Here is a 112,346-nt window from a genome sequence, read left to right as displayed (position 1 = left end):
GGAACTCCGCCATCCACGAACCGTTCCAATCGATGGAACGACCTGTTCGTGGCGACCCGCCGAAGATCGGATTCCGCAACGGGGAGCGGGATCCGGCAGCGCATCGCCGCGCTCGGCGCGTGACCGTGTCCACATCGAACGGCCACGCGCCGAGCTGGGTGGGTCTCGTCGCCGCGTGCGGCGGACGTGCGGGGCTTTCTAGCAGCTGCCGTCCGTCTCCTTCAGACCCTTGTTGGCGCCTGCCGTGCGGCTCACGACGTTCGGCACGCAGCCGGCCTGGTCGAGGGTGAAGCTGTAGGGCACGGAGACGGAGGTGGTGGACTTCACGTCAGGACCGGCGGGCTTGTGGTCGCTGCTCGGGGCGGACCACGTCACGTTGTCGAAGACGTTGCCGCTGACCTGCCAGTAGCCGGCCTCGGTGGTGTAGAAGGTGCCGAGGACGTCACGGGAGTTCTTGAAGTAGTTGTTGTCCACCTTGGCCTTCGCGCCGGCCCGGGAGTTGATGCCGGACTCGTTCAGGCTCACGTAGTGGTTGTTGTACATGTGGGCGATGCCGCCCCGCAGCAACGGCGCCCGGGAGTCGATGTTCGCGTACAGGTTGTGGTGGTAGGTGATGAACCCGTTCGAGCGGTCGCTCTCACTGGACCCGACCAGCCCGCCGCGCCCGGAGTTGCGCAGGGTGCTGTAGGACAGGGTCACGTACTGGGTGTTGTTCTTCATGTCGAACAGGCCGTCGTAGCCCTCCGACTCACCACCCGACGCCAGGAGGTCGACGTGGTCGACCCAGACGTTGCGGACGTTGTTCTCCATCCCGATGGCGTCGCCGCCGTTGGACGTGGGAGAGCCGGACTTCTTGACGTTCCGGACGGTCACGTTCCGGATGATGATGTTGCGGGACTCGCGGATGTGGATGCCCACCTGGTCGAAGACGGCCCCGCCGCCGACGCCGATGATGGTGACGTTGCTGATCCGCTTGAGCTCGATCACGCCCGCGGCGGTCTCGCAGCTGCTGCCCGAGACCTTGGCGGTGTTGCCGTGGTTGATCGTGCCCGAGACCTCGATGGTGATCGGCGTGCTGCTGCTCGCCCGGCCGCACAGGGCCTGGTGGATCTGCGTTCCCGTGGTGGCCCGGACCGTCGCCCCGCCCTGGCCCCCGGTGGTGCCGCCGTTCTGGGACGCGTAGCCGGTCGCGGCGCCGGCCGCCGCCGACGCCGGTGACATCACCAGCACCGCACTGGTCACGCTCGTGGCGGCCAACGCCGCCACGACCGCCGGGATCCGCCATGCGACTGATCGTTTCATTTCGTCTCCTGCGTCTTCGAAGGGTGGACGGGGTGTGGTCGCACTCGTCGGCGGCGTGATCGGTCGGTGTTTTCGAAGCAGCCTCTGCCGCACCGGCTGGAATACCGCCGACCAATGTCGGCGGACACACCGGTGAACCGCTTTGTCGCACTCTTGTCCGTGCGCGGACTGCTGCGTCGCCTCCTTGCGAGCAGGACCGTGTGACGGCATTCCCAGCTGTGCTGATCGCGATGGCGGCCGGAATCAATGTGGCTGGGAGCGCTCCCGGCGAGTATTGCGCAAGGTCGCGTGACAGGCAATACAATTCACGTTCATGAACACCGAACTACTTGAATGTGCGACCACGAAGTGCCTTTCCGCCGATCAGCCGCCTGATTCACGGATATGAATAATGGGACATTGACTTGCTGATTTGCCCGTCGGTGTGAAGGCAATGCCGAATGCGGGCGGCACGTGCTACGCCCACATCCGGCCTGTGCGCGGCCTCGAAGCGGTCAGCGGCCGTTGACGGGATGGAACACGCTGAGCTCGCCGTAGGCCGACAGGGTGCCTTCCAGGTCACCGGATCCGTTGCGGAGAGCGGAGTCCAGGAACGCGAGGCAGGCTGCGGCGACGACGCGCGGGCTCTCGGTGCGGCCCAGTGAACCGACGATCGAGGGCACCGGTGGCAGGTACAGGGGACCGTCCATGAAGGTGAGGTGCGCGGCGCCGGGGATGGTGAGCCGGTAGTTCGTCGCCGTGCCGCGTGTGAGCACCTCGGTGAGCTGAGGCAGGTACCGCGGATCGGTGGCCGGGGTGATGGCCTGGGTGAGCGCGAGCGCCGGCTGGCCCAGGTCGGGCGACAGGGGACCGCGGGGGTAGCCGTCCAGGTCGATGACGGCGTCGATCCGGTGGTCCTGCCTGGCGGCCTGCAGTGCGGCGGCACCGCCCATGGAGTGACCGGTCGCGGCGACCCGGCCGGTGTCCAGGCGCCCGGCCAGCGGGTCCGCGCCGTCACCTCGGTCGAGACCCTCCAGCCGGGTCAGCGCGAAGCGGAGGTCGGCGGCTCGGACCGCCGTCCAGTCGACGGCCAGCCGGTCGTCCTCGTCCCGGTCGCCGGTGGAGACGGTCGCGGTGGTGATCGTCCGGCCGTCGTCGAGCACGACGGCGGCGGAGTCGTACGGGTGGTCGAGCGCGGCCACCACGTAGCCGTGGCTGGCGACCTGTTCGGCCCACGCGGTGTTCTGGGTGCGCACTCCGCCGGACCCCGGCGAGAACAGCACGATCGGGAACCGTTCCCCCGCACCGGCCACCGGGGCGTCGGGAACCGCATGGGTGCGTGCGCGCGGCACGCCGTCGAGGAGGAAACCCGGCAGGCCGACTCCGCGGGCGAGTGCTTCGGAGACGGTGCGCGCCTCGTCCTCGGTGCGTCCGAGGTACTGGGCGCGCGGCACGTCCGCGGAGCTGGTCCGCGCGGGGTACCAGAGCTGGGCCACGACCGTGCGCCGGTCCTGCGGATCGGCGGTGAAGGTCTCCGGGCGGTCCTGGTCGGTCCACTGCAGCACACGGGTGCCGACCGCGAAGCCGCCGGAGGGCTCCGGGAAGACGGGAACGGGGAAAGCCCACGCTGCCACGGGGCCTGTGGTGATCAGGCAGGCGCAGGCCAGCGAACCCGGCAACGCCAGCCACCAGCGGACCCGCCGGGCACGACCCCGCACCAGCGGGGAGAAGGCGAACGGCGCCACGACGGCCGCCCCGGCCAGCACCGGCAGCAGCTGCCAGCGGATGCCCGTCACGCACAGCGCGATCGCGGACAGCAGGAACACCGCCCCTGCCGCGATGGTGACGGATGGCCGGGCAGCGGCGGGCAGCCAGCGCGCCACCACCAGCGCGACGGCGCTGAGCAACGTCAGGACTTCCAGCGGGGACAGGTTCAGCCCCGTGATGATCTCGGTCACCCGGCCATGTTCGGTGCCGGACCCGTGCCGCCACATCGCTCCTCAGGCGCGATCTCGATGCCGTCCCCGGTGGCAGTCGAGCCCCCGGATCAGAGGCCGGACTGCGACCACGGGCGGTATCGGAACTCCTCCCGCGGTCGCACTCCTGCTCGCCGTCGTCAGACGCCGGGCTCATGTGCGCGGCGGGCCGTCGGCCTAGCATCACCACGTGATGACCGAGCGGCGCTGGGCGTCCCGGCTGCCGCCGGCGGTGTGGGACTCGCTGCTGCCTGCGCTTCTCCTGCTGCACGTCCTGACCATGTGGCCGCCCGCGGAGCTGCCGGTGGCCGTCGCGCTCACCGCCGCACTCGCGCTGCCCTTGATGTGGCGGCGCCGGGCCCCGCTCCCGGTGTTCGGTGCGGTGGTGGCGGCGGCTTTCGCCGAGTGGGTGGTGGGCGTTCAACTGCCCGCGGCCATCGCACTGCTGGTGGCCCTCTACACGGTGGCCGCGACCTCCAGCAGGCGCGTCACGCTCGGCGCCATCACCGTCGTGGAGATCGGGGCTGTGCTCGCCTGCCTGCGCTGGGCGACGGACGGCGCGTTCCTGACCCCGTTCGCCGCGCTCACCGCGACGGTCGTCGCCGCGGCCGTCCTCGGGGTGAACGACCGGGCCACCCGCGCCTACCTGCAGGCCGTGCGAGAACGGGCCGTTGCCGAGGAGAGGGCCAGGATCACCAGGGAGATGCACGACATCGTCACCCACAACCTGTCCGTCATGGTCGCGCTCACCGACGCGGCCGTCCACGCGCAGCACCGGTCGCCCGGCAAAGCCACCGCCGCGATGCTCCAGGTCTCCGAAACAGGCAGGCAGGCGCTGACCGACATGCGGCGCTCGCTCGGCGTCCTGCGCACCGACGAACCGGACGCGGCGCGCCACCCGCTGCCCGGCATCGCGCAACTGGACACCCTCGCAGCGCAGATGCGCACCGCCGGGCTCCCGACCGACCTCGACGTCGACGGCGGCTACTCGCACATACCCGCGACCGCGCAGCTGACCGTCTACCGCCTGGTGCAGGAAGCCTTGACCAACACCCTCAAGCACACACCCACCGGCACCCAGGCGAAGGTCCGGATCGAGTGCGCCGCCGAGACCGTCACCGTCGACGTGACGGACACCGGCCCGCCGACCTCCCCGGTCACTCCCACCGGCCACGGCATCACCGGCATGCGCGAGCGTTCGGCCGGCTTCGGCGGCACGGTGCTGGCCGGCCCGCGTCCCGGCGGCGGCTGGGGAGTGCACACCCGCCTTGTGTTCGGCGACGGCCCGGCGGCGTCCGCATGACGATCCGCGTCCTGATCGCCGACGACGAGGCGCTGCTGCGCATGGCGTTCAGCATGATCCTGGAGGCGCAGCCGGACCTCGAACCGGTCGGCGAGGCCGAGGACGGCGCCGCCGCAATCCGCCTCGCCACCGACCTGCGCCCCGACGTCGTCCTCATGGACGTCCGCATGCCGGGAACCGACGGGATCGACGCGACCCGGCAGATCGTCCGGTCCTGCCCGCGGACCAGGGTGCTGATCCTCACCACCTTCGACCTGGACGAGTACGCCTTCGCCGGACTCAAGGCCGGAGCCTCGGGCTTCCTGCTGAAGAACACCAGACCGGAGGAACTGCTCACCGCGATCCGCACCGTGGCCGCGGGCGACGCGGTGGTCTCCCCGCGCATCACCCGCCGCCTGCTGGAGAAGCTCCGCCCGCACCTCCCCGACGCCGTCGCCACCGCCCGTGACGAGCGGCTGGGCAGGCTCAGCGCCCGTGAGCGCGAGGTGCTCGTCCAGGTGGGCTCCGGCCTGTCCAACGCCGAGATCGCGGCCACCCTGCACCTCGCGGAGGCCACCGTGAAGTCCCACCTGGGCCGGATCCTGCACAAGCTCGAGCTCCGCGACCGGATCCAGGCCGTGGTCTTCGCCTACGAGAGCCGCCTCATCCACCCGGCGTGAGGTTCGCGGGTCGAGGCGGTCCTCGAAGCCTCAGCCGGAGGCGCGCGGCGGTTCGGTCCGCCAGCCGAGCAGAATCGCGCGCAGTGCCTCCTCGGCGAGGTGGCGGGCGCGGTCGGTGCCGAGGTGGCCCAGCGAGGCGATGCCGTACAGCGTGCCCCAGACGACCTCGCAGGCCTGGGTGCGATCGCCCAGGTCCACGTCGTGCGCGACCGACCAGTCGGTGAGCAGCTCCTCCAAGGCCTCGATCGCCGGTGCCACGACGCGCCGGCGTTCGTCCGCGTCGGCCACCGGGGCGTTCATGACCTGGTAGAGGTGCGGGTGCTCGCCGGCGAACCGGACGTACTCCGCAGCGGCACGCGTCAGGCGCCGGTCCACGTCGGGCTCCCGCACGGCGCGGCGGAGCTCGCCCAGCAGCAGCCGGTGGCCGTGCGCGACCAGTTCCAGCAGCAGCGCGTCCTTGTTGGCGAAGTGCTGGTAGACGACGGGCGCCGAGTACTCGACGTCGGCGGCGATGCGCCGGATCGTGAGGGCCGCGACGCCTTCGGTCTCCAGGACGTGCAGCGCGGCCTCGATGATCCGCTGGTGGGTGTTCGCCCGCTCGCGGGCCCGTCTCGTGCTGGTCGGCATGCTCCGCCACTTCGCTCCGGTGGTGTCCTCGAACACTAGTCACCGCCCTTGACCGCCTCGCCGTCGTGCGCGAGGGTTAACGACGTTAGAAAATCTAACAGCGTTAGATCCGGCTCGGCCGGATCGAGGAGGAGAGCCATGGCCAAGCACGTCGTCCTCGGTGCGGGTTCCATCGGCACCAACGTCGCCCGCCTGCTCGCCGGGCGCGGGGAGACCGTCCGGATCGTCACCCGCAGCGGTTCCGGTCCCGAGCACCCGCTGGTCGACCGGGTCGCCGCGGACGCGTCCGACCCGATCGGCCTGACCGAGCTGTCCCGCGGCGCGGAGGCGATCTACCACTGCGCCAACCCGCCGTCGTACACCACGTGGGAACGCCTGCTGCCACCACTGCAGACGGCGGCCATCACCGCCGCGCGGGCCAACGACGCCGTCCTGGCGCTGACCGGCAGCCTCTACGCCTACGGCCCGCAGCCCGGTGGCCGGATGGACGAGCACACCACCATGGCCGCCGCCGGTCGCAAGGGCCGTCTGCGCAGGCGCATGTGGGAACAGGCGCTGGCCGCGGACATCCGCACCGTCGAGGTCCGCGGCTCGGACTTCGTCGGCAAGGGCGCCAACGGCATCTACCCGGTGCTCATCAAGCCGGCCCTGGAGAAGGGCAGGCCGGCGTGGATCACCGGTCACCTCGACGTGCCGCACTCCTTCACCGTCAACGGCGACATGGCACGTGCCCTCGTCACGCTGGCCGCGGACGACCGCGCGTGGGGCCGGGCCTGGCACGTGCCGTCCCCGCCGGCCGTCACCATCCGCGACCTCGCGGGCCGCTACGCCGCCGCCGCGGGCAAGCCGCCGCTCAAGCTGGTGCAGCTGCCGCGCTTCGTGATGCGGACAGCCGGGCTGGTCGTGCCGATGGCCCGCGAGGTGGCCGAGATGGACTACCAGTGGTACGCACCGTTCCACCTGGACGCGACGGAGACCGCCGCGACCTTCGGCCTGACCGCCACCGACCTCGACACCGCCGTCCGCGACGAGGTCGGCTGAGGCCGGTCACCACGTGGACGACCGCGTTGGTCAGCGGACGCGTCTGCGCGATCGCGCCAGGAGCACCAGCCCGGCCGCGATGGTCAGCAGCTGGGCGCGTTGCACCAGTCCCGCGCCCGGCTGGTCCGCCAGCACCGCGGACAGCACGCCGGTGGCCGTCAGCAGGACGACCACCACCCCGGCGTCCCACCGGGGCGTGCGGCGTTCGAGGCAGGCGAACGCGACCAGGGCGCCGCCGAACGTCAGCAGGCTCGTGACCTGGTGCAACCGGTGCCCGAGCGACACGGCGCCGATCTCCTCGCGGTGCCGGCACAGCGCGTCGGCGCTCGCCGCGCAGTCCAGCGACAGCGCCGTGTTGGCGAGGGTGGCGACCGCGAAGACGACCACGGCCACGACGACCAGCCGGTCGGCCAGTCTGCTGCCGAGCCGGGCGCCCGGCGGGGCGGGCAGCCACCTGCGCAGACCCCGTGCGGCGAGCAGCAGGCAGCAGGCGGCCAGCGTGTCGGTGGTGCGGAAGATCCACCGGAAGGGCTGGTCGTCGGCGAGCAGCTCGCTGACGTAGCTGTCGAACACGGACAGGCCGGTGGGCAGGACGAGCTCCAGCAGCCAGCACGAGTAGAGCACCGCGGCGGTGATCAGCCACGCTGCTGTCCGGTCGGCCGGCTTCTGCGGTACCGGCGTCATCGTCGTCCTTGGTCCATGCTGGTACCCATGATCCACGTTTCCGGCTCCGAGGTGCGCGTCGTGGTCGACGGACCTGCGGACGCCCCGCCGGTCGTGCTGACCTCGGGGCTGGCGGGAGCGGTCGCCGACTGGGACGCCGTGACCCGGCTGCTCGTGCCCGCTGCGCGGGTGCTGCGGTTCGACCGGCCGGGAACCGGTGGGAGCACCCCGTCCCCGGAAGCCCCGTCGGCGCGGCGGGAGACCGATGTGCTCGACGCGGTGCTGGACGTCGCCGGCGCTCCCGCCGTGCTGGTCGGGCACTCGCTCGCCGGGCTGCACGTGGAGGCCTGCGCGCGGCTGCGGCCTGCTCGGGTGCGCGGTGCGGTGCTCGTGGACCCCAGCCTCGCGCCACCGGGGATCGGCCGGCCCTTCGACCTCGGCGCGGTGTGCGCTTCCGTCCTCGTCCGGCTGGGGGCGGCGGGCCCGGCGGCGAGCTTGGCCGGTGGGTTGCTGCGCCTGGTTGGCCGGCCGCCTGCGGGCATCGGTGCGGTGGAGGAGCTCGCCGGGTACGCGGACCTGGTCGCCGAGGTGGACGCGCTGCGTGGCGCACATCCGTTGCCGGACGTGCCGTGGCTGGTGCTCACAGCGGGGGGAACGCTGGGTGGCGCGAGGTCCGCGCGACGCATCCTCACCGCGCACGGGGCGATGGCCGACTTCGCGCCGCACGGCATGCACCGCATCGTGCCGGGTGCGTCCCACCTGGTGCAGCTGGACGACCCGGCCGCGGTGGCGGACGCGGTGCGGCGGTGCCTGGCCCGGTCGTGAGCCGGGCAGGCCCTCACATCTCGTCGAGCAGGTCGGCGACCTCGCCGGGGTGCGCGGACGGGCCGGTGGTGCGGATGCCGTTGCTCCAGCCCAGGTCCTCGCGCCAGTGCAGCACCGGACCGCGCCCGGTGACGACCTGGCCGCTCATCGGGCGGGTCGGTGTGAGCTCCAGGACGACCTGCGCCACGTCGACGCCCTCGCGGGCGAGGCGGTCGACCACGCTGTCGAAGTAGCGGGTGACAGCGACCGCGGTCCGCATCGCGCCGGTGTGGTGCACCGCATGCCTCCTGCTGGTCTGGTGAACACCCCTACCTTGCGCCGTGCGGAAGGGCCGTTCCAGGGACCAAGGTCCCGTCCTGACGGGGGACCCGGCCGGGCCCTGACGCGTCCGCGCCACCGTTGACGGATCTGTAGACTGTCGAATTGAAGAATTGTTCAACTCGACAGGTCGTGGTGTCCGTGAACGAGTTCAGGGAGAGCCTGCTGGTCCGCGTCGAACAGGCCGAGCAGGCGGTGCGCCGGGCGGTGGAACAGCAGGACGAGTACGCGGCCGAGGTGCACTCGGCCGATCTGGCCAACCTGCGGCGCCTCGCCGCCGAGCACGGGGTCGCTGTGCCCGCGCCCCGGGAGGGGTGAGCGGTGCCGGTTCCGCTGTACCAGGCGAAGGCGGAGTTCTTCCGCATGCTGGGCCACCCGGTGCGCATCCGGGTGCTGGAGCTGTTGCAGGACGGGCCGAAGGCGGTGCGCGACCTGTTGACCGAGATCGCGGTGGAGCCGTCCAACCTCTCCGCTCAGCTGGCCGTGTTGCGCAGGTCCGGCATCGTGACGGCGACCCGTGAGGGGCCGACGGTGGTGTACGCGCTGGCAGGTGCCGACGTGGCCGACCTGATGAAGGCGGCACGGCGGATCCTGACCGAGCTGCTGGTGGGACAGAACGAGCTGCTCGAACAGCTGCGCGAGAACTCGGCGTGAGAACGTTCCTGCCGGCCAGGGCGGACTGGACGGCCGCGGCGCCGAAGGACCTCCTCGCGGGACTCACGGTCGCGGTGGTGGCGTTGCCGCTGGCACTGGGGTTCGGCGTGGCGTCGGGGCTGGGTGCCGCCGCGGGACTGGCGACCGCGATCGTCGCGGGCGCGCTCGCGGCCGTGTTCGGCGGCTCCAGCCTGCAGGTCTCCGGTCCCACGGGAGCGATGACGGTCGTGCTGGTGCCGATCGTCGCGGAGTTCGGTCCCGGCGGCGTGCTGACCGTCGGGCTGCTGGCGGGGCTGCTGCTCCTCGCCTTGGCGGTGGCCAGGGCCGGGCGGTACATGCGGTACGTGCCCGCGCCCGTGATCGAGGGCTTCACCATCGGGATCGCGGCCGTGATCGCGTTGCAGCAGGTGCCCGCGGCGCTCGGTGTGCCGGCCGGCGACGGCCACAACGTCGTGGTGAACGCCGTGCGCGCCCTGGGTTCCGGTCCGTCCTGGCCCGCGGTCGCACTGGCCGGCGGGGTGGCCGCGGTCATGCTCCTCGGCGCGCGCTGGAAGCCCGCGATCCCGTTCTCGCTGCTGGCGGTCGCGCTCGGCACGGTGGCGGCGGAGCTGTGGTCCCTGCCGGTCGCCCGGATCGGCGCGTTACCGGCCTTCCTGCCCGCACCCTCACTGTCCTTTCTGGACGTCACGGCGCTGTGGTCGCTGCTGCCGTCCGCGGTCGCCGTGGCGGCGCTGGCCGCGTTGGAGAGCCTGCTGTCCGCCACGGTCGCCGACGGCATGAGCGTGAACCAGCGCCACGACCCGGACCGGGAGCTGTTCGGCCAGGGCATCGCGAACGTCGTCGCACCCGTCTTCGGCGGTGTGCCCGCCACGGCGGCCATCGCGCGCACGGCGGTCAACGTCCGGTCCGGCGCCGGTTCACGCCTGGCGGCCCTCGTCCACGCCGTGACCCTCGCCGTGGTCATGCTGGCGGCCGCACCCGTGGTCGGGCGCATCCCGCTGGCCGTGCTGGCCGGCGTGCTGATCGCCACCGCGGTGCGCATGGTCGAGGTCGGTGCGGTGCGGGTGCTGATGCGCGCCAACCGTTCCGACGCGCTCGTGCTCGTCCTCACCGCCGTCGCGACGCTGGCCCTCGACCTGGTCACCGCTGTCATCCTCGGCCTGGTCGTGGCGGGAGCGCTCGCACTGCGCGCCGTCGCCCGGTCCGTGCGGATCGACGAGGAACCGCTCGAACCCGGCGACCACACCCAGGAGGAGCACGACCTGCTCGCCGAGCACATCGTCGCCTACCGGCTGGACGGCCCGCTGTTCTTCGCCGCCGCCCACCGCTTCCTGCTGGAGCTCACCGAGATCGCCGAGGTGTCGGTGGTGATTCTGCGCCTGTCGCACGTGTCCACCATGGACGGAACGGGCGCACTGGTGCTGCGCGACGCCGTCGAACGGCTGGAGCGCCGGGGGATCACCGTGCTGCTGTCCGGTGTGCGGGACGAGCACCGGCGTCAGCTCGAAACCCACGGTGTGCGGATGTTCGCGACCACACCGGAGGCGATCGAGTACGCGCGGAGCCACCTGCACCGCAACGGGACGCTGCCGCGCTGACCTCCGGGTACGACAGACTGGCCGACATGAACGACACAGTCCGGGAGTTCACGCGGTTGCGGGCCGCCGTCGAACGTGAGTTGCGTGAGACCGCGCCGTTCCTGCCCGGCGCGACCGACGAAGATCTCGACCGGCTCGCCGCCGCGACCGGGCTCGTCCTCCCGGCCGACCTGTGTGCGTTGCTGCGCACGTCGGCCGGCCAGCACGATCCCGGCCAGCTGTACGGGCCGCTCAACTTCTGCCACTTCCTGACCATCGACGAGATCATCGAGATGCACCGCATGCTCACCGACGTGGTCGGTGACATGGCCGAGCCCGTCGAGCAGCCCTCGTACTACCGGTGGACCGTGTGGTCGGCGTCCTGGTTGCCGTTCCTCGCGTTCCAGGGCGACTGCTACGTCCTGGACCTCGATCCCGGCGAGCGCGGCACTGCGGGACAGGTCGTGTTCCGTCCCAACGTGCCCGACCTGGAGGAACCGAAAGCGCCGTCGCTCACCGCGTTCCTCGCCCGTGCCGCCGACCTCGTCGAAACCGGTCAGGCCCGCGTGGAGGAGAGCACGTTCGTCCTGCCCGACCTGTGCTGAACCGGCCCGGTCGTCATGCCGTGCCGTGCGTGCTCAACCCGGTCAACGGCACGTGCACCCGCACGTCGTGAAGTCCGGCGAGGGGCCAGGCCACGACCAGGTCGAGCAGATCGTCCTGCGGGCGGTGCAGGGTGAGCTCCCTGAGGCTGCTGAAGCTCTGCTCGCCGCCGGAGGAGGAGCCGTCACCCGGCTTGATCCAGACGGCCTCGTGCCCGCGGAGCACCGCCACCGAGGCGTCGGGGCCCATCGCCCGGAGTTGCGCCGGGTCGTCCGAAAGACCGGGGACCGGTTGCTCACGCGCGAACGCTCGGGCGATGACCGCGTTCGCCGAATCGCCTTGGGCGATGCTGAGCAGTTCCATGGACAGCGTCGGGCCCACGGCGGTCAACCGGCTGATCACGACGGCCGCCTCGTGATCGCGGCGGTGCAGCACCCGTGGCGGCGCCACGATTGTGCCTTCCTCGATGGCCGGTGGGCGCTGCCAGGGGACGGTGTGGTGCGTGAGCCCTTCCGGCACGGGGCGGGTGTCCAGCGGTGCCCGCCAGATCGTCGTCGTGGCCCGCTCGACGGTGGTCCGGTCGGGCAGCGGCAGGGTGATGACCGTTTCCGGGAAGCCGATCTCCGGCCAGGCGAGCACGAGCGACATCTCGTCGAACGCCGGCGGGAACCGGAACACGGCCCGGTGCGTGGGGCCGTTCGCGCCGAGGTGGTGGTCACCGCTGCTCCCCGAGGAGGACCTGACGTACTCCCAGCGCACCCGGCCGGTGTGGTCGAGCCGGCCCACGCGCAGATCGATGCCCTCGTCGTACACCGGTAGCAGTCGGCGCGGTGCGACCGGGTTCGGACGTCCGGCTCGGATGTCGTGCTGCCGCTCGAGTGCGCTGCGGCGGTCCAGTGGTTGCCGGGCCAGTAGCTCGATCTCCAACGCCGAGAGCGTGGACACCGCGCGCACGACACCCACCGTCAGCTCCGGTCGGCGCACCAGCAAGCCGCCCGGATGTGCCACAGCGCCCAGGATCGCGGTCGTGTCCACAGGTGCACCCCCATGCCCAGAGTATCGACGCAGATCGATGATTGCAGTAATCGACGTCGGTCGATACGGTCTTCCCGTTGATTCGAAATACTTCGATACAAGGGGTGCGTCGTGGGTGAGCTTCCGGTCGTCGTGGTGGGTGCCGGTCCCGTTGGTCTGGCCGCGGCGGCGCACCTGGTCGAACGGGGTGTGCCGGTGCTCGTGCTGGAGGCGGGTGACCGGGCGGGGGCCGCGGTGGCGCAGTGGAACCACGTCCGGCTGTTCTCGCGCTGGAGCGAGCTGGTCGATCCGGCGGCCGAGCGACTGCTGGTCGGGGCCGGGTGGACGCGTCCCGCCGAGGACACCTGTCCGACCGGTGCCGACTGGGTCGGTCGCTACCTCGGGCCGTTGGCCGAGGCTCTCGGCGAACGGGTGCGGTTCGGGGCGCGGGTGGCCGGGGTGGCACGGCGCGGGCGCGACCGGGTCGTGGACGCGGGCCGGGAGGACGAGCCGTTGACGGTGCACGTGCGGACCGCGGCCGGTGAGGAACGCGTCGTGGCACGTGCGGTGATCGACGCGTCCGGGACCTGGGGTTCACCCAACCCGCTGGGCGGCGACGGGCTGCCCGTCGTGGGTGAGCGGGCGGCGGAGGCGCGGATCAGCTACCGCGTGCCGGACCTCGCGACCGACCGCGCCCGGTACGCGGGCAAGCGGATCGCCGTCGCGGGCAGCGGGCATTCGGCGCTCACGGCGCTGGTCGCGCTCGCGGGCCTCGCGGAGCAGGAGCCGGGCACGAAGATCGTGTGGCTGCTGCGCCGCGGCGCGGTCGGCACCGCGTTCGGTGGCGGGGACGCCGATCAGCTGCCTGCGCGCGGTGCGTTGGGGCTGCGCGCGCGGAAGGCCGCCGAGGCCGGTCACATCGAGACCGTCACCGGGTTCCGCACCGCCGCGGTCGAGCGGGATGCTGACGGGAGGCTTGCGCTGGAGTCGTTCGACGGCCACCGGGTCGAGGGCGTCGACGAGGTCGTGGCGTTGACCGGGTTCCGGCCGGATCTGTCGTGGCTGTCGGAGATCCGGCTCGACCTCGACCCGGTGTTGCAGGCGCCGGTGCGGCTCGCGCCGTTGATCGACCCGAACGTCCACTCGTGCGGAACCGTGTACCCGCACGGAGAAAGCGAGTTGCGCCATCCGGAGCCGGGCGTTTACCTGGTGGGCATGAAGAGCTACGGCCGCGCGCCGACGTTCCTCGCGCTCACCGGCTACGAGCAGGTCCGCTCCGTCGTGGCCGCCATCGCGGGCGACCACGGGTCGGCGGCGCGGGTGGAGCTCGTGCTGCCGGAGACCGGGGTTTGCGGTGGTGCGGGCGTGTTCGACGCTCCCGAGGAGCAGGAGAACGGCGGTGGCTGCTGCGCCGTGCCCGAGCCGGTCGACGTGGCGATCGGTCTCGCTCCCGGTGCACGCTGACACCGCCGCGCGGCCCGGTGTCGACGCCGGGCTGCGCCGGGTGCTGGTCGTGCTGTGCGCCACCGAGATCATCAGCTGGGGCGTGCTCTACTACGCCTTCCCGGTGCTGCTGCCGACGATCAGCGCGCGCACCGGGTGGTCGCTCGCGGTGATCACGGCCGGGTTCTCCGCGAGCCAGGTCGTCGCCGGTCTGGTGGGGGTGCCGGTCGGCAGGCTGCTCGACCGGCACGGACCGCGCGCCATCATGACCACCGGCTCGGTGCTCGCCGTCCTCGCACTCCTCGCGCTGGCGACCGCGCGCTCGCTCGGGTGGTTCACCGCCGCGTGGCTGCTGGCGGGTGTCGCCATGGCCGGGGTGTTCTACGCGCCCGCGTTCGCCGCGCTGACCCGCTGGTACGGGCCACGCCGGGTGTCGGCGCTGACCGTGCTCACCCTGGTGGCGGGCCTGTCGAGCACCGTGTTCGCGCCGCTGACCGCCGTGCTGAACGACCACGTGGACTGGCGCGGCACCTACCTGGTGCTCGCCGCCTTCCTCGCCGTCAGCACGGTTCCGCTGCACCTGTGGGGCCTGCGCCTGCCATGGCCGCCGGTCGAGCACGACACCGGGCACGCCCCGTCCGCGGTGGCGCGCAGCAGACCGTTCCTGGTGCTGGTGGTCGCGATGAGCCTGGCCGCGTTCAGCGTCTACGCAGTCGTGATCAACCTCGTTCCGCTGCTGACCGAACGCGGCATGACGACCTCGGCCGCCGCCGTCGCACTCGGCCTGGGCGGGATCGGCCAGGTGCTCGGCCGGCTCGGCTACGCGAGGCTGTCCGCACGGACCTCGGTGCGCGTCCGGACGTTGCTGGTCCTGCTGGTCAGCGCGGCGGTGACCGTCCTGCTGGGCGTGGTGCCCGGTCCGGCGCTGCTGCTGGTCGCGGGCTCGGTGCTCGCCGGTGTCACGCGCGGGATCTTCACGCTCGTGCAGGCGACCGCCATCACCGACCGGTGGGGGTCCGTCCACTACGGACAGCTCAACGGGATGCTCACCGCACCGGTCATGCTCACGGGGGCGGTCGCGCCCTGGGCGGGCAGTGCGCTGGCGGCGTGGCTGGGCGGCTACCCGGCGGTGTTCGTGGTGCTGGGGGCGGTGGGGGTGCTCGCGGCCGCGTTGTCGACGGCCAGCGTGCCGCGGTAGCCGTGCGGCTTCGCGCGTTGGCTGTCGAGCCCGGTGTCCGGCCGCGCGGCGTCGGCGTCGGCGAGGACGAGCGGTGTCAGTCGAGCAGTTCGGCCACCAGGCCGCGGACGCGGCGGTCGATGTCGTCGCGGATGGGCCGCACGGCGTCGATGCCCTGGCCGGCGGGGTCGTCGAGCTGCCAGTCGAGGTAGCGCTTGCCGGGGAACACCGGGCACGTGTCGCCGCAGCCCATCGTGATCACCACGTCGGACGCCTCGACGTCCTCGGTCGTGAGCTTCGACGGCACCTCGGCGGTGATGTCCAGACCCCACTCGGCCAGCGCCGCGGCAGCGGCCGGGTTGACCTCCTCCGCGGGTTCGGAACCGGCGGAACGAACGGCGATCCGGCCCATGCCGTGGTGCTGCAGCAGCGCCGCGGCCATCTGGGAGCGGCCCGCGTTGTGCACGCAGACGAACAGCACCTCGGGGATGTCGGACACGGCGGCTCTGCTCCGGGTCGGCGCCGCTGACCACACCCGCTCGCCGAACCACTGCTCGGCACCGAACGCCTCGAACCTCTCCACCTCGGTGAACCCCAGCTTCGCCGCGAGGCGCATCGCGCGGTCGTTGGCGGCCTGGGTGCAGAGCACCACCGGCTCGCCGGGAAGCGCGTCGGCGAACCAGCTGAGCGCCGCCTCGCACGCCTCGGCGGCGTACCCGCGTCCCCACGCCTCCGGCAGGAACAGGTAGCCGAGCCAGGCCTCCCCGGCATCCGGGCGGACGGGTCCCGGAGCGTCCGCGACGCGCCGATCGAACGTGATCATGCCGATCGTCGCCCCGTCGAGCTCGACCACGAAGAAGCCGGGGCGCCGACCGGGCACCTCGGGTACCGTGCGTTCGAGCTCGTCACGCGGTTGAGCGCCACCGATGTGGGTGCCCACCTCCGGCGAGGCGAACAACTCGATGAGCGCCGGACGATCCCGGGCCTCGGACTGGCGGAGCACGAGCCGCTCGGTGGTGATCGGGGCGGGTGGCCAGGCAACAGCTCCGAGCTCAGTCACGTCGGCAACCTATCGCACGCATCGGGCGGAAGCTCGGACGTCCCACAGCGCAAGCAGTTCCAGGCCGTCGACCCGAACCAGCCGCCGGCCGTGGGGTGGCGGTCAGCTCACCGGGGCCGTGCTCAGCACGGCCGCCATCCGGTCGGTCGTCTCCGGCCGCGCCCGGTAGTACACCCACGTGCCGCGCCGCTCGGCGTCGACCAGACCGGCCTGGCGCAGCAGCTTGAGGTGGTGCGAGATGGTCGGCTGGGACAGGTCGAACGCGGGCGTGAGGTCACAGACGCAGACCTCGCCGCCCGGCTGTGAGGCGATCATCGACAGCAGCCGCAGGCGCACGGGGTCGCCGAGCGCCTTGAACATCGCCGACAGCTCCGCCGCCTGCTCAGGCGCGAGAGGTGCCTCCGACAGCGGTGCGCAGCAGCCCGCCTCTTGCTTCGACATCCTTCGATGTTGACGACACTTCGGGCGCTGCGCAACAAACGTCACTGCGGTGGGAGGCACCTCCGACGGCCCGTCAGAAGTGCTTCGCGGCCGTCACCCACGGCGGTTTCGAGGCCAGCCCGGACGGGCTGAGGATGTACGCGCGTGCCGTCGGGTTGGCGTTGAGCACCATGTCCAGGAACTGGACCACCGTCGTCATGCCGTCGGTCAGCTGGCTGCCGGTGATGAAACCGGTGTGGCCCGCCTGCGGGTGCCGGGCCAGCACGGACGGCACGGTGGCCAGGTCGTAGTTGGCCTGGTTGTTGGAGTAGGCGATGTCGGACGGGCCGCCGTCCATGAACAGCGCCGGGGTGTGCAGCTTGCCGAGCTCCGAGCGCGGGTAGCCGAACGAGCCGTCGGCGAAGAACCCGCTGTCCAACGAGACGACGCCGGACACGCGGCGGTCCTGCGCGGCGACCAGGGCCTCCAGCCCGCCGCACGAGTGACCCGCGGTGGCCACCTTGACCAGGTCGAGGCGCTGGCGCAGCGGTGCGCCGGAACGGTTCTGCTCCCGCTCGGCCCACGTGATCGCGTCCGTCAGCAGCGACGGGATCGGCGATCCGCTCGGCACGCCGTTGGGGGAGCCGTCGACCGAGCCGGTGTCCACCACGACGAAGCCCTTCGACGCGATGAACGTCAACGCCCTGGTGACCTCGCTGTTGTTGGTGTGTGCGCACGCGCCGTTGCCGAAGGCCAGCACGGGGAACGGGCGGTCGAGCGCCTGCGGGTTCGACGGGCGGAACACGGTGAAGCGGTTGTCGCCGTACGCGGCCTCCCTGGTGACCGGGAAGCTGTTCTCGATCATGGGACGGCTCGGGCCGGGAGTCGTGGTCGTCGTGGTGGTGGTCGTGGTGGGCCCGGTCGAACCGGTGCACACGGTGCCGTTGAGGGTGAACTCCGCCGGGACGGCCGGGGTGGCGCCGGACGTCGGGTTGAAGCCGAACGACGCTGTCGCGCCGGTGGCGATGGCGGCGTTCCACGCCGCGTTGACGGCGGTGACCTGGGCGCCGGACTGCGTGTGCGAGCCGTTCCACGACTGCGTGATCCGCTCGTCGCCGGGGAACGTCCAGGACAGCCGCCAGCCGTTCACGGGGTCGCCGAGGTTCGTCACGGCCACGGTGGCGCTGAAGCCGCCCGGCCACTGCGAGCCGGCCGCGTAGTCGACCCGGCACCCGGCGGCGGCTGCCGCGGACTGCGATCCGATCAGGGCGCCTGCTGTCGCGACGAGCGTCACGGCGGCCACCAGCGCGGCCGGCCGGGACGCGCGGAAATCGGTTGTGCGCATGGAGCTTGCTCCGTCCACTCCGGTGGCGGCGGATGGGCGAGGCGGGACAGGGGTGGGAGGGCCCCGGTGCGGACCGGGACCCTCCCGTTCGGATCAGCCGACTCGGCAGGAGAGGCTGGGCCAGCTCCAGTTGCCGCCGTGCATGACGGTGAAGCCGAACGTGTTACCGCTGCCGTTCGGGCGTGCGGTCATCACGTCCGCGCTTTCCCACGTGGCACTGGTGTTCCACGTCGCGATGATCCGCTGGGGCGAGCTGACGGTGACCGTCACGACCCAGTTGTCCGTGCCCGAGACGGTGACCTGGCCGTTGAAGCGGTCGTTCCACTTCTGGCCCTCCGAGTACGTCGCGGTGCAGCCCCCGCCGCCGGGGTTGGACGTCGTCGTGGTGGTCGTGGTCGTCGTCGGGTCGGTGCCGCCCGTGCCGCTGTTCAGGGCGCTGAGGACCGAGTTGTACGCGGCCTTCTTGTTGCCGCTGTTGTCGAACAGCAGCGGGGTGCCAGAAGCACGCCACGAGTCGCTGTCCCGGATGCCCCACACCGTGATGCCGGTGCACCGCGAGACGGCGAGGCAGGCCTGGGTGACGCCCTGGTACTGCTGGGCCTGCGAGCTGCCGGATCCCTCGATGTCCAGCTCGGTGATCTGCACGTCCACGCCGAGGCTGGCGAAGTTCTGCAGGGTGGTGTGGTAGTTGGACGGCACCGGGTTGCCGCTGTTGAAGTGCGCCTGGAAGCCCACGCAGTCGATCGGGACGCCGCGGGACTTGAAGTCCTGCACCATCCGGTAGACGCCCTGGGTCTTGGCGTGCGACCAGTTGTCGGTGTTGTAGTCGTTGTAGCAGAGCTTGGCGTTCGGGTCCGCCGCACGAGCCGCGCGGAACGCGGCCTCGATCCAGTCGTTGCCGGTGCGCTGGAGGTTGGAGTCGCGACGACCGCCGCTGCTGCCGTCGGCGTAGGCCTCGTTGACCACGTCCCAGGCGTAGATCTTGCCGCGGTAGTAGGTCGCCACCTGGGTGATGTGGTTCAGCATCGCGTTGCGCAGCGCGCTGCCGGACATGTTCTGCATCCAGCCGGGTTGCTGCTGGTGCCACGCCAGCGCGTGCCCGCGCACCCGCTTGCCCTGGTTGCGCGCGTGGTTCACGATCCGGTCGCCGTTGCCGAAGCTGAACTGGTTCTGGTTCGGCTCGGTCGCGTCCATCTTCATCTCGTTCTCGGCCGTGACCATGTCGAACTCGCGGTTGAGGATCCCGACGTAGGTCGAGTCGCCCAGCTTGTTCGCGGCCACCGCGGTGCCGAAGTAACGGCCGCTCTGCTGTGCCGCCGCGGCGAGCGTCGAGGCGGCACCCATGGCGGGCGACGCGGCTATCACCGCGGCGGCCGCGGTGGCGGCGACCAGGGAGGACACGAGCGCGACTCGTGCGACTGACTTCGCTGTCAGCGTCATGTACCGGCGCTTTCTGAGAGCACCCGCAGGAGCGCGGGTGGGGGAATGGGTTTTGGGTCGGAGTGGTTGACGGACTGCCCGAGGCGGGCGGTCCCGGATTGCGCCAAATCCGCACCCGCCCGGCTCGAAACGACATTCAGTATTAACCGAAGGAGTTCGACCGATCAAGGCTCGCCGCCGGTCCTCTCCGCAGGGCCGGTTCACAGGGGTGAACGCCGGTGACCTGCGGGGACGGGTCGAATATCCGTCGAATGCGCTGTTCACGAGCTTGTTCGACACTGTCGAACGAACTGTGGATCAAGGTGTCGATGAGGTCCGAATCGGTGATGTTTCGAAACTAGTTTCGAAAACTTCGGTCGCGGATGGGTCATCGAGTTCGGCGAAATGCGACCGGATCGGTTCGGATTTCTCCTGCGCGGGCCCGCGGTTGCGACGTGGCAGGTGCCACACCGCGCGTTGAGTGGATCAAGCCCGGTCCTGGGAACAACGCGCGGCGCGGGCTCGTAGTAGGAGATGAATGATCGTTCTGGCTCTCATTGGGAGGTGACAGCCATGACGCTGCCCGCCGTGCGGTCGTCCGGCCGGTGGGACCCGGCCGGCGAACCCGAGGAGCTCCTGCCGCTGCGCCGGGAGTTCGACCTGCGGTGGCGTGGCTACGACCGCGAGCAGGTCCAGCACTACGTCCACGGCGTGGAGGACGAGCTGCGGTTGCTCACCGCGGACCGCGACGCCGCACTCGCCCGGGCGGAGTCCCTTGCGCGGCAGGTGGAAGCGGCCCGCGTGGAGAACGCCGAGCTGCGCGCGCGGGTCGACCGGATCTGCCGCAGCCCGATCGACCCCGACGCGCTCACCGAACGCCTGCGCCGCAGGGTCGAGCTCGCCCACGCCGAAGCCGAGGAGACCACCGCCCGCGCCCGCACCGCCGCCGAGCAGCACTGGACCAACGCCCGCCAGGCCGCCGACCGGTTGCGCCAGCGCGCCGAGCACCTGGTGGCCGAGCTCGACCGGCGCCGTGCGGAGATGGAGACCGAGCACCGCGACCTCATGGACCGCGTGCACGCCCAGACCGAGGCGCTGACCCGGCAGGCCGAACGCCGCCGCCGCGAGCTCGACGAGCAGGCCGCGCAGCTGCGCCGGCAGGTCGAGTCGGACTTCGAGCAGGCCATGGCACAACGCCGCGCCGAGGCGATGCGCGCACAGGCCGACCAGCAGCGTGCGGCGCAGGCCCGCGCCGAGCAGACCGTCCGCGAAGCCACCGAGCACGCGCACCGGATCGTCACCGCCGCTGAGCACCGCGTCGAGGTGCTGCGCGAGCACCGCGCCCGCCTCGCCGAGCAGCTGCGTGCCGCGGAAGCACTGCTGGCCGACGTCGAACCGCTGCTGGGACCGCTGCCGGAGGAGAAACTGGTGACAATGGACGTGATCCACCCCGACCAGCGCCCGCGTGCGGCGCTGACCGAGGTGGACCGGTTCACTGCTCCCGATCAGGTGAGCAGCTGGCCGCCGGTGACGCCGAGCACCTCGCCGGTGATGTAGCTGGACTCCTGGGACGCGAAGAACACGTAGACCGGCGCCAGCTCCGCCGGTTGCGCCGCGCGTCCCAGCGGCGTCTGCGCACCGAAGTCGTCGACCTGGTCGGCGGGCATCGTGGCGGGGATGAGCGGCGTCCACACCGGACCGGGCGCCACGGAGTTCACCCTGATGCCCTTGTCGACGAGGTCGGCCGACAGCGCCTTGGTGAAGTTGACGATCGCGGCCTTGGTGGCGGCGTAGTCCGTGAGCGGGGGAGAGGGCTGGAACGCCTGGATCGACGAGGTGGTGATGATGGTGGAGCCGGGACGCATGAGCGGCACGGCGGCCTTGCACAGCCAGAACATCGCGTAGACGTTGGTCTTGAACACCCGGTCGAACTGCTCGGTGCTGATGCCGACGAGCCCGTCGTCCTGCGCCATCTGGTAGGCCGCGTTGCTGACCAGGACGTCGATGCGCCCGAACTCCTGCTCGGCTCGCCTGACCACCTCCTGGCACACCTCCTCGGTGCGCAGGTCACCGGGCACCAGCACGGCCTGCCGACCGGCCTCGCGCACGAGCTCGGCGGTGCGTTCCGCGTCCTCCTGCTCCTCTTCGAGGTAGGAGAGCAGAACGTCCGCACCCTCTCGCGCGAACGCGATCGCCACCGCCCGGCCGATGCCGGAGTCACCGCCGGTGATCACGGCCTTGGCGTCGAGCAGCCGGCCGCTGCCCCGGTAGGTGCGCTCACCGTGGTCGGGCTCCGGCCCCATGCGCTCGCCGGTGCCGGGGTGCGGTTGCTCCTGACCCTCCTGGGCACCGGGGCGCGGGTACTGGGTCCTCGGGTCCTGACGGGTGTACTGGTCCTGCGGCACGGGTGGGCACCTCCGGGCGGTGAGACTTCGGACAAGCAGGTGTTCCCGCACGGCCGATGTTCAACCGCGCGGGAACCGGCGTCACCGGCCGGGGGTCGAGCACGACGAGCCCTTCACGCCGAACGACCCTGGCGGCGACGAGTTCCACTTCCGGGCGGAGGTCATGACGCGGGATGCGCATCGAAGAAGAAGGGCCCTGCGCGCTGAAATGACCTGGCCGCGTCAGCTGCCGAGACGCGGGGACGACCGGCCGGAGTGCACCGGCCGGTCGTCGGTCAGCTCATCACCAGAGCGTCACGCCGTACGCCGACTGGTAGTACGGCAGGCTGATCGCCGCCGGGTAGTACCAGGACACGTTCGGCTGGCCGACCACCTGGCCGCAGCGGTACGCGCCGTTCACCAGGTACAGCTGGGCGCCGCTGGTCATGCCCTCCGCGGTGCGGGTGCCGGAGTTGCGGTAGTTCGAGCCGCCCGAGTCACCGGGCTCGACGCAGGCGTTGTGCCGGGTGAGGTCGTACACCGTCCTCCCGCCCGAGTAGGTCACGGTCTCGCGCTTCGCCGTGATCACGCCGCAGGTGAGCTTGGTGGTGACGCCGGACTTGCAGATCGCGGTGCCCACCGGCGAGTCGCTGTAGCCGCTGACGGTCACGACGCCGCCCTGGGACGGGTTGACGTCCACCCACGGCCCCTGCGTCCACGCGCCCGTGTTGGTCACGCGAACCAGGGAGTCGTCGTAGGTCGGGAAGAACGCCGCCTGCACGGTGCCGATCTGCGCGCCGGTGTAGCCGAAGACGGCCGTGCCGGCGGGGCCGCAGTGGCCCGCGGTCAGCACGTAGCGCAGGCCGGTGCTGACGTTGCGGACGTTGAAGCCCGCCGAGCAGTAGCCGCCGCCGAAGGCGCCGTAGTACAGGACGTCGCCGCCGTCGAGGAACGCCGCGGTGGACGGCTCGGTGGCGGTGTACTCGACCTTCACCGCGTCGCCGTACTTCTTCAGGCCGGCCACGGCATTCTGCGACCGGCCGGCCAGCGCGGTGACGGTGACGGTGTTCGTCTGCACGTCGACCGTCCAGGAGGTCAGTCCCTTGACGGCCTCGGACGGGGTGCGGCCGCGCTTGTCGTGCTCGCGGGCGCGGTCGCCGTCCGCGCGGCCCGCGAGCGAGTCGAGGTCCTGTTTGATCTTGTCCAGGTCGGCCTCGCTGTGCTTGACCACCTGTGGCCGCGCGCCGGCGGACCGCACCTCGCCGGCCCGTGCCGGGTCGGTCACGGCGACCGCCAGCCGGCCCGACGCGGCGTCGAACCACGCGCCGCCGAACGCCGCGCCGAGGCGGGTCTTCAGCACGTCGTCGAGCTGGTCGGCCTCGTCCTGCTGGGCCGCGCGTGTTCTGGCCTGCTCGGCGGTGAGCCCCAGATCGCGCTGCATCGCCGCCAGCACGTCCGCGGGCAGGTCGGCGTCGCGGTGCGGTGCGGCCGTGCCGACCGCGCTGCCGGCGAGGCCGAGCGCCACCACCGACACGCCGGTGATCAAAGAGCGGATAACGTTTCGCATTTCGCTCACTTCCCTGAAGCTGCTTCCGCGACTGGCGAACGCCAGCGCACGAAAGGGAAGTCGTGATGTGAGCGGGAGTGTTTCACGTGAATTATCTGAAACACTCGTTCGGCGCAGCAGGTAATCCGCAGGGACCCTCGACTCTCGTGAACGTGCAGCTCAGTACCCAAGTAGGCACACGGCGACATCCGGGTGTGAGCCCTTGACGCCGGTGGCCAATGCGGATATCTCGGGTCTGTTGAGAAACGGATGCATGTTTTGTTTGTCGCCGCCCCGGGCTCATTCGTGAATGCCGGAATAAATGAGAGACGTTATCAGGCCGGGGGATCGGAGATGGTCAGTGCCAGTTCCGAGTCGATGACCGTGACGAGGACGTGCTGCCCGCTGCGCAACTCACCCGAGAGCAACGCGCGGGACAGCCGCCGGTCGAGTTCTTTGGCGATGGTGCGGCGCAACGGCCGGGCACCGTACTCGGGGACGTAGCCGCGGGTGGCGAGCCAGTCGACGGCCTGGTCGTCCACCTCCAGCGTGATGTTCTGCTCGCGCAGCCGTTGCCGGGTGCGGTCGAGCAGCAACGCCGTGATCTGCCGCAGCTGGCCCGCGTCCAGGCCGCGGAACAGGATGATCTCGTCCAGGCGGTTGAGGAACTCGGGGCGGAAGTGGCGCCGGACCGTGGCCATCAGCGGGTCCCGCAGCTGCTCGACCTCGACGCCCGAGCCGGCCGCGGCCAGCAGTTGCTCGGCGCCGATGTTGCTGGTCATGATGATCACGGTGTTGGTGAAGTCGGCGGTGCGTCCCTGGGCGTCGGTGAGCCGGCCCGCGTCGAGCACCTGCAGCAGGGTGTTGAAGACGTCGGGGTGCGCCTTCTCGATCTCGTCCAGCAGCAGGACCGCGTACGGCACGCGCCGGACCGCGCCGGTGAGTTGGCCGGCGTCCTCGTAGCCGACGTATCCCGGTGGCGCGCCGATCAGCCGCGCGACCGTGTGCTGCTGGGAGAACTCGCTCATGTCGAACCGGATCAGCCGGTCCTGCGACCAGAAGAGCGCCTCCGCCAGCGCCCGCGCGACCTCGGTCTTGCCCACGCCGGTCGGGCCGAGGAACAAGAACGAGCCGATGGGCCGGTGCGGGTGCTTGAGGCCCGCACGGCCCTGGCGGACCGCGTCGGCGACGGCCTCCACCGCCTCGTCCTGCCCGATGATCCGCTGGTGCAGGTGCTCCTCCAGGTGCAGCAACCGGTGCCGTTCGGCCTCGGTGAGCTGGGCGACCGGGATGCCCGTGCTGCGGGACACGACCTCGGCGACGTCGTTCGCGCCGACCTCGGGCGCGTTGGCCAGCGCGATGCGGGCGGCCTCCAGGTCGGCGACCGCGCGGTCCAGCTCGTCGTCGAGGACCGGGACGTCGTCGCCCTGGGCGGCGGTCCTCTCCCGCTTCAGCCGGTCCACCCGCTGCTCCAGCTCCGCCGGGTCGGGCGGCATCGGGGACTTCTCCCGCAGCCGGACCCGTGCGCCGGCGCGGTCCACCAGGTCGACCGCCTTGTCCGGCAGGAACCGGTCGGTGACGTACCGGGCCGACAGCTCCACGGCGGTCACGATCGCCTCGTCGGTGATCCGCACCCCGTGGTGCGTCTCGTACCGGGTGCGCAGGCCGCGCAGGATCGCGACCGTCTCGTCGGTCGTCGGCTCGTTCACCATGATCGGCTGGAACCGCCGCTCGAACGCGGCGTCCTTCGCGACGTGCCGCCGGTACTCCTCGGCCGTCGTGGCGCCGATGACCTGGAGCCGTCCGGTCGTGAGCACGGGCTTGAGGATGTTCGCGGCGTCCATCGGCGCGCCTTCGGCACTGCCCGCGCCCACCACGGTGTGCAGCTCGTCGATGAACAGCACCACCATCCGGTTCGTCGCGGCCACCTCCTGGATGACGCCCTCGAGCCGTTCCTCGAACTCGCCCCGGTACTTCGCCCCCGCGACCATGCCTGCCAGGTCCAGCGAGATCAGCCGCCGGCCGCTCAGCGTGGCCGGGACGTCGCCACTCGCGATGCGGGCCGCGATGCCCTCGACGATCGCCGTCTTGCCCACCCCCGGATCCCCGATCAGGACGGGGTTGTTCTTGGTGCGCCGCGACAGCACCTCCAGCACCTCGTCGATCACGTCGTCGCGGCCGATCACCGGGTCGAGCAGGCCGTCCCGTGCCGCGGCGGTGAGGTCGCGGCCGAAGTGGTCCGTGCGCCGCGTCGCGGACGGGGGCTGACCCAGCCCGCCGAACAGCTTTCCGACCAGGTCCTCCAGCGAATTGGACCCGAAGCCGAACACCCAGTCGTCACCACCCACGGCCTGCCACCTCCACCCGTTGAAAGACCTTCGTGTTCAATCCTCCCTCCCGCGGCCCGCGAACACAGGTCAGATCGTGCGGACCAGGCGGCGGACCGGTCGGCGGGGTGCCGTGCGGCCGACCGGCCCGCCGTGGTCAGAGCGACTTGGCCAGGAACGGCAGGACCACGTCGGCCACCTCGTCCGGCACCTCCTCGGCGAGGTCGTGCCCGGCGTCGAAGACGTGGCCGGTGACGTCGTCGGCCATCAGCCGCATCTGCGACTCGGCGCGGTCGCCGACGAAGTGGGCGCCGCCGAGCGCGAGCACCGGGATGTCCAGTTTCCGCTGCGCGGCCTGCCGGTTCTGCTCGGCGTCGACGAGGATCGCGCGGTAGATCTCCAGCATCGCGCGGATGCCACCGGGCAGGGAGTAGCAGCGCACGTACTCGTCCACCGCGTCGGGTGTCGCGCTGTCGGGACGGGCGCGTTCCGACTTGATCATGTACGTGATCAGCTCGCGCTCGTGCCCGGCGATCAGCATCTCGGGCACGTCCGGCTGGAAGTAGAAGCCCAGGTGCCACAGGTGCATGCCGGACGCGTTCTCGGCGGTGAGCGCGGTGTGGTCCTCGAAGCCGAAGCCGGGGAACAACGCCTCGGCGAACACCAGCGCCCGGACGTGGTCGCGGTGGCGTGCGGCGAGCTGGTAGCCGATCACGGCACCCCAGTCCTCACCGATCACCGCGTACTCCTCGTGGCCGAGGTGGGCCATCAGCTCCGCGATGTCGTCGCTCATGGTCGCGGAGTCGTAGCCGTCGGCCGGGTGGCCCGAGTCGCCCAGGCCGCGCAGGTCGGCGACGACGACGGTGTGGTGCGGCGTCAGCCTCGGGACGAGGTGCCGCCAGTGGTAGCCGGTCTTCGGCACGCCGTGTAGCAGGACCACGGCGGGGCCGCTTCCGCCTGTCCGGTAGTGCAGGGCCGTGCCGCTGAGTGCGACGCGGTTCGTGCGCAACGGCGTGCCGTCGTGGTCGACCATCATGTTCTTCCCGCTTTCCTTGGTGGAACGTGTTTGTGGATCGAGCGTTACAGATTGAGGGCGTGAAAAATCAGCGGAGGGCCGCCAGGGCGACCTCCACGAGGGGTTCGAGCGCACGCGCGTCCGGCGTGATCTTCGAGGAGACCAGCAGGCCGTTGAGGAAGGTCACGAGGAACGCGGCCAGCGTGTCCGGGTCCTGCTCGCTCGTGAGCTCGCCCCGCTCCACCGCGATCCGCAGCACCTCGGCGAGCGCGTCGCGGCTGGCGTCCTGCATGTCGCGCACGGTGCGCCGGGTCGCCGCGTCGGAGGGCAGCCGCTCGCAGGCGGCGTTGACCGCGAGACAGCCGCGGCCGGCGTCCGCCACGGCGAGCCGGACGCGTTCGACCAGCATCGTCCGGATCGCGGACCGGGCGTCCGCGCCGGACCTCAGGGTGTCCAGGGCCTCCGCCGCGAGGGTGGAGCGGTAGTGCTCCAGCGCGGCCTGGTAGAGGCCGTCCTTGTCGCCGAACGCGGCGTACAGCGATCCCTGGCCGATCCCGAGGTGCTGCGTGAGGTCGCGCACCGAGGTCGCCTCGTAGCCGCGCGACCAGAACAGCTCCATCGCACGGCTCACCGCCGCCTCGGTGTCGAACTCACGGGTCCTGGCCACGATCCGACCGTAGCCTATCTGTATCGCACGTTCAAGAAACGCGTGTCACAGGTGGTGCCCCTGTCCTGCCTTGGCTGTCGACACCGGTTCCCGCCGAGACGAGGTTCCACAACGGCCACCCGTGGTGCTCCCGCGATCGAGACCTTCGAGGACCTCCGCCGCCACCTGCAACGGGCGATCGAGCTCGAGCACGCGACCATCCCGCCGTACCTGTGCGCGCCACGGCCGTCGCTACCGGACCGGCGACACCCCGCGGTCCGGCCCGACCGGCGAGCCGATCGCCGTCGACCTCGACGGGGTGCTGCCCATGCGGACCGACCCCCGCACGGCCGACCACCCGGACGGCAGCGAGATCCGCGTCGCGCAGGAGCAGTTCGACAACAGCTACTGCCTGCTGCTGTTCCAGCTCCAGGAGGTCTTCACCGGCGCACCCGGTCAGCTCGGCGCCACCGTCGGCACCATGTACCGGCTGAAGGCCCAGGCCCGGGCGCTGATGAGGATGCCGCACGACGGCGGGCCCGACGTTCGAGCACGTCCCGCCCGAGCAGCGCTCCTGGGGCCCGTCCTCACAGCTCGCGCAACGGCACCGGTCTCCCGAGGTGGTAACCCTGCGCCTGGTCACAGCCCAGTGCCCGCAGGATCTCCAGCTGCTCGGCCTGCTCGACCCCTTCGGCGATCACGGTCAGGTCGACCGCGTGGGCCATGGCGATGATGCTCGTGACGATCGCCTCCGCCTCGTCGGACCGGCCGAGCCCGGCCGTGAACGAGCGGTCGATCTTGAGCGTGTCCAGCGGCAGGGTGAGCAGCTGGGCCAGTGAGGAGTGACCGGTGCCGAAGTCGTCGATCGCCAGCCGCACGCCCAGCTCCCGCAACGCCGCCAGGGTCCTCGCGGCCAGGGCCGGGTCGTGCATCAGCGCGCTCTCGGTGATCTCCAGGCACAGCGAGCCCGGCGTCAGCCCCGCCTTGGTGACGGCGCTGCGGACCGAGGACACGAGCCACGGGTCGTCGAGCTGGCGGGCCGACAGGTTCACGGTCAGCTGCAGCTCCGGTGCCTGCGTGGTGATCTCGCGGGCCGCGGTGTAGAGCATGTGGGCGCCCACGATGTTGATCAGGTCGCTCTCCTCGGCGAGCGTGATGAACTCGCCGGGCAGGATCAGCCCGTACCGGGGATGGGTCCAGCGCAGCAGGCCCTCGACGGCGACGCGGCGGTCGGTGCGCAGGTCGACGATCGGCTGGTAGGCGAGCCACAGCTCGTCGCCCAGCGGTGCCATGCGCAGGTCCTGCTCCAGCTGCAGGCGGCGCTGGATGCGCTCGCGCAGCTCGACGTCGAAGAACGCGATCCGGCCCCGGCCCCTGGTCTTGGCCTGGTACATCGCGAGATCGGCGTCGCGCAGCAGGTCCGAGCCGTCACGGGGGTCGCCGGCCTCCGCGAGCACGATGCCCACGCTCGCGTCGACGTGCAGCTGCCGCCCGCCCACGGTGATCGGGCGGTTCAGCTCGGCCCTGACGTGGTCGGCGATGGCGGTCGCCTCGTCGCGGCCGCTCACGCCGTAGGCGATCACGGTGAACTCGTCGCCGCCGAGCCTGCCCACGACGTCACCGCGACGGGTGCCGCGGCTCAGCCTCTTGCCCACCACGCGCAGCACCTCGTCGCCCGCGCTGTGGCCCAGGGAGTCGTTGATGACCTTGAACTTGTCCAGGTCGATGAACAGCACCGCCGTGAGGCCCGACCGGTGCGCCCGTGCGAGGGGGCTGAGCCGGTTGATGGTCACCGTGCGGTTGAACAGGCCGGTCAACGCGTCGTGCGTCGCCTCGTGCTCCAGCTGGCTGTCGATCATGCGGCGCTCGGTGATGTCGGTGAACGACACCACGGTCGCGGCCGGCAGCGTGCCGTCCTGGGTCAGCGCGCGGGCGCTGAGCGACAGCCACACGCGGGTGCCGTCCGGCCGCAGCGCCCTGACGATCCGCCCGTGCTGCGGCCGGCCGGTCCTGCGCGTGATGGCCGACGGGAAGTTCTCCAGCGCGATGAGCTGGCCCGTCTCGTCGTGCAGCTCGGTCGACGACGCCAGCTCGCCGATCGTCTCCTGCGCGGTCACGCCGAGGATGCGCTCGGCCGCGGGGTTCACCGACTCGACGCGGCCGGTGGGACCGACGACGAGCACTCCCTCCTCGATGGCGGCGACCACCGCGGTGAAGTGGCGTTCCGCGCGCCTGCGGGCGGTCTCGTCCGCGCAGATCAGCACGTAGCCGTCGTCCATGCGGGCCACCGAGACCCGCACCGCCAGCGCCTCGCCGTCGGACCTGCGGTGCTCGGCCTGGACCACACCACCGGCCTCCAGCACCGCCACCGGGTCGAGCGGCGCGCCCACCACCTCGCCGATGGGCCGCCCGAACACGTCGGCGGCACGGCGGCCGTAGACGTTCTCCGCGCTGGGGTTCCAGCTCGTCACGACCCCGTCCGAGGTGGTCGCGATGAGCGCGTCGCTGACGTGCGCGACGAGCGCCGCCTGGTAGCGCAACGCCGCCGCGGCCGCCTTCTGCTCGGTGACGTCCCGCATGATCACCTGGAACGCCGGCCTGCCCTCCCAGGTCGTGCGCACCGAGACCGACTCGATGTCGGTCGTGCCGCCGTCGAACCGGACCAGCACGGCGTCCGCCGGATCGCTGGCCGCACCCGGCTCGGTCAGCTTCGCGATGCGCCGCAGCATCTCCGCCTGCGAGTCCGGGTGGACGAAGTCGGTGATCGGCCGCCCGAGGATCTCCGCGTCCGACCGCGCCCGCACGAACCGGACCGCCGCCGAGTTCGCGTACACGATCTGACCGGCCTCGTGCACCACGATCGCGTCGGGGGAGAGGTCGACCAGCAGCCGGTAGCGGTCGGCCAGGTCGGCGAGCTCCTGCTGCTGGGTGTGCTGCCGGGTCACGTCGGCGACGACGCCGACCAGCGCCCGTGCCGAGTCACGGGTCGACACGCGGGCGCGGAACTGCAGCCAGCGCCGGCCGTCCGGCGTGTCCAGGGGTTGGACCAGCTCGAACGCCTGCCAGGCGGCCGCCGTCCGCGCCGCCAGGGTCAGCGGCTCCACGAGCTCGGCCAGCCGGGTGCGCACGGTGCCGGTGTCCGCGCCGGGCACCCCGACCACGGCGTCGAGGCCCGGCATCCAGCCGAGCTGGTCCTCGTCGAGGTCGAGCCACCACACCACGGCGGCGCCGATCGAGAGCCCGAGGTCGGCCAGCAGCTCGTGGTCGAACTCGGCGTCACCGATCAGGCCGCTCACGTCGTGACTCCCAGATCCACCAGTCCCTCGTATTCGCGGTGGCGTGGCCATCGTGAAGTCCTACCGCACAGCTGACCGGAGGCGCATCCGTCGTGCGTGAGCATGGTGTGCCGTTATATCGGTAACCGGATCCGGCCGTGTGGTCAGGGGTCGTCTTCAATGTCCATTGTAGACGAATCAGTCGTTTCGCTGCACGGGCCTCCCGCCCGTTATCCTGGGGTTAGAGGTGTCGACCCTCGGTGTGGGGGAGCGGATATGGTCGCGCGAGGTGTGGGAATCTGCGGAATCGGCGTGGTCAGCGGGTACGGCTGGAGCCGCCGGTCGCTGTGGGACGGTCTGGCCGCCGGGAAGCCCGCCGCGGTCGTCGTCCCCGAGCTGGGCAGGACGCCCGATGACACCGTCTGGGCCGCGCGGGTCGGCCGCGGCGGCAACCCGATGGACGGACCGAGCAGGTTCGCGCAGGCCATGCGGGCCGCGGCCAGGGAGGCCATCGAGGACGCGGGCACCCGCGGCTGGCAGCCGGGCCGCCGGGTCGGGCTCCTGCACGCGGTGGTGCTGGGCGAGGTCGACCTGTGGCGCGACTTCTACGTCACGCGCGGCGGCAAGCTGCCGGTGCACGACTACCTGGCGATGATGCCGTCCACGCCGATGTCGACGTTCATGCAGGAATACGGTTTCCACGGCCCCGCGATGAACGTCTCGGCGATGTGCGCGTCGGGCAACGCCGGACTGATCACCGCGAAGGCGTGGCTGGACGCGGGAATCGTCGACGACGTGGTGTTCGTCGCCACGGATCTGTCCCTGACCCCGGAGAACGTGGCCCACTTCGTCCGGCTCGGTGTGGCCGTCGTGGACGCCGAGCCGCTCGACGCGTGCCGCCCGTTCCAGCAGGGCAGCCGGGGTTTCGTGATGGGGGAGGCGTCCGTCGCGTTCGTCCTGTCCCGGCGCGCGTCCCGCCCGTACGCCCTCACGCTCGGCGGCGCGATGTCGCACGACGCCTACCACGTGACGTCGATCGACCCGCAGCTCGACCAGATCACCGCGTGCTTCTCCGACGCGCTGGACAACGCCGGGGTGAGCGCCGCCGACGTGCGCTACCTCAACGCGCACGGCCCCGGCACCGCGCAGTGCGACGCCGCCGAGGCCGCCGTGCTGGAACAGCTGTTCGGACCGGACACCGGCATCTACTCGGTGAAACCGCTGACCGGGCACTGCCAGGGGGCGGCCTCGGCGATCGAGGTCGCCGTGACCGCCCTGGGCTACGACCGGGGCGTGCTCCCGGCGCCGCCGGTGGTCGCGCCCGGACACCCGAACCTGCTGGACGGCCTCACGCCGGTCGCCGGCGGTCTGACCGTCAAGTCGTCGCTCGGCATGGGCGGCCACAACTCGGCGATCGTCCTGGCACCGCCCGCCTGACCTGCGGCCGCCTTGCTGTCAACGGTTCAGGGGTGTCCGTCAGGCACACACGTTCGACGTGCTGTTGTTCAGCGTGAGGTTGCGGAACGTCGTGTTGGTCCCGCACGGGCTCTCGCGCACCGACGAGTTGGTCACCGTGAGGTTCTGGATCGTGATGTCGCGGTTGTTCGGGAACTCCGAGCGCGCCGCCAGCCGGATCTCGCCGCCGCCGGTCACCGTCCCGCTCTGCGCCGCGAGCGTCACGTTGGTGCAGTTCTCGACCAGTACCGCGTTGTTGCCGGTGTTCGCCAGGTCGACCCGGTCGATGGTCAGCCCGCCGCTCTCCGACACGCAGAACACCCCGCGGCCGCCACCACGGGCGCGCACCGTGCCGACCCGGATGTTCGTCGGGTAGCCGGTGCCGACGCGGCCGTTGCGGTTGGCCGTCCGGAACGCCGCGTACCCGGTGCCCGCGCCCGCGTTCTCCGCGTCCACGGTGCCGACGGTGGCGTTGACGGTCTCGTTGAGCAGCAGCCCGGACTCACCGACGTTGCGAGCCGTCACCGTTCCGATGGTCAGACCGTCCACGCCGTACGTCTCCACGGCGTGACTGCTCGCGCCGGACACGAAGACGGTGTCGATCCGGATGTTGCGGCTGCGCACGCTGGTGTTGCCGCGGTTGTCGACGCGCACGCCGAGACCGCCCGACAGCCGCATGTCGATCTGCCCGAGCACGACGTTGTCGACGTTGCGCATGAAGATCCCGTACAGCGGGCGGCCGGTGAGGGCGAGGTAGCGCACCTCGACGTCATGGGTGCCCCTGGAGTAGATCGGCGCCTGGTCACCGGAACCGGTGCCGGTCACGTCGATCGTGCCGCAGACGTCGATGCCGGTGTAGCTGGGCAACGAGATCCGCGCGCCCGCGCTCACCGCACCGCTGCCGCGCACCACGACCCACTGCTTCGCGGTCCGTCCCGCCGTGAGGCTGTCGACGGCGGCCTGGACGGCGGAGCGCATGTCGGCGCCGGTGTAGACGGTCCTGCTGCCGTTGCGGGCGGTCCACGTGCCGCCGTTCAGCACCGCTTCGGCGTTGAACGTCCGGTCGCCGCAGGCCATGACCCGCACCGGCGTGGCGGCCGCCGGTGTGAGGCCGCCGAGCACGACCGCCGCCGCCACGAGCGCGCCCGTCCGCCACCTGGTCGAGAACATGTGCACCTCCTCCTGGCCGGACCGGCCGCTCACCTGAGGTACGCGGACAGCGGGATGCGCTGGTCGCGCAGCGCCTTGGCCACGACACCGGCGATCTGCCTGGCCCCGGCCGCCTCGAAGTGCGTGTGGTCGTTGCAGAAGAAGGCGCCGACCGCGCCCCTGGTGTAGTCGCCGTCGTTGGGGCACAGCCGCAGCGTGTTGTAGAGCGTGTAGCTCAGCTTGTGCAGGTCGATGACGGTCGTGCCGGCGGCCCGGCCCGCGTCGAAGGTCTCGGTGAGGAAGCCGCGGGTGCCGACGGCGGAGCTGCCGCTGCACCTGATGGCGGACACGGGCGTCAGGAAGACCGGTGTGGCGCCGCGGTCCTTGGCCGCCTTGGCCATGAGCGCGAGGAGCTCCCGGTAGCGGGCGCTGCCCACGTGCCGCGGGCAGTCGGGGCTGCCGTCGTTGATGCCGAACTGGATCAGGAGGTAGTCACCGGCCTTCATGCCGGTGGCGGGGTCGAGCATGCTCTGCCAGCGCTGGTGGAACGTCCGCGGGCTCACGACGCACTCGCCGGCCGAGTCCTTCGTGCCCTGCACGTTGGACTCGTACAGCCAGGTCTGGATGCTCCGGCCGGACACCGCGCTGTTCACGACGGTGACGTCGTCGGTGAACAGCGGGTCGAACTGGCTGCCCCAGCCGACCGGGCAGCTCGACCTCGGGTCCGCCATCGTCGAGTCGCCGGCGAGCCACACCTTCACGGCCGCCGCGCTGGCCGAGGTCCCACCGGCGGCGGCGGGGGCGCAGCCGGGTTCGCCGGCCGACGCGGGCCCGGTGGCGGTGAGCAGCGGCAGGACGACGAGTGCCGCCACGGTCAGAAAACGTGTCCTCACGGTTGTCTCCAGACGGGCCGGGTGTCTGATGTGGACGAACAAGGATTGGTAAGCGCTTTCCAGCGTCGATGTGAGTATGGCGCCCAGGGCGGGGAGACCGCGACAGGTGCCGGTGGAATTCGTCAGTTCGACGGTCGAATCGACAGCCGGTGAACCGTTCAGGGGCATTCGGTGAATCGGGTTCGGCCTTGCGGTGGGCATCCCTTGAGGACGGTGTCGAACGCCTCCCAGCAGCGGTTTCGACGCCGGGTTCGACAACGTTCGACGCGGCTGCTTGACGCTCTTGAGAGGCCGATGCAGACTCCGGAAAGCGTTTTCCGGCAAGGGAATGCGGGGCTTTGTGAGTGCTCTCGACGAGTTGCGCCACCTGCGCCACGGCGGCGGGCAGGTGCGCAAGCGCGACAACCGGGTGGCCTTCTGGTTCCTGGCTCCGTGGTTCGCCGGACTGCTGTTCATCACGATCGGCCCGGTCCTCGCGTCCTTCGGCCTCGGCTTCACCAGGTACAACCTGATCCAGCCGCCGCGGTTCACCGGGCTGGACAACTTCGCGCGGATCCTGACCGACGAGCGGTTGCACAACGCGCTGCGGGTCACGTTCACCTACGTGCTGGTGTCCGTGCCGCTGCAGCTGGCGTGCGCCCTGGGGGTCGCGCTGCTGCTGGACCGCGGCCTGCGCGGGCTCGCCGTCTACCGCTCGGCGTTCTACCTGCCCTCGCTGCTCGGTTCGAGCGTCGCGATCGCGGTGCTGTGGACGCAGGTGTTCGGCACGGACGGGCTGGTGAACCGGGTGCTGGGCTTCTTCGGCCTCGAGGGGAGGGGCTGGATCTCCGACCCGAGCACCGCGCTGTCCACGCTGATCGTGCTCAACGTCTGGACGTTCGGCTCACCGATGATCATCTTCCTGGCGGGGCTGCGGCAGATCCCGGCCGTCTACCACGAGGCCGCCGCGATCGACGGGGCCGGCCGGTGGTCGCGGTTCCGGCACATCACCCTGCCGCTGCTGTCGCCGATCCTGTTCTTCAACCTGGTGCTGCAGATCATCCACGCGTTCCAGTCGTTCACGCAGGCGTTCGTCGTCTCCGGCGGCACGGGCGGGCCGTCCGACTCGACCATGTTCTACACGCTCTACCTGTACCAGCAGGGTTTCAGCCGGTTCGACATGGGTTATGCCGCCGCGCTGGCCTGGTTCCTGCTGCTGATCATCGCGGCCTTCACCGCGATCAACTTCTGGGCGGCGAGGTACTGGGTGTTCTATGACGACTGAGCCGTACCGGACGCCGCTGGGCCGGCGCCTGTCGACGCCGGTCAAGCACGTCGCCCTGGTCCTGATCGGGTTCGTGATGCTGTACCCGGTGCTGTGGATGGTCGTGAGCTCGCTGCGGCCGGACGACGTGATCTTCCGCAGCCCCGGCCTGGTCCTCGACGGCCTGCGGACGGAGAACTACGCGGAGGGCTGGAACGCCCTCACCCCGTCGTTCGGGACGTACCTGCTCAACTCCGCGGTCCTGGTGCTGGGCTGCATCATCGGCAACCTGGTGTCGTGCTCGATGGCGGCCTACGCGTTCGCGCGGCTGAACTTCAGCGGCAAGCGCTGGTGGTTCGGGATCATGCTGGGCACGATCATGCTGCCGATCCACGTGATCATCGTGCCGCAGTACGTGCTGTTCTCCCAGATCGGCTGGGTGAACACGTTCCTGCCGCTGATCGTGCCGAAGGTGCTCGCCACGGACGCGTTCTTCGTCTTCCTGATGGTCCAGTTCATCCGCGGCCTGCCGCGCGAGCTCGACGAGGCGGCGCGCATCGACGGCTGCGGCCACCCGCGGATCTTCCTGCGGATCATCCTGCCGCTGATGAAACCCGCGCTCGCCACCACCACGATCTTCACGTTCATCTGGACGTGGAACGACTTCTTCGGCCAGCTGATCTACCTCACCGACCCGGACATGTACACGGTCCCCGTCGCCCTGCGCTCGTTCGTGGACTCGACGGTCGCCACGTCGTGGGGCTCGCAGTTCGCGATGAGCGTGGTGTCGCTGGTCCCGATCTTCCTCGCCTTCCTCATCGGCCAGCGGTACCTCGTCCAGGGGATCGCCACGACCGGGGGCAAGTAGCCGAAAGGAGTGGACGTGCCCACAGGGGTTCGACTCGCAGGGGCCAGGTCCGGCGCCGTCCGCCGGCGCACCGCGGTGACGGTGCTGCTGTCGCTGACCGCGTCGCTGCTCGTGGCGTGCGGGTCCGGTTCCGACGCCGGTGGTGACCTGACCGCGGAGCCGGTGACGTTGCGCTTCACCTGGTGGGGCGCTGATGACCGGCACAAGCGGACGCAGCAGGTCATCGACCTGTTCCAGAAGAAGCACCCGAACATCACCGTCAAGGGCGAGTTCAAGGAGTGGAACGGCTACTGGGACAGCCTCGCCACGACGATGGCGGCCAACGACGCGCCGGACGTCATGCAGATGGACGAGCTGTACATCGCCTCCTACGCCGAACGCGGCGCGCTGCTCGACCTCACCGAGGCGAAGAAGCACCTCGACACGGCGGACTTCGACCAGAAGGCGCTCGCCACCGGCGCGATCGGCGGCAAGCAATATGGCATCCCGGTCGGGCTCGGCATGTACTCGATCATGGCCAACACCGACCTGCTCGCGAAGTACGACATCCCCTTGCCCGACGACACCAAGTGGACCTGGGACGACCTGCGGAACGTCGGCGAGCGGGTGTCGAAGGCCAGCGGCGGCACGGTGTGGGGCGTGCAGTCGCCGGGCATCAACGACACGGCCGGGCTGAGCATCCGGGCCCGCCAGCGGGGCGGGGCGATGTTCGACCAGGACGCCAAGGTCGTCCTGCCGCCCGAGGTGGCCACCGAGTACTGGACCTACATCGCCGACCTCGCGAAGACCGGTGTCGCGCCACCGCCGTCGGTGACGATCGAGAAGGCCTCCGCTGGCCTGAACCAGTCGGCGACGGCGACCGGCACCGCGGCGTTCGGCCTGTGGTGGAACACCCAGCTCACCGCCCTGACCGCCGCCAGCGGCGCCAAGCTGAAGCTGCTGCGGCTGCCCGGCGAGTCGCAGGGGCGCTCACCCGGTGCCTACTACAAGCCGTCGATGTTCTGGTCGGTGTCGGCGCGGTCGAAGCACCCCGCGGAGGCGGCGGCGTTCGTGAGCTTCCTCGCCAACGACGAGGAGGCTGCGAAGGTGCTGCTCACCGAACGCGGTGTGCCGGCCAACACGAAGATCCGCGCCGCGATCTCGGGACAGCTCAAGGAGACCGACCGGGCCGCCAAGGAGTACCTCGACACCGTCCCGGTCAGCGACCCGCCCAGGATCACGCCGAACGGCGCCAGCACCGTCGACGCGATCCTCAAGCGGCACACCGAGGACGTCCTGTTCGGCCGGACGACGCCCGGTGCGGCCGCCGCGTCGTTCATCAGGGAGGTCCAGTCCGAAGTGGACGCGGCCAGGTGAGGCGCGCGGCCGTCGTCGGGACGGGTGCGATCGCCGCCGCCCACGCGGAGGCGGTGCGGGCCTGCGGAGACCGCGTCGAGCTGGTCGCGGTGACGGACGTGGACACCGCCCGCGCCACCGCGTTCGCACGCGAGTGGGGCGTGCCACGGGTGCACGCCGGGCTCGCCGCGTTGCTGGAGCAGGAGCAGCCGGACGTGGTGCACGTGTGCACCCCGCCCCGCTACCACGTGCCGCTCGCTCTGGAATGCCTGGCGGCGAACGTGAACGTGCTCGTGGAGAAGCCACCGGCGTTGTCGTTGAGCGAGGTCGACGCGCTGGTGGCCGCCGAGCGGACCTCGACCGGCCGGGTCGCGACGGTGTTCCAGCACCGCTTCGGCCCGGCCGCGGTCCGGTTGCGGCGCATGGTCGCGGCAGGGCTGCTGGGCCGGTCGCTGGTGGCGAAGTGCGACACCCTCTGGTACCGCGACGACGCCTACTTCGACGTGCCGTGGCGCGGGTCGTGGGACAGCGAGGGCGGCGGCCCGACGATGGGCCACGGCATCCACCAGTTCGACCTGCTGCTGTCGGTCCTGGGGCCGTGGCGGGAGGTCAGGGCGCTCGCGGCGCGGCAGGCACGCGACGTGCTGACCGAGGACATCTCGATGGCGCTGGTGACGTTCGCCGACGGGACGGTCGCCTCGGTGGTGAACTCCGTGCTGTCGCCCAGGGAGACCTCGCAGCTGCGGTTCGACTTCGAGCGCGCCACGGTCGAGGTCGAGCACCTCTACGGCTACACCGACGAGCACTGGACGGTCACCCCGGCGCCCGGCCACGACGACGTCCTCCCGCTCTGGCAGCCGGAGCGGTCCGGCACGGTCAGCGGGCACCGGTGCCAGCTGGCGGCGTTCCTCGACGCCCTGGACAACGGCGAGCCACCACCGGTGACCCTCGCCGACACCAGGAACACGATGGAGTTCATCGCCGCGCTGTACGCCTCGGCGTTCACCGGCACGGTCGTCAAGGCCGGGCAGATCGGGCCCGGCGACCCGTTCTACGCCACGATGGAAGGAAACGGTGCCCCGTGGGCGAACGTCCGGTGATCTCGCGGCAGGACGACGACGCGCTCGTGGTGTCGGCGGGCGCCGCCGAGCTGTTCCGCTACGTGCACCGGCCGTCGACACCGGCGTTCGAGGGGCCGAAGCCCTACCTGCACCCGGTGCGCACGCTCGCCGGTGACGTGGTCACGGGGTTCCGGCCGCACGACCACCGCTGGCACAAGGGCGTGCAGATGACCGCGACCGACGTGTCGGGGCAGAACTTCTGGGGCGGCGTCACGTATGTGCGTGACGAGGGGTACGTGGTGCTGCCGAACGTGGGCGCCATGCGGCACCAGAACTTCACCACCAGCGGGACCGGGGACGAGCTGCGGATCGGTGAACGGCTGTCCTGGTTCACGGAGGCCGGGCAGCACTGGGTCGAGGAGGCGCGGGAGCTGACCGTGCGCGACGTCGAGGCCGAGACGTGGGCGCTGGAGTTCGCCACCACGCTCACGAACCTGCGGCAGGAACCGCTGGTCTTCGGCAGCCCGACCACCAACGGCCGGGAGCTCGCGGGCTACACCGGGTTCTTCTGGCGCGGCCCGCGGTCGTTCACCGGCGGCGAGGTGATCGGGGCCGACGGCGGAACGGGACAGGAGATGATGGGCAGGCCCGCCGGGTGGCTCGCGTTCGTCGGCCGGCACGACGAGGTGGACCGTTCGTCCACGCTGCTGTTCGTGGACCACCCGGAGAACAAGAACACCCACTGGTTCGTGCGCAGCACGCCGTTCGCGGCGGTCAACCCGTCGTTCGCGTTCTTCGACACCGTCGACGTGGCACCGGGCGAGGCGCTGAGGCTGCGCTACCGGCTCGTCGTCGCGAACGGCGAGTGGGACCGGGAACGCTTGGAGTCCTATGTGGAGGAACATCCGTGGTGACACCGTTCCCCGGCGCGATCGGCCTCTCCGGTCTTCGGGTGTACGACTGGCCGAGGGTCGACGGGGTGTGCGGCGGGTCGCCGCACGTGCACCTCACCTGCGCGGAGTGCTACTACGTGATCGGCGGCGAGGGCAGCGTGCAGACCCTCACGCGGCGCGGGTTCGCCGAGACGCCGTTGAGCGAGGGCACGGTCGCGTGGTTCACGCCGGGCACGATCCACCGGCTGGTCAACGACGGCGACCTGCGCATCGTCGTCGTGATGCAGAACAGCGGCCTGCCGGAGGCCGGTGACGCCGTGTTCACGTTCCCGGACGAGGTGCTGCGGGACCCCGTGCACTACGCGACGGCCGCCTCCCTCGGCCAGACCGACGCCGAGTCCGCCGCGCACCGGCGGCGCGACCTGGCGGTGGAGGGGTTCCTGCGGTTGCGGCAGCGGGTGGAAGCGGGTGACCTCGCGGCGCTCGACGAGTTCTACGGCGCCGCGCTCGCGCTGAAACGCGAGTCGCTGGCCGACTGGGAGCAGCGGTGGCGGACCGGGGCGCTGGCCGCCGCCCGGCAGACCGGGGAACACCTGGACCGGTTGCGCGCCGGTGACATCGGGCACCTGGCGGACGCCGACATCCACGTGGTGCGTGCGGAGGGGCCGCGGCGGTTCGGCATGTGCGGGCGCCTCGACGTCCACGACCCGGCCGAGGGCAGGTCCCCGCACGACTGAGCCTCCAGCTTTCCTCCAGTTCTCGGCTGTTCCGTGCGCGGGCCGGGAAAGGCCGTCCGGCCTTTCCCGGCAAGGCGTTCGTCTGACGACGTCGGCGAGGACGTCCTGGTGACCGGGCCCGTGGACGCTGCCCTGGCCGCTCCCCGGCAGCACAGGTCGAACGAGACGAACAGGTAGTGGTAGGAGCCGCGCTTGACGATGTTCGGCGCCTGCCGTCGGGGCGCTTGACCACGCTCGGGTCGTGCACGCTGATGTCACCGGTCACGCGACCGGGCAGGGGATAGGCTCACGCGTGCGGTGCCGTCGAGAGGCTGGTGGCCAGGACGAGCAGCAGGACCAGAGCGTGTTTGCGTTGTGCGGCCGTGAAGTTCTCCGATCTCCGAGACGGTTCAGATCCGCGCGGCGACGATCGGCGCCAGGCGCTCGGCGATCTTGCGGTGCCCCTGGTCGTTGGGGTGCACGTTGTCGGTGGTGTCGGTGGCCTCGTCGATCCAGCCGTCGGTGGCGACGAAGTGCACGTTGGCGTCGCCACCGGCGTTGAGCTCCCGCACCGCGGCCTGGGTCTCGGGCACGTACCGCTTGCGGAAGGTGCCCAGCGCGAAGATCGCCGCGGTCGGGTACTTCTCCCGTGCGCGGCGCAGCAGCGTGACGTAGGAGGACCGGAACTGGTCCTTGGTGACGCTGTGCCCGACGTCGTTGGTGCCGAGGTTGATCACGACCGCGTTCGCCCGGTAGCGGCCGAAGTCCCACGCGGGCGCGGTCAGCGCGAGACCGGTGCGCAGGAAGCCCTCCCGCATGCTCAGGCAGCCGTCGGCCGCCGGGTGCAGGCACGCGCCGCCCACCGCGATCTGCGTGTGAGCGGCCTTGAGCTTCTCGCCGGTCAGCCAGCCATAGGCGGTGAGCGCCTGTTTCGACGACTGCTGGCCCACGGTGATCGAGTCACCGATGAACTCGATGAGCTTCGACGGCACGGTGGGGGCGAACGTCCGTGCGCCGGTGTCGATCTCGATGCCCTGGTATACCGCGTCACCCTTGTACGAGCCCGCGATCGGGCGGTAGGAGACGCGCAGGGTGTGGTTGCCGGTGGCCAGCGGGGTGGGCGTGAGGTCCACCGTGCCGCTGCGGTTGACATAGGACACGTCGGGTCCGCCGTCGATGCTGACGAAGAAGTCGATCGCCCGGCGCTGCTTGAGCTTCACCGTCCGGCCGGTGAAGCCGACGACGAGGTAGCCGCCCGCCCACTCGGAGACGTAGGCGCTCGACGTGCTCGTGTTCCACCGGCCGAAGTACCGGACGTTCGGGTCGGTGGGCGGGCTCGTGGTGGCCGCGGCGGCTGCCGGGACCACGGCGACGGTGCTCAGCAGCACGGCCGCCGCGACGAGAACTCTGCGGATCATGGTTCGGCCAATCGGTGCGAGGGCAGGGGAACGCGCGACCAGTCCGTGTCCGACGCGAGGTAGAAGCTCGGGTGGGACGGCTGGTTGTAGGTGGTCTGCTGGCGGGCGACCTCGGCGCGGTACTGGCGGTCGTGCATGAGCGTGTACATCTTGTGGTTGGTCGGTTCGGTGCTGAGGTAGAAGCGCAACGCCGAGCTGTCCTGCGTGCGCACGACGAGCTCCTCGCGCCAGTCGCCGAAGACGTCGGCGACGAGCGACGGGGTGCCTTTGGTGCCGTTGTTGGTGCGCGTCCCGGTCGCTGTGAGCAACGTGCCGCGCCGCCAGTCGTCGACGGTCGGTGTCACGTCCCCGGCGCCGTTCACGATCTGGGTCGTGAGGTCGCCGGCCCAGCGGATGCTCATGTTCGTTCCAGGAGAACGGCTTTCGAGCTGACGGCCGTCCGCGCTCCAGATGCCCGCCGACTCCGAGCCGTTCGGCATCGACGCCCACGTCTCCAGCCCCCGCACGTCCGGGCGCACGTCGCCGATCATGCCCCGGCCGGTGTCCATGCCGGAGTAGGCGCCGTAGATCGTCCGGCCGGTCCGCGCGTCCCGCAGCGCGTAGCCGTACGGGGCGTTGCGGGCGCCTTCGTGGACCATGTAGATCTCCAGGCCGGGACGGTCCGGGTCGATGTCGGTGACGTGCAGGGCGTCACCGTGACCGACCCGGACCGTGGCGCCGGGGTCCGCACTGCCCGGTGGCAGCACACCGGTGGAGCTGTAGGCGAGCGAACCGTCGTCGTCGAGCGTCGCGCCGCCGTAGACGATCTCCTGCCGGCCGTCGCCGTCCACGTCCGCGACGCTCAGCGAGTGGGCGCCCTGCGTGGTGAGCCCGGCATGGGTGGGGCTGGTCCCGTCGCGGCCGTGCGGGGTGTCGCGGAACGGGTTCGTCATCGGCACCCAGCCGCTGTCGGCCAGCCAGCGCTTCTTCAGCCGCCGGCCGTCCCAGTCGTAAGCCGCGACGGTGGAGCGGGTGTAGTAGCCACGCGCGAAGATCGCGGAGGGGTGTTCGCCGCCCAGGTGTGCGACCGCCGCGAGGAACCGGTCGACCCGGTTGCCCGGCTCGATGCGGGGCATGGCGTAATCGCCCCACATCAGCCCGTCGTCGGTGCGGCCCGGTTCGTAACGGACGGTCTGCAGTTCTCGTCCTGTGGCGCCGTCGAACACGGTCAGGTACTCCGGGCCGTCGACGATGAACCCGGCGAACTGGCGCAGTTTGTTGTTGGCGCTGCGCGACGGCGCGTAGACGTCCAGGAAGTGGTCGACCAGCGCGGCGGCGTCCGGTTCGGACAGCGGGTAGCGGTAGCGCGGTTCGAGGCCGAACGCCTGCTCCAGCGTGGCCGGCCAGCGACCGGAGACCACCTCGGGGTGCTCGTGCCAGCCGCGGAACACGGCGACGAGGTGCTTGCGGTAACCCTCGGGGCTGAGCCGGTAGTCGTCGGTGTGCGCATAGCCCGCACGGACGTCCTCGCGCGGCATGGTGATGTACCGGCTGCGGCCGTCGCGGCCGGTGGTCCTGGTGCCGGGCGCGGTCTTCGTCATCAGCTCCGCGCGGCCGTCGCCGTCGAAGTCGTGGACCAGGAACTGGGTGTAGTGCGCGCCCGCCCTGATGTTCACGCCGAGGTCGATCCGGTGCAGCAGGGTGCCGTCGAAGCGGTACGTGTCGAGGTAGACCGGCCCGGTGTAGCCGACCTGCGAGACGTCCTTGGAGTTGCTGGGATCCCACTTGACGACGTACTCGTACTGCCCGTCGCCGTCCACGTCGCCGACGCTGACGTCGTTGGCGGAGTAGGTGTAGCTCTCGCCGGCCGGTGTCACGCCGTCGGCGGGCCTGCGCAATGGCAGGTCGTGGTACGCCGCCGCCCACGCCGTCGCGGGTTTGCTGCGTCCGAGCACGACACCGCGGTGCACCGGCGCGACCCGGTAGCGCGCACCGGGCGCGGCGTCCGCGTCGAGGTAGGTGGTGCTGTCGGTGACGGTCGCGATGCGCTTCCCGTTGCGGTAGACGGCGAAGTCGGGTCCTGCCAGCCCCGTGGCGGTGGCGCCGGTGGCCTCGTGGCCGAGCAGGCGCCAGCTGAGGTGGACGCCGCCCGGGGTGGTGGCGGCGACGAGTCCGCGGTCGAGGTGCTCGCCGGGCGGTGGGTGCGCGACGGCGGGCAGCTGCCCGGTGAGCACGGCCGTGACCACCAGGGGGAGAAGAACGCCTCGTCGCGGATCCACGACGGCTACGATGAACCGCTTCCGCTCGCCAGCGCAAGGGTGCGGATGCGTTGTGCAGCAATGTGGAAAGCGTTTTCCTGTTGTGCGTCGAATCGGGCGGTGCATTCGAAGCCCGGCGTGTCGAACAAGTCGAAGCGGAAGCCGTCCCTGACCGTCAACTGTCAATGTGACGATACAACTTTTGGTGGTGAGCGGAGGAGGACCGCGTCCGTAACGTGCTTGAAACGTTTCAACTCTCGGAGGTGTCGACGTGGTCACCATCGCGGACGTGGCAAGGCATGCCGGAGTGGCACCGAGCACCGTCTCCTACGTGCTGACGGGCCGGCGGTCGATCTCCTCGCGGACCCGCACCAGGGTCAGGGAGAGCATCAGGCAGCTGGGCTACCACCCGAACGCCGGCGCCAGGGCGGTCGCGAGCAGCAGGGTAGACGTGGTGGGCCTGGTGCTGCCGTTGCGGCCCGGCGTGCACCTGCCGGTGCTGATGCGGTTCGTGACGGCGGCGGTCGCCACGGCCCGCGCGCACGGCCTGGACGTGCTGCTGATGACGGCGGACCGGGGCGCTCAGGACCTGCGCCGGGTCGCGGCCGACGCCCAGGTCGACGGCTTCCTGGTGATGGACGTGGAACTGCACGATGAGCGCGTGCCGCTGTTGCGGCAGATGGGCCGACCGTCCGTCCTCATCGGACGACCAGCGGTCGTCAACGGCCTCACCTGCGTGGACTTCGACTTCGAGGCGGCCGGTGCGCGGTGCGTCGACCACCTGGCCGACCTCGGCCACCGCTGCATCGGCTTCCTCGGCTCCCCGAGCGTCGTGTACCAGCGCAACGCCGGCTACGCGCAGCGCGCGATGGCCGGGTTCGGCGCGGCGGCCATGCGCCGCGGTGTCGCGTCCACGGCGTTGCCGGTCGAGTGCGACTACGAGTCGGTGCTCGCCACCGTGCGGTCGCTGCTGCGCACCCAACCGGCGACGACCGGGCTCGTCGTGCACAACGAGGCGGCGCTCAACTGGGTGGCCGCGAGCCTGCGTGCGCTGGGCCGCAGGGTGCCCGATGATGTGGCGGTCGTGGCCATTTGCCCGGACGAGCTCGCCGAGCAGTTGCGGCTGACCTCGGTGCGGCTGCCCGCGGAGGAGCTGGGACGGCAGGCGATGGAACTGCTCGCCGCCCGGCTGAGCGGGCGTCCGACGGCGGCGCTGACGTTGCTACCGCCGAAGCTGTCGTGCCGGGCGAGCACCGGGCCGCGCCTGCGTCGCGTCTGAGGTGCTGTCGGGCGGGCACTGCCCTGCGGCTGCGTCGCGTCAAAGGTCGCGCCGCGTGAGCGCCGACCCATGCCTGCGTCGCGTCTGAGGCCTTGCCGGGCATCGACTCACGCCCGCGTTGCGTCGGAGCTCCTGCCGCGCGAGCGCCGCTCCACGTTTGCGTCGCATATGCGGCCCCGCCGGGCATGTCGGGTCCACAGTGGAGTGACGCGCCGTTGTCGGACGGGCGATCGGGTGGGGCCAGTCGGCGGTGTGCCGCCAGGTTTCGGCGTGGTTACGTTCCCATTCCGGGAGCGCTCCCAGAAATCGCCCTTCCCTGTCGGACCTTCCCAGGAGGTCGTTGTGACCTGGAGATTCCTACGCGCGGTGGTGGCCGGCCTGCTCCTGGCCGCCTGCGCGGTCATCGCTCCGGTTCCGGCCGGCGCCGCCGCGTCCGCGCAAGCCGCTGCCGCGCCTGGGCCCGCCGCTGCCGCGCCTGGGCCCGCCGCCTCGCCTGGGCAAGCCGCTGCTGCGCCTGAGCCCGCCGCCTCGCCTGTGCAAGCCGCTGCCGCGCCTGAGCCCCCCGCCGCGCCCGCGCGCATGGCCGCCGGGCCCGCCGCGATCGCCAACGCCTCCAGGCAAGGCGCCGCGCCCGTGCGGATCATGGCCCTCGGCGACTCCATCACCGGCTCGCCCGGCTGCTGGCGCGCGTTGCTCTGGAAGCACCTGCAGGACACCGGCCACACCGGTGTCGACTTCGTCGGCTCGCTCCCGGCGTCGGGCTGCGGGTTCACCTACGACGGCGAGCACGAGGGACACGGCGGCATCCTCGCCACGAACATCGTGCGGGACAACCAGCTCCCCGGCTGGCTGTCGTCGGCGCGCCCGGACGTCGTGCTGATGCACCTGGGCACGAACGACGTGTGGAACAACATCCCGGCGCAGACGATCCTGTCCGCCTACACCACGATGCTCGGCCAGATGCGCGCGAGCAACCCGGCGGTGAAGCTCGTCGTCGCGCAGATCATCCCGATGAACCCGTCCGGCTGCTCGGCGTGCGGCCAGCGCGTGGTCGAACTGAACAACGCCATCCCCGCGTGGGCGCGGGCGAACAGCACGGCGGCCTCGCCGATCACGGTCGTGGACCAGTGGACCGGGTTCAGCACCGCGACGGACACCACCGACGGCGTGCACCCCAACAGCACCACCGGCATCCAGAAGATCGAGGCCCGCTGGTACCCGGCGGTGGTGGCGGCCCTGGGCGCACAACCACCGGGCCTGCACGTCGAGGGCACTCGGGTGGTCGAGGGCAACGGTGCCACGTTCGTGATGCGCGGCGTGAACCACGCCCACGTCTGGTACCCGACGCAGACCAGGGCGTTCGCGGACATGAAGTCCTTCGGCACCAACACGGTGCGGGTCGTGCTGGGCAGCGGGCAGCGGTGGGGGCCGACGCCGGCGGCCGAGGTGTCGAGCGTCATCGCGCTGTGCAAGCAGAACAGGTTGATCTGCGTGCTGGAGGTGCACGACACCACGGGGTACGGCGAGCAGAGCGGGGCCGCGAGCCTGGACCAGGCCGCGACCTACTGGACCGGTGTGGCGAGCGCGCTGCAGGGCCAGGAGGACTACGTCGTCATCAACCTCGGCAACGAGCCGTTCGGCAACAACGCCCAGGTCAGTGCGACGTGGGCGAGTGCCACGAGCAGTGCCGTCAGCCGGTTGCGCGGTGCCGGGCTGCGGCACCTGGTCATGGCGGACGCGCCGATGTGGGGCCAGGACTGGCAGAACATCATGCGCGACAACGCGGCGGCGGTCTTCAACGCTGATCCGTTGCGCAACACCGTGTTCTCCATCCACATGTACGGCGTCTACGACACCGCGGCGGAGGTCAACGCGTACTTCGACGCGTTCCGCACCGCCGGGCTGCCGTTGGTGGTGGGGGAGTTCGGGCACAAGCACAGCGACGGCGACCCGGACGAGGACACGATCATGGCGCAGGCCCAGGCCCGCGGCCTGGGGTACCTCGGCTGGTCGTGGAGCGGGAACAGCGCCGAGGTCGGCTACCTCGACATGACCAACTCCTTCGACCCGGCGAGCCTCACGCCGTGGGGCGAGCGTTTCCTCAACGGCGCCAACGGCATCCGGCAGACGTCGAAGGAGGCCACCGTCTTCGGCGGAGGCGGACCCGGTGACACCCGGCCACCGTCCACTCCGGGCACCCCGGTCGCCTCCGCCGTGACCGCCGGCGGCCTCACGCTGACCTGGCCCGCGTCCACGGACGACGTCGGCGTCACCGGCTACGACGTCTTCCGCGCCCTGGGCAGCGGGTCGTTCGCCCTCGTCGGCTCCACGGCCACGACCTCCTACACCGACACCGGCCTCACCCCGTCGACCACCTACCGCTACCAGGTGCGCGCCAGGGACGCGGCCGGCAACGTCTCGGCCACCTCCCCGGCGCTGTCGGTGACGACCGGTGCGGGCGGTGGCACCGGGACCTGCAAGGTCGCCTACTCGGCCTCGAACTGGGGTGGTGGCAACGGGTTCACCGCGGGCGTGACCATCACCAACACCGGCACCGGCGCCATCGACGGCTGGACGTTGGCCTTCGGCTACGCAAACGGCCAGCAGGTCACCCCGCCGGGCTGGGGTGCCACGCTTGCGCAGTCCGGCGGCAACGTCACGGCGACCAACCTGGCCTGGAACCGCGCGCTGGCACCGAACGCGTCGGTGAGCATCGGGTTCAACGGCACGTTCAGCGGGTCGAACCCGGCCCCGGCCTCGTTCACCCTCAACGGACAGGCCTGCACCACCGGCTGAGGTTCACCGCGGGCCGGACCGTGAACCTGGTCCGGCCCGCGGGAGCCGCCACCCCGCATTCCACCGGGATCACCGCTTCAGCACGGTCTCCGCGCGTGGTGCAGGCGCGCCGGTGTGGATGGACAGGCCGAGGCCGATCAGGCCCGCGATCGCGGCCGTCGCGCAGCAGAACAGCACCACGTGGCCGTGTGGAACAGGATCTGACGACACCTCGACCGGAAGGATCGCAGCCAGCGCGGCGATGCCCAGCGCCCCGCCGATCTGCCGCACGGCCATGGTCAGCCCGGTGGCGCCCGCGAACTGACTCGGCTGCACGGACAACGCCGCGGCGCTCGACACACCGGTGCTCACCGCACCCATGCCGAGCCCGGCCACCAGGCCCACCGGCAGCCACAGCGACCACAGCCGCGGCTCGGCGGAGAGCCCGAGGTACAGCCACATCCCCGCGGCCACCACCAACAGGGCGCCGACCGACACCACCAGCCGCGGGTTGCGCTTGCCCAGCACCTTGCCGACGCGGGCAGCGACGACCGCGGACACCACCGCGCCGGGACTCATCACCAGACCGGCGACCAGCCACGAGAGGTGCCAGACGTGCACCAGCACCAGCGCGCCAATCAGCAGCCACGCGTACAGCGAGGCACCGAAGAACAGCGAGACGGCGTTGGCGAGCGCGAACGTCCTGGTGCGCCACAACTTCGTTTCGAGCGCGGGCACCGGGTGCCGCCACGAGCGCACGATTGCGACCGCCAGCAGCACCGCACCGGCGCCGAGCGCGGTGAGCGCCCGCCAGTCCCAGCGCCAGGTCTGCCCCTCAGTCACGCCCAGGGTGAGCAGGCCGACACCGCACGCCAGCACCGCCGTGCCGAGCAGGTCGGGCAGCTTTCCGCTGTGCCGCGCGGACTTCTCGGTCCTGTGGACGCCGAGCAGCAGCGCGGCGCCCAGCGGCAGGTTGACCAGGAACACCGACCGCCAGCCGAACGCGTCGATCAGCACGCCACCCAGGACGGGTCCGGCGGCCGCGGCTGCCGACGCAGCGGCGGCCCACAGGCCGATGGCCTCCGCACGGCGTTCCGGTGGCGAGTCGACCAGCGCCACGGCCAGCGACGCGGGAATCATCGCGGCCGCGCCCACGCCCTGCACCGCGCGGGCGACCAGCAGCACCGGCAGGGTCGGGGCGACGGCGCACAGCAGCGACGCCGCGGTGAACAGGCCTGCCCCGAACAGGTACAGCGAACGCCGTCCCACGACGTCGGCGAGCCGCCCGGCGGGGGCGAGCAGCGAGGCGAACAGCACCGCGTACAGGGAGATCACCCAGGTGACGTCGGTCGCGGAGGCGTCGGGGAAGGTGCGGTGCAGGTCGGTGATGGCGAGGTTCGTGATGGTCGCGTCGAGCAGCGACAGGAACGTCGCTCCGCACGCGAGCAGCACGACGGTGGTGAAGCCGGGCCGGGTCATGAGCTCGACCATGGCAGTGATCGCCGGGCGGCTCTGGCGACTTCGCGACCTCACCTGTCCGGGCCGGGACCCGGTGCGGGTCGTGTCGGAAAACCGCCAGTCAAGCGGCTGGGAATGCGCCACCATGATCAGGTGACGTCAGCCCCGCTGCCACCTGTGGAGTTCGCGGCCCCGCTCGGGGGACCGCGCAGGTTCACCACCACCACCCCCACGCCCATCGGAGAGCTGTTGCTCCTGGGCGACGGGGAGTCGATCACCGGCCTGTACATGCTGCCGGACCACCTGTACATGCCGTCGATCGCCGACGACTGGGTGCGCGACCCCGGCCTGTTCGGGGAGCTGGAACGCCAGCTGGACGCGTACTTCGCCGGCGAGCTGAAGGTGTTCGACGTGCCGCTCGCCCCACGGGGAACGCCCTTCCAGCTGGACGTGTGGCGCGAGCTGAGCACGGTGCCGTGCGGTGTCACCACGACGTACGGCGCGATGGCCCTGGCCATCGGCAAGCCGACCGCCTCGCGCGCGGTCGGCGCCGCGAACGGGCGCAACCCGATCTCGATCATCCTGCCCTGTCATCGGGTGGTGGGCGCGAACGGCTCGCTGACCGGTTACGGCGGCGGGTTACCGCGCAAGATGCGGTTGCTGGACATGGAACGCGGATGAGCAGCCGCGTCCACCCCGTGCCGGGCCAGGCGCAGCAGGGGTCGGTTTCCCCACGCGTGGCTGGTCATGGAGCCGACCCCACCACCGCGTGATGGGTCCTTCTGGCGGTTTTGCGACATCACCACACATGTCGCATTCCTGCTGGACCACACCGGCGCAGCGGGGCGATGCTCGTGGCGTGCACAACGACAGCGAGCGGTGCCTTCGTGCCGTGCGGTCCAAGGACGCCCGGTTCGACGGGTGGTTCTTCACCGCCGTCGTCACGACGAAGATCTACTGCCGGCCCAGCTGCCCGGTGGTGCCGCCCAAGGCGGAGAACATGCGGTTCTACCCCAGCGCGGCGGCCGCCCAGCAGGCCGGGTTCCGCGCCTGCAAGCGGTGCCGTCCCGACGCGAGCCCCGGTTCGCCCGCGTGGAACGTGCACGCGGACCTGGTGGCGCGGGCCATGCGGCTGATCGCCGACGGGGTGGTCGACCGGGAGGGCGTTCCCGGGCTGGCCTCACGCCTCGGGTACAGCACCCGCCAGGTCGAGCGGCAGCTGCTCGCCGAGATCGGCGCCGGTCCGCTGGCGCTGGCCAGGGCCCAGCGGGCGCAGACGGCCAGGCTGCTGATCGAGACCAGCGCGCTGCCGATGGCCGAGGTGGCGCTGGCGGCCGGCTTCGCCAGCGTGCGGACGTTCAACGACACCGTGCGCGAGGTGTTCGCCCTGTCTCCCACCGAGCTGCGGGCGCGCGCCGGCGAGGTGAAGAGCCCGGTGGGAACGGCGGGCGCGCTGACGTTGCGGCTGCCCTTCCGCGCCCCGCTGGCGCCGGACGAGCTGTTCGAGCAGCTGACCGCCACCGCGGTGCCCGGTGTGGAGGAGTGGCGCGACGGCGCCTACCGCCGCACCCTGCGGCTGCCGCACGGTCCCGCGATCGCCGAGCTGCGGGCGCTGCCCGGCCACGTGAGCTGCCACCTGACGCTCACCGACCTGCGCGACCTGTCGATCGCGATCAGCCGGTGCCGCTTCCTGCTCGACCTCGACGCGGACCCCGTGGCCGTGGACGACCTGCTGGGCCACGACCCGGTGCTCGCACCGCTCGTGGCGAAGGTGCCGGGCCGGCGGGTGCCGCGCACGGTCGACGGCCCCGAGTTCGCCGTGCGCGCCGCCGCTGGGTCGTCGTCGGCGAGGCTGGTGGCCGCGTGCGGCGACCCGGTCGTGGACCCCGGCGGCGGGCTCACGCACCTGTTCCCCAGCCCGGACCGGTTGCACGAGGCGGACCTGCCCGTGTCACCGCGACGTGCGGCCGCGATCCGCTCGGTGGCCGGAGCGCTGGTCTCCGGTGCGCTGGACCTCAGCGTCGGCGGCGACCGGTCGCGGGCCCGCGCGGTGCTGGGCGGTCTCACCGGCATCGGCGGCACCACCGTGGAGACGATCGCGATGCGCGCGCTGGGAGATCCCGACGCGTTCGCGGTGGACACGCGGGTCCGGCAGGCGGCCCGGGAGCTGGGGCTGCCCACCTCCGGCGAGGCGCTGGAGCAGAGGACGGGGCAGTGGCGGCCGTGGCGGGCCTACGCGGCCCAGCACCTGGCAGGCCGGTGACGCCCGCCGCACTTCGCTCCGCTCCGCTCCGCCGAGCTGGGCCTGCTCGGACTTGTCCGGCGGGCGTTGCGGAGTCGAGCTCGGCGCGGTCTACGCGGCTGGCAGGACACTCACGTCGTGATGGTGCTGAACTCGACCTCCGGAGCGGTGCAGACGTCGTGTCGTCCGCGCCGCTCCAGAGGTCTTCCGGTGGTCGATCAGGCCTGACGCTGACCTCGCGCACTGATCAACGGGTAGGAGTTGACCACGAAGTTCGGGTCGTCCAGCAGCGTCCAGAACTCCCGCAGCGACTCCCGCGTGATGCCCGCGGCGATGAGCTGGTCCTCGACCTGTTCGGTGTTGACGCGGTGCAGGCCGGCGCCCGTGCCACCGCCGGCCCAGGATTCCGCGAAAGTCGTGGAGGACACGTCCTTGAGTCCCGCCTGTGCCATGGCTGCCTGCACGTTGCGCCCCCACGTGACGTCCGCGCCTGCCTCGGTGAGCAGACGCAACACAGCTCCGTGCACCTTGCTGAACAGGTCGCTCGCGCCGGCGTGCGGAGCGTCCAGAACGGGCGTCCACTCGCAGTCGAACTCCTCCAGCACGAGCCAGCCACCCGGCTTGAGCGCCGACACGAGTCTCTTGAGGACCTGCTGGCGCTCGGGCAGGTGCAGCAGCACCAGCCTGGAGTGGATGAGGTCGAACGAGGCCTCGGGAAGGTCGTCGTCGACCACGTCGTGCCGTGCGATCGTCAGGTTGGGCCGCTCACGGTCCGGCGCGATCTTCGGGGCGAGGTCGGTGAGCAACACGCTCCCGGTCGGGCCGACGGCGTCGGCGAGCCAGGTTCCGAGCGATCCGCCTCCGCCCCCGACCTCGAGGCAGTTCCACCCCGAGCCGACGCCCAGTCGCGTCAGGTTGCCTTGCGTCACGTGGTCGTAGCAGGTCTCCAAGGCTGAGAACCGGCCTGCTGACTGGGAGGCGGTGTTGTCGAACAGGTAGTCGGACACGGTGGCTCTTCCTGTAGGAGGTTCAAGACGGCTGGATCGTGTGCACGGGGCAGCGGTGTGGATTCGGCCCTGGCTGTGAGATTGGCGCAACCGGTGGGGCGCGACGTTCAGGCGCGGCGGATCAGGCTGCGGTGGACGCAGGCCAGCTTCTCGTTGGTCTCCTCGAGTTCGCGCTCCGAAAGGGAGTTCGCGACCACACCTGCTCCAGCCCTCAGCCACGTCTTGCCACCGCGGGAGAACACGCTGCGCAGGACGAGCGCGGCATCCATCGTGCCGTCCTGGCCGATCGTCATGACCGTGCCGGCGTACATGCCGCGCGAGGTGGGCTCATACTTGCGAATGGCTTCGTAGGCGGCGAGCTTCGGCACGCCCGAAGCCGTGACGGCGGGGAACACGGCAGCGAACGCGTCCCACGGGTTCCCGTCCGGGTTCAGCCGACCGGCGACCCTGGATGCGATGTGCTGCACCGAACCCCGCTCCTTGATGGTCATGAACTCCTCGACGACGACGCTGTCAGGAGCGCACGTCCCGGTCAGTTCATCGACGGCCACCTTCACGGAGATGGCGTGTTCGTGGAGCTCCTTCGGATCCGAGAGCAGGTCCTCGCGGAGTGCCTGATCGGTTTCGGGGTCACCGGTGAGGGCGCGAGTGCCCGCGAGCGGCTGGCTGACAACGCGCTGCTGTGCTCCCACCTCGACAACGATCTCCGGGCTGAAGCCGAACGCTTTCAGATCGCCCATCTGCAACAGGAAGGACCGAGCAGGGGTGTTCACACGGCGGCCGGCGGCGTAACTGGCGGGGAAGTCGATCTCGTCGTCGACCGGGACCACGCGCGAGAGGACGACCTTCTGCATGCGGCCGGCTTCGATGTCGTTGACGACCGCGTCCACACCGATGCGGTAGTCGAACGCCGTGGCGTCCAGGCGCACGGTGACATCCCGCGCAGTGGTGCGGAGGACGGCCGTGCTGCCCAGCGCCTCCTCGACCGCGGTGAGCGCGTCTCTGTCGAGACTGCGCACGAAGGTCTGGTCGGGCGTCAGCTTGATCTCGGTCTCCGGGATGATCAGGTGGACGAGAACCTCCTCGTCCGCGGCGTCGCCGGCGATGGCGTAGGCCAGTTCGAACGCGCACCAGCCGTAAGCTCGCCAGCCGGAGATCCCCACCCCGGCCAGCAAGGACTGCACGACGGCGAGCGGATCACCTTCCCACGGCCGCGTTTCCGTCCGTGCGCCCTCGGTGAACCGCACGGTCTTGGGGCCGAGGACGATCTCGGCCGCCGCACCGCCGGCGACCCACCACCCCTGCGAGTCCTCGTACACGACGTACGTGTCGAGAAGGCCTGACGTGGCCAAGCCCGCAACCGTCGTGAGCGGGTCGCTCTGCGCCTCGACGATCGCCGTGCGGTAGTGGCGGTTCATGCTGAGTCCTCCGCGGAAAGAGTGATGTGGAATCGACGTGGAGCTCCGTGGACGAGGCGGCGGCGATGGCGCGTTCGCCGGTGGAGTGGGCAGGACTGTGGTGACCTGGAGCGGTGCTCGTCTGTCAGATGCCTCGTCTGGTGATCCGTCAGCAGCGCCTCACCAAGGAAGCGCCTGCGAAGCCGACCGGCAAGCCTTTGTGTCAACGTCTGGCACTCGTACCGTTCGCTGGGACAGTGGTCTTTTCGGATCGAACGATGTGCGCTATACGTGCGAATCGCCTTGTGGGAATCGCGATCGATCGCAGTGGTGCACCCCGCTGCTGCCGGACCACGACGCCAGGGCACGGCGGGTCACCGAGCCGTACGCCAAAGCCGCCGACCAGGACCGAATGACGGCCGTGTAGGAGATGTGTAGGGGCTGCCGTTGGACTGTGCAGACACGCACCGCCACAGCGGCGGCGGGCTGTCCGATCACCCAGTGGGGAAACCGTGGCCAAGAATCTCACGCGCCGTGTCGCGAACCAGAGCCTCCAGCTCGCCACCCCGTCCGCGAACGCGGCAAACCGCAGCACCAAGCCCGAGAAGGGACCACGGATGCCAGTCCTCACCCGACTCGGGTCGGCACTGGCCATGACTGCAGCGCTGGCGACTACGACGATCGGCACGGCGGGTGCCGCGGACTATCCGTCCGACCCCTTCCCTGAGGAATGCAACAACAAGAGCGGCTGCGTCTCAGGAGTGGCGCACTGGTCGAACCGTTCAGTCACCGTCGATGTCAGCCTGTTCGACGACAGGAACGCCGGCTCCACCACCGTTGTCGTCGATTGCCACACGGCGAACGGCTACTACAAGAACGACACTCGAACTGCCGACAACGAGCGGATCACCGGGCATCCTTCCTGTCAGGGTCCGGTGGGTGGCATCAACAAGGTCGTCATCTGGCTCGTGGCCAACGTTGACGGTTCGTACTATTACGTCGATACGCTCTACCGCGACTGAGTGGGGGTTCGGGGACGCCTTGCCGAACGTGGACCCGTGCCGGGGCAACCTCGGCACCCGCCCGGCACGAGCTGGACGGGCGGGTCACGTGTACCAGGTGGGTTCGGGCAGTTCGTCCAGCAGTGCGTAGCGGCCGACCTCGGCGCGTTTGTGGGCGATGGGGTCGTGCAGGCTGTGGGTGCGAATGTTGCGCCAGTAGATGTCCAGGCCGACGGTGTTGGCGGTGGCACGGGCGCCGGTGACGTCGAAGACGCGGGTGCCGATCTCCAGACCGGTGTCGATGGCGCGCTGCTTTGCTGCGGCGATGACGACCGCGGCTTCGCCGCGTTGGCGTTCGGTGACGGTGTCGGGGTGGGTGTTGATCGCCTCGATCAGCGCGGCGGCGCGGTCGGTCAGGGCTTCGGCGGCCCACAGCTTGGACTGGAGGTCGCCGTAGGTGTCCAGGACGTGGAACTCCTGCACCGCGGTCTCCTTGACGTCGACGGCAAAGGGCCAGGGCCGGGTGCGGTCACGGGTGTAGGCGGCGGCGGTGGTGAGGGCGCCCCTGGCGATGCCGAGGTAGAAGTTGGTGAACACCAACTGGATCAGCGGCACGTTCAGGCTGTTGTAGACCCGCGGCCGGAACTGCTTGTCGACGTGACCCAAGGCATCCGACCACAATGCGCGCACGCTGCGGATTTCGACGCTGCCGCTCTCGGTGAGCCGTTGACCGAGGTTGTCCCAGTCGTCGTTGAACACGATGGCGTCCTGGTGGGACGCGGCGATGACGAAGACGTGCTTGTCGGTGCCTTCCAGCACGCCTTCCAAAACCGTGACGTCGGAGACCTTGCTGCCGGTGGAGAAGGACTTGCGGCCGGTGAAGACGAGCTCGTCGCCCTCGTCGACCACCACCAGGTCGTTGTCGCGCGGGTTGACCGCGCCGCCGAAGAACCAGCGCTCACGGGTCGCCTGTTCCTCCACCGCGGCGACCTGGTCGGGGGTGGCGATCAGGCGAGCGGTCCAGAACCACAGGTAGTGGTAGCCCAAGAGCTGGCCGATGGAGCCGTCGCCCGCGGCGACCTCGCGGATGACCCGGTAGGCGGTGGTCCAGTCCTGCCCGCCACCACCGTGCTCGACCGGACCGAGCAGGGTGACCAGACCCGAGTCCTTGAGCAACGCCACCTCGGCGTACGGCGTGGCCCCGGCCCGGTCGCGGGCAACGGCGTCGGCAGCGAGCACGACGGCCACCTCCCGGGCACGGTCGAGCCACTCGTCGGCCGTTGTCGCGGCTGTGGTCCAGGTGTGCTGCGCGGATGCGGTCACAAGCGGGCTCCGATCACGTGCGGGGCTACGGCACGTCCTTGGTATCGAGGACGTGGGCGACGCGATAGGAGCCAAGCGGTGAAAAGATATTCTCCTTCCGCGCGAAAGCGCGTCGGCGACTACTCGGCAGTGTGCTGGTCGGAGGCCGGTCAGCCGGTGAAGGTGATTGTCACGGGCCGCTGACGACGTTTACTCCAGGCCGCGACCTGCGCGGGCACCGGAAAGGCCGCCGCCGCGACGAGTCGCTGAGCCGGAATTCGACAAGGGTGAATCAGGGGCGGCAATCCCATCCGCATGGACCAGCGTTATGCGCGCAACATCTCCGGTGTCCGTCATTGGAATGCCCCCACCCGGTCCTGCGCGAGGGGCCGCTGGGTGAGCATCCAGTGGCTGAACGCGGCGTAGTGCCATGCGAACTCCTGCGGCGTGGGCGCGTGCTCGACCGCCGCGGACAGCTCCGCGACGCGGGCGTAGCGCGGGAGCTGCGCGGCCTCGTAGCCGGCGAGCGCGGCGGGCACGTCACCGGTGGACCCGAGCAGGTGGCCGAGCACGGCGGCGTCCTCGATGCCCAGCGTCGCGCCGGCGGTGATGTGCGGGGACATCGCGTGCGCCGAGTCACCGGCGAGCGCGACCCGCTGCGAGACCCAGTGCGGCAGCGGTGGCACGACCATGATCTGGTTGTGCAGGATCAGCTCCTCCGGCGTCGACTCGATCAGGTCGGCCAGGACGCGGTCCTCGCCCTGGTCTTCGAGAAAGCGGGCGCGCTCCAGGGCCTGCTGCCTGCGGGTTCCGGTCAGCGGCGGTGACCGGAACTGGTTCACCAGCCAGTAGACGCTGCCGTCCTGGGTGCGCACGTACCCGCCCCGGCACCCGTGGGAGCCCAGGATCAGGCGGTTGCGCGGGACCGAGACCCCGGCGGCCGGGACGACCGCGCGCCAGGCGTGGTGACCGGGGTGCTCCTGGGCGGGGAAGCCCGGCACCAGCTGCGCGCGCACCGCCGAGTACGCCCCGTCCGCACCGACGAGCACGTCCGCGTCCTCGCTGCTGCCGTCGGACATGCGAACCGTGACGTGGTCCGCGTGCTCCTCGTACGCGCGGAAACCGGTGCCTAGCCGGATGTTCTCGCGGCCCACGGCGTCGGCGAGCTGGTCGTTGAGCTTCGCCCGGTGCACCAGCAGGTACCGGTGGTCCTCGGCGCCGAACTCCGGGGTGTCGAGCAGCCGCCCGGCCGGGTCGTGGAAGTGCATCTCGCTGGGTTTGCCGATGGCGCGCACCTGGTCGCCGATGCCGAGCTCGTCGAACACCGCCAGCGCGTTGGCCCACAGCCCCAGCCCGGCCCCGGCGGCGCGGATCTCCGGTGCGTGCTCGCAGACCACCACGTCGAACCCGGCCCGGCGCAGCGCGAGGCCCGTCGTCAGTCCGACGATCCCGGCGCCGACCACCACTGCTCGCGGCACAGTCGTTTTCCCTGTCATGTCCTTGCTCCCCACTGGGTTCCTGCTGACGTCACCGACGCTAGGAGTGCTCGCCGATTAACACCAGTGCAACTCTGGTAAGCAACTGTTGCGCAAGTGATAATCGGTGGCATGGACTACCTCGACCTCAACCTGATCGAGGCGCTGGACGCGTTGCTCGCCGAGAACAGCGTGACCAAGGCCGCGGCCAGGCTGCACACGTCGGCGCCCGCGATGAGCCGCGCGCTGGCCCGGTTGCGCCGCGCCTTCGACGACCCGCTGCTCGTGCGGGCCGGGCGTGACCTCGTGCCCACGCCCAGGGCGCTGGAGCTGCGCGGTGAGGTGCACGCGGTCGCCGCCAGGGCACGGGCGCTGTTCGCGCCGTCCACCACGGCCGACCCGCGGACCGCGGTGCGCATGTTCGACCTCCAGGTCACCGACGTGCTGTCCACGACGGTCATCCCGTCGCTCATCGACGACCTGCGGGTGCAGGCGCCCGGCATCTCGCTGCGCCTGCGGCCGGAGAACCTGGAGAACACCCCGGCCCTGCGCGAGGGGCTGCTCGACCTGGAGATCGGCAGCATCCGCGCCGGTGACCCGGAGATCCACTCCGAAACCCTGGTCACCGAGACGCTGATCGGCGTGGTGCGGCGGGAACACCCGCTCGTGAGGGCGAAAACCGTGACACCGCAACGGTTCGCCGAGGCCGACCACATCGTCGTGGCACGGCGCGGGCGGGCGCACGGCCCGATCGACGACCAGCTCGGCGCCTTGGGCCTGCGCCGGCGCGTGGCGGCGGTGGTGCCCACGTTCGCGAGCGCGATGTTCCTGGTCCGCGAGACCGACGTCGTCTGCGTGGCGCCCGCCCGGCTGGGACGGCCGATGCTCGACACGCTCGGGCTGCGCACGTTCCCGATCCCGTTCGCGCTGCCCGCCGTGACGATCGGCATGGCGTGGCACCCGCGCAACCACCACGACCGCACGCACCAGCTGCTGCGCGACCGCACCCGGCACATCATGGCCGTGGCGGCCGAGGGGAGGTGAGGTGTGTCAGCCGGCGACCGAGCGCGCGATCACGCCCGCGGAAACCGGCGCCGTTCGCGCACCGCCGCCACGGCCCTGGCGACCTGGGCGTCGAAGGCGGCGAGCTGCTCGGCCTCGGCGGCGCTCGCGACGAACGCGCGCCGATCGCAAACCGTTCCGGCACGCCAGATCCGCTCGATCGCGCGCGTCGCGGTGACGTCGGCCAGCGGATCACCGGAGACGAGCACCAGGTCCGCGCGCAACCCGGCCGCGATCCGTCCCCGGTCGGCGAGGCCGAACACCCGTGCCGGTGCGGCCGTGGCGGCGGTCAGTGCCGCTGCGGGGCTGACACCGCACCGGACGAGCAGCTCCAGCTCCCGGTGCAGGCTCGCCCCGAACACGGTGCCGGGGTTCGGGGCGTCGGTGCCCGCCAGCAGGGTGACCCCCGCTTCGGCGAGCCGCCGCACGTTGTCCTCGGCCCGCGAGTAGGGCGGCAGCGCCCGGCCGCGCGGCACCGGCGCACCCGAGGTCAACCGGCGCAGCCAGCCGTCCCCGAGCGGCGCGGCGAGCCGCGGATCCGCTGCCACCGCGGCGCCACCCGGCTCACCGAGGGTGTTCTCGGCGGTCGCCAGCGTCGGACCGACCGCGATCCCTGCGGCGGCGATGCGTTCGACCAGGGCCCGGTCCAGGTCCGCGTCCACGGGCACGTGCGCCACGACGTCGGCACCGGCGGCCACGACCTGCGCGAGACCGGCCACCGAGCTCACGTGCGCGACGACGACCAGGCCACGGGCGTGCGCGGCCGTCACCAGCGCGGCGATGGTCGCGGAGTCGAGCGACGGCCAGAGGCCCGCGACACCGGCGAACACCTTGAGGTGGTCGGCACCCTCCGCGACCCGGTCCGCGACGAACCGCTCGGCGTCGCCGGGGCCCGTCACCGCGGGGAACGGGGCGTACATGATCGACGGGTGCCCGCCGGGCGCGGTGGCACCGATCCCCGAGGAACGCACGTCGGCCACGTCCCGCCGGGTGGTCGCCTGGGCCCTGGCCTCGGCCACCTGGTCCGGTTTGCTGAACATGTCGAGCACGGTGGTGACGCCGAAGGTCAACGACTGGGCGAGCGCGCCGGGGACGAGGTGCACGTGCGCGTCGATCAAGCCCGGGAGCAGGGTCCCGCCGCCCGCGTCCACCACCTCGTCGCCGTCACGGGCGAGCGGCGCCGCCGAGCACCCGGTGATCACCTCGTCCGCGAACCGGACAGAGGTCCAGTCCCGCACCTCCGTCCCGTCGAACACCCTCGCGTTCACGACCGTCGTCGCCATGCCCTCACCACGCCTCTCCGGACCGGCGTCCAGTCCACCCGGTCCGCCCGGGCCGATCAACGACCGGCCCGGCACTGGAACAATCACCGTCCGGAATCGATCCGAGGGGGTGGCCGTGGAGATCCGGCAGCTGCGCTACTTCGTCACCGTCGCCGACCACGAGCACTTCGGCCGGGCGGCGGAGGCATTGCACATCGTCCAGCCCGCCGTGAGCAAGCAGGTCGCGCGCCTGGAACGCGAGCTCGGCCTGACCCTGTTCGACCGGTCCCACCGCCGCGCCCGCCTCACCCCGGACGGCCACGCGTTCCTCACCCACGCACGCCGCGCGCTTCGCGCCGTCGACCGCGCGGTGGCCGCGGCCGCCGACATCGCCGCCGGCGACACCGGCCTCCTGCGCATCGGCAGCAGCCTCGTCTTCACCCCTCGCGTCGAAGCCGCCCTCGCCGCCGTCCGCACCGCACACCCCGGCATCACGCTCCGGCTGACCAGCTCCGCCTCGACGACCGACCAGCTCGCCGCACTCGCCGCCAACGACCTCGACGCCGCGTTCGTCGCGGCACCACCGGACACGCCCGGCGTGCGGGCCCACCACCTCTGGGACGAGCCGCTGCTCCTGGCCGTCCCCGCCGGCACCACCGGAACCCTGGCGGCGCTCGCCGACCTGCCGCTGGCCCGACCCGCCCGTGCGGCCAACCCCGGCGTCCACGACCTGCTCACCGCCGCGTGCCGCGCGGCCGGGTTCACGCCACGCACCGGACCGGTTCTGACGCGGGTGCAAGACCTCCTCGCCGGACCCGTCGCCTCCGGCGAGTGCTGGACCGTGCTCCCCGCCGGCCTCGCACCGCCGGACCTCACCGCCGTCGCCCTGGTCGAGCCCGATCCGCCGATCCACGTCCCCGCGGCGCTCGCGCTACCCGACTCCGCACCCCGTGCCGCCGCACTGAGCCTGCTCGCCGCCGCCCAGGCGCCCAACGGCGGTTGAGCTGCTCCAGCGGTGCGTCGTGTCGCCGGACGAGCCAGCGGACCGGGGACGGCCGGCGGTGTTCCGCTGGTACTGCCCACTCCCGTCCGGCCTGATGCGCCGGTCCCGTTCGAGCCGGTAGCGCGCGCAGGGTCTCGGGTTGGAACCCGGCTCGTCCGCATGCGGTGCGGGGTGCCGCGGTGGCAGAACGACACCGCGACACCCCGCCCTCCGCCACCACGCCGGGCGGATCACCCTCCGGCGCTCAGCCGCGCCGCAGCGACCGCACGACGAACGTCACCGAGCCCAGCAACGCCAGCGCTGCGAGCCCGGCCAGCGGCAGGACCGGCACACCGCTGTCCGGCTGCGCCGCGTACCCGCCGGCCATGCCCTTGGCCGCGTAGTCGGAACCACGCTGCTTGTCGCCGTACGCCTGGTGCACGGCCCGCTGGTAGTCGGCGACCGTGAGCCGTTCGCCCGCCGCCCGGCCGCTGCCGCCGGGGTCGAGGACGGTCAGCTCGCCGCCCTTGCCGGCGTACCAGGCGTTGACCTGCGGTTCGTGCAGCAGGGTCGCGCCGGTGGGGAGGTTCGCGGCGAGCCGGAACTCCTGGTCGCCGGACGCCAGGTTGCCGACCTCCCACCGGCCGTCACGGCCGCGCACCGTCTGGATGGTCGAGGTCCGGCCGTCGCCGCTGGTCGCGGGCACGGCCAGGTAGGCGAGCCGGCCCGGTTGCGCGCCCTGAGCGCCGGAGACGAACTCCGGTGCCAGCGTGTAGACCGGGACCACACCGTCCTGGACGGTGACCGACGTGGCGCCGAGGTTCTGGCCGTCACGGGCGCGGAGGTCGCCGAGGAAGTCGGTCACCGCGTCCACAGTGGACTGTGCGGTGGCCGCGGCCCTGGCGGCCCGGAGGTCGGCGGCCGACACCGGCTCGTCCGCGTGGGCGAGCGGGCCGGCGGACAGGAGCACGGCGGCCGACAGCGCCGCGGCGACCGCGAGGGTGCGAGTGTTCATGACCGTCCTCACCGGTTGATGCCCGTCAGCGTGTGCGTCCAGGTGAACGAGGAGTTCGAGCGGTAGCTGCTGTAGGTGGAGCGGTTGTAGCGGGTGTTGCTGCCCCACGGGTCGGCCCAGTCGACCCACTGGCGGTTGGCGCTGTCGACCTCGTAGCCGTAGACGGCGTGCATGTGGCCGCCGCCCGAGGACCACAGGATGCGGGTCTCGATCGGCTGCTGGAGGTTGATCTGGCTCTGCACCGAGGAGAACCCGATCGTGCCCGAGAGGTAGTTGCCGGGCGAGGAGTAGCCGAGGTCGGCGAACGCCTCGCGGACCTCACCGAGGTCGCCCTGGCTGTTGCGGCAGCTGGTGCCCGACTCGTCGTGGGCGAGCTGGCAGAACCGCGTCTGGGTGACCGACGTGCCGTGGTAGACGGCGATGCTGGTGCCGGCCGCCGCCCAGCACCACTGGGTCTGTTGCTGGGCCTGCATGGTGAAGTTCAGCCGGCCGGCGGCGGAGACGTCGGCGGCGGCGACCGGCTGCACGAGCAGCCATCCCGCCGCGACCACCGCTGCCGCGGCAAGAGCTCGTGAACGCAGGGTGCTCACGGGCCCTCCTTTCGTGGTCATCGTGCTGGCTTTTCCCGGTGATCTCCGGGCACAGCCGAACAATGGCCACGGGCCGTGACCCGCACAAGACAGGTGGCGCGCGCCTGCGACCGTTCACACCCGGCACGTGCCGCGCAGGCAGGTGGTTGTGAACGTTTCCGGGCAGCGGCCTAGCACCACTCCAGCGCGATGCCCGCGACACCGCGGTTGGTCACGGGAAAGTACGCGCTCGCGACCAGCGCCCGGTCGCAGATGAGCTCGGTGGCCTCGACCGGTGGCTGGTGCTCCCTGGTGCCCAGCACGCGGGAACACCTGCTGGGCAGGGCTTGCGCGGTCATCGCCACCTGGAGCAGGTACGGGCCCGCCCCGTCGCGGAACATCCGCGTGTAGCCGGGACATGGGGTGCCGGAACCGTCGTTGACCGTGTAGCTGACGACGGCGGTCTCGTCCTGGTCGAGGCTGCGGTCGAACAGCAGCTCGAACACCATCGAGCGGTCCGCCCGGCGCACCCGGCCGATGCGGCACCCGTCGCCTCCGACGACGCTGGCCGTGCTGATGTCGCAGTTGTCGTCACCGTGGTAGATGCCCAGGTACCGGGTCACGCCGGGTTTCCTCGCGGTGAGCACGATCCTGGTCGTCACGTCCTGCTGCTGGCCGCGGTGGCCGAGCACGACGCGTTCCTGGGTGAGCGCGACCTCCACGCCCGCGTTGCAGCTGCCGGGGTCGTCCAGCAGGCTCGCCAGCAGCTCGGTCGTGGTGGGGCCGAGCGGCGACAGCTCCACGAACGTCGTCGCCGTCACCCGGCGCGGCTGCTCGCGCGGACCCACCAGGGTCGCCAACGAGTCGGGGGCCAGGCCCAGCACCGTCTCCAGCCCGCGGATCACCGCGAACGCGCGCGGCCCGTCCGGGTGCCGCATGCCCCGCTGCCAGTAGCTCAGCGTCGACTCCGCGACCGGCAGGTCGAGCCGGGCGAGGTGCGCGCGCAACCGGGACAACGACAGGCCCCGGCGGTCGATCGCCACGCGCAGAGCGCGGTGGAACGGCCCGTACCGCAGTGCGTCGCCGAGTTCGTCCACGCTCATCAGAACCCCCGTTCCGATGCGGCCCCACCCGGCGTGGGAGCCGATGATCGGCCACCGTAGTCGCCGCTTCCGCCACAGGGAAGACCACGGCTGTGAACGTTCACAGCCGTGATTTCGCGCCGTTGACGTGCGGCCGGGCGCGACGTGGGCAGAACCGTTGTGCGGCAACGACGACATGAGGAGCTGGGTCCGATCAGGACCCCACGTGGAGCACGGTCCGCGACGAACCGCTCGGCGTCGCCGGGGCCGGTCACGGCGGGGAACGGGGCGTACGTGGTCGACGGACGCGTCGATCAAGCCCGGGAGCAGGGTCCCGCCGTCCGCACCGCACATCCCGGCATCACGCTTCAGCTGACCAGCTCGCCGCACTCGCCGCAAACGACCTCGACGCCGCGCTGGTCGCGGCACACGCCCGGCCCGCGGGTCCACCACCTCCGGGACGAGCCGCTGCCCTTGGTCGCCCCCGCCGGCACCACCGGAACCCCGGCGGCGCTCCCACCACCCGGCTCCGCATCCCGCGCCGCCGCACTGAGCCTGCTCGCCGCCGCCCAGCCGAGCAACGGCGGTTGACCTGCTTCGGCGTTCGCCGTTGCGGGCGGGCAGCTTCCCCGCAGTGATCACGCCACAGTGGACGATCGGCGGGGCGGATCGCGACCGGAAGCGCATCCGAGCCGCCTTGCCGCGCGCCCGGTGAAACCGGCCGTTTCCGTCACCTGACCGGGTGCAGTTCCGCCCGAACGGTGGCAGGGATTGGCTTTTCGGTCGCGCGGTCCGGTAAGTCCTCCGCGTGCGCTTGCCTCACGCGGTGTGGATCGGCGGGCTGTTGGTGCCCGCGCTGCTGGCCGCCTCCGGTGTGTTCGCCTACGGCGGGGGCGTCGAGCGGGAGCTGGACGCCGACGTGCGCTCGGCGCTGGACAGGGCCGGCTACCACGGCGTCGTCTCGGTGACCGGCCGGTCGGTGGTGGTGAGCGAGGTGGCCCCGCGCTCGGCCGACGCCGTGCGGGCCGTGGCCGCCGACGTGACCGGTGTCGCCTCCGCCGAGGTGCGCCTGGCCGAGCCGGAACAGCTGCTCCTGGCGGTGCGCGGCACGGAGGTCCTGGTGTCGGGCGCGGTGTCCGACGACGCGGAACGGCGCGCGCTGCTCGACGCGGTGCAGTCGGCCGACCACCGGGTGACCGCCGCGTTGCGGCTGGGCGGCACGCTGCCGATCCCGCCCGTCGTGATCGGCCGGCTGGTGACGGCCGCGATGTCGGCCAGGGTGACCGAGGTGACCACGACCGTCCACAGCGGACACGTCGCCGTCGCCGCCCGCGTGCCGGACGAGGAACGCGCGAACGCCGTCCGCACCGCCGTCCGCGAGGCCGTCAACGGCCTGAAGCTCACCGACCGCATCGAGGTCGGCTCGTCCGCCACGACCGGCGACCTGAACGTCGAGGCGTTGCACGACTCGATCAACCGTCTGGTCAACGGCAACGGCGCGATCCGGTTCGTGCAGGGCACGACGGCGTGGGAGGGGCACGGACCGGTGCTCGTCCAACGCGTCGGCCGCATGCTCCTGGTCGCACCGCGCGCGTCGATCACACTGGTGTCCCACGGCACCGATCCCGCGATGGCGACGACGCGCGGCCAGATGGTCCGCGACGTGCTCGTGGGCCAGGGCGTGGCGCCCGCGCTGATCGCCATCGAGACCCGTCCCGCCCCTCAGGGCGAATACGACCCGGTCACCCGCCAGGTCGACGTCGTAGTCCGCTAGGAGATCCCGTGCTCTGGTTGTTCTCGCAGATGTTCGCGCTGTGCCTGGTGTCGTTCGCGGCCGGGTCGCTGCTGACCTGGCTGGCGGCGCGCAGGCGCGGCCACGCCGAGTCCCCGAAGACCCGCCTCGCCCTGCCCGCGCCCCGCACCGCGCCGGAGAAGCCGATCGTGCGGCAGCAGGTGGTCGAGGTGCCGGAGGAGCCGGTCGTGACGGTGCCCGCCGAGCAGGAGTCGTTGCCGGTCAAGGGGAACTCGCGCACGATGGTCTACCACACGCCCCAGTCGCCGTACTACCGGCGGATGAAGGGCGACGTGACGTTCACGTCGGAGACCGACGCCCTCAAGGCGGGCTTCCGGATGTGGACGACGAAGGCCCGCGTGAAGGTCTGACCGGCATTTCGTGCGCACCTCGGACAGCCGGCGTCGAGGGCCGGACTGGACCGGAGCCCGGCCCTGGTTCAGTCCGGCAGCAACGGCACCGACACCCCGGTGTCCCTGCCGAGCAGCGCCGCCCTGGTCACCGCCTTGCCGCCGAACCGGTCGCGCACGTGGTCGAGCGCGCTGTCCAGCGCACCCGGTTCGCACTCGTCGAACGGCAGCACGAGCTGGATCGTGTCCTCGTCGCCCAGGTTGGCCAGCGAGACGCCCAGCAGCGTGATGCCGCGTTCGGTGATCATCGGCAGCGCCGTGGTCAGCAGCTGCCGGGCCGCCGTGAGCAGCAGCGCGGTGTCGGCGGTCGGGTGCGCCAGTGTGGTCGAGCGGGTCACCCGTGTGTAGTCGGCGAAGCGCAGGCGGAGCACGACCGTGCGGCACGCGCGGGCGGCGGTGCGCAGGCGCCGGGACACGCCGTCGACGAGCGAGGCCAGGACGGCGTCGAGGTCGTCCGGTGTGCGCGGCCTGCGGCCCAGCGCGCGTTGCGAGCCGATCGACCTGCGGCGCCTGCCCGCCCGCACCGGGCGCGGGTCGTGGTTGTGCGCCAGCGCGTGCAGGTGCCGTCCCGCCGACTTGCCCAGCATCGCGACCAGCGCGTTCTCACCCACTGCCGCGATGTCGCCGACCGTGGAGATCCCCAGCGCGTGCAGCTTGGCCGCCGTCACATCGCCGACGCCCCACAGCCGCTCGACCGGCAACGGGTGCAGGAACTCCAGCTCCCGGTCGGACGGCACCACCAGCAGGCCGTCCGGCTTGGCGACACCGCTCGCCACCTTGGCGAGGAACTTCGTGCGCGCGACCCCGACCGTGATCGGCAGGCCGACCCGCGCGAGCACCTCCGCGCGCAGCCGGGCGGCGATCGCCTCCGGCGGGCCCGCGATGCGGTGCAGTCCGCCCACGTCCAGGAACGCCTCGTCGATCGAGATGCCCTCGACCAGCGGGGTGGTGGTGCGGAAGACCTCGAACACCGCCTTGCTCGCGGCCGAGTACGCCGACATCCGCGGTGTCACGACGATCGCGTGTGGACAGAGCCGCAACGCCCGCCGGCCGCCCATCGCGGTGCGGACGCCGAACGCCTTGGCCTCGTAGCTCGCGGCCAGCACCACGCCGCCGCCCACGATCACCGGACGGCCCCGCAGCCGGGGGTCGTCCCGCTGCTCGACGGAGGCGTAGAACGCGTCCAGGTCGGCGTGGAGGATGGGCGTCGCACTCACGAACACATGTTCGCACCCTTCGCCCGTTCAGCCCAGTGAGCGCACACGTGTGCGCCGGGAACCGGAACTAGCAGGTAGTGACTTGCCGCACAAGCGCAGGTATAACTTGTTCTCATGCGGCAAGAGTGAGGATGATCACATGGACCACACATCGACGTGTGACAACGGTTTCAAGGGTCCCTCTCGACGTTCGTTCCTGACTGGAACAGGTTCTATTATTGGCGGAGTGGCGCTCGGTGGCCTCGCCCCGGCGGCGCACGCGGCGGCCTCGATCGCCGACGCGGCAACGGTTCCGGCGCTCGTCATCGGCACCGGGTACGGCGGATGCGTGGCGGCCCTGCGCCTCGCCCAGGCCGGTGTCGACGTCCACATGGTGGAGATGGGCATGGCGTGGGACACGCCCGGCCCGGACGGGAAGGTCTTCGCCAACACGACCACTCCGGACCAGCGCTCGTTCTGGTTGCGCACCAAGACGAAACAGCCGTTGAGCAACTTCCTCGGCTTCCCGATCGACAAGAAGATCCCGAGGTACACCGGGATCCTCGACGCCGAGGAGTTCAGCGGCATCACCGTCTACCAGGGCCGCGGTGTCGGCGGTGGTTCGCTCGTCAACGGCGGCATGGCCGTCACGCCCCGGCGCGAGACGTTCGGCGACGTCCTGCCCGGCGTGAACGCCGACGAGATGTACGGCACCTACTACCCGCGGGCCAACGCCGAGCTCGGCGCCGGGCTCGTCGACCCGGCCTGGTTCGAATCGACGGCGTGCTACCAGTACGCCAGGGTCGGCCGCAAGCACGCCCAGCGCAGCGGCTTCCCGTTCGTCTTCGTGCCGACGGTGTACGACTGGGACTACATGGAGCAGGAGGCGGCCGGCGCCGTTCCGAAGTCGGCGCTGGCCGGAGAGATCCTCTACGGCAACAACTACGGCAAGAAGTCCCTGCAGAAGACCTACCTCACCAGGATCAGGGCCACCGGCCGGGTCACCATCTCGCCGCTGCACCGGGTCGCGACGGTCCGGCCCGCGACCGGTGGCTACGCGGTGACCATCGAGCAGCTCAACACCACCGGCGACGTCATCGCCACCAAGTCCGTGACCGCGGCCAGGGTCTTCTTCGCGGCCGGCAGCGTGGGCACCAGCAAGCTGCTGGTGAAGCTGAAGGCCACCGGCGCGTTGCCGAACCTGAACGGCGAGGTCGGCAAGGGCTGGGGCGACAACGGCAACGTCATGTGCGGCCGCGCCAACCACCTGTGGGACCCGACGGGCCCGCTGCAGTCGTCCATCCCCACGCTCGGAATCGACAACTGGGCCGCCGGGGGAGCGTTCGCCGAGGTGGCGCCGCTACCGACCGGGATCGAGACATACGCCTCGTTCTACCTGTCGATCACCAAGACCCCGCACCGCGCCGAGTTCTCCTGGAACGCCGGCGCGAACAGGGTCGACCTCAGCTGGCAGACGGCGTGGAAGGAGCGGTCCATCACCGCCGCCAAGACCATCTTCGACAAGATCAACGCGAAGGAGGGGACGATCTACCGGACCGACCTCTTCGGCGTGTACAAGATCTGGGGCGACCACCTGACGTACCACCCGCTCGGTGGCGCGGTCCTGGGCAGGGCCACCGACGGCTACGGCCGCCTGCAGGGCTACCCCGGCCTGTACGTGATCGACGGCTCGCTGATCCCCGGCAGCACCGTGGTGAACCCGTTCGTCACGATCACCGCCCTCGCCGAGCGCAACATCGAGAAGATCATCGCCACCGACCTCTGACCCTCCTAAGCAGAGGTTCCGAGCCGGCTGGGCAGCACGCAGACGGCGTCGAGCCCGAGCACGTGGTTCAGGCGGCCGAACGACAGCCACGCGCCGATGCTCATGGTCAGCTCCACGATCTCCACCTGGCTGTACACGGCGGTCATGCGGGACCAGAAGTCCTCGTCGAGACCGTGGTGATCCAGTGCGTACCGCTCGGCGTACTCCGCGGCCAGCCTGGTGCGGTCGTCGAAGGCGTCGGTGGTGCGCCACTGGGTCACCGCGTCGAGGAACCCCTCCTCGACCTTCTGCCCGTCGCGCTCGGTCCGCCAGTCCAGGCAGAACAGGCACCCGTTGATCTGTGCCGTCCGCAGCCGCGCGGCCTCGAACTCGCGCAGCCCGAGCGTGGTGTGCTGGTACACGGCGAGCGAGAAGTTCGCGGCGGCGGTGCCGATCCCCGGCACCATCTCGCCCCACACGTACGCGATGGGGTCCTTGCCCTCGGGGATGTCGATGTTCATCGCGTGCTCCTTCCGAGCTTGCCCACCGCCGGCCGCAACGGCACGTCCAGCGCGTCGTAGAGCCCCGGTTCCGCCTCCACCAGCCAGTCGATGGCGTTCACCAGCCGCCCGACCGCCGTCGCGTTGCCGCCGGCGGACCGGTTCTCGCCCTCGTCGTCGGCCTCGACCGACACCTCGATCCGCGGCCGCCCCTCGATGATCACCTTGTGCGCGCCGTCCCCGGAGGGCGGCATCGGCCAGTCGGTGGCGCACGACGCGTGGATGCGCGTCACGTGCTCGATCACGAGCAACGGCTCCCCGCCGACGACGCCCTGCACCTCGAACCGGATCGCACCCTGCGTCCCCGCCGCGAACTCGCCCATGGTCCGCGTCGTCACGGTCGCGTCGAGCGCCCGCCGGTCCACGGTCTCGCGAATCTCGTCGACCTCGACCCCCAGCGCCCGCGCCATCAGCCGGATCTGCCCGCCCCACACCATGGTCGGCACCGTCGGCATCAGCATCGGCGCCTGGTAGTCCAGCGGCTGCCCCATGCCGATCAGCCACCGCACCGCGTCGGGCTGGTCGTAGGTCGAGTAGTCGAAGATCTCCTGGCAGCGCACCGCGTCGATCCGGCTGCCCAGCCCGCTGATCAGCAACGGCAGCACGTCGTTGCCCCAGCCGGGGTCCACACCGGACACGAACAGCGACCCACCCCCGTCGGCGATGGCTTTCAGCACCGGGTCGCGCAGCTCCGCCGGCGCGCTGCGGTGGTCGTACAGCGCGTACAGCGACGGCGTGACCACCACGGCGCCCGCCCCGATCGCCCTGGTGATGTCGGCGAGTGCCTCGGCGGGCCGGATGTCACCCGACGCCGCGTAGACGACGGCACGCGGACTCGCGGCCAGCACCGCGTCGACGTCGTCGGTCGCGGCGACGCCGAGCTCGTGGCCGAGCCCGGCGAGTGTTCCGGCGTCCCGGCCCACCTTCTCGGCGTCGTGCACGACGACTGCGGTCAGTTCCAGCGCGGGATGAGCCTGCACGGCCCGAATCGCTGCCCGGCCGACGTTCCCGGTGCCCCACACCACTGTGGCGATCATGCGCTGTAGCGTAACTAGAACACGTTCCAGTTGTACAGGGGTCGGTCGCTCGACGCGTTCGACGGTGCTGGCTGAGGTGATCCGGGGCGTACCCGCTGCGAATCGGCGGCTTGGTGAAACCTGTTATTCAGCGCTTTAGGACATTGTTGAAATGGTCTCGCCCGAATTTTGCGAGACCATTTTCGGCTTGATTAAATGATCCGAAATGCCTATTCTGCCGTGGTGGAAGAAAACCTCGAAGAAGTCCTGGCGGCGATGCGTTCGGAACTCGCCGGCCTGCACGAACAGGCGAAGTTCCTCAACGGCGTGCTGGATCGCCTGCACGCGGAGAACGAACGGCTGCGCAACGCGGAATCGCAGCGATCCGTCCAACCCGCGTTGCGCGAGCTGATGAAACTGGCCGACGACTGGGGTGGTCGTGGCGCATCGCTGCGCGAACAGCCCGACGGGGACGACCTCGCGAAGCTGTGCGGCGAGGTCGTCGAAGACGTCTTGCTGGTGCTCGAACGCCAGGGCTTCGAGCGCTTCCACGCCGAGGTGGGCGCCGAGTTCGACCGCCAGGAGCAGCGCGCGGTGGGCACGCTGCCGACCGACGACGGCGCGCTCGACGGCCGCATCGCGCAGTACCGCAAGCCCGGCTTCCGCGCGGACGGGCGGGTCGTGCGGTTCGCCGAGGTCGTGCTGCACAAGGTCACACCACCACCGGCGCCGTGACGTCGAGCGCGACCAGCCACACCACCAGCAGCGCGGTGGCGATCATGGCGAGGACGAGGAGCGCCATCGCCACCCGCCTGCCGCTGGTGATCGAGCGCGGAACAGATCCGTTCATCAGCGCGCCTTCCTGTTCAGCAGCCACATCACCGGTGCGGCCGGGTCGTCGTTGACGACTTGGCCGTGCGGGGCGACCGTGCGCGCGTCCTGGTAGCTGACGACGAAGTACGACACCGCGGAGAAGTGGTTGTCCAGCGACGCCACCAGGTCGCGCTGACCGACAGCGATGAGCCAGGCGCGCACGGCATCGTCGTGCGAACCGGCCTCCGCGGCACCGGCGTACGGGTGGGCGGCGCCCTCGGCGTCGAGCAGCCCGTCCGCCTTGGTCAGCACGACCGCGAGGGGGATCGTGATCCGGTTGCCGCGCTTGGCCGCCCCCTTCTCCCGCATCGCCTCGACAAACCGTTCAAGCACGTCCTTCGGTGCCGTGTTGGACGCGCGGACCCGCCCCAGCACCGCCCTGGACGTTTCGGAGCGGACCTGGCGCAGGGAGAACGGGTCCACGATGAAGACGATGCCCTTGGTGAACTTGAGGAACTGCGTGTCCGCGAGGTGGTCGGCCCGCTCCACCACCTCACCGGCGGGGTCGTAGAGGTAGAGCAGCCGCCGTGCCCGGCTGCCTTCGGCGCCGACGTAGACGTTGTAGGCACGCGGGCGCAGCTGCACCGTCTTCACCGAACGGCTCGGGTCGTCCTGGTAGCCGCGCTGCAGGTTGAGCGCGAAGTCGTCCTTGGCCCGCTGGTCGGCGAACTCGAACCCGTTGCCCAGCAGCATGAGCCGCGAGATCGCGCTGTGCATGTAGACCGACTTGCCCGCGGTGGGCCCCGCGATCACCGGGATGTGCACCGTCGGGGCTTCGAGGCCCTTCAACGGCAGCTGCCCGCTGCAGTCCGGGCACTGCGCCCTGAGCTTCGTCTTGCCGAGCATCAGCAACGTGGGCAGCACGGTGTGGCACCGGCACGTGCGGTGCAGGACCCCGGTCAGACCCGGCACCAGCTTGCGGTGCGCTGCGCTGCAGCTGCCGCAGCGGTAGATCGGCCGAGTCACCTTGTCGTGGCAGGTGGGGCATTCGACGGTGATGCCACGCAGGAAGAGCAGCGTCAGTTCGAGCAGCCTGGAGCCACCGGCGGTGAGCAGCGCCACCACCACGAGCACGACCAGCAAGGCCAGGAAGAGCACCGACGAGACGCCGACGAACAGCATCGCCCCCACCGTGCCCACGACCAGGCCGACGGTGATCGCGGCGGCGATCGGCACGATCACCGGCTTCGGCATCGTCGAGTACTTGACCCAGTTCCACACCTTGTCGTTGACGGAGGGGACCACGACCCCGGTTTCCGCGTGCCGCTTGCCCATGACGACCTTCGACCACATCTGGCCGAACGTCTGCGACAGCACCTTGCCGTAGTCGAGCAGAACGGGACCCGCGTAGTAGCTGCGGTAGGCGGGGTCGGGGCCGTCCTCGGACTCCTCGGGCGGCTCGCACCCCAGGTGGCCGATCGGGCCGGTCGGGGTGAACCCGGCCGTGGCCGCGGTGACGTACTCGACCACACCGACGAAGAACGCGACGGCGGCGGCGCCCACGATGGCCAGTCCGAGCACGTACGGGCCGACCGAGCAGGCGACGACGAGGAACACGATGGCCAGCACCACGTACACGGTCAACGCCTCCGCAGTCCGAGCAGCCTCAGCAGGCCCCGGCGCTCGTGCGTGAGCCGCCAGCTCTGCCACCACTTCTCCCAGCCCACCCGTGGAGCGGGCACCCCGAGGTGGTCGCCCGTCCGCCGCAGAGCGGTGCCGATCTTGTCGAGCTGCCGGCCCCTTCTGCGGCGCAGCGCGGCCGGGAGCACGTCGTTCTCCAGCTGCCGGCGCACCACCGCGTTGTCGATCAGCCGCCAGCCGACGATCACGCCGGCCACCCGCGGTGGTGGCGCGGTGGCCAGATCGGCGCGCACCGCGGCCTGGTAGGCGGGCAGGAACAGCGCCGCGTGCTCGCTCAGCGCCAGCTCCAGGAGCTCCTGGTGCAGCAACGGATCGCCGCGCAACACGAACGACGCGATGCTCGCCGTCAGCTGCTCGCGCAGCTCGCCGGGCAGCTGCCGCGCCGTGGCCAGGCCCGCCGACACCGCCTCGCTCGACGCCAGGTCCGGTGTGGCGGCCGAGAAGTGCGCGATCCGCCTGACCGCGTGCAGTGCGTCGTGGTCACGCGGTTGGAGGTCGTTGGCCAACGGTGAGCGCAGCAGCGCGTCGATGAGCTTGTGCGTGTCCGGGCCGACGTGCGACCCCGCCGAGAGCGCGATCGCGGTCTCGGTGACGCGCCGCGCAAGCCCCGCTCCGATGAGCACCGGTGCCGGCACGGCGGTCAGCAACCGCAGGCAGTCGTCCGCCGGCAGATCGCCCGGCCACAGGACGCTGCCGAGGTGCTGCCACTCCGCCTCGGGCAGGCGGGCCGCCTTGGACAGGACCTGCACCGGGTCCTTCGTCCGCCCACGAGCCAGCACCAGGTCGGTGAGCAGCAGCAACCTGCCTCGCGCGCCGGACGCCAGTGCCTGCGCGGACGGCTCCGACAAGGAGGTGGCGAGCCGGCGGAGCTCACTCGGGTCGGCGAGCCGGCGTTCCAGCACCCGGACCACCGCGTCGCGCAGCTCCCGGTGTTCGCCCAGGCGTTGCGCCACTGTCCTGCCGGACAGAGCGGGAACAACCGTGTGCTCCGCGACGTCCTCCAGGTCCGCCGCGTCGAGCTTCGGCAGCCACACCTGCTGGGTCGAGCCGAGCGCCGCGATGAAGTACGTCCCGTAGAGCGTCGCGGGCACGGGCTCGCCCTGCTGGGCCGCCGCCCGCAGGACGTCCGACCAGCCGTCGAGGCGGTGCGGACCGCCGTGGTCCTGCACGTGGTCGGCGACGCGTTGCCAGGCCTGCGGGGACAACCGGTGCGGCAGCCGCGCGACGGCGAGGTGCAGCGCCGCCAGCAGGGTGTCGTCCACCGGGGTGGTGACCTGCAGGTCGAACTGGAACTCCAGCAGCGTGGCGAGCTGCTCCAGCTCGCCCGCGGGCACCGCGGGATCGGCGTGCGCGGCGAACGCCAGTGCCTCGTCCGCGGCTCCCGCCTCCCACAGCTGGGTCAGCACGCTCGAGTACCTGGTTCCCGGGCCGGGCCGGGCACCACCGGTCAGGTCGACGGCGGTGAAGTCGCCGTACGCGGGCAGCCGGACGTCCGGGGTGGTGCAGGCGAGCAGCACACCCGCCTCCTCCGGGCGCGAGGTGTAGGTGATGAACGAGACCAGCTTGGCGATCTGCGGTGGTAGCGAACGGCACACCGCGGCCAGCCAGCGCATCGCGTCCTCGGCGCCGGGCACGACGAGCACGAGCCGCCCGCGCCCGCCCGCGAGCACAGCCTGGAGCTCGGCGAGCAGGTGGCCGAGCCGTGCGAGGTGCCCGCCCGTGGTCAGGAAACGCCGCGTGGCGGCGAGGTCGGCAGCGCAACCGGGGCTCAGCGTGGTCACCGCGGGCAGACCTGGGCCGTCCGAGCGCCGGTGCACCCACAACGGGCTGCGCCACAGCTCGATCGGCAACGTCGCGCCGAGCTCCCGTTCGACGTCGTCGAACAGCAGCGCGTGCGCGAAGTAGTTGCCGGTCCGGCCGGTGAAGTCGGTGCCGAGGTACCGGCTCTGGAACAACACCGCGCTCCGGCCGGACGGTGCGTAGCCGAACGCCACGGGGAAGGTGTCCGGCGTGTCCCGCTCCATGCGAGCCACGAGCTCCGGTCCCGCTTCGTAGGCACTCGTCCTGATGGCGAGGTCCACCAGCGGTTTGGGTGCGCCGTCGGAGATCGCGGCCACCTGGAAGCCCTGGATGCCCTCCGTGCCGTCCTCGCAGGAGGTGTAGTGCAGCTGGCGGACGGTCATCGCTTCCCCCGAGCCTTGATCGCGCCGAACCGGGAAAGCAGCCACAGCATCGGTTCCTCCAGCCGATAGGGGTGCACGCCACCTGGCGCGAGCCGGTTGCGGTCGACGGGTGGCGCGCCGAGCGCCGACAACCCGAAGTACCGGTAGTGCTTGAACGTCGTGCCGACCGTGCGGTCGAACGCCGGGTCGTACCACCGGTCCAGCCAGCCGCGGATCTCCTCGTGCACGTCGAGCCCGTCCGCTTCGTCGTAGAGGCCGTCGTGCCGGGACGGCTGGCGCAGCGGCGACTGGGCGTCGATGGTGTCGCGCAACAGGTCGAGCTTGGTGAGCGCGATGGCGATCGGGGTGCGCAGCAACGCGCCCGCCGACGCACCGCGGCGTTCTCTGAGCAGTTCACCGAGCCGGTCGACCACGTGCAGCTGCTCGGTGTACTCGGTCTTCTCGCCGGTGGTGCCGACCATGGCCCTGATCTTCGGCATCTGCACCGGGTCGAGGAGCAGGACGATGCCCTCGGCGGCGTTGAGGTAGCTGGTCAGCAGGTCCATCGACTCCGCACGGGCGACGTCCTCGCCGGCGGTGTCGTAGAAGACCGTGACGACCGGGTCGACCCTGGTGGTCCCGAGCAGGCCGGCCTTCTTGAACCGCAGGCTGAAGATGAGCGGCTCCGGCGTCAGGACCCGCGCGGTGCGGGTGCTGTCGACCGTCCTGCTGTCCTGGAACAACGGCTGCTCGAAGTCCCGGCTGTAGCGGTCGCGCGACCGGTCGCCGACCAGGCTGAGCGACATGCCGCTGAACCGCTCGTTCACCTGCCCCCGCTGCAGCTCGTGCACGAGCACGCCGACCCAGGTGCTCTTGCCCGAGTCGGCTGAGCCGATCACGGCGATGTTGCGGCCACCGCTGTCGAGGTACTCGCTCTCCAGCGTCTTGCCGCACGCCGGGCACCTCCGGCCCGTCTGGGCCGGCATCCCGTGGGGACACCTGCCCTTCTTGAGCTTGCGCGCCGGGAACGCCTCGCCCTTGTGCTCGCACCGCTCCCCGCAGCGGATGTGCAGGTCACCGCGCCGGTGCTCGGTCCAGCAGTACGGACAGTTCACAGTGGACCTCACAGGCTGAGCCGGTCGGGTCTGGACGGGACGAGGACCACGCGGTCGTCCTCGGAGAACGCCCGCAGCACCACGGGTTTGCGCAGATGCCCCGGCACGTCGAACTCCACCGCGAGGGGTGCCGGACCACCCGTCACGCGAAGCAGCACCTCACCGTCGTGCGAGTCCATCGGCCGAACCCCGGACTTGGCCAGCAGCACCAGTGGCGGCACGTCGTGCTCGCTCTCCACCACCAGCCGGGGTTTCCTGCGCGGGAAGCGGGAACCGGGCTCGACCGTGTACCGAGCCGTCCCGGTGGCTGACTCCCTGCGCAGGACCAGCGGACCGAAGCTGCGCACACCGTCGCTGGTGACCGTTGTGCAGACGCCGAACCAGTAGTCGCCGGGCGGTATGGAGACCGAAAGCCCGCGGCTGTCGTACGCCACCCGCGTGATGTCCACGTGGGCGGCCGCGGTGTCGGTGGGACCGTGCGGTTTTCCGTCCGCCCTCCACACGATCCGCGCGCCGGTCGCGCCCGCCGGCCACTCCCACGTGAGCCGCACGGTCGAACCGAAGCGGTCGGCGCGCAGCGATCGGACCGAGCTCTGCCTCGGGTCGAGGTCGCACGGCTTTCCGATCGCGGCGAGGTCCCCGAGGACGGTGACCGGCACGATCGTCCGCCGCCGTCCCGGTGAGACGGGCCGCGCACGCAGCTGACCTGACGTGCTGATCCCGCTCGGGCGCAACGGGATTCCGCAGTCGCGCGCCCGAGCCGCCGGTACGATGTCGAGGGCAGGTGGCTCCTCGCCGTCACGCAGCTCGAACAGCTCGACGTTCCCGCGCGGTGGTGGTGTCCACCGCGCCACGACCTCGTCGTCCTCGAACTCGGCGACGAGGTCGGTGACGGCGACCGGCACCTCCTGGCAGCTCGCCGCCGCGCGTACGCCGTCGCTCGTCTCCTGGGTTCCGTCCGACTGCCGGTACCGCGTGCGCACCAGGTACTCGTGCACCTGGCCTGGCCGGACGGCGTTGTCGCTGAACGACTCGGCACCTGCGTCGCGCACGGCGCTTCCGTCGCGGGTCACGGTCACACCACTCGCGCCGCGCGGTAGCTTCCAGCGCCCGGTGATCCGGTCGGGTTCACCGCGCAGCTCCAGTCCGGTCACCTCACCGAGGACGACGACCGCTGTCGTGCGGGCCGGTGCCGCCGACGGGTTGCCGTCGCGCAGGGTGTGCACCGAGTACTTCAGCCGTGTTCCGTTCGGTGCCTGGTCGTCGACGTACTCGCATGCCGTCGTCTCGTCGCAGACCACCGTGGTACCTCGCGTGACCCGGTAGCCGATGTGTCCGGCTGTCGAGGTGCTGCGCGACCACGACACGGCGACGCCACCGTTCTGCACGCGTGCGGTGGCCGACCGCGGAGGTGCGGGCCGGCACCGGCGTACCGCCGCGTCGATCCGGCTGTCGGCGAGGTGCTCGCGGACGCGCAGGTACCCGGCCACCGCCGCCTCCGGGTCGGAGCCCTCCAGCGCCTCACACCTGGCCAGCTCGGCGTCCAGCTCGGACAGCCGGGCGGCGAGGGCCGTGCGGTGCTCCTGCCAGCCCTCCGGCAGGTTCGGCTGCTGTTCCAGCACGGTCAGCGCGGCGCGCAGCCGCAGCTCGCGCACCGCGTGCTGGTAGTGCTCCTGCCAGGCCGGCTGGCTCTCGGCCGCGGTGAAGCGGCGGGCGCACCACACGGCGTACGCGACCGCGTCGGGCTTGACGTCGACACCGAGCGGTGCCAGCCGGTGGGCAGCGGCGTGAGCGGCCTTCGCCGCCTCGGCGTAGCTGTACGCGGCGTGATCGGCCAGCGTGCTCAGCAGCTCGAACCGCAGCACCGCGGTCAGGTTGCCCCCTTCGAGCCACTGCTGCACGAGACGCAGCAGCGTCGTTTCGGATGTGGTGTCGGACGAGCGGGAGACCCGCAGCTTGTCCCGGCGAGCCGAGAGCCGGGCCGCGGTCGTGGCGGTACCGCCCAGGTCGGTCAGGTAGTCCCACAGCGAGCCGCGCCGCAGTTGCGCGAGGTGGCCCCGTGCCTCGACCCACCCCGCGGGTTCCGGTGTGTCACCCAGGTCGGCCGGTGCCAGCTCGCGCCCGCCGACCGACGACAGCGCCCCGACGACCGCCCCGCGTGCCACCTTCAAACTGCGCGCGAGCGCGGTCACCTCGCCGGGCGGCAGGCCAGGCGCACCCTGGCAGCGCTGGCGCACCGCATCGGTGAGCTTGATCGCGCGCGCGGCGACCCGCGCCCGGTGTTCCTGGCGCGACACCGGGTCCAGCAGGGTCGCGCACGCCGCTTCGTGCTGGCCCCGCAGGAGCTCCGTCGCACGGCGGAAGTTGCGGTACTGCTGCTTGCCGAACTGCCGCCCGATCTCCTCCAGCGCTGCTCGCACCTCGGCGTCATCGGTGACGTCGGGAGGCAGCAGGTAGACCCGGAACAGGTCCTCGTCCGGCCGCCACCCGTCCAGCACGGGCTTGAGTACTTCCTCGACGAATCGCGCGCCGTCGAACGACCACCGGGTCACCGCTGCAGCGCGGGCAGCGGTGACCGCTTGACCTCCTCCGGGATCAGCCCGCTGATCTTCGCCTGGAGCTTGATCTCCCTGCCGTTGGTCGCGGTCGCCGTGACGTGCAGCATGCCGTCGGCTCCGAGCGCGCACGCCACGTCCAGCGGCTGGCCGGCCGGACCGCGCGGCAGGTCGACGAGGCTGCCCTTCACCAGTTCGAGGTTGTCGTCGAGCTCCTCGCTGAGCATGTCCGTCGTGGACTCGTAGACCGCGATCTCGACGGTGTCCTGGTCGTCGTAGGTGGTGCCGAACGTGCGTTGCGGGGTGGCCGGGACCTCGTCGTTCGGCTTGATCAGCCACGCGACGACCTGGCCTGCCTCCGGGCGGTTGCGGTCACGGACGACGGCGATGCCGTAGCCCTTCGACGTGACGTTCACGATCTTCGGCATGGCGGCGCCGCCGGGCAGGCCGTACGCGGGGCCCGAGCCGTTGGTCGTGCCGTCCACGCCCGCGGTCTCGGCCACGTTGCTCGCCGCGAACAACGCGGCGCCCTTGGCCACGATCTGGTCCGGGTCGGTCAGCTGGGGTGTCGGCAGCTCGGGGAACTCCGCGGCCAGGCGGTCCTTGATGACGGGTGAGTGCGACATGCCGCCGACCAGCAGCAGCTCGTCGACGCGGTCGACACCCTTGTCCCGTGCGTGACCGAGCACGTCCTTGGTGAAGTCGAGCGTCTTGCCGACGAGGTCGGCGGTCGCCTCCTCGAACTCCTTGCGGGTGATCTCGATCTTCGCGCGCTTGCCGTCGGCCACGACGGTCAGCGGGTAGCTGTCGCGGCGGCTGAGGGCTTTCTTCGCCTCCTCGGCGAGCAGCTCGATCGTGCCGGAGGCGTCCAGGTCGAGCCGCGGGTCGGCGCCGTCGTGCTGCTCCCCGAACTTCGTGCAGATCAGGTCCACCAGCCGGGTGTCCCAGTCGGCGCCGCCGAGGGCGTGGTCACCACCGGTCGCGACGACGCGGATCTCGTCGGGGGAGACCTTGATGATCGTCACGTCGAACGTGCCGCCACCCAGGTCGTAGACGAGGACGGTGCGCGGCGCGCCGGGGGACACGAGCCCGTAGGCGATCGCGGCGGCCGTCGGTTCGTTGATGATGCTCCGGACCTCGAGACCGGCCATCTCGCCCGCGTCCCTGGTCGCCTGCCGCTCGGCCGCGCCGAAGTAGGCCGGCACCGTGATCACCACGTCCGCGAGCGGGCCGTCCGAGGGCACCTCGGCGCCGAGCGTGCCCAGCGCGTCCTCCACCACCTGGCGCAGGATGATCGCCGAGACCTGTTGGGGGTAGAGGGCCTTGTCGTCGATGTCGACGGTGTAGCCCTCCTCTCCCATGTGCCGCTTGATCAGCGACACGACCCTGGCCGGCTCGTTCTTGAGCTCGTTCTTGGCGAACTTGCCGACCACGGCGTTGCCGGAGTGTTCGAAGAAGACGACCGACGGGGTGGTGAGGTCGCCCTCCTGGTTCTGCAGGACGCTGACCCGCTGGTTCTCGTCGAGCGCGGCGACGCAGGAGTAGGTGGTGCCCAGGTCGATGCCGAGCACGGGGCGGCTGGTCATGGCTGGTCCTTCTTCTCGGGGTGGGACGGGTCCGACAGGAAGTCGAGCGACATCGACCGCCTCGGTTTCTCCCGCGGTGGTTCGGCTTGCCGGTCGGGCATCTTCTGCACGCCGTCGTGAGATCCCGTCGGGCCGTGCGGTGCGTGGTCCTGTGCCGGCTGGTCCTGCCGGGGGCGGCCGCGCAGGTCCTGCACGAGGTCCTGATGTCCGATGCGGTCGGGGCTGGTCTTGACCGGAACGCTCTTGCGGACGGGGTGCGGTGTGGTCCTGACGCGGCCCCGGTTGCGCACCAAGGCGATGACGCCGACCAGCAGCAGTAGCGCGAGCAGGCCGAGCAGCACCTCCTTCCACGGGAACACGGCCGGTTCCGGCGTGGGCAGGTCGGCGACCGCGACACCGCACGAGGCGGCGACGATGTCGTAGAGCTGGCGCAGCAGACTGGCGTTGCCGCCCGTGAAGTGGTCCTGTCCGGCCACCGGACCGGTCACCGCCGCGAGGTTCTCCTCGCCGCCGGCCGCCAGGTCGATGCCGACCGCGACGACCCGTGTGCCGGCCGACTTGAGCTGGTCGGCGGCGGTCTTCGCCGCGGCGAGCGCCGGTTCCCCGTCCTGCTGCGGCGGATTGCCGTGGACGGTGGGCACACCGTCGGTGATGAGCACGACGACGTCGAGGTCGAGCGGACGCACGGCACTCAGGGCGGCCTCCCAGTTGGTGGCACCACCCACGTCACCACCCGTCTCCAGGTCGTCGACGTCGTCCTTGAGCCGGCGCCTCGCGTCCTCATCGGACACGTCCACAGCGGACCCGACCGAGCCGGCGACCGTGCCGAAACCGACCACCGTGATCTCGGAGCGCTTGTCCCGCAACGCGTCGATCACGTTGCGGGTGGCTTCGCGCACGTCGTCGAACCGAGCGCCCATCGAGTCGGAGCGGTCCACGAGCAGCCCGAGCTTCAACGGGCACGCTTTCGGCCACGGTGGGTTCGGGACGTCCTGCGCGGCGGCGTGAGCAGGCACCATCACGGTGGCGAGCACCGCGAGCAGGAGGACGAGCGGACCCCTTTGCGGTATCAGCACGATTCTCCCTGGGGCGGACATTCACTTTCGCCATGGCTGCGACGGGCGACCTGCATCGGGTCTGATTCCCGTTCAGGGCAGCAGATTAGAGGCACTGGCGGAGCGGGTGAGTCCCGATGCGCGTTTTGTCAATGAAATGTCCACTTTTCGCCCGCTTCCTGAGCCTTTCCGGTGGTGCTTGTCCTCATTCGCCGGGCGGTCGTGTTCGTGACGGGTTCGCAACCGGGAGCGTGTAACACCGACGACCCGTTCGCCGCTATTTCGCATGTGGGCTCGGCAGGTGAGTTCGTGAAAGGAGACGCCCCATGGCGGTGTGATCGGCGTTGACCAGGGCAGCGGTCTCGCGGCAGGACGACGAGGCGCTCGTGGCGGCGACGCGGACCCGTCTGGTCGAAGCCGGTGGAACACCTGGCGGCGCACTCGCGCCGCGGATGGTGGATCGGCCGGTGACCCTCTCGACCGTCACGTCCTGCGGGTTCGGTGCCTGACGCCCGACAACGGTGGCGGCAGGCAAAGCGACTTCACCATCGTCGACACGTTCGGCAATGTTCCCGCGAGAAGCGGAGACCGGTCCTTCACGACCACTCACCAGTGAACTGACGTGGTTGTCGAGGTGTGTCAGTCAAGAGGACGAGCAGAAGCCCGCCCACGTGCGAATTCCGGCATGCACAACTCAGCGCGTTCGCGCGCAGGGAAAAGGTCGACAGTACGCATGCGGGCAATCGAGACGAGCTGGTGGGCAGCTGATTGTCCAGGGTCTGCCGGACTTCAAGTCACCGCACCGCGAGGACGGTGCTAGACCCGGCTCACCCGCACCTCCACGTCGTCACCGGCGATCAGGGAGAGGGACGCGGCCGAGGTCTCGCGTTCGACGAACTCCCGATGCGTCCGCACCGCCGCCAGCACGTCGTCCCGTGCTGCCAACGTCAGTGCGATGCGGTCGGCGATGTCGAACCCGGCGTCCCTGCGCGCCTGCTGCACGAGCCGGACGACGTCACGGGCCAGCCCCTCCGCCTCCAGCTCCGGCGTCAGCGCCGTGTCGAGCGCGATCGTCACGCCCTGCTGGGACTCCACGACCCAGCCGCTGCGAGGTGCCTCGGTGAGCAGAACGTGTTCCAGCTCGATCGTCACCGGCCCGTCGGACAACGTGACGTCGACTGTGCCGGACCCGCGCAGGGCCTCGGCCAGGCCGCGCGGGTCCGCGGCCGAGATCGCGGTCGCCACCTCCTGGGTCCGCTTGCCGAACCGCGTGCCGAGGGCGCGGAAGTTCGCCCGCACCTCGACGTCGACCACCTCGCTCGCCGCTTCGAGCGGCAGCAGCTCCTGCACGTTGAGCTCGTCGGCGATGTCGTCGAGCAGCTCCTGCGGCAGCGCGACGCTGACCAGCGCCCGGCGCAGCGGCAGGCGGATGCGCAGGCCCGCCGACTTGCGGGCGGCCCGGCCCAGTTCCGCGAGCAGCCGCGCGCCGGCGACCTCCGCCGACAGCGCGGGGGAGACGCGGTCCGCGTCGCTGACCGGCCACGTGGCCAGGTGGACGGAGTCGGCCGCGGTGGGGTCGCCCGGCCGGACGACGCGCTGCCAGACCTCCTCGGTGATGAAGGGGATGAACGGCGCCAGCAGCCGGGTGAGCACGTCGAGGCACTCGTGCAGGGTCGCGAGCGCGTTCTTGTCGCCGTTCCAGAACCGCTGGCGTGAGCGGCGCACGTACCAGTTGGAGAGGTCGTCGACGAACGCGGTGAGCAGCCGGCCGGCCTGCGCGGTGTCGTAGGTCTCCATGCTCGCGTCGACCGCGGCCACGAGCGCGTGCAGCTCCGACAGGACCCAGCGGTCGAGCACCGGGCGGTCGGTGCCCGCGGTCCACGTCGCGCCGTGTGCGTAGCGGCTGAAGAACGACGCGGTGTTCCAGTAGGTCAGCAGGACCTTGCGCACGATCTCGTCCAGCGGCCCGGCGCCGACGCGGCGTGCCGACCACGGTGAGCCCGAGCAGGCCATGAACCACCGCAGGGCGTCCGCGCCGTGGGTGTCCATCAACGGGATCGGCTCGATGATGTTGCCCAGGTGCTTGCTCATCTTGCGGCCGTCCTCGGCGAGGATGTGGCCCAGGCACACGACGTTCTCGTAGGCGGACCGGCCGAAGACCAGCGTGCCGACCGCCATCAGCGTGTAGAACCAGCCGCGGGTCTGGTCGATCGCCTCGCAGATGTACTGCGCCGGGTAGGTGGCCTCGAACGCCTCGACGCTGCCCGGCAGGTGCGGGTAGCCGAGCGAGGCGAACGGCATCGACCCCGAGTCGTACCAGGCGTCGATCACCTCGGGTACACGGGTCGCGACCTCGCCGCAGTCAGGGCAGGCGAACGTGATCGCGTCGACGAACGGCCGGTGCGGGTCCAGTGTGGACAGATCGGCTCCGGCGAGCCGGCCGAGCTCGGCCCGCGAGCCCACCGCCGTGACGTGTCCGTTGGCGCACCGCCACAACGGCAGCGGCGTGCCCCAGTACCGCGACCGCGACAGCGCCCAGTCGACGTTGTTCTCCAGCCAGTCGCCGTAGCGGCCGTGCTTGATGTGCTCGGGGAACCAGTTCGTCGCCTCGTTCTCCCGCAGCAGCTCCGCGCGCACCTCGGTCGTGCGGACGTACCACGACGGCTGCGCGTAGTAGATCAACGGCGTGTGGCAGCGCCAGCAGTGCGGGTAGGGGTGCTCGAAGTCCTCGTAGCGGAACAGGCGGCCGGTGCGCCGCAGCTCCTCGACCAGCACGGCGTCGGCGTCCTTGAAGAACGCCCCGCCGACCAGCGGCACCTCCGCCAGGAACCGCCCGTCCCGGCCGACCGGGTTCACCAGCGGCAGGCCGTTCTCCCGCGCCACGGCCAGGTCCTCCGCGCCGAACGCGGGCGCCTGGTGCACCAGGCCGGTGCCGTCGGTCGTCGTCACGTAGCCGGCGAGCACGACCCGGTGCGCGTCCGGGATCTCGACCAGCTCGAACGGCCGCACGTACCGCAGTCCGGCCAGGTCCTCACCCCGCACGGAGGCGAGCACCTCGGCGGCGCCGAGCACCGCTTCGAGCCGGGGTTCGGCCACCACGAACACACCGTCGCCGGTGCGCGCGACCGAGTAGACGACGTCCGGGTGCACAGCCACCGCGGTGTTGGACACGAGCGTCCACGGGGTCGTCGTCCAGATCAGCAGTTCGACGCCGTCGATCCCGTGCAGCGGCTCGGCGAGGGGGAGCCGCACGTGGACGGACGGGTCCGTCACGGTCTCGTACCCCTGCGCCAACTCGTGGTCCGACAACGTGGTCTGGTCGTTCGCGCAGTACGGCGTGACCCGGAAGTCCTCGACCAGCCGGCCGTCGGCGTGGATGCGCTGCAACGACCACCAGACGCTGTCGACGTACTCCGGCGACATCGTCTCGTACGGGTGCGCGAGGTCGATCCAGTAGCCCATGCGCTCGGTGAGCTGCTCGAACGCGCCGACGTGGCGCAGCACCGACTCGCGGCAGTGCTCGTTGAACGCGGCGACGCCCATCTTCTCGATGTCGGGCTTGCCGGCCAGGCCGAGCTCCTTCTCCACCGCCAGCTCCACCGGCAGGCCGTGGCAGTCCCACCCGGCGCGGCGCGGCACGGAGTAGCCCTTCATCGTGCGGTAGCGCGGGAAGACGTCCTTGAACACGCGCGCCTCGACGTGGTGGGTGCCGGGCATGCCGTTCGCGGTCGGCGGCCCCTCGTAGAACACCCACGCGGGACCCTGGGCGGTCTGCTCGACGCTGCGGGCGAAGACGTCGTTGTCCCGCCACCACCGGATGATCCGGCGGTCGAGCTCGCCGAGGTCCACCCTGGCCGGCAGCGGTGCGTTCTCGCTCATGGCGACCATGATCCTCCTGCGGCCGCGCGGTAGCTGAGTATGCCCGACACTAGTCAGGTGTAGGCTGCCGCCCATGCCCATGCACATGAAGGGCCCGCTGGCCGCGCTGGACCGGTGGCAGCCGGACCGCTGCTCGATCGCGCTGGCGCTGGACGTCATCGGCACCAGATCGGCCGTGCTCCTGCTGCGCGAAGCGTTCTACGGCACCACGAGGTTCGACGGGTTCGTGCGGCGCGTGGGCATCACCGAGGCGGTCGCGGCCAAGCGGCTCAAGGAGCTCGTCGAGGCCGGCGTGCTGGAGAAGCGGCCGTACCGCGAACCGGGCGCGCGGACGCGCTACGAGTACGTGCTCACCGAGATGGGCGAGGCGCTGTTGCCGGTGATCGTGGCGCTGATGCAGTGGGGCGACACCTACCTGCGCGACGACGGGCCGTTGCAGGTCGTGTCGGCGCAGACCGGTGAGCCGGTGAGCGTGCGGATCGCCCCGTCCGGCACCGAGTCGCTCGGGCCGGAGGGGCTGGAGGTGCGGATCAACCGAGGAGCAGGCACGTCGTGACGGCGTGCGCGATCACCCGGCCCGAGCTGTCGGTGATGCGCCCTTCCGCGGTGGCGGTGCGGCGCCCGCTGGCCACGACCCGGCCCTCGCACGTCAGCGTGCCGCTGTCGAGCGTGGCCTGGCGGGTGAACTTGATCGTCAGGTCGAGCGAGGTGTACCCGGTGCCCGCCGGGAGCTTGCTGTGCACCGCGCAGCCCAGCGCCGTGTCGGCGAGCGTCGACAGGACGCCGCCGTGCACCGAGCCGATCGGGTTGTAGTGCCACTCCGCGGGCGTGAGCTCGAACCGCGCGTACCCGTCACCGATCTCGGCCATGGTCAGGCCGGTGGTCTCGGCGACCGGGGGAGCGGGCAGGTCGCCGCTGCCGATCTTCTTCAGGAACTCGGCGCCGTCCAGCTCGCTCGCCGCGCTCGCGAGCAGCCGCGGGTCGCTCCACGTGTAGGTGCGGGTCCGGTCCACGCTCAGATCCTCTCGATGATCGTCGCGTTGGCCAGGCCACCGGCCTCGCACATGACCTGCAGCCCGTAGCGGCCGCCGGTCTGTTCGAGGTTGTTCAGCAGCGTGGTCATCAGCCGGGCGCCGGAGCTGCCCAGCGGGTGACCGATGGCGATCGCGCCGCCGTTGACGTTGACCCTGGCCAGGTCCGCGCCGGTCTCCTCCTGCCACGCCAGCACGACCGGGGCGAACGCCTCGTTGACCTCGAAGACGTCGATGTCGCCGATCGTAAGCCCGGCGCGGGCGAGCACCTCGCGGGTCGCCGGGATGATGCCGGTGAGCATGAGGACCGGGTCGTCACCGGCGACGGCGAACGAGTGGATGCGGGCCCGCGGCCGCAGCCCGAGCCGTGCCGCCGCCTCCTCGCTCGTGACCAGCACGGCCGCCGCGCCGTCGTTGACCGGCGAGCTGTTGCCCGCGGTGATCCGCCAGTCCAGCTCGGCGAACCGCGCCTCCCAGTGCTCGTCGCGGAACGCCGGCCGCAACCCGGCCAGCACCTCGGCGGTGGTGTCCTGGCGGATCGTCTCGTCCACGGCCAGGTCGGTGACCGGCGTGACCTGGGAGTCGAAGAGCCCGTTCTTCCACGCCGTCGCGGCACGCCGGTGGGACTCGGCGGAGAACTCGTCGAGCTGCGCCCGCGAGAGCTTCCACCGGTGGGCGATCAGCTCAGCGCTGATGCCCTGCGGCACCAGGCCGTCCGGGTAGCGCGCGGCGACCTTCGTGCCGAGGAAGTCCCTGCCCAGGGTCTGCGACCCGATGGGGATCCGGCTCATCGACTCGACGCCGGAGGCGATCACCACGTCGTAGGCGCCCGCGAGCACGCCCTGCGCCGCGAAGTGCAGCGCCTGCTGACTCGACCCGCACTGCCGGTCGACCGTGACACCGGGGACCGACTCGGGGAACCCGGCGGCGAGCGCCGCCCACCGCGCGGTGTTGCCCGACTGCTCGCCGACCTGGCCGACGGCACCGCTGATCACGTCGTCGACGGCGGCCGGGTCGAGCCCGGTGCGGTCGACGAGCGCCTTGAGGACCGTGCTGTGCAGGTCCACGGGGTGGATCTCGGAGTACGCGCCACCGGGCTTGCCCTTGGCGAGCGGGGTGCGGACGGCGTCGATGACGACAGCCTGACTTGTGGAGACCATAGTCAGAACGCTACCCCCTGACTATGGCTGAGCCAAGTCAGCTTCGGTCACAACGTCGGCACCGGGTGTTCCGTACGACGAACGCCCGCCGGGAAGGCTCTCGGCGGGCGTTCGTCATCGAGGCCGGTCCGGCTACCTCACGGCTCGTGCCACCAGCCGGACGTCCGAGCCACTGCGTGCCACGTCGATCAGGTCGAGACGGAGGATGTCCGACATGCTGTGGATGCCCGCGTCCTCCAAGCCGCTCTTGCCCGCCCCGAGAAGCGCCGGGGCCACGTAGTTCACGACGCGGTCCACGAGGCCCTGCGCGATGAAGCTGCCGGCGAGCGTGGGGCCTCCCTCCAGGAACACGGCCCTGATGTCGCGGGCGAACAAGGCACGCATGACCTCGCCGAGATCGAGCCCTCGCTCCGCACGCGGCACGCGCAGAACCTCCACGACGCCGTCCAGGTGCGACGCGTCGGCATCATCGGCGACGATGATCAACGTGGGCGCGGCGCCGTTGCAGACGTTGGCGTCGGCGGGCGTCTTGGCGTTGCTGTCGATCACGACTCGCCACGGCTGGCGATCGGGGTTGGACACGATCGACAGGTTCAGGCGTGGATCGTCGTTGCCGCGCACCGCGAGGTTCGGGTTGTCGGCTTGCTGCGTGCCGGATCCGACCACCGTCGCGTGGCATCCGGCCCGCAGGAGGTGTACCTCGGCGCGGCTCTCCGCGCTGGTGATCCACTGGCTTGTGCCGTCCTCCGCGGCAATTCTGCCGTCGAGGGTGGCGGCGAACTTGTAGACGACGAATGGGCGTTGCTGTCCCTGGTTGACGGCTTCCCACTCGTCACGGCCGACCAGTTCGTCAACACTCAACGTGCCCACTCGGCTTCTCCTTCGGTGGCAACAGCTTCCAGGAATTCGTCGACACCAGCATACGACCGCCACGGTTGCATGCTCTCCGCGCTGCGGGCGAGTTCTTGGACCGTTCGGCGCGACCGCGTTTCGCGGGCGATCGCCAAAGCCGACATTCCGCTTTCGACCGCCGCATCCGGAACACCGGCCCGCACCGCAACCGAGGTGCGGCGCGCAAGGTGAAGTCCCCGTTCTCGATGGAACTCCTGCGGCCAATCACCGAGCACACGGTCATACTCTTCGAGGGCTGCGGAATACTTGCCGAGAGTGTTGAGGACCGCTGCACGTTGAACGGTCACATAGATCGGAGTGCAGTAGCCGGCGAGCGAATAGGGATCTTCCTCGCTCAGGCTCTTCCCGCTGAGCTCGTACGCGTCATCGAGATGCGAAAGCGCCGATCGTTCATCGCCGTCCAGGGCGGACGCGTGAGCCGCTTGCTGATGAACGGCAGCACGAACCCGGACGCTGCGCACCGATCTGTCGTAGCGAACGGACGAGTGCGCCAACGCGGCCGCCGCGCCGTCGTCGCTGACGAGCTGCGCCTGCTGGCTCATCCGCATCAGGAGGTAGGCCAGAAGATCAGAGCTTCCGGATGAGTGGGCCCATTCCAGTGCCTGACGCGACCACGACTTCCCGTCCTCGAACCTGCCGAGATCATCCGCCAGCCAGCCGCAGAACTCGGCGAAGAGCGCGCCGATCTCGAACAAACGGTCCCGGGTCTTGAGGTCGGCGCGACCGAAAAGACGCGCCACGTTGGAAACCTGCTCAACGGCGGACTGCACAAGGCTTCCCGAGCCGAGCAGGCTGTCCGCTGCAACGAGCGAGTCACGCAGATCGACAAAAGTGTCGACAACAGCGGGGTTCACCGCCCTGCCTCCTCCCTCGCCCAACGCGAGGAGGACGCCCATGCTGATTCCGCTCGAAAGGACGCTGCGCCGATCGATTCCGCCGCCAGTCGGAGTGGAACAGGAGCATCCGACAGCCCCGGAACCTCGGAAGCTGCCAGAATGTCACGGAGCCGCTGCGGGCTCACATCGAGCAGCTTGGCGAGTTTCGGCCAGAGATAGGCCTGCGGCCGTGATTTCCCGGCGTGCCAACGCTGAACGGACGCCCGGTCCACGCCTGGCTTTTCCGCCAGGCTCTCTTGCGTGTATCCCGCCATCCGCAGCGCATCGCCCAGCGCCGTTCGTCTTGCCATGGCTCCCAGTGTCTCACTGCGCCCGAATACCGCAAGAACCCTGTTTGCGCTGATCAGGCGGCCAAGTGTGGCTTTTGTGCGGCAAATTCTCCCCATGATCGGCCCGTCAGCCGGGGTGACAACCTCCGCGCACGGCGTTCCGCTCCCGTGGTGGGTAGTCCTCCGCTGGGACGTGTCGCGCCGCCCGTTATGGGTGCACCCAGCCGCACACTGTCCCCACCCGTGACCACAAGCGGCCGGTCACCACGATCCCCATCTCGTAGGCCGCGACGATCGCCTGCGCCCGGTCCCGCACCCCGAGCTTCGCGAACAGCTCCTGCGGGGTCAGCCGGTCGGCGCGTTCCGGGTGCACCGTGCCGGGGCGGTGCCGGGGGCCGCCGCGTGCACGGCGTCGGTGCCGTTGCTCGCTTCGCAGGTGCTCGTACAACGGCTCACCGGCGAGCACCGCCAGCGCCCCGGAGCGGTACACCGCGCTGTCGATGCCCGGCGGCCGCCCCGTCAGCCAGGCGATCAGTCCGAAGAGGACGAACGCCGCGGCGAGAAGCGTGGCACGGGTCTTGAGCACATCGAAACGCCAGGGACAAACCATCCGGCAGTCGTCGTACCCAGGCGCCCACCGCGTCCGCTACCGCGGTAGCGGGTCCGGCCGCGTACTACCGCGGTAGCACCCGGCGGCCGGGTCAGATCAGCGCCCGGATCGCCCGCTCGAACCCGGTGACGTGCTGGGCGGCCAGCTCGGCCGCCTTCTCGGTGTCACCCTCGACGATCGCGGTCAGCAGCGGCACGTGCTCGTCCACGTGACCGGCCATTCCGGACAGTCGCGGCAGGAACACGCACCAGATCCGGGTCGCCAGGTTGTCGTAGGACACCAGCGTGTCCTCCAGGAACGGGTTGTGCACGCACCGGTAGATCGCGCGGTGCACGCCCACGTCGTCGCGCAGCAGTGCCGTGTTGTCGCCCGGCCGGGTCGCGGTCTCCAGCTCGGACCGCAGCTCGGTCAGTGCGACGCGGTCCTGCGGCGTGGCGCGGTCGGCGGCGGACGCGGCGGCCAGCGGTTCGAGCGTGCGGCGGACCTCGGAGATGTGGGAGAGGTCGGAGATGTTCACGTCGGTGGCGAACGTGCCACGGCGCGGGTAGGCGACGACGAGCCGTTCCTGCTCCAGCCGCTTGAGGGCCTCGCGGATCGGGGTGCGGCCGACGCCCAGCTCGCCGCGCAGCCGCTCCTCGTTGATCGGCTCGCCAGGCTTGATCTCCAGCATCACCAGGCGGTCGCGCAGCACCGCGTACGCTCGTTCGGTCAGCGAGGCGGCGGCACCGGGTTCGTCGTTGACCCGTGTGTTCATGTGTCCTACGGTACGGCACAGACTGATATACCAGTAGTCGACCAGACGACCTCGCTGGAGGCGCGCCCGTGACCAGTCCGCCCGGAGCGCACCTGCCCGAGCACCCGGACTTCCTGTGGGAGGATCCGGAACCGAAGGCGTCCTACGACGTCGTGGTCGTCGGCGGGGGAGGGCACGGCCTGGCCACCGCCCACTACCTCGCGAAGGTGCACGGCATCACGAACGTGGCGGTGCTGGAGAAGGGCTGGCTGGCCGGCGGCAACATGGCCCGCAACACCACGATCATCCGGTCGAACTACCTGTGGGATGAGAGCTCCGGCATCTACGAGCACTCGCTGAAGCTCTGGGAGGGGCTGGAGGACGACCTCGGCTATCCGATCCTGTTCGACCAGCGCGGCGTGCTGAACCTCGCGCACAGCCTGCAGGACGTGCGCGACAGCGTGCGGCGGGTCAACGCCAACCGGCTCAACGGCATCGACGCGGAATGGGTGGACCCCGCCGGCGTCAAGGAGATCTGCCCGATCGTCAACGTCTCACCGGACGTGCGCTACCCGGTGCTGGGGGCGACCTACCAGCCGCGCGCGGGCATCGCGAAGCACGACTACGTGGCGTGGGGCTACGCACGGGCCGCGCACGCGATGGGCGTCGACCTGATCCAGAACTGCGAGGTCACGGGGCTGGAGACGGCGCACGGCCGGATCACCGCGGTGCGCACGAGCCGCGGCCGGATCGCCGCGGGCAAGGTCGCGCTGTGCGCGGCCGGCCACAGCTCGGTGCTGGCGGGGATGGTCGGCCTGCGGCTCCCGCTCGCCTCGCACCCGTTGCAGGCCCTGGTGTCCGAGCTGCTCGAACCCGTCCACCCGACCGTGGTGATGTCGAACGCCGTGCACGTCTACGTCTCCCAGGCGCACAAGGGCGAACTGGTCATGGGCGCGGGCATCGACAGCTACAACGGCTACGGCCAACGGGGTTCGTTCCACGTCATCGAACAGCAGATGGCCGCGGCATTGGAGCTGTTCCCGGTGTTCGCGCGGGCGCACCTGCTGCGCACGTGGGCGGGCATCGTGGACGTGAGCCCGGACGCCTCGCCGATCGTCGGCCTTACGCCGGTCGCCGGGCTGTACCTGAACTGCGGCTGGGGGACCGGCGGGTTCAAGGCCACGCCCGGTGTCGGCGACTGCTTCGCGCACACCATCGCCCACGACGAGCCACACCCGTACAACGCACCGTTCACCCTTGAACGCTTCACCACCGGCGCACTCGTCGACGAGCACGGCGCCGCTGCCGTGGCGCACTGAACCGCTCGACCACCTCAGGGAGCCGACATGCAACTCATCCCGTGTCCGTGGTGCGGGCCGCGTGAGGAAGCGGAGTTCCACTACGGCGGCCAGGCCCACGTCGCCCATCCGCAGGACCCGGCGGCGCTGAGCGACGAGGAATGGGCGCGGTACGTGTTCTTCCGCGACAACCCGAGCGGCCCGTTCGCCGAGCGCTGGAGCCACAGCGCCGGGTGCCGCCGCTGGTTCAACGCCGTGCGCGACACCCGCACCCACGACCTGCTCGCCGTCTACCGCGTGGGCGAGCCGATGCCGGAGGTGGCCCCATGACGTTCCGCATGGCCACCGGCGGTCTGGTCGACCGGAACACGGTGCTGCGCTTCACCTTCAACGGCCGGTCGTTCACCGGGCACCCCGGCGACACGCTCGCGTCGGCGTTGCTGGCCAACGGCGTGCACGAGATCGGCAGCAGCGTGAAGCTCGGCCGCCCGCGCGGGATCGTCGCAGCGGGGTCGGAGGACCCGACGTCGCTGGTGCAGGTCGAGACACCGTTCCCGGAGCCGATGCTGCTCGCGACCACCGTCGAGCTGTTCGACGGCCTGGTGGCCCGCGGTCTGTCCGGGCAGGGCCGGCTGGCGGCCGAACCGGACCCGGCGCGTTACGACGCCAAGCACGAGCACTGCGACGTGCTGGTGGTCGGCGCGGGACCGGCCGGTCTGGTGGCCGCGCTCACCGCTGCCCGCGGTGGCGCCCGCGTCGTGCTCGTGGACGAGCAGAACCAGGCCGGTGGCGCGTTGCTCGGTGCGGACGAGCACCTGGACGACCGGCCGGCCGCCCAGTGGGTCGCGGACGTCGTGGCGGAGCTGAAGAGCACGCCGGGTGTGCTGGTGCTGGAACGGACCACGGCGTTCGGCGTGTACCAGGACGGGTTCGTGCTCGCCCTGCAGAAGCGCACCGACCACCTCGGGTTCGCCGCACCGCCCGGCCGCACCCGCCAGCGGGTCTGGCGGATCAGGACCAGGCAGACCGTCCTCGCCACCGGCGCGCACGAACGTCCGGTGGCGTTCCCGGACAACGACCGGCCCGGGATCATGCTGGCCTCGGCCGCCCGCACTTTCCTGCACCGCTACGGCGTTCTGCCCGGCACGCGTGCGGTCGTGTTCACCACCAACGACAGCGCGTACTGCGCGGCGATCGACCTCGCCGAGTCCGGAGTGGACGTTCCGCTGCTCGTCGACGCCCGTCCCGAGGCACCCGCCCGGCTCGCCACCGAGTGCGCGGCACGCGGCATCGAGGTCCGCGCCGGGCAGCTGGTGACCGGCACCGAGGGCCAGGGACGTGTGACGGCGGTGCACGTCGGCGGCGACACGGTCGCGTGCGACACGCTGCTGGTGTCAGGTGGCTGGAACCCGGTGGTCAGCCTGTTCAGCCAGGCCCGCGGCGCACTGCGCTACGACGGCGAGCTCGGCGCGTTCGTGCCGGGCGCGGAACTGGAGACCGTGCGGGTCGCGGGCTCCGTGACCGGGGAACTGGACCTCGCGGCATGCGTGCGGCAGGGCCGTGACGCCGGTGCGTCGGCCGCGCTCGCCGCCGGGTTCACGCCACGCGGCCAGGTTCCGCTGCCCGCCTCGGACTCCCGCTGCACTCAGCGTTCCGGTCTCGTCCTGTGGCGCGTGCCCGGCGACGCGGACACCAGTTTCGTGGACCTGCAGCGGGACGCGACCGTCGCGGACGTCCTGCGCGCGACCGGTGCCGGCCTGCGGTCGCTGGAGCACGTCAAGCGCTACACGACCATCGGCACGGCGCACGACCAGGGCAAGACGTCCGGCATGATCGCGGCCGGTGTCGTCGCGGAGGCGCTGGGCGTCGACCTCGCCGACCAGCGGCCGACTACGTTCCGCCCGCCCTACACGCCCGTGTCGTTCGCCGCCCTGGCCGGCCGCAACCGCGGCGAGCTGCACGACCCGGTGCGCGTCACGGCGATCCACCCGTGGCACGTCGCGCACGGCGCGGTGTTCGAGAACGTCGGTCAGTGGAAGCGGCCCTGGTACTACCCGCGGCCCGGCGAGGACCTGCACACGGCCGTGCTGCGCGAATGCCGGGCCGCACGCGAGGGCGTCGCGCTGATGGACGGCTCGACGCTGGGCAAGATCGACGTGCAGGGCCGGGACGCGGGCACGTTCCTCGACCTGCTCTACACCAACGTGATGAGCACCTTGAAGGTCGGCCGGATCCGCTACGGCGTGCTGTGCGGCGTCGACGGGATGGTGATCGACGACGGCACCGTGATCCGTGTCGGCGAGCAGCGGTACCTGGTCACCACGACCACCGGCAACGCCGCGAAGGTCCTCGACTGGATGGAGGAGTGGCTGCAGACCGAGTGGCCGCACCTCGACGTGCAGTGCACCTCGGTCACCGACCACTGGGCCACGATCCCGCTGGTGGGGCCGAAGTCCAGGGAGGTGCTCGGCGCGGTGGCGCCCTCGCTCGACGTCGGCAACGCCGCGTTCGAGTTCATGACGTGGCAGGACACGGTCGTGGCGGGCGTTCCGGCGCGGGTGTGCCGGATCAGCTTCTCCGGTGAGCTGGCCTACGAGATCAACGTGACCGCGTGGCACGGGCTCGCCGTGTGGGAGGCGCTCGTGGCGGCGGGGGAGAGGTACGGGATCACGCCGTACGGCACCGAGACCATGCACGTGCTGCGCGCCGAGAAGGGCTACCCGATCATCGGCCAGGAGACCGATGCCACCGTCACCCCGCAGGACCTGGGGATGTCGTGGGTGGTGTCGAAGAAGAAGGCCGACTTCATCGGCAAGCGGTCGTTCGGCCGCGCGGAGAACACCCGGCCGGACCGCAAGCAGCTCGTCGGGTTGCTGCCCGTCGACCCGGCGGTGCTGCTGCCGGAGGGCGCGCAGGTCGTCGAGACCGACCGGCTGCCGCAACCGCCGGTCCGGATGCTCGGCCACGTCACCTCCAGCTACCCCAGCGCCGCACTGGGCCGCACGTTCGCCCTCGCCCTCGTGCGCTCGGGCCGAGACCGCGTCGGCGAGACCCTCTTCGTGCCGGTCGAGGACGCGCTCGTGCCGGTCACCGTCACCGGCCCCGTGCTCTACGACAAGGAGGGGACCCGTCGTGACGGCTGACCCGATCAGCCCCCTGTCCGGCTGGACCGACCGGCTGGCGGCGCTCGCACCCGCGCTGGACGTGGCCGAGCGGCCGTTCCGCACCCAGCTCACGGTGCGGACGTCCGATCCCGGTGCGCTGGCGGCCGCCCTGGGGGTCGAGTTCCCCGCGGCCGCGTGCACCTTCACCGCGGGCACCGGCCCGTTCGGTGCCGTGGAGGTGCTGTGGCTCGGGCCGGACGAGTTCCTCGTCGTGGCCGCACCCGACCGGCAGGTCCAGATCGAGGAGGTGTTGCGTGGCGCGCTCGGAGCCGCGCGGGGGTCCGTTGTGGACACTTCGGCTCAGCGCACGACCGTGGTCCTCCAAGGCCCGCGGGTCAGGGACGTGCTGGCTCACGGATGTGCCGTGGACCTGCACCCGGCTGCGGCTCCCGTCGGCACTTGCGTGCAGACGTTGCTCGCGCGGACGGGGATCGTGCTGCAGGTGACCGGTCCCGACCAGGTGACGCTGCTGGTGCGGTCGTCGTTCGCCGAGTACCTCGCCGCGTGGCTGAGCGACGCGTGCGTCGAGTACCTGCCGGTGCCGTGACCACCCGCAACGGCCCGATCGTGTGCGCCGGCCGGCGTTTCCGCCACGGGCGACCGGGGTAGGCACACCGCATGGCCGACAGTCCGAACAGCACAGAGACCTCCGTCCGCTGCCGCGCCGAGCAGACGGAGGTGACGCTCAGGTCCAGGACGGTGCTGCTGGACTTCACCGGTGAGTGCCGGCTCCGCGAGGACGGCGACGCGGTGCGGCTGACCGGGTTGCGGCTGTCCGCGGAGCTGCCCGACGCGGGCGGGCCCGAGGACGGCGGCACCGTCGTCCTGGAGCAGGAGGGCGAGTCCGGCACCGAGGGGCGTGAGGTGACCGTGCTGTTCACCGCGTCGGTGCGGCAACCCGGCGGCCAGGTCCGGCTCACGACCGAAGACCGGGCGCGCTGGACTGTGAGCACCGGCCCGCGGTTCGAACCGGCCGGCGACGAGGTCCGGCTGGTGCTGGCGGAGGCCCCGGACACCGTGGTGCTCTCCGTGCGCGGCCTGGCCCTGCGGGTGGACAACGCCTGACCGGGCCTACCCCGGCAGGCCCGAGGTGATCACGCCGGACTCCTCGACGGCGGCGAGCGAGAGCGTCTTGTACCCGACCTCGTCGAACAACACCATCAGCTTGTCGCCGTCCTGCTGCACGACCGTGCCGCGACCCCACATCTCGTGCTCCACCACGGAGTCCGGCCGGTGCTCGCTCGCCACCGCGTCGTCGTCCCGCACACCCTCGTCGCAGCGGTCGCAGTGCCCGCACGGTCCGTCGAGCTCCTGGCCGAAGTAGCCCAGCAGGAACCGCCGGCGGCACCCGCGCGTTCCCGCGTACTCGCGCATGACCTCGACCCGTGAGCGGTCCCGCTTCAGCTGCCGCTCCGCCTCCTCGGCGACCAGCGCGACCGCCTTCGCCGGCGTGGGCGCCCCGTCGGCGTACCGCACACCGTCCCGCGACACCTCCACGATTCCGGAGCTCTCCAGCAGGTTCACCGTGCCGGTGATCTTCCGGCGCGAGCGGTCCAGCCGCTTCGCCACGTCGGCGATCGCCGTCCCCGGCCGCCGCCGCACCAGGCCCGCCACCTCCCGCGCGCACTCCAGGTCCGCCTTGCGCGCGGTCAGGAACCGTTGCAGGGCGTGGTCCTCCGGGCGGTGGAACAGGACGATCTCCGCCGGCTCGCCGTCGCGGCCGGCCCGGCCGATCTCCTGGTAGTACGCGTCGAGCGAGCCGGGCGTGCCCGCGTGCACCACGAACCGCACGTCGGGCTTGTCGATGCCCATGCCGAACGCGGAGGTGGCCGCCACGACGTCGACCCGGTCGGCCATGAAGTCGTCCTGCACCCGCTTGCGGTCCGCGGCCTTCATGCCCGCGTGGAACGCCGCGGCCCGGACACCCCGGCCGGTCAGGTCCTCGGCGTAGCGCTCGGCGTCCTTGCGCGTCGCCACGTACAGCAGACCGGGCCCGGTGCGCTCGCTCACCCAGTCGAGCACGGCCCGCACGCGGTCGTCCTCGTCGGTGCCGAACCGCACGGCGAGGTGCAGGTTGGGCCGGTCGAACCCGGCGACGACCACCGCGGGGTCGCGCAGCCCCAGGTGCTCCACGACGTCGGTGCGGACCGGGCCGCTCGCGGTCGCCGTGAGCGCCAGCACGACCGGACGCCCCAGCCGCTCGACCACCTCCCGCAGCCGCAGGTAGTCGGGCCGGAAGTCGTGGCCCCACCCCGAGACGCAGTGGGCCTCGTCGACCACGAACAACGACGGCTCGCGCCGTTCCAGCCGGTCGAGCACGTCGGCGTTGGCGAGCTGTTCGGGGGAGAGGAACAGGTACTCCGTCTCACCCGCCTCGAACCGCTGCCAGGCCTCGTCGTTGGCCTCCCGCGACCGGGCCGAGTTGACGGCGGCAGCCGCCGGGGCGTCTGCGGCGCGCAGAGCGGCCACCTGGTCGCGTTGCAACGCCACCAACGGCGAGACCACGACCGTCGGACCGTCGAGCAGGATCGCCGGCACCTGGTAGATGGCGGACTTCCCGGCACCGGTGGGCATCACGACCAGCGTGTCGCGCCCGTCCAGCACGTGCCGCATGGCGCACAGCTGTTCCGGCCGCAGCTCGGTCCAGCCGAACACGTCCTCGGCCGTGCGCACCAACTCCGCGTGCGAGCTCATCCGGCGACCCGCAGGTCGTAGCGCTGGGCGGCCCACTCGGCGAGCCGGGGCCGCAGGGCGCGGTAGACGTCCGGGTCGAGCGCCATGCCGGTGTGCGTGCTGTGCACCTCCACGCACTCGGCCGACGGGTCGAGGCACAGCCGCCACGGCACGATGCCGTCCGACTGCGAGTACACCGACACGGCGGGCACGTCCAACGGCGCCGTGACGGCCCGCGTGTTGTCGTCGAAACATGTTCCGCTGAGGCAGTCGGTGCTCATCAGCCCCGGCACACCGGCCTGCGCCAGCAGCGCCAGCGCCTTCGCCGCGAGCAGGACCTGCGGATGCGCCCCCATCGGGTCGAGGATCGGGCTGCCCAGCATCACCAGGCCGGCCACCAGGTCGGGCCGGCGCGTGGCGGCCACCCTGACGATCCCGCCGCCGCGGCTCTGCCCGAGCAGCACCACCGGGCCGCCGGTGGCCTCGGCGTGTTCCTCCAGCCGCCGCTCCACCCGGTCGACCAGCTCCGACGTGCACCCGACGGTGAACCCGGTGCCCGCTCCGACCGGGACGTAACCCCGATCGCGCAGCCACGTCGTGGTGAACGTGAGGCTCAGGTCGTTCGCCCCGAATCCGGGCACCAGCACCACGCCCAGACCGGCACCCTCGTGGGGATCCGCGTCGCGCCAGACCCGGTCGCGCAGCAGGCGCGGAATGGTCAGTGCGGCGACGGCGACGTGTTCGCGTGCCAGCGAACGAAGGTGTCCAGCAGGGCTCATCGGTGTTCTCCACTCAGTTCGTGCGCGTGCGGAGGAGTTAGCCCAACCGGGCGTCCGCAAACAGGGACGGCGGTCACGTTCTCCGGTCCGGCCGGAACGAAGAAAGGGAAAAGGCCCCGTTTGCGCCCGGTTTCGCCGGGTAGCTCGTAGGCCAGGACACGACCAACAGCTGAGGAGTCAGCCGTGACCGAGAACCAGATGGGTGGAGTGCGCACGGCGGCCCGGGACGAAGGTTCCCAGGTCGCGCAGCACGCCAAGGAGGCGGCCGGCGAGGTCGGGGGCACCGTCAGGGACCAGGCGGCCCAGGTGACCCGGGAGGCCAAGGACCAGACCCGCCACGTCGTGAACGACGTGCGGGAGCGTGTTGCCGCGGAAGCGGAGCAGCAGGCCCAGCGGGTGTCGAAGCAGCTCGGCCGGATCGCCGACGAGCTGAGCGAGATGGTCGGCGGCGCACCGTCGGACTCGATGTCGGCCGGTGCGATCCAGAGCGCCGCGGACACGAGCCGCCAGGCCGCCCGGTTCCTCGACGAACGAGGAGCGCAGGGACTGCTCGACTCGGCACGGGACTACGCGCGGCGCAAGCCGGGCACGTTCCTGCTGGGTGCGGCGGTGGCCGGGTTCCTGGTCGGCCGGGTGGCGAAGAGCGCGACCGGCGGCGGCCAGAGCGCGTCGCGGCCGCAGGGCGGGGTCGTGCCGGTGACGTCGGAGCGTCCTGCCACCACGCCGGACTACAGCGCGACGCCGGACTACGGCGCGACGCCGGACTACAGCACGACGCCCGGTTACAGCGCGACGCCGGGTTACGACGAGACCCCGGCTCACCAGGCCGCTCCGGGCTACACCGAGCCCCAGGGCTACCCGGCGACGCCGGGCTACAGCACGACCCCGGGCTACGGTGCGACCGACGACTACGGCGCCCCGCTGACGCCGAGCGCGACGCCCGCGAAGCCCGCGGCGGGGGTGCCGCATGTCGAGCCCTGAGATCCCGCAGGTGCGCACCGAAGAGTCGCTCGGTGACCTGGTCAGCGAGCTCACCGGCGACCTGTCCAAGCTGATGCGCCAGGAGCTCGAGCTCGCCAAGGCGGAGCTCCGCCAGGAGGCGGGCAAGGCCGGCAAGGCGACCGGGATGCTCGCGGCCGCCGGGTTCGCCGGCTACCTGACCACCGTGCTGCTCAGCTTCGCGCTGGTCTTCGCACTCGGCGCGGTCATGCCGCTCGGGTGGGCCGCGTTGATCGTCGCTGTGCTGTGGGGCATCGCCGGTGCGGTCCTCTACTCCACCGGGCGGGCCAAGCTGCGCACCGTCAACCCGAAACCCGAACGCACCGTCGAAACGCTGAAGGAGGACGCGGAATGGGCGAAACACCCGACCAAATAAGGCGTGACATCGAGGTGACCCGCGCCGAACTGAGGGCGGACGCCAACCGGCTCGTCGACCACACCAGCCCGCGCCGCATCGCCCAACGGCAGGTGCGGGGCGTGCGCCGAGGACTGACCGCGATGAGGGACAGGGTGATGGGTACCGCCAGCGACACCGCCTACAGCGTGCGGAACCAGGGACAGGACGCCGGCAACGCCATCGCCGAGCGTGCCGGGCAGGCGGGCCAGGCCGTCGCCGACCGCGCCGAGCAGGCGGCGCAGGCGGTGCAGGAGGCCCCGCAGCGGGTCGCCCGCCAGACGCAGGGCAGCCCGCTCGCGGCCGGCCTGATCGCGTTCGGCACCGGCCTGCTGCTCGCGGCCGCGCTGCCCCGCACCGACGCCGAGCAGCAGGCGGTGCAGCAGCTCTCCGACAGCTTCGGCGACGCGCTCGAACCGGCCAAGCAGGCGTTGTCGGAGTCCGCGCAGCACCTCAAGGAGGACGTGCAGTCCTCGGTGAGCGACGCGGCCGGTGAGGTGAAGCAGGTCGCCACGGACGCGGCGCAGACCACGGCGGAGCACGCCAGGGACGCGGCGCAGGACGTCGGCGGGCACGCCCGTGAGTCCGGCCAGCGGGTGAGCGGCGAGGCCACGGGCCGGTGAGATGACCGGTTCGCTGCAGTTCGTCGGGAACGCCACCACGGTGCTCCGGTTCGGCCCGTTCACGCTCCTGACCGATCCCAACTTCCTCCACAGAGGACAGTGGACGCACATCGGCCAAGGCGTGGTCACGCGCAGGCTCGTCGATCCCGCAATGGAGATCGGCGACCTGCCCGAGCTGGACGCCGTGGTGCTGTCCCACCTGCACGGCGACCACTTCGACCGGGTGGCGAGCCGCGAGCTCGCCCGCGACCTGCCGGTGTTCACCACCCCGCACGCCGCGAAACGCCTGTCGCGCCGCGGTTTCCGGGAAACCGCGGCGCTGCGGACGTGGGAGACGGTGACGCTGACGCACGGCGCGGCGACGCTCTCGATCACCTCGCTGCCCGGCCGGCACGCGTTCGGCGCGGTCGGCCGCCTGCTGCCTCCCGTCATGGGCACCATGCTCGAGTACCGGGAGGCAGCGGGCGTGCGGCCGCTGCGGGTCTACCTCAGCGGCGACACCCTCGTGCACCCGGCGTTGCGCCAGATCAGCGAACGCTTCGACGGCATCGACCTCGCCGTGCTGCACCTGGGCGGCACCAAGGTGCTGGGCGTGCTGCTCACGATGGACGGCAGGCAGGGCGCCGACCTGGTGGAGCTGCTCGCCCCGCGCACCACGGTCCCCGTGCACTACGAGGAGTACGGGGTGATGAAGTCACCGCTGTCCGACTTCACCGCGGAGATCTCGCGGCGCGCGGCCGGGCTCGACGTCCAGGTCGTGCGCAGGGGAGACACCTTCACACTGCCGGCGCACGAGAACGACAGGAGGACGCCATGACCGATCCGAAGAGCGACGACGTCGAACGCGGCGCGGCGGAGGAGGCGAGTGACACCCCGCTGACGCCGACCGAGCGGGAGGCGTCGGAACGTCCGCCGAGCGACCCCGGCGAGGACCGCTGATGGCCGTCCCGGTGCAGGACCTCAGGCAGCTGCTCGACTCGGCCGAGCCGGGTGCGGCGCTGGTCCACGTCGAGGGCCGGTACGTCGTGGCGGGCAGCGCCGAGCTCGACACCCCGGAGCTGCGCGGCGCGCTGTCCGTGGTGACGAGGGAGGAGCTGCTGGAGCGTGCCGGTGGGCAGCCGGTCGCCGAACGCGACCTGGAGGAGATCGCCGCGGCACTGGCCGCCGCCGTGGACAACCGGGGAGGCTGACCGTGCCCGCCACGCCCGCCGTGGCCGCGTCGAGCGGCTGGCGTGACGACGAGGGTGTGCGGATGCCCTCCGGTGACGTCCACGCGTGGTGGCCACACCAGAACCAGACGTTGTGCGGCCTCCCGTTGCACCGCGCCCGGCTCGACCGGTTCCCGCACGTGCTGTGGATCGACGCGGTGTGGATCCACGACACCGCCGCACCGGGCACGCCGGTGATCGCGTTGTGCCGGCGTTGCACCGCGGCGGTGCGGCCCAGGGCCCGCGGCCGACCGGGCAGGAGGCCCCGGCGCTGAGCACTCGGAGTATTTCGCGTGAAACGAGTTTCGCGTCCGGAGGCGGCGGGTAGTCGGGATCGGCGTCAAGCAGTCGGCGCCCCAGTCCCGACTGTCAGAAGGCGGCCACCGTGCAGCACAGCTCACTCGACCAGGCGATCTGCGACGCGCTGGTCCTCATCCGCGTGACCGGCGGCGCCGACCTGGTGCTGCAGGCCGAGCAGGCCCGCAAGTGCCTGGCGCACGCGATGATGGACGCGCCGGACGCGCCCCAGCAGGCGCTGGCCCAGGTCGCGGCCGCCGACGAGCACCTGGAGTACGGCGAGCTCATGGAGGCCCGCATGCTGCTGACCGCGGCGCGGGGCCACCTGCGCGGCCGTCGGGCAGTGGTCGCCGCTCGCGCATGAGGCGGGCGCGATTAGCCACGCGCAAGAAGCGGGCGTTCTCGGCGCTGCTGGTCGCCGTGTTCGCCGCGGGCTGCGGTGGCGTCGGCCCGAGCGTCGCCGACCGGCCCAACACCCTGGTCACCATGGGTTTCGGCTTACCGGACGAGCACGCCACCGCACGGGTCGCGGTGTTCAAGAGCCACCGTCCCGAGGTCGACCTGCGGATCAACGAGGGCGTGTTCGACGAGCAGCAGTTCCTCTCGTCGGTCGCGGCCGGTGACCCACCCGACCTCGTCTACGCGGACCGCCGCAAGCTCGGCGGGTACGCGGCCAGGGGAGCGGTGCAGGACCTCGGACCGTGCCTGGCACAACGGCACGTCGACCTGGCGGACTACCGGCAGGCGGCGGTGCGGCAGGTGACCTACGAGGGCACGGTCTACGGCGTGCCGGACTTCTTCACCGTCCGGGTGCTGATCCTCAACAACCCGGTGCTGCGCGCGAACGGCGTCGACCCGGCCCGGGTGTCCACAACGGACTGGAACGCGCTCGCCGAGGTCGCCGCGAAGCTCTCCCGCGTCGAGAACGGCCGGGTGGGGCGGATCGGGTTCGACCCGCGCGTGCCGGAGTTCGTCGCGATGTGGGCCAAGGCGAACGCCGTCGACCTCGTCGGCGACGAACCGCACCTCGACGACCCGCGCGTGGTCGAGGCGGTCCGCTACACCACCGATCTCGTGCGCGAGCAGGGCGGCTGGGCGGCGTTCAAGGCGTTCCGCGACACCTTCGACTCCTTCGGCGCGAACAACGAGCTCGTCACCGGCCAGGTCGCCGCGATGGCCATGGACTCCTGGTACGTCAACACGCTCGCCGCGAACTCGCCCGCCGTCGACGTCACCATCGCGCCCCTCACCGACCGCAGGGGCGACCCGCTCACCGAGGCGGGCGGGCAGGCGTGGGCGATCCCGAAGGGCTCCCGCCACCCCGAGCTGGCCTGCGAGTTCATCGCGACCATGACCGCGGCGGACACCTGGGTCACCGCCGCGAAGGCACGCCGTGACGCGCTCGCCAAGAAGGGCAAGCCCTACAGCGGAACGTTCACCGCCAACCGCGCCGCCGACGAGCGGATCTTCGCCGAGGCCTACGACCCGCGCGGCATCCGCGTCCTCGAACAGGGCGTGCAGGTGCTGCGGTCCTTGCAGGACAAGGCGTTCGCGTTGCCGCCGAGCCCCGCGGCCAGCGACCTCGTGCGGTCGTGGGAAGCCGCGGTCACGAGGGTGCTGCTCGGGCAGCAGCAGCCGGAGGAGTCGATGGCGCAGGCCCAGCGCGAGGCCGGCCGGGCACTGACCAGGGTCGGGGGCCGCTGATGGCGAGCACGCGGGAGGCACGCGCCGGCTGGTTGTTCGTGCTGCCGTGGGTCGCCGGGTTCCTGCTGCTCACCGCCGGACCCATGCTCTACAGCCTGTTCCTGTCGTTCACCCACTACGACCTGCTCAAACCGGCGCGGTTCACCGGCCTGTCGAACTACCGGGAGATCCTGGAGGACGAACGGGCCGCGACCGCGCTGTGGAACACCGTCTTCTTCACGCTGCTGCACGTGCCGCTGCAGATCGTGCTCGCGCTCGGGCTGGCCGCGCTGCTGCGCCGCGCCGGACGCTCCGCCGGGTTCTTCCGCACCGTGCTGTTCCTGCCGACCATGACACCGCCGGTCGCGCTCGCCGCGTTGTTCCTGCTGCTGCTCAACGGCCAGAACGGCGCCGTCAACGCGATGCTCGGCTGGTTCGGCTTCACCGGGCCGCAGTGGACGACCGACCCGGACTGGATCAAGCCCGGCCTGGTGCTGATGAGCCTGTGGACCGTCGGCACCACCGCCGTGCTCTACCTGGCGGCGCTGACCAGGGTGCCCGCGGAGCGCTACGAGGCGGCCCGGCTCGACGGTGCCTCGCCGTGGCGGCAGTTCTGGCACGTCACCCTGCCCGGCATCAGCGGCACGGTGTACTTCACGTTGATCGTCAACACCATCGCGTCGCTGCAGGTGTTCACCGAGGCGTACACGATGTTCTTCGGCGCCCGCCCGTCCTCTCCGGCGGAGGGCGACGCCGCGCTGTTCTACGTGATCTACCTGTTCCAGGAGGCGTTCGGCTCGCTGCGCATGGGTTACGCGTCGGCGCTGGCGTGGGTGCTGTTCCTGGTGATCGCGGCGATCACCGTGCTGCAGGTGCGGTTGTCGCGCGACTACGTGCACTACGAGGACCGGTCATGACCCGCCGCCTGCCGGTGGTGCTGGCGCTCGTCGCGGTCGGCGTGCTGTTCGCCTACCCGTTCTGGTGGCTGCTCAGCGCCTCGCTGAAGGACCGTTCACACGTCTTCGACAACGCCCTGCTGCCGTCGGTGTTCCGGCCGGAGAACTACACCGAGGTGTGGCGCGCCGTGCCGTTGCTCGCGTGGGTGGGCAACAGCGTCGCCGTCGGGTTCGCCGCGGCCGCCGCGGCGACGGTGTCGAGCGCGGTGGTGGCGTTCGGCTTCGCCCGCTTCCGGTTCCGCGGCCGCACCGCGCTGTTCGGGCTCGTGCTGGCCACGATGATGCTGCCCGCCGCCGTGACGATGGTGCCGGTCTACCTGGAGTGGCACGCGGTCGGCCTCGCGACGACGCAGGTCCCGCTGTGGGCGGGCAACCTCTTCGGCTCGGCGTTCTACGTGTTCCTGCTGCGCCAGTTCTTCCTCGGCCTGCCCGCCGAGGTGTTCGACGCGGCACGGGTCGACGGCGCCGGGCCGTGGCGGCAGTTCCGGTCCATCGCGCTGCCACTGGCCCGGCCGGGGTTGATCGTCGTGTTCGTGTTCGAGCTCAAGGCCGCCTGGACGGACCTGATCCGGCCGTTGATCTACCTGCGCGAACCCGAGCTGTACACGTTGCCGCGCGGCCTGAAGGCGGTGCTGGACCGGTTCGGGCAGGGCGGCGAGGCGCAGTGGGAGCTGGTGATGGCGGCGAGCGTCGTCGCCACCGTGCCGATGATCCTGCTGTTCCTGGTGGCCCAGCGCTACTTCGTGCGCGGCACCGTCACCCAAAGCATCGAGGAGTGAGTCACTGGTCCATGCCGCCCTCGTCGCGCGGCTCGGACTCGTCCGGACCGCGGTGCGGGCCGCCGGGGTTCTCGTCGGCGAAGGTGGGCCGGGTGTGCTCGCCGCCGATGTCGGCGTCCTCCAGCTCGCTCTCGGCGGTCACGGCGTCGGGCTCGGGCGCACGGCTCGTCAACGCCACTCCTCCTGCCAGTCGTGGTGCTCGTTGTACGCGGAGGCCACCAGCCGCAGCACGGCCTCGTCGTCGGTCTGCTCGACCTCGGTGCGCAGCAGGTCCGCCTTCTCGCGGAACGGCACGGTCGCGCGTTCCTCGGCCGCCTGCACCGGGCCGGGCAGCAGGAGCAGACCGGAACCGTCGTCCGAGCGCACGATGCGCAGCCGGCCGCGGCGCTCGGCGTCGTCGAGCATCGGCAGCTCCTCGTCGGCCGCGCGGCGCTCGTCCTCGTCGAGCCGGTCGAGCACGAACCGCCGCAGTTCGTCAGTGGTCACGCCAGAGTTGTTCATGACGGAGGGGTATCCGTTCCACGGCCGGGTACGCCTGGTGGGAGCAGCCGCTTCCGGAAGGAGCACCCCATGCGCAGTCGCGTCCGCGCCGCAGGCCACGCCGTCCACCCGATCCTGATCGTGTTCCCGTTGGGCCTGCTGACCACCGCGGTCGGCTTCGACGTGCTGTACCTGATCACCGACAGGGTGAGCTTCCAGTTCACCGCCGCCCACCTGATCGCCGCGGGCGTGCTGATGGGCGTGGTCACCGCCGCCACCGGCTGGCTCGACTGGTTCCTCGTGGTCCCGCGCGGTACTCGCGCTCGCCGGATCGGGCTGTTGCACGGCCTCTCCAACGGCGTCGTGCTGGTGGCGTTCGCGATCAGCTGGCTGTTGCGGCTGGCCGAGACCGACTGGCATCCGACCTGGCCGGCGCTGGTCGTGGCCTGGCTGGGCGTGCTCGCGGGCGGCCTCGGTGGCTGGCTGGGTGGTGAGCTGGTCGAACGGCTCGGCATCAGCGTCGAGGAGGACGCCCACCCCGACGCGCCCAGTTCGCTCAGCGGTGCGACCGCGTCAGGACGATAGCCGCCGGCCGTAGCGCCGTGCCGCCCGCACGATCGCCGTGGAGACGGGTGCGACCGCGACGTCGAGCACCCGGCTCACCGGTGCGAGCGCACCCAGTCGTGCGATCGCCCACCAGCGCGGCGCGGCCACGGTCCGTGATACCCGCGCGGTCAGGCACCGCTCGACCGCGCGGGCGACGTGCTCGGGATCGGAGCCCGCGGACAGGCGGCGCGGTGCCTGCGCCTCGCTGGGGCGGCCGTTCAGGTCGCGGGTGAGCCATTCGGTGCGGATGGGACCGGGGCAGACCGCGTGCACCCGCACGCCCTTCGGCACCTCCCGCCGCAGCCCGACGGCCAGCGCCAGCACGCCCGCCTTCGTGGCCGAGTACAGCGACAGCGGCGGAACAGGGACCCACGCACCGATCGAGGACATCATCACCACGTGCCCGCCACGGCTCACGAGGTGCGGCAGCACCAGTCTGGTCAGCTCGGCGACGGCCGTGAAGTTGACCGCGACGAGGCTCGTCACCTCGGCACCGCTCAGGCCGGCGAGCTTGTCCACCCGGCCCTGGCCCGCGTTGTTCACCAGTGCGTCGATCCGGCCGAACCGGTCGACGACCTCGCGCACGAGCCGCTCGCGGTCGGCCGGATCGGTGACGTCGCACCGCGTTCCCCAGGCGCCGGGCAGCTCGGCCAGCGCCGCGTCGAGCCGGTCCTGGTCGCGGCCGCAGATCGCGACGTGGGCACCGAGCCGGACGAGCCGGCGTGCGGTGACCCGGCCGATGCCCGCCGACCCGCCGGTGATGAGCACCACCTTGCCTGCAACGGATCGCATGGTCACCTCGCGCGCAACAACGTCGTGTACAGGGTCAGACCGGGCCCGAACGCCATCGCCACCACCGGGTCGCCCGGTCGCAGCGCGGTGTTCCGCAGCAGCTCGTCGAGCACCATGAGCACGGTCGGGGACGAGCAGTTGCCGTGGTCGCGCAGCACGTGCCGCGACGGGTCGAGCGCGTCCGGCGGCAGGTCGAGCTCGCGTTCCACGGTGTCGAGGATGCGCGGCCCGCCGGGGTGGACGGCCCAGCCGCGCACCTGCGGCACGGTGAGGCCGTGGTCGGCCAGCAGCCGCTCGACGGCGTTGCGGACGTGTTTGCCGAGCACGTCGGGCACCTGCGGCGAGAGGGTCATCCGGAACCCGTGGTCGGTCACCCGCCACGTCATGTGGTCGGCCGTGGCCGGATCGGTGACGGCACCGGTGCCGAGGACCTCGACCCGGCCTCCGCCCGGCCGCACGACGAGCGCGGTGGCGGCGTCACCGAACAACGCGTGCGTGACGATCTGCTGCATGTCCCTGGTGGGCGGCTGGACGTGCAGTGACGTGAGCTCCAGGCACAGCAGCACCGCGGGACGCCGGTGCACGGTCACGAAGTCCGCGACGCTGCCCAGCGCGGGCAAGGCGGCGTAACAGCCCATGTGCCCGATGACCAGCCGTTGCGCGTCCTGCGACAGCTCCAGCGACCTGGCCAGCTGCACGTCCAGTCCCGGTGCCGTGTACCCGGTGCACGACACGACGGTGAGCTGCCCGATATCGGCCGGGTCGAGGTCCGCCGCCCGCAGTGCGGACATGACGGCTTCGTGGCCCAGCTTCTGCGCGTTCTCGTCGTACAGGCGCATGCGCTCGCCGGTCGACCACGACGACACGTCCAGGTCCAGCGGGCTGACGACGGCGTGCCTGCGGTCCACCCCGGCGGCGGCGAAGATCCGCCCGGCGGCCCTGCTGCCGTCCAGCAGCGGGCCGAAGTGGTTCTCCCACAGGACGTCCTGCTCGATCACCGGGGGAAGCGCGGTGCCGATCGCGGCGATGTGCGCGGTCACCAGCGGGTCACCTCGTCGGGGTTGTCGCCCAGCGCGGCGGCGCCGAGCCAGTCGGCGCAGACGTCGGACGTGGCCGGTTGCAACGCACCGCAGCGCGCGTCGCGGTAGAGCCGTTCGAGGGGGTGCCCGCGCCGGGTCGCCGACGCGCCCGCGGCCTCCAGCACGGAGAAGGCCACCTCCGCCGCCGTGTCGCCGGCGATGAGCTTCGCGCGCCACACCCAGCGGTTGGTCTCCGGACTGCCGGGATCGTCGGTGACCTGCCGGGCCGCTCGCCGCACGACGAGTTCGGCCGCGGCGACCTGGACGTCGGCACGGCCCATCCGGGCGCGGACCATCGGAAGGGTGTGCAGCCCGCGTTCGGTCAGGTGCGCCGCGCCGTGCCGCAGCACGGACCGGGCGACACCGACGTAGACCGCGGCGTAGGAGGCGACCAGCCACTGCGGCATCACCTGGGCCAGCAGCAGTGCGGCGCCTTCGATGCCGCCCACGAGCGCGTCCTCGTCCACCTCGACGTCCAGGTCGAGGTCGTGGCTCGTGGTGGCGCGCATGCCCAGCGAGTCCCAGGTCGGCCGCACCCGCACACCGGGGCCGGCCGGGACGAGGAAGTAGGAGATCCTCGGTTCCCCGGACGTGGCGTCCCTGGCGGCGACGAGGTAGGCGTCCGCGTGGCCGGCGCCGGAGACGAACGTCTTCGCACCGGTGATCCGGAAGCCGGAACCGGTGCGTTCGTAGGCGGTCCGCACCTTCGACAGCCGGGAGCCGGCCTCGCGTTCGCTCATCGCGACCGCGTACAGGGCTCCCTCCGCCGCGGCGGCCAGCACGCGGTCGCGGGAGGCGAAGAAGCTCTCCGGGGCGCCGAACTGCCGCACGAGCTCGTCGGGCGTGTGCGCCAGCGCGCCGGTCACCGACGCGTGCATGTTGAAGATCAACGCCGTGGCGCCGGCTCCGCTGCCCAGCTGCACCGCCACGTCGGTGTAGTCGGCGAACGACGCGCCCGTGCCGCCGAGCCGGGGCGGCACCATCAGGCCGAGCAGGCCCGCGTCGCGCAGGTCGGCGAAGTCCTCCTCGGGGAACTCCCCGGCCGCGTCGTACTTCGACGCACGGCCGGACATGCGGTCAACGAGAGCGGGCAGGTCCACAGGTCATCCCCTTCTTGCGGCCGGCTCCCTGGAAGAGCACGGCCGTGGACGCGGTCGGCACCATGCGGACGGTCTGCCCGCGGCGCAGCGACCACGCGAGCAGGTCGGGCAGCGAGGGGCGGATACCCCGCAGTGCCAGGCGCACACCGTGCGCGGCGCACTCCCGCACCAGCCGGGCGCGGTCGACGAACAGCGCGGGGTCGTGCACCCCGCGCGGGGCGAGGCCGAGCCGTTCCGCCAGCTGGACCGCCACCAGGCGGCACACCGCCGTGTCGGCCAGCGTGTCCAGCACCAGCAGCCCGCCCGGACGCAGCAGCCGGCACGCCTCGGCGACCGCCGCGGACAGGTCGGTGACGTGTTCGAGGATCTCGCCGGCCACGACGACGTCGGCGCACCCGTCCGGCAACGGCACCGCGAGCACGTCACCGCGGATCGCCCGCACCCCACGTTCGCGGGCCTGGCGCAGGGCTTCCTGCGAGAAGTCGACGCCGATGTGGTGGTAGCCGCTGACGTGCGGAGCGAGCAGTCCCGCACCGCAGCCCAGGTCGACGAGGACCGCACCCGGCCGTGGCGGCGGGACCAGCTGGGCGCGTGCGGCCGCGAGCCAGTGCAGCATCACGAACGCGCCGCGCGGCCGCCACCACTGGTCGGCGAGCCGCTCGTAGAGTTCCGGGTCGTTCGGTTCAAGATCGTTCTGCGTGATCGCGGGCCGCTGGCAGACTGGCGAGCCATGGGCAGCCTCGAAGCTCTTGCGCGTTCCTGTCATCCGCTGCCCGCTCTCGCGGTCACCGTCGTGGCCACCGCGCTGGCCGCCGCCACCGGCAGGTCACCGGGCGGGATCGTGGCCGTCGCGGCCGCGGTGCTGGCCGGGCAGCTGTCCGTGGGCTGGCTCAACGACCTGCTCGACGCCGGCCGGGACGCGAGCGTCGGCCGTGCGGGCAAACCGGTCGCCGCCGGTGCCGTGTCGCGCAGGCTCGTGGCGGCCGCGACGGCGATCGCCGCGGTGGCGGCGGTCGGGTTGTCGTTGCTGTCCGGTGTGGACGCGACACTCCTGCACGTCGTGATGCTGGTGTCGGCCTGGGGGTACGACCTCGGGCTCAAGGCCACGGCGTTCTCCGTCGTGCCGTACGCGGTGTCGTTCGGGCTGCTGCCCGCGTTCGTCACCCTGGGCGGTCCTGGCGGGCATTGGCCGCCGTTGTGGCTGCTGGTGGCCGCCGCCGTGCTCGGCAGCGCCGCCCACTTCGCCAACGTCATCCCGGACCTGGCCGACGACGCGGCGACCGGTGTGCGCGGACTGCCGCACCGCATCGGCGGGGCCGCCAGCGCGGGAGTGGCATCCGCGCTGGCGGTGATCACCGGAGTGGTCCTCGCGGTCGGCCCGCCCGGCCCCGTCACGACGGCGGGGCTGGTGGCGGTGCCGTTGTCGGTGGTGATCCTCGTGCTCGGCAGGCTGCGCGGACGACGGGCCGGCTCGCGGGCGTACTTCACGGCCCTGCTCGCGGTAGCCGTCGTCGACGTGGCGCTGCTGGTCATCACCGGCGGTGTGGAACTGGGCGGCGCGGTCAGCTGACCGCGGGCCCCGAGTCACCCGAGCCCGACAGCTCCTTGATGAACTCGTGGCACTGCTTGGCGCGGGCGGAGTCCTCCTCCATCACACGGCGGAAGAAGTCGGCGATGTCCTGCCGCCCCGCGTTGTCCGCGTCACGGACGTACTGGCCGTAGTCGTGCCCCGCCTTGAGGGCGTGGTACTGCACGGAGATCAGGTCGTAGGTGACGTCGTCGAAACCGGTCTCACCCGTTGCCATCGGTACCTCCTGCGGTTGCTTGTCGGCAAGGGAGTCATACCCGCGAGGAACCGGTCAAACCCGGTTGATCCGCGCGTGTTTCGTGCGACCCCGGGTACTCACGGCACTCGTGCTCCGAGAGAGGCCGAAACCATGAAGACAGCAGGGAAAGCGCTACTCGCCGCGGGCGTGGCGACCGCCGCGGCGGTGGTCAGCCGCAAGTGGGCGTCGGGGGAGCAGCGGGAGCGTCCGCTGACCGTCACGGTCGACCGCGCGCCGACCGATGTGCAGTCGGAGCTGCCGGACCTGGTCGCGCGGTGGCGGGACCAGGCGGAGATCAGCATCCGCGCCGCGGCCGGTGACAAGGGGACCGAACTCGTGGCGACACCGAGGGGCGACGCGTCGCGGCCCGACTTACGCCTCGCGCTGCGGCGCGCGAAGTCCGTGCTGGAGGCCGGAGAGGTGGTCGAGCCCGACACCGCGCCGACGCACCCCGGCCCGATGGGCAAGGCACTGCAGATGGTGACGAGCAGGGCGAGGGGCGGTGGTCGGCTGTGAAGGCCCTGTGCTGGGAAGGGATCAACGACGTCCGCGTGCAGGACGTGCCGGACCCGCGGTTGTTGAACGACCAGGACATGATCCTCAAGGTGCGGCTGAGCACC

109 protein-coding genes and 1 pseudogene (1 of these 110 cut by a window edge) are annotated in these 112,346 nt (G+C 71.3%); 52 read left to right on the top strand and 58 right to left on the bottom strand.

Translation table 11 applies throughout. The features are described 5' to 3' along the window. Positions 1–198: 198 nt before the first annotated feature. Positions 199–1,302, bottom strand: a complete 1,104-nt coding sequence (locus ADL03_RS01645; protein WP_053731518.1) for a polysaccharide lyase family 1 protein — start codon at positions 1,300–1,302, stop codon at positions 199–201. Between the two features lie 494 nt (positions 1,303–1,796). Continuing rightward, positions 1,797–3,239, bottom strand: coding sequence for an alpha/beta fold hydrolase (locus ADL03_RS01640; RefSeq protein ID WP_197287980.1), 1,443 nt, complete (start codon positions 3,237–3,239; stop codon positions 1,797–1,799). A gap of 211 nt (positions 3,240–3,450) precedes the next feature. On the opposite strand from ADL03_RS01640, the gene ADL03_RS01635 reads away from it, so the two are divergent. Both ADL03_RS01635 and ADL03_RS01630 read left to right on the top strand, forming a co-directional pair. Next, positions 3,451–4,560: a sensor histidine kinase gene (locus ADL03_RS01635; RefSeq protein WP_053731516.1), complete on the top strand. Its 1,110-nt coding sequence runs from the start codon at positions 3,451–3,453 to the stop codon at positions 4,558–4,560. Further along, complete coding sequence (locus ADL03_RS01630; protein WP_053731515.1) at positions 4,557–5,219, top strand: response regulator transcription factor; 663 nt, start codon at positions 4,557–4,559, stop codon at positions 5,217–5,219. Before ADL03_RS01635 ends, ADL03_RS01630 begins: the two co-directional genes overlap by 4 nt. 30 nt (positions 5,220–5,249) lie before the next feature. Here ADL03_RS01630 and ADL03_RS01625 read toward each other — a convergent pair whose 3' ends face one another. Continuing rightward, on the bottom strand, positions 5,250–5,846 hold the full coding sequence (locus ADL03_RS01625; RefSeq protein WP_053731630.1) for a TetR/AcrR family transcriptional regulator: 597 nt from the start codon (positions 5,844–5,846) through the stop codon (positions 5,250–5,252). Positions 5,847–5,984: 138 nt separating this feature from the next. On the opposite strand from ADL03_RS01625, the gene ADL03_RS01620 reads away from it, so the two are divergent. Further along, positions 5,985–6,887: an NAD-dependent epimerase/dehydratase family protein gene (locus tag ADL03_RS01620; RefSeq protein ID WP_053731514.1), complete on the top strand. Its 903-nt coding sequence runs from the start codon at positions 5,985–5,987 to the stop codon at positions 6,885–6,887. Between the two features lie 30 nt (positions 6,888–6,917). Here ADL03_RS01620 and ADL03_RS01615 read toward each other — a convergent pair whose 3' ends face one another. Beyond that, positions 6,918–7,571 (bottom strand): DUF998 domain-containing protein, encoded by a 654-nt coding sequence (locus tag ADL03_RS01615; RefSeq protein ID WP_053731513.1) that lies wholly within the window; start codon positions 7,569–7,571, stop codon positions 6,918–6,920. 27 nt (positions 7,572–7,598) lie between these two features. Here ADL03_RS01615 and ADL03_RS01610 point away from each other — a divergent pair, with 27 nt between their 5' ends. Continuing rightward, the gene (locus ADL03_RS01610) at positions 7,599–8,375 is read left to right on the top strand and encodes an alpha/beta fold hydrolase (protein WP_053731512.1); all 777 of its coding nucleotides are present in this window, start codon (positions 7,599–7,601) and stop codon (positions 8,373–8,375) included. Between the two features lie 13 nt (positions 8,376–8,388). Here the strand turns inward: ADL03_RS01610 and ADL03_RS01605 are convergent, their stop codons facing one another. Then, the gene (locus ADL03_RS01605; RefSeq protein WP_053731511.1) at positions 8,389–8,652 is read right to left on the bottom strand and encodes a hypothetical protein; all 264 of its coding nucleotides are present in this window, start codon (positions 8,650–8,652) and stop codon (positions 8,389–8,391) included. A gap of 182 nt (positions 8,653–8,834) precedes the next feature. Here ADL03_RS01605 and ADL03_RS48045 point away from each other — a divergent pair, with 182 nt between their 5' ends. Genes ADL03_RS48045 through ADL03_RS01585 form a run of 4 tightly spaced genes read left to right on the top strand, consistent with a single transcriptional unit; the run spans position 8,835 to position 11,529 of the window. Next, complete coding sequence (locus ADL03_RS48045) at positions 8,835–9,011, top strand: hypothetical protein (RefSeq protein ID WP_197287978.1); 177 nt, start codon at positions 8,835–8,837, stop codon at positions 9,009–9,011. Between the two features lie 45 nt (positions 9,012–9,056). Next, positions 9,057–9,347 (top strand): helix-turn-helix transcriptional regulator, encoded by a 291-nt coding sequence (locus ADL03_RS01595; protein ID WP_197288009.1) that lies wholly within the window; start codon positions 9,057–9,059, stop codon positions 9,345–9,347. After that, entirely contained in the window at positions 9,344–10,945 is a 1,602-nt protein-coding gene (locus ADL03_RS01590; RefSeq protein ID WP_053731508.1) for a SulP family inorganic anion transporter, read from the top strand. The genes ADL03_RS01595 and ADL03_RS01590 overlap by 4 nt, the downstream gene beginning before the upstream one ends. A gap of 26 nt (positions 10,946–10,971) precedes the next feature. Beyond that, positions 10,972–11,529 carry an SMI1/KNR4 family protein gene (locus tag ADL03_RS01585; protein WP_053731507.1) on the top strand — a complete coding sequence of 186 codons (558 nt, stop codon included), beginning with the start codon at positions 10,972–10,974 and terminating at the stop codon, positions 11,527–11,529. A gap of 13 nt (positions 11,530–11,542) precedes the next feature. On the opposite strand, the gene ADL03_RS01580 is transcribed toward ADL03_RS01585, so the two are convergent. Continuing rightward, positions 11,543–12,562 (bottom strand): hypothetical protein, encoded by a 1,020-nt coding sequence (locus ADL03_RS01580; RefSeq protein WP_053731506.1) that lies wholly within the window; start codon positions 12,560–12,562, stop codon positions 11,543–11,545. A gap of 111 nt (positions 12,563–12,673) precedes the next feature. On the opposite strand from ADL03_RS01580, the gene ADL03_RS01575 reads away from it, so the two are divergent. Both ADL03_RS01575 and ADL03_RS01570 read left to right on the top strand, forming a co-directional pair. Continuing rightward, positions 12,674–14,005: an FAD-dependent oxidoreductase gene (locus tag ADL03_RS01575; protein WP_053731505.1), complete on the top strand. Its 1,332-nt coding sequence runs from the start codon at positions 12,674–12,676 to the stop codon at positions 14,003–14,005. After that, positions 13,995–15,182, top strand: coding sequence for an MFS transporter (locus ADL03_RS01570; protein WP_053731504.1), 1,188 nt, complete (start codon positions 13,995–13,997; stop codon positions 15,180–15,182). The genes ADL03_RS01575 and ADL03_RS01570 overlap by 11 nt, the downstream gene beginning before the upstream one ends. 76 nt (positions 15,183–15,258) lie before the next feature. Here the strand turns inward: ADL03_RS01570 and ADL03_RS49280 are convergent, their stop codons facing one another. The 5 genes and pseudogenes from ADL03_RS49280 to ADL03_RS01550 all read right to left on the bottom strand — a co-directional run bounded on the left by ADL03_RS49280 (position 15,259) and on the right by ADL03_RS01550 (position 19,426). Then, on the bottom strand, positions 15,259–15,660 hold the full coding sequence (locus tag ADL03_RS49280) for an arsenate reductase ArsC (RefSeq protein ID WP_082372804.1): 402 nt from the start codon (positions 15,658–15,660) through the stop codon (positions 15,259–15,261). 99 nt (positions 15,661–15,759) lie between these two features. Next, positions 15,760–16,164: pseudogene (locus ADL03_RS49275) on the bottom strand (GNAT family N-acetyltransferase); the annotation flags it as partial. 159 nt (positions 16,165–16,323) lie between these two features. Further along, the gene (locus ADL03_RS01560; RefSeq protein WP_053731503.1) at positions 16,324–16,662 is read right to left on the bottom strand and encodes a helix-turn-helix transcriptional regulator; all 339 of its coding nucleotides are present in this window, start codon (positions 16,660–16,662) and stop codon (positions 16,324–16,326) included. Positions 16,663–16,735: 73 nt separating this feature from the next. Continuing rightward, positions 16,736–17,986: a cellulose-binding domain-containing protein gene (locus ADL03_RS48035; protein ID WP_053731502.1), complete on the bottom strand. Its 1,251-nt coding sequence runs from the start codon at positions 17,984–17,986 to the stop codon at positions 16,736–16,738. Between the two features lie 93 nt (positions 17,987–18,079). Beyond that, on the bottom strand, positions 18,080–19,426 hold the full coding sequence (locus ADL03_RS01550; protein WP_053731501.1) for an endo-1,4-beta-xylanase: 1,347 nt from the start codon (positions 19,424–19,426) through the stop codon (positions 18,080–18,082). A gap of 552 nt (positions 19,427–19,978) precedes the next feature. Here ADL03_RS01550 and ADL03_RS01545 point away from each other — a divergent pair. Next, positions 19,979–20,962: a hypothetical protein gene (locus tag ADL03_RS01545; RefSeq protein WP_053731500.1), complete on the top strand. Its 984-nt coding sequence runs from the start codon at positions 19,979–19,981 to the stop codon at positions 20,960–20,962. On the opposite strand, the gene ADL03_RS01540 is transcribed toward ADL03_RS01545, so the two are convergent. The 6 genes from ADL03_RS01540 to ADL03_RS01515 all read right to left on the bottom strand — a co-directional run bounded on the left by ADL03_RS01540 (position 20,911) and on the right by ADL03_RS01515 (position 30,619). Next, positions 20,911–21,810, bottom strand: coding sequence for an SDR family oxidoreductase (locus tag ADL03_RS01540; RefSeq protein ID WP_053731499.1), 900 nt, complete (start codon positions 21,808–21,810; stop codon positions 20,911–20,913). The two genes, ADL03_RS01545 and ADL03_RS01540, sit on opposite strands and share 52 nt — an antisense overlap. Positions 21,811–22,093: 283 nt before the next feature. Continuing rightward, positions 22,094–23,356: a S1 family peptidase gene (locus ADL03_RS01535; protein WP_082372788.1), complete on the bottom strand. Its 1,263-nt coding sequence runs from the start codon at positions 23,354–23,356 to the stop codon at positions 22,094–22,096. A 314-nt stretch (positions 23,357–23,670) separates the two neighbouring features. Next, the gene (locus ADL03_RS01530; RefSeq protein WP_053731497.1) at positions 23,671–25,683 is read right to left on the bottom strand and encodes an ATP-dependent Clp protease ATP-binding subunit; all 2,013 of its coding nucleotides are present in this window, start codon (positions 25,681–25,683) and stop codon (positions 23,671–23,673) included. A gap of 136 nt (positions 25,684–25,819) precedes the next feature. After that, a complete protein-coding gene (locus ADL03_RS01525) occupies positions 25,820–26,698 on the bottom strand; it encodes an alpha/beta fold hydrolase (RefSeq protein WP_053731496.1) in 879 nt (292 codons plus the stop codon). A gap of 67 nt (positions 26,699–26,765) precedes the next feature. Continuing rightward, complete coding sequence (locus tag ADL03_RS01520) at positions 26,766–27,344, bottom strand: TetR/AcrR family transcriptional regulator (protein ID WP_053731495.1); 579 nt, start codon at positions 27,342–27,344, stop codon at positions 26,766–26,768. 566 nt (positions 27,345–27,910) lie between these two features. Next, positions 27,911–30,619, bottom strand: a complete 2,709-nt coding sequence (locus ADL03_RS01515; protein WP_053731494.1) for an EAL domain-containing protein — start codon at positions 30,617–30,619, stop codon at positions 27,911–27,913. A gap of 255 nt (positions 30,620–30,874) precedes the next feature. Between ADL03_RS01515 and ADL03_RS01510 the strand changes: the two genes are divergently transcribed. Then, positions 30,875–32,035, top strand: a complete 1,161-nt coding sequence (locus ADL03_RS01510; protein ID WP_053731493.1) for a beta-ketoacyl synthase N-terminal-like domain-containing protein — start codon at positions 30,875–30,877, stop codon at positions 32,033–32,035. 39 nt (positions 32,036–32,074) lie between these two features. On the opposite strand, the gene ADL03_RS01505 is transcribed toward ADL03_RS01510, so the two are convergent. Both ADL03_RS01505 and ADL03_RS48030 read right to left on the bottom strand, forming a co-directional pair. Continuing rightward, positions 32,075–33,223: an anti-sigma factor gene (locus tag ADL03_RS01505; protein ID WP_053731629.1), complete on the bottom strand. Its 1,149-nt coding sequence runs from the start codon at positions 33,221–33,223 to the stop codon at positions 32,075–32,077. A 29-nt stretch (positions 33,224–33,252) separates the two neighbouring features. Continuing rightward, a complete protein-coding gene (locus ADL03_RS48030) occupies positions 33,253–34,095 on the bottom strand; it encodes an SGNH/GDSL hydrolase family protein (RefSeq protein ID WP_197287976.1) in 843 nt (280 codons plus the stop codon). A 340-nt stretch (positions 34,096–34,435) separates the two neighbouring features. On the opposite strand from ADL03_RS48030, the gene ADL03_RS01495 reads away from it, so the two are divergent. Genes ADL03_RS01495 through ADL03_RS01470 form a run of 6 tightly spaced genes read left to right on the top strand, consistent with a single transcriptional unit; the run spans position 34,436 to position 40,232 of the window. After that, on the top strand, positions 34,436–35,359 hold the full coding sequence (locus ADL03_RS01495) for a carbohydrate ABC transporter permease (protein WP_053731491.1): 924 nt from the start codon (positions 34,436–34,438) through the stop codon (positions 35,357–35,359). After that, on the top strand, positions 35,349–36,206 hold the full coding sequence (locus ADL03_RS01490) for a carbohydrate ABC transporter permease (RefSeq protein WP_053731490.1): 858 nt from the start codon (positions 35,349–35,351) through the stop codon (positions 36,204–36,206). Before ADL03_RS01495 ends, ADL03_RS01490 begins: the two co-directional genes overlap by 11 nt. Positions 36,207–36,221: 15 nt before the next feature. Then, the gene (locus ADL03_RS01485) at positions 36,222–37,562 is read left to right on the top strand and encodes an ABC transporter substrate-binding protein (protein WP_197287975.1); all 1,341 of its coding nucleotides are present in this window, start codon (positions 36,222–36,224) and stop codon (positions 37,560–37,562) included. Further along, a complete protein-coding gene (locus tag ADL03_RS01480) occupies positions 37,559–38,641 on the top strand; it encodes a Gfo/Idh/MocA family protein (RefSeq protein WP_053731488.1) in 1,083 nt (360 codons plus the stop codon). Before ADL03_RS01485 ends, ADL03_RS01480 begins: the two co-directional genes overlap by 4 nt. Continuing rightward, on the top strand, positions 38,623–39,516 hold the full coding sequence (locus ADL03_RS01475; RefSeq protein ID WP_053731487.1) for a PmoA family protein: 894 nt from the start codon (positions 38,623–38,625) through the stop codon (positions 39,514–39,516). Before ADL03_RS01480 ends, ADL03_RS01475 begins: the two co-directional genes overlap by 19 nt. After that, a complete protein-coding gene (locus ADL03_RS01470; protein WP_053731486.1) occupies positions 39,510–40,232 on the top strand; it encodes a cupin domain-containing protein in 723 nt (240 codons plus the stop codon). Before ADL03_RS01475 ends, ADL03_RS01470 begins: the two co-directional genes overlap by 7 nt. Positions 40,233–40,621: 389 nt before the next feature. Here ADL03_RS01470 and ADL03_RS01465 read toward each other — a convergent pair whose 3' ends face one another. The 3 genes from ADL03_RS01465 to ADL03_RS48025 are packed head-to-tail and all read right to left on the bottom strand — an operon-like array spanning position 40,622 to position 44,045. Further along, positions 40,622–41,629 (bottom strand): SGNH/GDSL hydrolase family protein, encoded by a 1,008-nt coding sequence (locus ADL03_RS01465; RefSeq protein ID WP_053731485.1) that lies wholly within the window; start codon positions 41,627–41,629, stop codon positions 40,622–40,624. Continuing rightward, a complete protein-coding gene (locus tag ADL03_RS01460) occupies positions 41,626–43,887 on the bottom strand; it encodes a rhamnogalacturonan lyase (RefSeq protein WP_082372783.1) in 2,262 nt (753 codons plus the stop codon). The genes ADL03_RS01465 and ADL03_RS01460 overlap by 4 nt, the downstream gene beginning before the upstream one ends. A gap of 5 nt (positions 43,888–43,892) precedes the next feature. Beyond that, positions 43,893–44,045, bottom strand: coding sequence for a hypothetical protein (locus ADL03_RS48025; protein WP_197287974.1), 153 nt, complete (start codon positions 44,043–44,045; stop codon positions 43,893–43,895). A gap of 92 nt (positions 44,046–44,137) precedes the next feature. On the opposite strand from ADL03_RS48025, the gene ADL03_RS01455 reads away from it, so the two are divergent. Both ADL03_RS01455 and ADL03_RS01450 read left to right on the top strand, forming a co-directional pair. Further along, positions 44,138–45,145, top strand: coding sequence for a LacI family DNA-binding transcriptional regulator (locus ADL03_RS01455; RefSeq protein WP_053731484.1), 1,008 nt, complete (start codon positions 44,138–44,140; stop codon positions 45,143–45,145). A gap of 579 nt (positions 45,146–45,724) precedes the next feature. Continuing rightward, a complete protein-coding gene (locus tag ADL03_RS01450; protein ID WP_053731483.1) occupies positions 45,725–47,941 on the top strand; it encodes a cellulase family glycosylhydrolase in 2,217 nt (738 codons plus the stop codon). A gap of 69 nt (positions 47,942–48,010) precedes the next feature. Here the strand turns inward: ADL03_RS01450 and ADL03_RS01445 are convergent, their stop codons facing one another. After that, a complete protein-coding gene (locus ADL03_RS01445) occupies positions 48,011–49,411 on the bottom strand; it encodes an MFS transporter (protein WP_053731482.1) in 1,401 nt (466 codons plus the stop codon). 144 nt (positions 49,412–49,555) lie between these two features. Here ADL03_RS01445 and ADL03_RS01440 point away from each other — a divergent pair, with 144 nt between their 5' ends. Together ADL03_RS01440 and ADL03_RS01435 are read left to right on the top strand one after the other, a co-directional pair. Then, positions 49,556–50,059 carry a methylated-DNA--[protein]-cysteine S-methyltransferase gene (locus tag ADL03_RS01440; RefSeq protein ID WP_231641352.1) on the top strand — a complete coding sequence of 168 codons (504 nt, stop codon included), beginning with the start codon at positions 49,556–49,558 and terminating at the stop codon, positions 50,057–50,059. Positions 50,060–50,237: 178 nt separating this feature from the next. Further along, positions 50,238–51,641 (top strand): DNA-3-methyladenine glycosylase 2 family protein, encoded by a 1,404-nt coding sequence (locus ADL03_RS01435; protein WP_053731480.1) that lies wholly within the window; start codon positions 50,238–50,240, stop codon positions 51,639–51,641. A gap of 197 nt (positions 51,642–51,838) precedes the next feature. Here the strand turns inward: ADL03_RS01435 and ADL03_RS01430 are convergent, their stop codons facing one another. Beyond that, complete coding sequence (locus tag ADL03_RS01430; RefSeq protein WP_053731479.1) at positions 51,839–52,627, bottom strand: class I SAM-dependent methyltransferase; 789 nt, start codon at positions 52,625–52,627, stop codon at positions 51,839–51,841. Between the two features lie 107 nt (positions 52,628–52,734). Then, complete coding sequence (locus ADL03_RS01425) at positions 52,735–54,045, bottom strand: salicylate synthase (protein WP_053731478.1); 1,311 nt, start codon at positions 54,043–54,045, stop codon at positions 52,735–52,737. A gap of 491 nt (positions 54,046–54,536) precedes the next feature. Here ADL03_RS01425 and ADL03_RS46505 point away from each other — a divergent pair, with 491 nt between their 5' ends. After that, positions 54,537–55,046: a hypothetical protein gene (locus ADL03_RS46505; protein WP_157527779.1), complete on the top strand. Its 510-nt coding sequence runs from the start codon at positions 54,537–54,539 to the stop codon at positions 55,044–55,046. Positions 55,047–55,130: 84 nt separating this feature from the next. Here ADL03_RS46505 and ADL03_RS01415 read toward each other — a convergent pair whose 3' ends face one another. Both ADL03_RS01415 and ADL03_RS01410 read right to left on the bottom strand, forming a co-directional pair. Then, the gene (locus tag ADL03_RS01415; RefSeq protein WP_053731476.1) at positions 55,131–56,348 is read right to left on the bottom strand and encodes an acyl-CoA dehydrogenase family protein; all 1,218 of its coding nucleotides are present in this window, start codon (positions 56,346–56,348) and stop codon (positions 55,131–55,133) included. 332 nt (positions 56,349–56,680) lie between these two features. Further along, positions 56,681–57,823 (bottom strand): FAD-dependent monooxygenase, encoded by a 1,143-nt coding sequence (locus tag ADL03_RS01410; protein WP_053731628.1) that lies wholly within the window; start codon positions 57,821–57,823, stop codon positions 56,681–56,683. A gap of 111 nt (positions 57,824–57,934) precedes the next feature. On the opposite strand from ADL03_RS01410, the gene ADL03_RS01405 reads away from it, so the two are divergent. Continuing rightward, positions 57,935–58,846 carry a LysR family transcriptional regulator gene (locus ADL03_RS01405; protein ID WP_053731475.1) on the top strand — a complete coding sequence of 304 codons (912 nt, stop codon included), beginning with the start codon at positions 57,935–57,937 and terminating at the stop codon, positions 58,844–58,846. Between the two features lie 29 nt (positions 58,847–58,875). Here the strand turns inward: ADL03_RS01405 and ADL03_RS01400 are convergent, their stop codons facing one another. Then, entirely contained in the window at positions 58,876–60,147 is a 1,272-nt protein-coding gene (locus ADL03_RS01400) for an amidohydrolase family protein (protein ID WP_053731627.1), read from the bottom strand. A 115-nt stretch (positions 60,148–60,262) separates the two neighbouring features. Here ADL03_RS01400 and ADL03_RS01395 point away from each other — a divergent pair, with 115 nt between their 5' ends. After that, positions 60,263–61,129 carry a LysR family transcriptional regulator gene (locus tag ADL03_RS01395; RefSeq protein ID WP_053731626.1) on the top strand — a complete coding sequence of 289 codons (867 nt, stop codon included), beginning with the start codon at positions 60,263–60,265 and terminating at the stop codon, positions 61,127–61,129. 244 nt (positions 61,130–61,373) lie between these two features. On the opposite strand, the gene ADL03_RS01390 is transcribed toward ADL03_RS01395, so the two are convergent. The 3 genes from ADL03_RS01390 to ADL03_RS01380 form a co-directional block, all read right to left on the bottom strand. Continuing rightward, entirely contained in the window at positions 61,374–62,123 is a 750-nt protein-coding gene (locus ADL03_RS01390; RefSeq protein ID WP_053731474.1) for a hypothetical protein, read from the bottom strand. Between the two features lie 8 nt (positions 62,124–62,131). Then, positions 62,132–62,713 carry a papain-like cysteine protease family protein gene (locus tag ADL03_RS01385; protein ID WP_231641344.1) on the bottom strand — a complete coding sequence of 194 codons (582 nt, stop codon included), beginning with the start codon at positions 62,711–62,713 and terminating at the stop codon, positions 62,132–62,134. Positions 62,714–62,883: 170 nt separating this feature from the next. Next, the gene (locus tag ADL03_RS01380) at positions 62,884–63,795 is read right to left on the bottom strand and encodes a hypothetical protein (protein WP_063798427.1); all 912 of its coding nucleotides are present in this window, start codon (positions 63,793–63,795) and stop codon (positions 62,884–62,886) included. A gap of 273 nt (positions 63,796–64,068) precedes the next feature. Here ADL03_RS01380 and ADL03_RS01375 point away from each other — a divergent pair, with 273 nt between their 5' ends. The 3 genes from ADL03_RS01375 (at position 64,069) to ADL03_RS01365 (ending at position 65,937) form a co-directional block, all read left to right on the top strand. After that, positions 64,069–64,365 carry a hypothetical protein gene (locus ADL03_RS01375; RefSeq protein ID WP_053731472.1) on the top strand — a complete coding sequence of 99 codons (297 nt, stop codon included), beginning with the start codon at positions 64,069–64,071 and terminating at the stop codon, positions 64,363–64,365. 217 nt (positions 64,366–64,582) lie between these two features. Then, positions 64,583–65,548, top strand: coding sequence for a hypothetical protein (locus ADL03_RS01370; protein WP_157527773.1), 966 nt, complete (start codon positions 64,583–64,585; stop codon positions 65,546–65,548). A gap of 8 nt (positions 65,549–65,556) precedes the next feature. Then, positions 65,557–65,937, top strand: coding sequence for a hypothetical protein (locus ADL03_RS01365; protein WP_053731470.1), 381 nt, complete (start codon positions 65,557–65,559; stop codon positions 65,935–65,937). A 68-nt stretch (positions 65,938–66,005) separates the two neighbouring features. Here ADL03_RS01365 and dinB read toward each other — a convergent pair whose 3' ends face one another. After that, positions 66,006–67,199, bottom strand: coding sequence for a DNA polymerase IV (gene dinB / locus ADL03_RS01360; protein ID WP_053731469.1), 1,194 nt, complete (start codon positions 67,197–67,199; stop codon positions 66,006–66,008). Positions 67,200–67,419: 220 nt separating this feature from the next. On the opposite strand from dinB, the gene ADL03_RS01355 reads away from it, so the two are divergent. After that, positions 67,420–68,958 carry a GMC oxidoreductase gene (locus ADL03_RS01355; RefSeq protein ID WP_369808913.1) on the top strand — a complete coding sequence of 513 codons (1,539 nt, stop codon included), beginning with the start codon at positions 67,420–67,422 and terminating at the stop codon, positions 68,956–68,958. Positions 68,959–68,963: 5 nt separating this feature from the next. Here ADL03_RS01355 and ADL03_RS01350 read toward each other — a convergent pair whose 3' ends face one another. Then, positions 68,964–69,458 (bottom strand): carboxymuconolactone decarboxylase family protein, encoded by a 495-nt coding sequence (locus ADL03_RS01350; protein ID WP_053731468.1) that lies wholly within the window; start codon positions 69,456–69,458, stop codon positions 68,964–68,966. After that, positions 69,455–70,534: a dihydrodipicolinate reductase gene (locus tag ADL03_RS01345; RefSeq protein WP_053731467.1), complete on the bottom strand. Its 1,080-nt coding sequence runs from the start codon at positions 70,532–70,534 to the stop codon at positions 69,455–69,457. The genes ADL03_RS01350 and ADL03_RS01345 overlap by 4 nt, the downstream gene beginning before the upstream one ends. A gap of 195 nt (positions 70,535–70,729) precedes the next feature. Here ADL03_RS01345 and ADL03_RS01340 point away from each other — a divergent pair, with 195 nt between their 5' ends. Further along, complete coding sequence (locus ADL03_RS01340; protein WP_082372779.1) at positions 70,730–71,248, top strand: nucleotide exchange factor GrpE; 519 nt, start codon at positions 70,730–70,732, stop codon at positions 71,246–71,248. On the opposite strand, the gene ADL03_RS46500 is transcribed toward ADL03_RS01340, so the two are convergent. From ADL03_RS46500 to ADL03_RS01310, 7 genes are read right to left on the bottom strand one after another with little or no spacing between them, the layout of a single operon-like run. Further along, on the bottom strand, positions 71,226–71,363 hold the full coding sequence (locus tag ADL03_RS46500; protein WP_157527770.1) for a hypothetical protein: 138 nt from the start codon (positions 71,361–71,363) through the stop codon (positions 71,226–71,228). The genes ADL03_RS01340 and ADL03_RS46500 overlap by 23 nt on opposite strands. Next, complete coding sequence (locus tag ADL03_RS01335) at positions 71,363–72,964, bottom strand: hypothetical protein (protein ID WP_053731465.1); 1,602 nt, start codon at positions 72,962–72,964, stop codon at positions 71,363–71,365. The genes ADL03_RS46500 and ADL03_RS01335 overlap by 1 nt, the downstream gene beginning before the upstream one ends. A 2-nt stretch (positions 72,965–72,966) precedes the next feature. Continuing rightward, on the bottom strand, positions 72,967–75,210 hold the full coding sequence (locus tag ADL03_RS01330; protein WP_053731464.1) for a GTPase-associated protein 1-related protein: 2,244 nt from the start codon (positions 75,208–75,210) through the stop codon (positions 72,967–72,969). Further along, on the bottom strand, positions 75,207–76,304 hold the full coding sequence (locus tag ADL03_RS01325; RefSeq protein ID WP_053731463.1) for a hypothetical protein: 1,098 nt from the start codon (positions 76,302–76,304) through the stop codon (positions 75,207–75,209). Before ADL03_RS01325 ends, ADL03_RS01330 begins: the two co-directional genes overlap by 4 nt. Positions 76,305–76,312: 8 nt before the next feature. Then, complete coding sequence (locus ADL03_RS01320) at positions 76,313–78,856, bottom strand: hypothetical protein (protein ID WP_053731462.1); 2,544 nt, start codon at positions 78,854–78,856, stop codon at positions 76,313–76,315. Further along, the gene (locus tag ADL03_RS01315) at positions 78,853–80,445 is read right to left on the bottom strand and encodes an Hsp70 family protein (protein WP_053731461.1); all 1,593 of its coding nucleotides are present in this window, start codon (positions 80,443–80,445) and stop codon (positions 78,853–78,855) included. The genes ADL03_RS01320 and ADL03_RS01315 overlap by 4 nt, the downstream gene beginning before the upstream one ends. Beyond that, positions 80,442–81,521 carry a vWA domain-containing protein gene (locus ADL03_RS01310; protein ID WP_197287973.1) on the bottom strand — a complete coding sequence of 360 codons (1,080 nt, stop codon included), beginning with the start codon at positions 81,519–81,521 and terminating at the stop codon, positions 80,442–80,444. Before ADL03_RS01310 ends, ADL03_RS01315 begins: the two co-directional genes overlap by 4 nt. 323 nt (positions 81,522–81,844) lie before the next feature. Here ADL03_RS01310 and ADL03_RS46495 point away from each other — a divergent pair, with 323 nt between their 5' ends. After that, complete coding sequence (locus tag ADL03_RS46495; protein ID WP_157527764.1) at positions 81,845–82,009, top strand: hypothetical protein; 165 nt, start codon at positions 81,845–81,847, stop codon at positions 82,007–82,009. Positions 82,010–82,316: 307 nt separating this feature from the next. On the opposite strand, the gene ileS is transcribed toward ADL03_RS46495, so the two are convergent. Then, complete coding sequence (gene ileS / locus ADL03_RS01305) at positions 82,317–85,379, bottom strand: isoleucine--tRNA ligase (RefSeq protein WP_053731623.1); 3,063 nt, start codon at positions 85,377–85,379, stop codon at positions 82,317–82,319. Positions 85,380–85,452: 73 nt separating this feature from the next. Between ileS and ADL03_RS01300 the strand changes: the two genes are divergently transcribed. Beyond that, positions 85,453–85,935, top strand: a complete 483-nt coding sequence (locus ADL03_RS01300; protein WP_053731459.1) for a helix-turn-helix domain-containing protein — start codon at positions 85,453–85,455, stop codon at positions 85,933–85,935. On the opposite strand, the gene ADL03_RS01295 is transcribed toward ADL03_RS01300, so the two are convergent. The 7 genes from ADL03_RS01295 to ADL03_RS01270 all read right to left on the bottom strand — a co-directional run bounded on the left by ADL03_RS01295 (position 85,910) and on the right by ADL03_RS01270 (position 91,011). Further along, the gene (locus tag ADL03_RS01295) at positions 85,910–86,392 is read right to left on the bottom strand and encodes a PaaI family thioesterase (RefSeq protein WP_082372777.1); all 483 of its coding nucleotides are present in this window, start codon (positions 86,390–86,392) and stop codon (positions 85,910–85,912) included. The genes ADL03_RS01300 and ADL03_RS01295 overlap by 26 nt on opposite strands. A gap of 2 nt (positions 86,393–86,394) precedes the next feature. Beyond that, entirely contained in the window at positions 86,395–87,570 is a 1,176-nt protein-coding gene (locus ADL03_RS01290; RefSeq protein WP_053731458.1) for an acetyl-CoA C-acyltransferase, read from the bottom strand. 132 nt (positions 87,571–87,702) lie between these two features. Continuing rightward, the gene (gene ribD, locus ADL03_RS01285; RefSeq protein WP_197287972.1) at positions 87,703–88,440 is read right to left on the bottom strand and encodes a bifunctional diaminohydroxyphosphoribosylaminopyrimidine deaminase/5-amino-6-(5-phosphoribosylamino)uracil reductase RibD; all 738 of its coding nucleotides are present in this window, start codon (positions 88,438–88,440) and stop codon (positions 87,703–87,705) included. Further along, positions 88,428–89,336 carry a hypothetical protein gene (locus tag ADL03_RS01280; protein WP_157527761.1) on the bottom strand — a complete coding sequence of 303 codons (909 nt, stop codon included), beginning with the start codon at positions 89,334–89,336 and terminating at the stop codon, positions 88,428–88,430. The genes ribD and ADL03_RS01280 overlap by 13 nt, the downstream gene beginning before the upstream one ends. Beyond that, complete coding sequence (locus ADL03_RS50635) at positions 89,333–89,632, bottom strand: helix-turn-helix transcriptional regulator (protein ID WP_369808916.1); 300 nt, start codon at positions 89,630–89,632, stop codon at positions 89,333–89,335. The genes ADL03_RS01280 and ADL03_RS50635 overlap by 4 nt, the downstream gene beginning before the upstream one ends. A 223-nt stretch (positions 89,633–89,855) precedes the next feature. After that, the gene (locus tag ADL03_RS48020; RefSeq protein WP_053731456.1) at positions 89,856–90,233 is read right to left on the bottom strand and encodes a hypothetical protein; all 378 of its coding nucleotides are present in this window, start codon (positions 90,231–90,233) and stop codon (positions 89,856–89,858) included. Positions 90,234–90,348: 115 nt separating this feature from the next. Next, positions 90,349–91,011: a GntR family transcriptional regulator gene (locus ADL03_RS01270; protein WP_053731455.1), complete on the bottom strand. Its 663-nt coding sequence runs from the start codon at positions 91,009–91,011 to the stop codon at positions 90,349–90,351. Between the two features lie 68 nt (positions 91,012–91,079). Between ADL03_RS01270 and ADL03_RS01265 the strand changes: the two genes are divergently transcribed. The 5 genes from ADL03_RS01265 (at position 91,080) to ADL03_RS01245 (ending at position 96,517) form a co-directional block, all read left to right on the top strand. Then, entirely contained in the window at positions 91,080–92,309 is a 1,230-nt protein-coding gene (locus ADL03_RS01265) for a sarcosine oxidase subunit beta family protein (RefSeq protein ID WP_053731454.1), read from the top strand. A 27-nt stretch (positions 92,310–92,336) separates the two neighbouring features. Beyond that, positions 92,337–92,618, top strand: a complete 282-nt coding sequence (locus ADL03_RS01260) for a sarcosine oxidase subunit delta (protein WP_053731453.1) — start codon at positions 92,337–92,339, stop codon at positions 92,616–92,618. Further along, on the top strand, positions 92,615–95,431 hold the full coding sequence (locus ADL03_RS01255; protein WP_053731452.1) for a 2Fe-2S iron-sulfur cluster-binding protein: 2,817 nt from the start codon (positions 92,615–92,617) through the stop codon (positions 95,429–95,431). Before ADL03_RS01260 ends, ADL03_RS01255 begins: the two co-directional genes overlap by 4 nt. Then, entirely contained in the window at positions 95,421–95,999 is a 579-nt protein-coding gene (locus ADL03_RS01250; protein ID WP_053731451.1) for a sarcosine oxidase subunit gamma, read from the top strand. The genes ADL03_RS01255 and ADL03_RS01250 overlap by 11 nt, the downstream gene beginning before the upstream one ends. Before the next feature lie 71 nt (positions 96,000–96,070). Next, on the top strand, positions 96,071–96,517 hold the full coding sequence (locus tag ADL03_RS01245) for a hypothetical protein (protein ID WP_053731450.1): 447 nt from the start codon (positions 96,071–96,073) through the stop codon (positions 96,515–96,517). A 6-nt stretch (positions 96,518–96,523) separates the two neighbouring features. Here ADL03_RS01245 and ADL03_RS01240 read toward each other — a convergent pair whose 3' ends face one another. Beyond that, positions 96,524–98,146 carry a RecQ family ATP-dependent DNA helicase gene (locus tag ADL03_RS01240; protein ID WP_053731449.1) on the bottom strand — a complete coding sequence of 541 codons (1,623 nt, stop codon included), beginning with the start codon at positions 98,144–98,146 and terminating at the stop codon, positions 96,524–96,526. Further along, positions 98,143–98,904 carry an alpha/beta fold hydrolase gene (locus ADL03_RS01235; RefSeq protein WP_053731448.1) on the bottom strand — a complete coding sequence of 254 codons (762 nt, stop codon included), beginning with the start codon at positions 98,902–98,904 and terminating at the stop codon, positions 98,143–98,145. The genes ADL03_RS01240 and ADL03_RS01235 overlap by 4 nt, the downstream gene beginning before the upstream one ends. Before the next feature lie 183 nt (positions 98,905–99,087). On the opposite strand from ADL03_RS01235, the gene ADL03_RS01230 reads away from it, so the two are divergent. The 11 genes from ADL03_RS01230 to ADL03_RS01185 all read left to right on the top strand — a co-directional run bounded on the left by ADL03_RS01230 (position 99,088) and on the right by ADL03_RS01185 (position 105,843). Further along, the gene (locus ADL03_RS01230; protein WP_053731447.1) at positions 99,088–99,885 is read left to right on the top strand and encodes a hypothetical protein; all 798 of its coding nucleotides are present in this window, start codon (positions 99,088–99,090) and stop codon (positions 99,883–99,885) included. Then, positions 99,872–100,279 carry a phage holin family protein gene (locus ADL03_RS01225; RefSeq protein WP_053731446.1) on the top strand — a complete coding sequence of 136 codons (408 nt, stop codon included), beginning with the start codon at positions 99,872–99,874 and terminating at the stop codon, positions 100,277–100,279. The genes ADL03_RS01230 and ADL03_RS01225 overlap by 14 nt, the downstream gene beginning before the upstream one ends. Further along, on the top strand, positions 100,255–100,920 hold the full coding sequence (locus ADL03_RS01220) for a DUF3618 domain-containing protein (protein WP_063798426.1): 666 nt from the start codon (positions 100,255–100,257) through the stop codon (positions 100,918–100,920). The genes ADL03_RS01225 and ADL03_RS01220 overlap by 25 nt, the downstream gene beginning before the upstream one ends. A 1-nt stretch (position 100,921) precedes the next feature. After that, positions 100,922–101,737, top strand: coding sequence for an MBL fold metallo-hydrolase (locus ADL03_RS01215; protein WP_053731444.1), 816 nt, complete (start codon positions 100,922–100,924; stop codon positions 101,735–101,737). Next, positions 101,734–101,859 carry a hypothetical protein gene (locus ADL03_RS50125; RefSeq protein ID WP_255353320.1) on the top strand — a complete coding sequence of 42 codons (126 nt, stop codon included), beginning with the start codon at positions 101,734–101,736 and terminating at the stop codon, positions 101,857–101,859. The genes ADL03_RS01215 and ADL03_RS50125 overlap by 4 nt, the downstream gene beginning before the upstream one ends. After that, the gene (locus tag ADL03_RS01210) at positions 101,859–102,110 is read left to right on the top strand and encodes a hypothetical protein (protein ID WP_053731443.1); all 252 of its coding nucleotides are present in this window, start codon (positions 101,859–101,861) and stop codon (positions 102,108–102,110) included. The genes ADL03_RS50125 and ADL03_RS01210 overlap by 1 nt, the downstream gene beginning before the upstream one ends. Before the next feature lie 2 nt (positions 102,111–102,112). Continuing rightward, on the top strand, positions 102,113–102,403 hold the full coding sequence (locus ADL03_RS01205) for a hypothetical protein (protein WP_082372775.1): 291 nt from the start codon (positions 102,113–102,115) through the stop codon (positions 102,401–102,403). A gap of 110 nt (positions 102,404–102,513) precedes the next feature. After that, positions 102,514–102,789, top strand: coding sequence for a hypothetical protein (locus tag ADL03_RS01200; protein WP_053731442.1), 276 nt, complete (start codon positions 102,514–102,516; stop codon positions 102,787–102,789). Further along, positions 102,786–104,129: an ABC transporter substrate-binding protein gene (locus ADL03_RS01195; RefSeq protein ID WP_063798425.1), complete on the top strand. Its 1,344-nt coding sequence runs from the start codon at positions 102,786–102,788 to the stop codon at positions 104,127–104,129. The genes ADL03_RS01200 and ADL03_RS01195 overlap by 4 nt, the downstream gene beginning before the upstream one ends. Beyond that, on the top strand, positions 104,129–105,025 hold the full coding sequence (locus ADL03_RS01190; RefSeq protein ID WP_053731441.1) for a carbohydrate ABC transporter permease: 897 nt from the start codon (positions 104,129–104,131) through the stop codon (positions 105,023–105,025). Before ADL03_RS01195 ends, ADL03_RS01190 begins: the two co-directional genes overlap by 1 nt. Further along, complete coding sequence (locus ADL03_RS01185; RefSeq protein WP_053731440.1) at positions 105,022–105,843, top strand: carbohydrate ABC transporter permease; 822 nt, start codon at positions 105,022–105,024, stop codon at positions 105,841–105,843. The genes ADL03_RS01190 and ADL03_RS01185 overlap by 4 nt, the downstream gene beginning before the upstream one ends. Before the next feature lies 1 nt (position 105,844). On the opposite strand, the gene ADL03_RS48015 is transcribed toward ADL03_RS01185, so the two are convergent. Continuing rightward, positions 105,845–106,015, bottom strand: a complete 171-nt coding sequence (locus tag ADL03_RS48015) for a hypothetical protein (RefSeq protein ID WP_197287970.1) — start codon at positions 106,013–106,015, stop codon at positions 105,845–105,847. Continuing rightward, positions 106,012–106,329: a hypothetical protein gene (locus ADL03_RS01180; protein ID WP_197287969.1), complete on the bottom strand. Its 318-nt coding sequence runs from the start codon at positions 106,327–106,329 to the stop codon at positions 106,012–106,014. Before ADL03_RS01180 ends, ADL03_RS48015 begins: the two co-directional genes overlap by 4 nt. A gap of 84 nt (positions 106,330–106,413) precedes the next feature. Here ADL03_RS01180 and ADL03_RS01175 point away from each other — a divergent pair, with 84 nt between their 5' ends. Beyond that, positions 106,414–106,908 (top strand): DUF2231 domain-containing protein, encoded by a 495-nt coding sequence (locus tag ADL03_RS01175; RefSeq protein ID WP_053731438.1) that lies wholly within the window; start codon positions 106,414–106,416, stop codon positions 106,906–106,908. Here ADL03_RS01175 and ADL03_RS01170 read toward each other — a convergent pair. From ADL03_RS01170 to ADL03_RS01155, 4 genes are read right to left on the bottom strand one after another with little or no spacing between them, the layout of a single operon-like run. Beyond that, on the bottom strand, positions 106,897–107,721 hold the full coding sequence (locus ADL03_RS01170; protein WP_053731437.1) for an SDR family oxidoreductase: 825 nt from the start codon (positions 107,719–107,721) through the stop codon (positions 106,897–106,899). The two genes, ADL03_RS01175 and ADL03_RS01170, sit on opposite strands and share 12 nt — an antisense overlap. 2 nt (positions 107,722–107,723) lie before the next feature. Continuing rightward, the gene (locus ADL03_RS01165) at positions 107,724–108,761 is read right to left on the bottom strand and encodes a type III polyketide synthase (RefSeq protein ID WP_157527753.1); all 1,038 of its coding nucleotides are present in this window, start codon (positions 108,759–108,761) and stop codon (positions 107,724–107,726) included. Further along, positions 108,758–109,900 carry an acyl-CoA dehydrogenase family protein gene (locus ADL03_RS01160; protein WP_197287968.1) on the bottom strand — a complete coding sequence of 381 codons (1,143 nt, stop codon included), beginning with the start codon at positions 109,898–109,900 and terminating at the stop codon, positions 108,758–108,760. Before ADL03_RS01160 ends, ADL03_RS01165 begins: the two co-directional genes overlap by 4 nt. Further along, positions 109,878–110,666, bottom strand: a complete 789-nt coding sequence (locus ADL03_RS01155) for a bifunctional 2-polyprenyl-6-hydroxyphenol methylase/3-demethylubiquinol 3-O-methyltransferase UbiG (protein ID WP_082372803.1) — start codon at positions 110,664–110,666, stop codon at positions 109,878–109,880. Before ADL03_RS01155 ends, ADL03_RS01160 begins: the two co-directional genes overlap by 23 nt. On the opposite strand from ADL03_RS01155, the gene ADL03_RS01150 reads away from it, so the two are divergent. Further along, positions 110,631–111,470: a UbiA family prenyltransferase gene (locus ADL03_RS01150; protein WP_053731615.1), complete on the top strand. Its 840-nt coding sequence runs from the start codon at positions 110,631–110,633 to the stop codon at positions 111,468–111,470. The two genes, ADL03_RS01155 and ADL03_RS01150, sit on opposite strands and share 36 nt — an antisense overlap. Here the strand turns inward: ADL03_RS01150 and ADL03_RS01145 are convergent. Then, positions 111,463–111,705, bottom strand: coding sequence for a hypothetical protein (locus ADL03_RS01145; RefSeq protein ID WP_053731436.1), 243 nt, complete (start codon positions 111,703–111,705; stop codon positions 111,463–111,465). The two genes, ADL03_RS01150 and ADL03_RS01145, sit on opposite strands and share 8 nt — an antisense overlap. Before the next feature lie 132 nt (positions 111,706–111,837). Here ADL03_RS01145 and ADL03_RS01140 point away from each other — a divergent pair, with 132 nt between their 5' ends. After that, a complete protein-coding gene (locus ADL03_RS01140; RefSeq protein ID WP_157527750.1) occupies positions 111,838–112,242 on the top strand; it encodes a hypothetical protein in 405 nt (134 codons plus the stop codon). Continuing rightward, positions 112,239–112,346 carry the start of a zinc-dependent alcohol dehydrogenase gene (locus tag ADL03_RS01135; protein WP_053731434.1) on the top strand. It continues 1,062 nt past the right edge of the window, so the window shows 108 of its 1,170 coding nt (coding positions 1–108); it begins with the start codon at positions 112,239–112,241; its stop codon lies off the right edge, out of view. Before ADL03_RS01140 ends, ADL03_RS01135 begins: the two co-directional genes overlap by 4 nt.

This window comes from Nocardia sp. NRRL S-836, assembly GCF_001279525.1.
In the GTDB taxonomy this organism is placed as follows: Bacteria; Actinomycetota; Actinomycetes; order Mycobacteriales; family Pseudonocardiaceae; genus Lentzea.
This window is presented reverse-complemented; position numbering and strand designations above follow the sequence as displayed.

What these genes read in the sequence shown, in the direction of transcription:
- ADL03_RS01400 (WP_053731627.1), bottom strand. Translation starts at nt 60,147, where the DNA reads ATGGCGACGACGGTCGTGAACGCGAGGGTGTTCGACGGGACGGAGGTG.
- ADL03_RS01145 (WP_053731436.1), bottom strand. Translation starts at nt 111,705, where the DNA reads ATGGCAACGGGTGAGACCGGTTTCGACGACGTCACCTACGACCTGATC.
- ADL03_RS01645 (WP_053731518.1), bottom strand. Translation starts at nt 1,302, where the DNA reads ATGAAACGATCAGTCGCATGGCGGATCCCGGCGGTCGTGGCGGCGTTG.
- ADL03_RS50635 (WP_369808916.1), bottom strand. Translation starts at nt 89,632, where the DNA reads ATGGCGGGATACACGCAAGAGAGCCTGGCGGAAAAGCCAGGCGTGGAC.
- ADL03_RS01225 (WP_053731446.1), top strand. Translation starts at nt 99,872, where the DNA reads ATGTCGAGCCCTGAGATCCCGCAGGTGCGCACCGAAGAGTCGCTCGGT.
- ADL03_RS01340 (WP_082372779.1), top strand. Translation starts at nt 70,730, where the DNA reads ATGATCCGAAATGCCTATTCTGCCGTGGTGGAAGAAAACCTCGAAGAA.
- ADL03_RS01610 (WP_053731512.1), top strand. Translation starts at nt 7,599, where the DNA reads ATGATCCACGTTTCCGGCTCCGAGGTGCGCGTCGTGGTCGACGGACCT.
- ADL03_RS01170 (WP_053731437.1), bottom strand. Translation starts at nt 107,721, where the DNA reads ATGCGATCCGTTGCAGGCAAGGTGGTGCTCATCACCGGCGGGTCGGCG.
- ADL03_RS01315 (WP_053731461.1), bottom strand. Translation starts at nt 80,445, where the DNA reads ATGACCAGCCGCCCCGTGCTCGGCATCGACCTGGGCACCACCTACTCC.
- ADL03_RS01240 (WP_053731449.1), bottom strand. Translation starts at nt 98,146, where the DNA reads ATGAGCTCGCACGCGGAGTTGGTGCGCACGGCCGAGGACGTGTTCGGC.
- ADL03_RS01390 (WP_053731474.1), bottom strand. Translation starts at nt 62,123, where the DNA reads ATGAACACTCGCACCCTCGCGGTCGCCGCGGCGCTGTCGGCCGCCGTG.
- ADL03_RS01350 (WP_053731468.1), bottom strand. Translation starts at nt 69,458, where the DNA reads ATGAACATCGACATCCCCGAGGGCAAGGACCCCATCGCGTACGTGTGG.
- ADL03_RS01330 (WP_053731464.1), bottom strand. Translation starts at nt 75,210, where the DNA reads ATGACCGTCCGCCAGCTGCACTACACCTCCTGCGAGGACGGCACGGAG.
- ADL03_RS01185 (WP_053731440.1), top strand. Translation starts at nt 105,022, where the DNA reads ATGACCCGCCGCCTGCCGGTGGTGCTGGCGCTCGTCGCGGTCGGCGTG.
- ADL03_RS01175 (WP_053731438.1), top strand. Translation starts at nt 106,414, where the DNA reads ATGCGCAGTCGCGTCCGCGCCGCAGGCCACGCCGTCCACCCGATCCTG.
- ADL03_RS01585 (WP_053731507.1), top strand. Translation starts at nt 10,972, where the DNA reads ATGAACGACACAGTCCGGGAGTTCACGCGGTTGCGGGCCGCCGTCGAA.
- ADL03_RS01150 (WP_053731615.1), top strand. Translation starts at nt 110,631, where the DNA reads ATGGGCAGCCTCGAAGCTCTTGCGCGTTCCTGTCATCCGCTGCCCGCT.
- ADL03_RS01615 (WP_053731513.1), bottom strand. Translation starts at nt 7,571, where the DNA reads ATGACGCCGGTACCGCAGAAGCCGGCCGACCGGACAGCAGCGTGGCTG.
- ADL03_RS01635 (WP_053731516.1), top strand. Translation starts at nt 3,451, where the DNA reads ATGACCGAGCGGCGCTGGGCGTCCCGGCTGCCGCCGGCGGTGTGGGAC.
- ADL03_RS01405 (WP_053731475.1), top strand. Translation starts at nt 57,935, where the DNA reads ATGGACTACCTCGACCTCAACCTGATCGAGGCGCTGGACGCGTTGCTC.
- ADL03_RS01545 (WP_053731500.1), top strand. Translation starts at nt 19,979, where the DNA reads ATGACGCTGCCCGCCGTGCGGTCGTCCGGCCGGTGGGACCCGGCCGGC.
- ADL03_RS01620 (WP_053731514.1), top strand. Translation starts at nt 5,985, where the DNA reads ATGGCCAAGCACGTCGTCCTCGGTGCGGGTTCCATCGGCACCAACGTC.
- ADL03_RS46500 (WP_157527770.1), bottom strand. Translation starts at nt 71,363, where the DNA reads ATGAACGGATCTGTTCCGCGCTCGATCACCAGCGGCAGGCGGGTGGCG.
- ADL03_RS01190 (WP_053731441.1), top strand. Translation starts at nt 104,129, where the DNA reads ATGGCGAGCACGCGGGAGGCACGCGCCGGCTGGTTGTTCGTGCTGCCG.
- ADL03_RS01290 (WP_053731458.1), bottom strand. Translation starts at nt 87,570, where the DNA reads ATGGTCTCCACAAGTCAGGCTGTCGTCATCGACGCCGTCCGCACCCCG.
- ADL03_RS48035 (WP_053731502.1), bottom strand. Translation starts at nt 17,986, where the DNA reads ATGCGCACAACCGATTTCCGCGCGTCCCGGCCGGCCGCGCTGGTGGCC.
- ADL03_RS01345 (WP_053731467.1), bottom strand. Translation starts at nt 70,534, where the DNA reads ATGATCGCCACAGTGGTGTGGGGCACCGGGAACGTCGGCCGGGCAGCG.
- ADL03_RS01300 (WP_053731459.1), top strand. Translation starts at nt 85,453, where the DNA reads ATGCCCATGCACATGAAGGGCCCGCTGGCCGCGCTGGACCGGTGGCAG.
- ADL03_RS01445 (WP_053731482.1), bottom strand. Translation starts at nt 49,411, where the DNA reads ATGGTCGAGCTCATGACCCGGCCCGGCTTCACCACCGTCGTGCTGCTC.
- ADL03_RS01210 (WP_053731443.1), top strand. Translation starts at nt 101,859, where the DNA reads ATGGCCGTCCCGGTGCAGGACCTCAGGCAGCTGCTCGACTCGGCCGAG.
- ADL03_RS01525 (WP_053731496.1), bottom strand. Translation starts at nt 26,698, where the DNA reads ATGATGGTCGACCACGACGGCACGCCGTTGCGCACGAACCGCGTCGCA.
- ADL03_RS01595 (WP_197288009.1), top strand. Translation starts at nt 9,057, where the DNA reads ATGCTGGGCCACCCGGTGCGCATCCGGGTGCTGGAGCTGTTGCAGGAC.
- ADL03_RS01450 (WP_053731483.1), top strand. Translation starts at nt 45,725, where the DNA reads ATGGCCGCCGGGCCCGCCGCGATCGCCAACGCCTCCAGGCAAGGCGCC.
- ADL03_RS01630 (WP_053731515.1), top strand. Translation starts at nt 4,557, where the DNA reads ATGACGATCCGCGTCCTGATCGCCGACGACGAGGCGCTGCTGCGCATG.
- ADL03_RS01155 (WP_082372803.1), bottom strand. Translation starts at nt 110,666, where the DNA reads ATGACAGGAACGCGCAAGAGCTTCGAGGCTGCCCATGGCTCGCCAGTC.
- ADL03_RS01245 (WP_053731450.1), top strand. Translation starts at nt 96,071, where the DNA reads ATGGCCGACAGTCCGAACAGCACAGAGACCTCCGTCCGCTGCCGCGCC.
- ADL03_RS01260 (WP_053731453.1), top strand. Translation starts at nt 92,337, where the DNA reads ATGCAACTCATCCCGTGTCCGTGGTGCGGGCCGCGTGAGGAAGCGGAG.
- ADL03_RS01195 (WP_063798425.1), top strand. Translation starts at nt 102,786, where the DNA reads ATGAGGCGGGCGCGATTAGCCACGCGCAAGAAGCGGGCGTTCTCGGCG.
- ADL03_RS01140 (WP_157527750.1), top strand. Translation starts at nt 111,838, where the DNA reads ATGAAGACAGCAGGGAAAGCGCTACTCGCCGCGGGCGTGGCGACCGCC.
- ADL03_RS01255 (WP_053731452.1), top strand. Translation starts at nt 92,615, where the DNA reads ATGACGTTCCGCATGGCCACCGGCGGTCTGGTCGACCGGAACACGGTG.
- ADL03_RS01410 (WP_053731628.1), bottom strand. Translation starts at nt 57,823, where the DNA reads ATGACAGGGAAAACGACTGTGCCGCGAGCAGTGGTGGTCGGCGCCGGG.
- ADL03_RS01535 (WP_082372788.1), bottom strand. Translation starts at nt 23,356, where the DNA reads ATGCGAAACGTTATCCGCTCTTTGATCACCGGCGTGTCGGTGGTGGCG.
- ADL03_RS01270 (WP_053731455.1), bottom strand. Translation starts at nt 91,011, where the DNA reads ATGAACACACGGGTCAACGACGAACCCGGTGCCGCCGCCTCGCTGACC.
- ADL03_RS01510 (WP_053731493.1), top strand. Translation starts at nt 30,875, where the DNA reads ATGGTCGCGCGAGGTGTGGGAATCTGCGGAATCGGCGTGGTCAGCGGG.
- ADL03_RS01505 (WP_053731629.1), bottom strand. Translation starts at nt 33,223, where the DNA reads ATGTTCTCGACCAGGTGGCGGACGGGCGCGCTCGTGGCGGCGGCGGTC.
- ADL03_RS01490 (WP_053731490.1), top strand. Translation starts at nt 35,349, where the DNA reads ATGACGACTGAGCCGTACCGGACGCCGCTGGGCCGGCGCCTGTCGACG.
- ADL03_RS01215 (WP_053731444.1), top strand. Translation starts at nt 100,922, where the DNA reads ATGACCGGTTCGCTGCAGTTCGTCGGGAACGCCACCACGGTGCTCCGG.
- ADL03_RS01560 (WP_053731503.1), bottom strand. Translation starts at nt 16,662, where the DNA reads ATGTCGAAGCAAGAGGCGGGCTGCTGCGCACCGCTGTCGGAGGCACCT.
- ADL03_RS01465 (WP_053731485.1), bottom strand. Translation starts at nt 41,629, where the DNA reads ATGATCCGCAGAGTTCTCGTCGCGGCGGCCGTGCTGCTGAGCACCGTC.
- ADL03_RS01425 (WP_053731478.1), bottom strand. Translation starts at nt 54,045, where the DNA reads ATGAACCGCCACTACCGCACGGCGATCGTCGAGGCGCAGAGCGACCCG.
- ADL03_RS01380 (WP_063798427.1), bottom strand. Translation starts at nt 63,795, where the DNA reads ATGAGCGTGGACGAACTCGGCGACGCACTGCGGTACGGGCCGTTCCAC.
- ADL03_RS01550 (WP_053731501.1), bottom strand. Translation starts at nt 19,426, where the DNA reads ATGACGCTGACAGCGAAGTCAGTCGCACGAGTCGCGCTCGTGTCCTCC.
- ADL03_RS01625 (WP_053731630.1), bottom strand. Translation starts at nt 5,846, where the DNA reads ATGCCGACCAGCACGAGACGGGCCCGCGAGCGGGCGAACACCCACCAG.
- ileS (WP_053731623.1), bottom strand. Translation starts at nt 85,379, where the DNA reads ATGAGCGAGAACGCACCGCTGCCGGCCAGGGTGGACCTCGGCGAGCTC.
- ADL03_RS50125 (WP_255353320.1), top strand. Translation starts at nt 101,734, where the DNA reads ATGACCGATCCGAAGAGCGACGACGTCGAACGCGGCGCGGCGGAGGAG.
- ADL03_RS01220 (WP_063798426.1), top strand. Translation starts at nt 100,255, where the DNA reads ATGGGCGAAACACCCGACCAAATAAGGCGTGACATCGAGGTGACCCGC.
- ADL03_RS01235 (WP_053731448.1), bottom strand. Translation starts at nt 98,904, where the DNA reads ATGAGCCCTGCTGGACACCTTCGTTCGCTGGCACGCGAACACGTCGCC.